Source organism: Bradyrhizobium elkanii WSM2783 (assembly GCF_000472865.1).
Lineage (GTDB): Bacteria > Pseudomonadota > Alphaproteobacteria > Rhizobiales > Xanthobacteraceae > Bradyrhizobium > Bradyrhizobium elkanii_A.
Map to the genome: position 1 here is coordinate 1 of NZ_AXAP01000016.1, position 115,343 is coordinate 115,343.

At 63.3% G+C, this 115,343-nt stretch carries 101 protein-coding genes, 1 tRNA gene and 2 pseudogenes (1 of these 104 running past the window's edge); 51 read left to right on the forward strand and 53 right to left on the reverse strand.

Going from position 1 to position 115,343, the window contains the following annotated elements; translation table 11 throughout:
* A pseudogene (locus YY7_RS60390) lies at positions 1–148 on the forward strand (IS5/IS1182 family transposase); the annotation flags it as partial.
* Between the two features lie 126 nt (positions 149–274).
* On the opposite strand, the gene YY7_RS0116450 reads toward YY7_RS60390, so the two are convergent.
* Both YY7_RS0116450 and gloB read right to left on the reverse strand, forming a co-directional pair.
* Positions 275–718: a cupin domain-containing protein gene (locus tag YY7_RS0116450; RefSeq protein ID WP_433994504.1), complete on the reverse strand. Its 444-nt coding sequence runs from the start codon at positions 716–718 to the stop codon at positions 275–277.
* A 42-nt stretch (positions 719–760) separates the two neighbouring features.
* Positions 761–1,528 carry a hydroxyacylglutathione hydrolase gene (gene gloB, locus YY7_RS0116455; protein ID WP_028164200.1) on the reverse strand — a complete coding sequence of 256 codons (768 nt, stop codon included), beginning with the start codon at positions 1,526–1,528 and terminating at the stop codon, positions 761–763.
* A gap of 182 nt (positions 1,529–1,710) precedes the next feature.
* On the opposite strand from gloB, the gene YY7_RS0116460 reads away from it, so the two are divergent.
* A complete protein-coding gene (locus tag YY7_RS0116460; protein WP_028164201.1) occupies positions 1,711–2,439 on the forward strand; it encodes a methyltransferase domain-containing protein in 729 nt (242 codons plus the stop codon).
* Between the two features lie 82 nt (positions 2,440–2,521).
* On the opposite strand, the gene YY7_RS0116465 is transcribed toward YY7_RS0116460, so the two are convergent.
* The 5 genes from YY7_RS0116465 to YY7_RS0116485 form a co-directional block, all read right to left on the reverse strand.
* On the reverse strand, positions 2,522–3,250 hold the full coding sequence (locus YY7_RS0116465; protein ID WP_028164202.1) for a DUF4167 domain-containing protein: 729 nt from the start codon (positions 3,248–3,250) through the stop codon (positions 2,522–2,524).
* Between the two features lie 473 nt (positions 3,251–3,723).
* A complete protein-coding gene (gene prmC / locus YY7_RS0116470) occupies positions 3,724–4,605 on the reverse strand; it encodes a peptide chain release factor N(5)-glutamine methyltransferase (protein ID WP_028164203.1) in 882 nt (293 codons plus the stop codon).
* A 154-nt stretch (positions 4,606–4,759) separates the two neighbouring features.
* Entirely contained in the window at positions 4,760–5,839 is a 1,080-nt protein-coding gene (gene prfA, locus YY7_RS0116475) for a peptide chain release factor 1 (protein WP_028164204.1), read from the reverse strand.
* Positions 5,840–5,895: 56 nt separating this feature from the next.
* Complete coding sequence (ptsP, locus tag YY7_RS0116480; RefSeq protein WP_028164205.1) at positions 5,896–8,163, reverse strand: phosphoenolpyruvate--protein phosphotransferase; 2,268 nt, start codon at positions 8,161–8,163, stop codon at positions 5,896–5,898.
* Positions 8,164–8,707: 544 nt separating this feature from the next.
* Positions 8,708–9,961 (reverse strand): aspartate kinase, encoded by a 1,254-nt coding sequence (locus tag YY7_RS0116485; protein ID WP_028164206.1) that lies wholly within the window; start codon positions 9,959–9,961, stop codon positions 8,708–8,710.
* A gap of 170 nt (positions 9,962–10,131) precedes the next feature.
* Here YY7_RS0116485 and YY7_RS0116490 point away from each other — a divergent pair, with 170 nt between their 5' ends.
* The 4 genes from YY7_RS0116490 to YY7_RS0116505 all read left to right on the forward strand — a co-directional run bounded on the left by YY7_RS0116490 (position 10,132) and on the right by YY7_RS0116505 (position 12,818).
* The gene (locus YY7_RS0116490; RefSeq protein WP_028164207.1) at positions 10,132–10,599 is read left to right on the forward strand and encodes a PH domain-containing protein; all 468 of its coding nucleotides are present in this window, start codon (positions 10,132–10,134) and stop codon (positions 10,597–10,599) included.
* 13 nt (positions 10,600–10,612) lie between these two features.
* Positions 10,613–11,362 carry a bifunctional 2-polyprenyl-6-hydroxyphenol methylase/3-demethylubiquinol 3-O-methyltransferase UbiG gene (ubiG, locus tag YY7_RS0116495; protein WP_028164208.1) on the forward strand — a complete coding sequence of 250 codons (750 nt, stop codon included), beginning with the start codon at positions 10,613–10,615 and terminating at the stop codon, positions 11,360–11,362.
* A 109-nt stretch (positions 11,363–11,471) separates the two neighbouring features.
* Complete coding sequence (locus YY7_RS0116500; RefSeq protein ID WP_028164209.1) at positions 11,472–11,753, forward strand: GIY-YIG nuclease family protein; 282 nt, start codon at positions 11,472–11,474, stop codon at positions 11,751–11,753.
* Positions 11,754–11,918: 165 nt separating this feature from the next.
* Positions 11,919–12,818, forward strand: a complete 900-nt coding sequence (locus tag YY7_RS0116505) for an EamA family transporter (RefSeq protein ID WP_028164210.1) — start codon at positions 11,919–11,921, stop codon at positions 12,816–12,818.
* A gap of 3 nt (positions 12,819–12,821) precedes the next feature.
* Here YY7_RS0116505 and YY7_RS0116510 read toward each other — a convergent pair whose 3' ends face one another.
* From YY7_RS0116510 to YY7_RS0116525, 4 genes are read right to left on the reverse strand one after another with little or no spacing between them, the layout of a single operon-like run.
* Positions 12,822–13,292, reverse strand: coding sequence for a DUF1178 family protein (locus YY7_RS0116510; RefSeq protein ID WP_028164211.1), 471 nt, complete (start codon positions 13,290–13,292; stop codon positions 12,822–12,824).
* Positions 13,289–14,167, reverse strand: coding sequence for a carbon-nitrogen hydrolase family protein (locus YY7_RS0116515; RefSeq protein WP_028164212.1), 879 nt, complete (start codon positions 14,165–14,167; stop codon positions 13,289–13,291). Before YY7_RS0116515 ends, YY7_RS0116510 begins: the two co-directional genes overlap by 4 nt.
* Complete coding sequence (grxC, locus tag YY7_RS0116520) at positions 14,167–14,439, reverse strand: glutaredoxin 3 (RefSeq protein ID WP_028164213.1); 273 nt, start codon at positions 14,437–14,439, stop codon at positions 14,167–14,169. Before grxC ends, YY7_RS0116515 begins: the two co-directional genes overlap by 1 nt.
* 29 nt (positions 14,440–14,468) lie before the next feature.
* Positions 14,469–15,278, reverse strand: coding sequence for a ComF family protein (locus tag YY7_RS0116525; protein WP_028164214.1), 810 nt, complete (start codon positions 15,276–15,278; stop codon positions 14,469–14,471).
* Positions 15,279–15,295: 17 nt separating this feature from the next.
* On the opposite strand from YY7_RS0116525, the pseudogene YY7_RS0116530 reads away from it, so the two are divergent.
* Positions 15,296–16,199, forward strand: a pseudogene (locus YY7_RS0116530) (methyltransferase domain-containing protein).
* Between the two features lie 108 nt (positions 16,200–16,307).
* On the opposite strand, the gene YY7_RS0116535 reads toward YY7_RS0116530, so the two are convergent.
* The 3 genes from YY7_RS0116535 to YY7_RS0116545 form a co-directional block, all read right to left on the reverse strand.
* Positions 16,308–16,718 (reverse strand): (deoxy)nucleoside triphosphate pyrophosphohydrolase, encoded by a 411-nt coding sequence (locus tag YY7_RS0116535; RefSeq protein WP_028164216.1) that lies wholly within the window; start codon positions 16,716–16,718, stop codon positions 16,308–16,310.
* Between the two features lie 149 nt (positions 16,719–16,867).
* The gene (argJ, locus tag YY7_RS0116540) at positions 16,868–18,109 is read right to left on the reverse strand and encodes a bifunctional glutamate N-acetyltransferase/amino-acid acetyltransferase ArgJ (RefSeq protein ID WP_028164217.1); all 1,242 of its coding nucleotides are present in this window, start codon (positions 18,107–18,109) and stop codon (positions 16,868–16,870) included.
* A gap of 189 nt (positions 18,110–18,298) precedes the next feature.
* Positions 18,299–19,237 (reverse strand): peptidylprolyl isomerase, encoded by a 939-nt coding sequence (locus YY7_RS0116545; protein ID WP_028164218.1) that lies wholly within the window; start codon positions 19,235–19,237, stop codon positions 18,299–18,301.
* A gap of 351 nt (positions 19,238–19,588) precedes the next feature.
* Between YY7_RS0116545 and secA the strand changes: the two genes are divergently transcribed.
* Positions 19,589–22,426, forward strand: coding sequence for a preprotein translocase subunit SecA (secA, locus tag YY7_RS0116555; protein ID WP_028164220.1), 2,838 nt, complete (start codon positions 19,589–19,591; stop codon positions 22,424–22,426).
* 1,014 nt (positions 22,427–23,440) lie between these two features.
* Here secA and YY7_RS63165 read toward each other — a convergent pair.
* The 4 genes from YY7_RS63165 to YY7_RS51835 all read right to left on the reverse strand — a co-directional run bounded on the left by YY7_RS63165 (position 23,441) and on the right by YY7_RS51835 (position 27,525).
* Entirely contained in the window at positions 23,441–25,000 is a 1,560-nt protein-coding gene (locus tag YY7_RS63165; RefSeq protein WP_028164221.1) for a L,D-transpeptidase family protein, read from the reverse strand.
* Positions 25,001–25,228: 228 nt separating this feature from the next.
* Entirely contained in the window at positions 25,229–26,191 is a 963-nt protein-coding gene (locus YY7_RS0116565; RefSeq protein ID WP_028164222.1) for an acetyl-CoA carboxylase carboxyltransferase subunit alpha, read from the reverse strand.
* A 208-nt stretch (positions 26,192–26,399) separates the two neighbouring features.
* Positions 26,400–27,362, reverse strand: coding sequence for a site-specific tyrosine recombinase XerD (gene xerD, locus YY7_RS0116570; RefSeq protein ID WP_051396745.1), 963 nt, complete (start codon positions 27,360–27,362; stop codon positions 26,400–26,402).
* 16 nt (positions 27,363–27,378) lie between these two features.
* Positions 27,379–27,525, reverse strand: coding sequence for a hypothetical protein (locus YY7_RS51835; protein WP_035690322.1), 147 nt, complete (start codon positions 27,523–27,525; stop codon positions 27,379–27,381).
* A gap of 140 nt (positions 27,526–27,665) precedes the next feature.
* On the opposite strand from YY7_RS51835, the gene YY7_RS0116580 reads away from it, so the two are divergent.
* From YY7_RS0116580 to YY7_RS0116590, 3 genes are read left to right on the forward strand one after another with little or no spacing between them, the layout of a single operon-like run.
* Positions 27,666–28,295 (forward strand): shikimate kinase, encoded by a 630-nt coding sequence (locus YY7_RS0116580; RefSeq protein WP_028164224.1) that lies wholly within the window; start codon positions 27,666–27,668, stop codon positions 28,293–28,295.
* Complete coding sequence (aroB, locus tag YY7_RS0116585) at positions 28,292–29,437, forward strand: 3-dehydroquinate synthase (RefSeq protein ID WP_028164225.1); 1,146 nt, start codon at positions 28,292–28,294, stop codon at positions 29,435–29,437. The genes YY7_RS0116580 and aroB overlap by 4 nt, the downstream gene beginning before the upstream one ends.
* Positions 29,438–29,460: 23 nt before the next feature.
* Positions 29,461–30,774: an HlyC/CorC family transporter gene (locus tag YY7_RS0116590; RefSeq protein WP_028164226.1), complete on the forward strand. Its 1,314-nt coding sequence runs from the start codon at positions 29,461–29,463 to the stop codon at positions 30,772–30,774.
* 123 nt (positions 30,775–30,897) lie between these two features.
* Here YY7_RS0116590 and YY7_RS0116600 read toward each other — a convergent pair whose 3' ends face one another.
* Both YY7_RS0116600 and YY7_RS58105 read right to left on the reverse strand, forming a co-directional pair.
* Complete coding sequence (locus YY7_RS0116600) at positions 30,898–31,344, reverse strand: hypothetical protein (RefSeq protein WP_051396746.1); 447 nt, start codon at positions 31,342–31,344, stop codon at positions 30,898–30,900.
* A gap of 177 nt (positions 31,345–31,521) precedes the next feature.
* Complete coding sequence (locus tag YY7_RS58105) at positions 31,522–31,797, reverse strand: BolA family protein (protein WP_080663730.1); 276 nt, start codon at positions 31,795–31,797, stop codon at positions 31,522–31,524.
* 109 nt (positions 31,798–31,906) lie between these two features.
* Here YY7_RS58105 and YY7_RS0116610 point away from each other — a divergent pair, with 109 nt between their 5' ends.
* Positions 31,907–32,557 carry a J domain-containing protein gene (locus YY7_RS0116610; RefSeq protein WP_028164228.1) on the forward strand — a complete coding sequence of 217 codons (651 nt, stop codon included), beginning with the start codon at positions 31,907–31,909 and terminating at the stop codon, positions 32,555–32,557.
* A 170-nt stretch (positions 32,558–32,727) separates the two neighbouring features.
* Here YY7_RS0116610 and YY7_RS0116615 read toward each other — a convergent pair whose 3' ends face one another.
* Complete coding sequence (locus tag YY7_RS0116615; RefSeq protein WP_028164229.1) at positions 32,728–33,822, reverse strand: citrate synthase/methylcitrate synthase; 1,095 nt, start codon at positions 33,820–33,822, stop codon at positions 32,728–32,730.
* A 75-nt stretch (positions 33,823–33,897) separates the two neighbouring features.
* Between YY7_RS0116615 and YY7_RS0116620 the strand changes: the two genes are divergently transcribed.
* Positions 33,898–35,121: a citrate synthase family protein gene (locus YY7_RS0116620; RefSeq protein WP_028164230.1), complete on the forward strand. Its 1,224-nt coding sequence runs from the start codon at positions 33,898–33,900 to the stop codon at positions 35,119–35,121.
* A 128-nt stretch (positions 35,122–35,249) separates the two neighbouring features.
* On the opposite strand, the gene YY7_RS0116625 is transcribed toward YY7_RS0116620, so the two are convergent.
* Positions 35,250–35,912 carry a DedA family protein gene (locus tag YY7_RS0116625; protein WP_028164231.1) on the reverse strand — a complete coding sequence of 221 codons (663 nt, stop codon included), beginning with the start codon at positions 35,910–35,912 and terminating at the stop codon, positions 35,250–35,252.
* Between the two features lie 282 nt (positions 35,913–36,194).
* Here YY7_RS0116625 and cobS point away from each other — a divergent pair, with 282 nt between their 5' ends.
* The 10 genes from cobS to YY7_RS0116675 all read left to right on the forward strand — a co-directional run bounded on the left by cobS (position 36,195) and on the right by YY7_RS0116675 (position 49,971).
* Positions 36,195–37,193 carry a cobaltochelatase subunit CobS gene (gene cobS / locus YY7_RS0116630; RefSeq protein ID WP_028164232.1) on the forward strand — a complete coding sequence of 333 codons (999 nt, stop codon included), beginning with the start codon at positions 36,195–36,197 and terminating at the stop codon, positions 37,191–37,193.
* 150 nt (positions 37,194–37,343) lie between these two features.
* Positions 37,344–39,242, forward strand: a complete 1,899-nt coding sequence (gene cobT, locus YY7_RS0116635; protein WP_028164233.1) for a cobaltochelatase subunit CobT — start codon at positions 37,344–37,346, stop codon at positions 39,240–39,242.
* Between the two features lie 108 nt (positions 39,243–39,350).
* Entirely contained in the window at positions 39,351–40,439 is a 1,089-nt protein-coding gene (locus YY7_RS0116640) for an esterase-like activity of phytase family protein (protein ID WP_028164234.1), read from the forward strand.
* Positions 40,440–40,530: 91 nt separating this feature from the next.
* Positions 40,531–41,487, forward strand: a complete 957-nt coding sequence (locus tag YY7_RS0116645) for a Bug family tripartite tricarboxylate transporter substrate binding protein (protein WP_035690340.1) — start codon at positions 40,531–40,533, stop codon at positions 41,485–41,487.
* 72 nt (positions 41,488–41,559) lie between these two features.
* A complete protein-coding gene (locus YY7_RS0116650; protein ID WP_028164236.1) occupies positions 41,560–42,672 on the forward strand; it encodes an NADH:flavin oxidoreductase/NADH oxidase in 1,113 nt (370 codons plus the stop codon).
* Between the two features lie 149 nt (positions 42,673–42,821).
* The gene (locus YY7_RS0116655; RefSeq protein ID WP_028164237.1) at positions 42,822–43,922 is read left to right on the forward strand and encodes an LLM class flavin-dependent oxidoreductase; all 1,101 of its coding nucleotides are present in this window, start codon (positions 42,822–42,824) and stop codon (positions 43,920–43,922) included.
* A gap of 282 nt (positions 43,923–44,204) precedes the next feature.
* On the forward strand, positions 44,205–44,624 hold the full coding sequence (locus tag YY7_RS0116660; RefSeq protein WP_028164238.1) for a hypothetical protein: 420 nt from the start codon (positions 44,205–44,207) through the stop codon (positions 44,622–44,624).
* A 113-nt stretch (positions 44,625–44,737) separates the two neighbouring features.
* Positions 44,738–45,058, forward strand: a complete 321-nt coding sequence (locus tag YY7_RS0116665; RefSeq protein WP_155255214.1) for a hypothetical protein — start codon at positions 44,738–44,740, stop codon at positions 45,056–45,058.
* A 288-nt stretch (positions 45,059–45,346) separates the two neighbouring features.
* Positions 45,347–48,766, forward strand: a complete 3,420-nt coding sequence (locus YY7_RS0116670) for an acyl-[ACP]--phospholipid O-acyltransferase (protein ID WP_028164240.1) — start codon at positions 45,347–45,349, stop codon at positions 48,764–48,766.
* Between the two features lie 242 nt (positions 48,767–49,008).
* Positions 49,009–49,971: an alpha/beta hydrolase gene (locus YY7_RS0116675; RefSeq protein WP_028164241.1), complete on the forward strand. Its 963-nt coding sequence runs from the start codon at positions 49,009–49,011 to the stop codon at positions 49,969–49,971.
* Positions 49,972–49,973: 2 nt separating this feature from the next.
* On the opposite strand, the gene YY7_RS0116680 is transcribed toward YY7_RS0116675, so the two are convergent.
* Positions 49,974–50,627: a winged helix-turn-helix transcriptional regulator gene (locus YY7_RS0116680; RefSeq protein ID WP_051396749.1), complete on the reverse strand. Its 654-nt coding sequence runs from the start codon at positions 50,625–50,627 to the stop codon at positions 49,974–49,976.
* 258 nt (positions 50,628–50,885) lie between these two features.
* On the opposite strand from YY7_RS0116680, the gene YY7_RS0116685 reads away from it, so the two are divergent.
* Positions 50,886–52,043 (forward strand): acyl-CoA dehydrogenase family protein, encoded by a 1,158-nt coding sequence (locus YY7_RS0116685; RefSeq protein ID WP_028164243.1) that lies wholly within the window; start codon positions 50,886–50,888, stop codon positions 52,041–52,043.
* Positions 52,044–52,305: 262 nt separating this feature from the next.
* Here YY7_RS0116685 and YY7_RS51840 read toward each other — a convergent pair whose 3' ends face one another.
* Both YY7_RS51840 and YY7_RS58110 read right to left on the reverse strand, forming a co-directional pair.
* Entirely contained in the window at positions 52,306–53,634 is a 1,329-nt protein-coding gene (locus tag YY7_RS51840; protein ID WP_080663724.1) for an OpgC domain-containing protein, read from the reverse strand.
* Between the two features lie 81 nt (positions 53,635–53,715).
* Positions 53,716–53,916, reverse strand: coding sequence for a hypothetical protein (locus YY7_RS58110; protein ID WP_080663725.1), 201 nt, complete (start codon positions 53,914–53,916; stop codon positions 53,716–53,718).
* A gap of 479 nt (positions 53,917–54,395) precedes the next feature.
* Between YY7_RS58110 and YY7_RS0116705 the strand changes: the two genes are divergently transcribed.
* Entirely contained in the window at positions 54,396–55,376 is a 981-nt protein-coding gene (locus YY7_RS0116705) for a helix-turn-helix domain-containing protein (protein ID WP_028164245.1), read from the forward strand.
* A gap of 328 nt (positions 55,377–55,704) precedes the next feature.
* On the opposite strand, the gene YY7_RS0116710 is transcribed toward YY7_RS0116705, so the two are convergent.
* The 3 genes from YY7_RS0116710 to rpmB form a co-directional block, all read right to left on the reverse strand.
* The gene (locus tag YY7_RS0116710) at positions 55,705–56,904 is read right to left on the reverse strand and encodes an ABC transporter substrate-binding protein (RefSeq protein WP_028164246.1); all 1,200 of its coding nucleotides are present in this window, start codon (positions 56,902–56,904) and stop codon (positions 55,705–55,707) included.
* Positions 56,905–57,315: 411 nt separating this feature from the next.
* Entirely contained in the window at positions 57,316–58,599 is a 1,284-nt protein-coding gene (locus tag YY7_RS0116720; protein WP_051396750.1) for a T6SS phospholipase effector Tle1-like catalytic domain-containing protein, read from the reverse strand.
* A gap of 266 nt (positions 58,600–58,865) precedes the next feature.
* Complete coding sequence (gene rpmB, locus YY7_RS0116725; protein WP_028164248.1) at positions 58,866–59,171, reverse strand: 50S ribosomal protein L28; 306 nt, start codon at positions 59,169–59,171, stop codon at positions 58,866–58,868.
* A gap of 397 nt (positions 59,172–59,568) precedes the next feature.
* Between rpmB and YY7_RS0116730 the strand changes: the two genes are divergently transcribed.
* The 5 genes from YY7_RS0116730 (at position 59,569) to YY7_RS58115 (ending at position 66,274) form a co-directional block, all read left to right on the forward strand.
* A complete protein-coding gene (locus YY7_RS0116730; protein WP_433994505.1) occupies positions 59,569–60,390 on the forward strand; it encodes a DUF3108 domain-containing protein in 822 nt (273 codons plus the stop codon).
* 428 nt (positions 60,391–60,818) lie between these two features.
* A complete protein-coding gene (locus YY7_RS0116735) occupies positions 60,819–64,295 on the forward strand; it encodes a helicase-related protein (RefSeq protein WP_028164250.1) in 3,477 nt (1,158 codons plus the stop codon).
* Positions 64,296–64,322: 27 nt separating this feature from the next.
* On the forward strand, positions 64,323–64,592 hold the full coding sequence (locus tag YY7_RS0116740; RefSeq protein ID WP_028164251.1) for an RNA-binding S4 domain-containing protein: 270 nt from the start codon (positions 64,323–64,325) through the stop codon (positions 64,590–64,592).
* Between the two features lie 153 nt (positions 64,593–64,745).
* Complete coding sequence (gene fdxA / locus YY7_RS0116745; RefSeq protein ID WP_028164252.1) at positions 64,746–65,084, forward strand: ferredoxin FdxA; 339 nt, start codon at positions 64,746–64,748, stop codon at positions 65,082–65,084.
* Between the two features lie 404 nt (positions 65,085–65,488).
* Positions 65,489–66,274 carry a CarD family transcriptional regulator gene (locus YY7_RS58115; RefSeq protein WP_245287293.1) on the forward strand — a complete coding sequence of 262 codons (786 nt, stop codon included), beginning with the start codon at positions 65,489–65,491 and terminating at the stop codon, positions 66,272–66,274.
* 68 nt (positions 66,275–66,342) lie between these two features.
* Here the strand turns inward: YY7_RS58115 and YY7_RS0116755 are convergent, their stop codons facing one another.
* A complete protein-coding gene (locus YY7_RS0116755) occupies positions 66,343–67,785 on the reverse strand; it encodes an FAD-binding oxidoreductase (protein WP_028164254.1) in 1,443 nt (480 codons plus the stop codon).
* Positions 67,786–68,417: 632 nt separating this feature from the next.
* On the opposite strand from YY7_RS0116755, the gene YY7_RS0116760 reads away from it, so the two are divergent.
* From YY7_RS0116760 to YY7_RS0116775, 3 genes are all read left to right on the forward strand, one after another.
* Entirely contained in the window at positions 68,418–69,173 is a 756-nt protein-coding gene (locus tag YY7_RS0116760; RefSeq protein WP_028164255.1) for an outer membrane protein, read from the forward strand.
* 561 nt (positions 69,174–69,734) lie between these two features.
* Positions 69,735–70,394, forward strand: a complete 660-nt coding sequence (locus YY7_RS0116770) for a hypothetical protein (RefSeq protein WP_155255215.1) — start codon at positions 69,735–69,737, stop codon at positions 70,392–70,394.
* 114 nt (positions 70,395–70,508) lie between these two features.
* A complete protein-coding gene (locus YY7_RS0116775) occupies positions 70,509–71,843 on the forward strand; it encodes a TAXI family TRAP transporter solute-binding subunit (RefSeq protein ID WP_028164257.1) in 1,335 nt (444 codons plus the stop codon).
* Between the two features lie 51 nt (positions 71,844–71,894).
* Here YY7_RS0116775 and YY7_RS0116780 read toward each other — a convergent pair whose 3' ends face one another.
* The 12 genes from YY7_RS0116780 to cyoA all read right to left on the reverse strand — a co-directional run bounded on the left by YY7_RS0116780 (position 71,895) and on the right by cyoA (position 87,174).
* A complete protein-coding gene (locus YY7_RS0116780) occupies positions 71,895–73,232 on the reverse strand; it encodes an ABC transporter substrate-binding protein (RefSeq protein ID WP_028164258.1) in 1,338 nt (445 codons plus the stop codon).
* A gap of 396 nt (positions 73,233–73,628) precedes the next feature.
* On the reverse strand, positions 73,629–75,338 hold the full coding sequence (locus YY7_RS0116790; protein WP_051396751.1) for a GMC family oxidoreductase: 1,710 nt from the start codon (positions 75,336–75,338) through the stop codon (positions 73,629–73,631).
* A gap of 91 nt (positions 75,339–75,429) precedes the next feature.
* Positions 75,430–76,680 (reverse strand): adenylate/guanylate cyclase domain-containing protein, encoded by a 1,251-nt coding sequence (locus YY7_RS0116795; RefSeq protein WP_028164260.1) that lies wholly within the window; start codon positions 76,678–76,680, stop codon positions 75,430–75,432.
* Positions 76,677–77,066, reverse strand: a complete 390-nt coding sequence (locus tag YY7_RS0116800; protein ID WP_028164261.1) for a response regulator — start codon at positions 77,064–77,066, stop codon at positions 76,677–76,679. Before YY7_RS0116800 ends, YY7_RS0116795 begins: the two co-directional genes overlap by 4 nt.
* A gap of 2 nt (positions 77,067–77,068) precedes the next feature.
* Positions 77,069–80,116, reverse strand: coding sequence for a GAF domain-containing protein (locus YY7_RS51850; protein WP_035690333.1), 3,048 nt, complete (start codon positions 80,114–80,116; stop codon positions 77,069–77,071).
* Positions 80,117–80,262: 146 nt separating this feature from the next.
* A complete protein-coding gene (locus tag YY7_RS0116810) occupies positions 80,263–80,796 on the reverse strand; it encodes a response regulator transcription factor (RefSeq protein WP_028164262.1) in 534 nt (177 codons plus the stop codon).
* Complete coding sequence (locus YY7_RS0116815; protein ID WP_433994506.1) at positions 80,786–82,123, reverse strand: ATP-binding protein; 1,338 nt, start codon at positions 82,121–82,123, stop codon at positions 80,786–80,788. Before YY7_RS0116815 ends, YY7_RS0116810 begins: the two co-directional genes overlap by 11 nt.
* A gap of 25 nt (positions 82,124–82,148) precedes the next feature.
* Positions 82,149–82,967, reverse strand: coding sequence for an SURF1 family protein (locus tag YY7_RS0116820; protein WP_245287294.1), 819 nt, complete (start codon positions 82,965–82,967; stop codon positions 82,149–82,151).
* Between the two features lie 2 nt (positions 82,968–82,969).
* Positions 82,970–83,365: a cytochrome o ubiquinol oxidase subunit IV gene (gene cyoD, locus YY7_RS0116825; RefSeq protein ID WP_028164265.1), complete on the reverse strand. Its 396-nt coding sequence runs from the start codon at positions 83,363–83,365 to the stop codon at positions 82,970–82,972.
* Positions 83,362–83,991: a cytochrome o ubiquinol oxidase subunit III gene (gene cyoC, locus YY7_RS0116830; protein WP_028164266.1), complete on the reverse strand. Its 630-nt coding sequence runs from the start codon at positions 83,989–83,991 to the stop codon at positions 83,362–83,364. Before cyoC ends, cyoD begins: the two co-directional genes overlap by 4 nt.
* Positions 83,988–85,997, reverse strand: a complete 2,010-nt coding sequence (gene cyoB, locus YY7_RS0116835; protein WP_028164267.1) for a cytochrome o ubiquinol oxidase subunit I — start codon at positions 85,995–85,997, stop codon at positions 83,988–83,990. The genes cyoC and cyoB overlap by 4 nt, the downstream gene beginning before the upstream one ends.
* 10 nt (positions 85,998–86,007) lie before the next feature.
* Positions 86,008–87,174 (reverse strand): ubiquinol oxidase subunit II, encoded by a 1,167-nt coding sequence (gene cyoA / locus YY7_RS0116840; protein WP_028164268.1) that lies wholly within the window; start codon positions 87,172–87,174, stop codon positions 86,008–86,010.
* Between the two features lie 186 nt (positions 87,175–87,360).
* Here cyoA and YY7_RS0116845 point away from each other — a divergent pair, with 186 nt between their 5' ends.
* Positions 87,361–88,677 (forward strand): MFS transporter, encoded by a 1,317-nt coding sequence (locus YY7_RS0116845; protein ID WP_028164269.1) that lies wholly within the window; start codon positions 87,361–87,363, stop codon positions 88,675–88,677.
* Between the two features lie 185 nt (positions 88,678–88,862).
* On the opposite strand, the gene YY7_RS0116850 is transcribed toward YY7_RS0116845, so the two are convergent.
* Complete coding sequence (locus YY7_RS0116850; protein ID WP_028164270.1) at positions 88,863–90,359, reverse strand: M48 family metalloprotease; 1,497 nt, start codon at positions 90,357–90,359, stop codon at positions 88,863–88,865.
* Positions 90,360–90,537: 178 nt separating this feature from the next.
* On the reverse strand, positions 90,538–91,281 hold the full coding sequence (locus tag YY7_RS0116855; protein ID WP_051396752.1) for a thermonuclease family protein: 744 nt from the start codon (positions 91,279–91,281) through the stop codon (positions 90,538–90,540).
* A gap of 263 nt (positions 91,282–91,544) precedes the next feature.
* Here YY7_RS0116855 and YY7_RS0116860 point away from each other — a divergent pair, with 263 nt between their 5' ends.
* From YY7_RS0116860 to YY7_RS0116870, 3 genes are read left to right on the forward strand one after another with little or no spacing between them, the layout of a single operon-like run.
* Positions 91,545–92,063, forward strand: coding sequence for a DUF962 domain-containing protein (locus tag YY7_RS0116860; protein ID WP_028164272.1), 519 nt, complete (start codon positions 91,545–91,547; stop codon positions 92,061–92,063).
* Between the two features lie 25 nt (positions 92,064–92,088).
* Positions 92,089–93,138 (forward strand): NAD-dependent epimerase/dehydratase family protein, encoded by a 1,050-nt coding sequence (locus YY7_RS51855; RefSeq protein ID WP_051396753.1) that lies wholly within the window; start codon positions 92,089–92,091, stop codon positions 93,136–93,138.
* Positions 93,139–93,163: 25 nt separating this feature from the next.
* Positions 93,164–93,790 carry a methyltransferase family protein gene (locus YY7_RS0116870; RefSeq protein WP_028164273.1) on the forward strand — a complete coding sequence of 209 codons (627 nt, stop codon included), beginning with the start codon at positions 93,164–93,166 and terminating at the stop codon, positions 93,788–93,790.
* Positions 93,791–93,923: 133 nt separating this feature from the next.
* Here YY7_RS0116870 and YY7_RS51860 read toward each other — a convergent pair whose 3' ends face one another.
* Together YY7_RS51860 and YY7_RS0116880 are read right to left on the reverse strand one after the other, a co-directional pair.
* Complete coding sequence (locus YY7_RS51860) at positions 93,924–94,781, reverse strand: LysM domain-containing protein (RefSeq protein ID WP_349642660.1); 858 nt, start codon at positions 94,779–94,781, stop codon at positions 93,924–93,926.
* Between the two features lie 323 nt (positions 94,782–95,104).
* Positions 95,105–95,848 carry a hypothetical protein gene (locus YY7_RS0116880; protein WP_051396755.1) on the reverse strand — a complete coding sequence of 248 codons (744 nt, stop codon included), beginning with the start codon at positions 95,846–95,848 and terminating at the stop codon, positions 95,105–95,107.
* A 511-nt stretch (positions 95,849–96,359) separates the two neighbouring features.
* Here YY7_RS0116880 and YY7_RS0116885 point away from each other — a divergent pair.
* The 3 genes from YY7_RS0116885 (at position 96,360) to YY7_RS0116895 (ending at position 99,254) form a co-directional block, all read left to right on the forward strand.
* Positions 96,360–97,568, forward strand: coding sequence for an ABC transporter substrate-binding protein (locus YY7_RS0116885; protein WP_028164275.1), 1,209 nt, complete (start codon positions 96,360–96,362; stop codon positions 97,566–97,568).
* Positions 97,569–97,707: 139 nt separating this feature from the next.
* The gene (locus YY7_RS0116890) at positions 97,708–98,502 is read left to right on the forward strand and encodes an enoyl-CoA hydratase (RefSeq protein ID WP_028164276.1); all 795 of its coding nucleotides are present in this window, start codon (positions 97,708–97,710) and stop codon (positions 98,500–98,502) included.
* 2 nt (positions 98,503–98,504) lie between these two features.
* Complete coding sequence (locus YY7_RS0116895; protein WP_028164277.1) at positions 98,505–99,254, forward strand: hypothetical protein; 750 nt, start codon at positions 98,505–98,507, stop codon at positions 99,252–99,254.
* A gap of 58 nt (positions 99,255–99,312) precedes the next feature.
* On the opposite strand, the gene YY7_RS0116900 is transcribed toward YY7_RS0116895, so the two are convergent.
* The 3 genes from YY7_RS0116900 to YY7_RS0116910 are packed head-to-tail and all read right to left on the reverse strand — an operon-like array spanning position 99,313 to position 102,372.
* Entirely contained in the window at positions 99,313–100,113 is an 801-nt protein-coding gene (locus YY7_RS0116900) for an enoyl-CoA hydratase/isomerase family protein (protein ID WP_028164278.1), read from the reverse strand.
* A gap of 18 nt (positions 100,114–100,131) precedes the next feature.
* Positions 100,132–101,292 (reverse strand): acyl-CoA dehydrogenase family protein, encoded by a 1,161-nt coding sequence (locus YY7_RS0116905; protein WP_028164279.1) that lies wholly within the window; start codon positions 101,290–101,292, stop codon positions 100,132–100,134.
* A gap of 15 nt (positions 101,293–101,307) precedes the next feature.
* A complete protein-coding gene (locus tag YY7_RS0116910) occupies positions 101,308–102,372 on the reverse strand; it encodes an acyl-CoA dehydrogenase family protein (protein WP_028164280.1) in 1,065 nt (354 codons plus the stop codon).
* 269 nt (positions 102,373–102,641) lie between these two features.
* Between YY7_RS0116910 and YY7_RS0116915 the strand changes: the two genes are divergently transcribed.
* Positions 102,642–103,424, forward strand: a complete 783-nt coding sequence (locus YY7_RS0116915; protein ID WP_028164281.1) for an SDR family NAD(P)-dependent oxidoreductase — start codon at positions 102,642–102,644, stop codon at positions 103,422–103,424.
* Positions 103,425–103,608: 184 nt separating this feature from the next.
* Here YY7_RS0116915 and YY7_RS0116920 read toward each other — a convergent pair whose 3' ends face one another.
* The gene (locus tag YY7_RS0116920) at positions 103,609–103,887 is read right to left on the reverse strand and encodes a GlsB/YeaQ/YmgE family stress response membrane protein (RefSeq protein ID WP_028164282.1); all 279 of its coding nucleotides are present in this window, start codon (positions 103,885–103,887) and stop codon (positions 103,609–103,611) included.
* 51 nt (positions 103,888–103,938) lie between these two features.
* The gene (locus YY7_RS0116925) at positions 103,939–104,544 is read right to left on the reverse strand and encodes a YidB family protein (protein WP_028164283.1); all 606 of its coding nucleotides are present in this window, start codon (positions 104,542–104,544) and stop codon (positions 103,939–103,941) included.
* A gap of 146 nt (positions 104,545–104,690) precedes the next feature.
* Here YY7_RS0116925 and YY7_RS0116930 point away from each other — a divergent pair, with 146 nt between their 5' ends.
* Positions 104,691–105,695: a 2-dehydropantoate 2-reductase gene (locus YY7_RS0116930; RefSeq protein WP_028164284.1), complete on the forward strand. Its 1,005-nt coding sequence runs from the start codon at positions 104,691–104,693 to the stop codon at positions 105,693–105,695.
* A 60-nt stretch (positions 105,696–105,755) separates the two neighbouring features.
* Complete coding sequence (locus YY7_RS0116935; protein WP_028164285.1) at positions 105,756–105,974, forward strand: hypothetical protein; 219 nt, start codon at positions 105,756–105,758, stop codon at positions 105,972–105,974.
* A gap of 103 nt (positions 105,975–106,077) precedes the next feature.
* On the opposite strand, the gene YY7_RS0116940 is transcribed toward YY7_RS0116935, so the two are convergent.
* Positions 106,078–106,692, reverse strand: a complete 615-nt coding sequence (locus tag YY7_RS0116940; protein ID WP_028164286.1) for a hypothetical protein — start codon at positions 106,690–106,692, stop codon at positions 106,078–106,080.
* Between the two features lie 372 nt (positions 106,693–107,064).
* On the reverse strand, positions 107,065–108,414 hold the full coding sequence (locus YY7_RS0116945) for a globin-coupled sensor protein (RefSeq protein ID WP_028164287.1): 1,350 nt from the start codon (positions 108,412–108,414) through the stop codon (positions 107,065–107,067).
* 299 nt (positions 108,415–108,713) lie between these two features.
* On the opposite strand from YY7_RS0116945, the gene YY7_RS0116950 reads away from it, so the two are divergent.
* Positions 108,714–108,790: transfer RNA gene (locus YY7_RS0116950), tRNA-Arg, on the forward strand.
* Between the two features lie 171 nt (positions 108,791–108,961).
* On the opposite strand, the gene YY7_RS0116955 is transcribed toward YY7_RS0116950, so the two are convergent.
* Entirely contained in the window at positions 108,962–109,891 is a 930-nt protein-coding gene (locus tag YY7_RS0116955) for a LysR family transcriptional regulator (protein ID WP_028164288.1), read from the reverse strand.
* Between the two features lie 186 nt (positions 109,892–110,077).
* Here YY7_RS0116955 and YY7_RS0116960 point away from each other — a divergent pair, with 186 nt between their 5' ends.
* The 7 genes from YY7_RS0116960 to YY7_RS51865 all read left to right on the forward strand — a co-directional run.
* Positions 110,078–111,064: an ABC transporter substrate-binding protein gene (locus YY7_RS0116960; protein WP_028164289.1), complete on the forward strand. Its 987-nt coding sequence runs from the start codon at positions 110,078–110,080 to the stop codon at positions 111,062–111,064.
* Between the two features lie 5 nt (positions 111,065–111,069).
* A complete protein-coding gene (locus YY7_RS0116965; protein ID WP_245287296.1) occupies positions 111,070–111,939 on the forward strand; it encodes an ABC transporter permease in 870 nt (289 codons plus the stop codon).
* On the forward strand, positions 111,936–112,697 hold the full coding sequence (locus tag YY7_RS0116970) for an ABC transporter ATP-binding protein (RefSeq protein WP_028164291.1): 762 nt from the start codon (positions 111,936–111,938) through the stop codon (positions 112,695–112,697). Before YY7_RS0116965 ends, YY7_RS0116970 begins: the two co-directional genes overlap by 4 nt.
* A 17-nt stretch (positions 112,698–112,714) precedes the next feature.
* The gene (locus YY7_RS0116975) at positions 112,715–113,509 is read left to right on the forward strand and encodes an enoyl-CoA hydratase/isomerase family protein (protein ID WP_028164292.1); all 795 of its coding nucleotides are present in this window, start codon (positions 112,715–112,717) and stop codon (positions 113,507–113,509) included.
* A 206-nt stretch (positions 113,510–113,715) separates the two neighbouring features.
* Positions 113,716–114,684, forward strand: coding sequence for a thiolase family protein (locus YY7_RS0116980; RefSeq protein WP_245287297.1), 969 nt, complete (start codon positions 113,716–113,718; stop codon positions 114,682–114,684).
* Positions 114,685–114,686: 2 nt separating this feature from the next.
* Positions 114,687–115,103 (forward strand): Zn-ribbon domain-containing OB-fold protein, encoded by a 417-nt coding sequence (locus YY7_RS0116985; protein WP_028164294.1) that lies wholly within the window; start codon positions 114,687–114,689, stop codon positions 115,101–115,103.
* A gap of 9 nt (positions 115,104–115,112) precedes the next feature.
* Positions 115,113–115,343 carry the start of a class I adenylate-forming enzyme family protein gene (locus YY7_RS51865; protein WP_080663729.1) on the forward strand. It continues 1,419 nt past the right edge of the window, so the window shows 231 of its 1,650 coding nt (coding positions 1–231); it begins with the start codon at positions 115,113–115,115; its stop codon lies off the right edge, out of view.

Genomic DNA, 115,343 nt, shown 5'->3' on the forward strand with positions numbered 1-115,343 from the left:
CTCGATCTGCGAATGCATCCATGCCCGCTGGCGCAACTGGGACCTCAGGCAATTGACGGTGCGCGGCATCGAAAAGGTCCGAGCCGTCGTGCTCTGGTACGCCCTCACCAACAACATCCTGCAGGGACATCGCCTCGCCAACCCATAGCTGCGCCAAACCATAGCGGCGCGCAAATCCCGCCCCGCTCCACCGTCGAGGTCTTCAACATCCGCTACTTCGGATGCCGTCTACCCGAAAACCGAATTGGTTCTCAGGCTCTACGGCGTTACCAAGCTAATCGGGCTTCCAGCCTTTCGGCGCGAGCTCAAACTTCGCGAACTCGAACGCCGGCGCAACGGTGCATCCGACCAGGGTCCAGTCGCCGGTACACTCCGCCGCCTGCCATGCATGCGCCGGCACGATCGCCTGCGGCACTTCGCCGGCGGTGAGATCGGGGCCGAGACGAATCTCGCGCTGTCCGCTCGCATCGGCGATCCGCAAGGTCAGTGCATCGCCAGCGTAATAGTGCCAGATCTCCACCGCATCGACGCGATGCCAATGCGAGCGCTCGCCGCGTCCGAGCAGGAAATAGATCGCAGTCGAGCGCGATCGTCCGCTCGCATCCTTCTCACTATCGCGAAACGTCTCGCGATAGTGGCCGCCCTCGGGATGCGGCTTCAAATCAAGCTGCGCAATGATGTCGGCGGCAGTCGGCTTTGACATATCTTCTTTGAGCATGATCTTTTCGGAAAACCGGTTCCCACTTTTCCGGATCATGCTCTAGGACTTGTTCTTGCGCTCGCGCAATTCGCCGAACACCTGGGCTCCGTCGGCACCCTTCATGTGCAGCTTGGCGGCCACCGCCGGCTCGTCGGCGCGCAGGAACACGTTGGCTTTCTTCTCCTCGCCAAGCAGCGTCGGGATCGTCGGCTTGTTCTCCGCGCGCAGCCGCGTCACTTCCTCGGCGCGGGCGTTCAATGCCGGATTGTCTGATTCCACCGTCAGCGCGAACTTGACGTTGGCGGCGGTATATTCGTGGCCGCAATAGAGACGGAAATCGTCCGGCAGTGCGCGCAGCTTGAGCAGCGAATCCCACATCATCGGATAATTGCCCTCGAACACCCGGCCGCAGCCGATCGAGAACAAGGTGTCGGCGGCAAACACCGCCTTCTCGCCGTCGAACACATAGGAGATGTGGTCGAGCGTGTGGCCCGGCGTCTCCAGCACCCGCGCGAGCAGGCTGCCGACCTTGATCACGTCGCCGTTGGCGGCGCGCAGGTCGACATTGGCGATCGCCGTGGTCTTGTCGTGCGGCGCGACGACGCGGCAACCATATTTCTGTTTCAGTTCGGCAACCCCGCCGACATGGTCATGATGATGATGGGTGATGAGGATGTCGGTGAGATTCCAGCCCTCGCGCTCCAATGCCGCGATGATGGGGCCGGCTTCCGGCGCATCGATCGAGGCGGTGGCCTTGGTGGCGGGGTCGTGGATCAGATAGCCGAAATTGTCGGTCAGGCAGGTGAAGAGACGGATTTCCGCAGTCATGGTATCTCCCGCGAACGGCCAAGCGTTATTGTTTGAGCATGGACTCTTCGGAAAACCGGTTCCCACTTTTCCTGACCATGCTGTAACACGCCCAATATGCGCAGGAAATATGGCCTTAACGCTCGCGCGGCAACGCAATTTTGGGGAACACGCGCGTAACGGCGCCGTGTTAGGTTGGGTGCATGGACGTCATTGATCTCCGCGATTTCTATTCGCAGCGCCTGGGCATCGTGGCGCGCCAGTTGATCAATCGCGGTATCCGCGAGCGATGGCCAGGGGCCGAGGGCCAGCGTGTGCTCGGGCTCGGCTACCCCACCCCCTATCTCGGCCTGTTCCGCGAGGATTGCGAGCGCTGCATCGCTTTCATGCCGGCGTCACAGGGGGTTCTGAAATGGCCGACGGGCCGGCCGGCGCTGGCGACCCTGGTCGACGAATTCTCGATGCCGCTCGCGGACGCCGCGGTCGACCGCGTGCTGCTCGTGCATGCGCTGGAGATGTCGGATGATCCGGAGCGGCTCTTGCGCGAGGTGTGGCGGGTGCTGGCGCCGTCCGGCCGGCTGATCGCGGTGATACCCAATCGCCGCGGCGTATGGACGCGCACCGACACCACGCCCTTCGGCCACGGCCGGCCCTATTCGCGGGCTCAGATCACGCAATTGCTGCGGCAGACCTGGTTCACGCCGACGGCGTGGGGCGAGGCGCTATTCGTGCCGCCGGTCGCGGGGAGCTGGTTCCTGCGCTGGGCGATGGCCTGGGAGCGCCTCGGTGCGACGCTGTCATTGCCGTTCGCGGGCGTGCACATCGTGGAGGCGACCAAGCAGGTCTATCGCGCGATCCCTGCACACCGCGAGCGCGCGCGGCTCATCCCGTCGCTGCAGCCGGTGCTGGTGCCGTCGTCGTCGCGCGCGTGATCCGGAATTGTGGAAGAGTGGGGTGGGCACGCTGCGCTTTGCCCACCCTGCGATTCTCTCGTTACGATTTGTCGCGAGCTAACTACTCATTCCCCGGATTGACGTCTTCGCTCGGCTGCGGTTGCGCGGCGGCGTCGGGTCGCGGGCCGTGCGGGCGGCGGCGGCGGCGCGGGAAGCGCTCGTTACGTTCGCTGCGTTCTCCGCCGCCATTGCCTTCATAATTGCCATTGACCTGCGGCTGCGCACCTCCGGTGATGAAGGAGGGCAGACGGTCGACGCCGCCATTGTCCGCGATCACCGGCTGCGGCTGGTTCTGCGGCGGCGCTTGATATTGCGGTTGCTGACGATGCTCGCGCTCGCGTTGCTCGCGTGGCTGCTGCTGGTCGCGCTGATAGGGCTGCTGATTGTTTTCGCGCGCATAGGGCGGCTGTGGCACGAAGCCGGGCTCCTGCCCGAAGCTCGAATAGCTGTCGTCCTCGTCGCCCTCGTCGGTCGTTGACGCGTCGTTGTTGTTGTCGACGCGGGGCTGCTGCTGATTCTGCCGAAGCTGTTCCTGAGCCGCGGCGATGATGCGGAAGTAATGCTCGGCGTGCTGATAGTAGTTCTCGGCGGCGACCGGGTCGCCGGAGGAGCGCGCATCGCGCGCGAGCTGAACGTATTTTTCCGCTACGTGGGAAGCAGTGCCGCGGATCTTGATGTCGGGTCCGTTCGATTCGAACACTCGCGTCAACGGGTTCTGACCGCGCCGGTTGTTGTTGTTGTTATTGTTATTCCGGTTACGCATCCGCTTGTTATTTTGACCGTTTCTCATGTCTCGCCTTTTATTCCAGCCCTAAGTTACCAGCGTTAGTTACCAGCGTTGAAATTGCCGTTGCGGTGGAAGTTGCCAGTGCAACTGGCGCACGCGCTCACGCGCACCGAATCACGATGCCATTCGGATCAATGCCAAAGTTCGCCAACCATCGCGTTGAGCAAAGACGCGTTCCCCAACCACCGGCCGGTCGGCCTGCGGATCAATTATTCAGCTTGCCACGCAAGCCCAGTTCTCTCACGTAAGTCTTCAAGCGCAATAACAGGCTTTCGTTCGCTTGGCGGTCGAGAGCAGCACAGCCCCGGCTATTGCGCTCATACAGACCTGCGTTTTGGAACCTTTGATCGGCGGGGTCTCGGCGAGAACCCTGGTCTTCACCCGTTAACGGTTACGGGGCCAAACCGATGTCATGACCGGAACGTAGTCGTTCCCGGGGGATATTCCAAGAGGTTTTTTTGCGTTCCAATAGGACTTTATCGCGGCAATTTGCGGCCCGCCACCGCCCGTGGGATGCCCGCCAGATCTGCCCTCGGCTGACCGGCTGGGACGAGCCCCGCACCCGTCATCAAAGCTTCAATGGCCTCGCTCTGTCCAATGCCTGATTCGACAACCAGGGCGGCGCCAGGGGCCAGCAGGCCGGCGGCCTGCGGGATCAGCGCGCGATAGGCATCCAGCCCATCGTCGCCGCCATCGAGCGCGGCAAGCGGGTCGTGCTCGCGCACCTCGACCGTAAGGTCGGCAATGTCAGCGGATGGGATGTAGGGCGGATTCGACACGATCAGGTCGAAGTGGCCGGAAAGGCCCGATGCATAGTCGCAGGCGATGAACGTCGCACGATTGCCGATGCCCAACATCAGCGCATTGGCGCGCGCCGTCTTGAGCGCCTCCGTGCTGATGTCGGTGCCGTAGCCCGTGGCCGCAGCAAGCTCGGAGAGCAGCGCCAGGAGGATGGCACCGGTGCCGGTGCCGAGATCGGCGATCCGCAACGGTTTTTCCGAAGCTCCGTCCGCGCGGAGAATTTCCATCGCGAACTCCACCACGGTCTCGGTGTCGGGCCGCGGCACCAATGTCGCGGCGGAGAGTTTTAGCGGCAGTCCCCAGAATTCCTTTTGCCCGAGGATGCGCGCGACCGGCTCGCCGGCGAGGCGACGGCGCGCGAACGCTTCCAATTCTGCTGCTTCATTCCCGGTCAGCGTCCGGCTCGCTGCCGTGATCATGCCGGTGAGATCGAGCTTGAGCACCGCGCCGAGTAGCATGCGTGCATCGAGCTCGGCCGAATCGATCGCGGCCGATTTGAAGCGTGCGCCGAGTTGTCGGCGCGCCGCATCGACATTGAGACCGACAAAAGCGCTCACACCCTCACCGTCGTCCCTTGCGAAAGCAGGGACCCATAACCACAGGACGGAGCGATCCCGCGTAGCCCGGATGGAGCGGAGCGCAATCCGGGATTCGTGCAGTCCGGCCCGCTGCCCCGGATTACGCTGCGCTCCATCCGGGCTGCGGGAGTCCTCACGCCGCCGCGCCCTGCGCGGCGAGTTGCGCTGCCTGATGCTCCGTCGTCAGCGCGTCGGTCAATTCGCCGAGTGCTTCGCCTGATATCACCTGCGGCAATTTGTAGAGCGTCAGGTTGATGCGATGATCGGTGACGCGGCCTTGTGGAAAATTATAGGTGCGGATGCGCTCGCTGCGGTCGCCGGAGCCGACCTTCTCCTTGCGGTCGGCGGAACGCGCCGCCTCCACGCGCTGGCGCTCGGCATCGTAGATGCGCGAGCGCAGGATGTTCATCGCCGACGCCCGGTTCTTGTGCTGCGAGCGGCTGTCCTGCATCATCACCACGATGCCGGTCGGGATATGGGTGATGCGGATCGCCGATTCCGTCTTGTTGACGTGCTGACCGCCGGCGCCCTGCGCCCGCATGGTCTCGATCCTTAAGTCCTCGTTCTTGATGTCGACGTCGACATCCTCGACCTCCGGCAGCACCGCCACCGTCGCGGCGGAGGTGTGGATGCGCCCCTGCGTCTCGGTGTCGGGCACGCGCTGCACCCGATGCACGCCGGATTCGAATTTCAGTTTCGCGAATGCGCCGCGGCCCTGCACCTCGGCGATGATTTCCTTGTAGCCGCCGACCGTGCCCTCGCTGGCCGAGATCACCTCGACCTTCCAGCCCTGCAGCGCGGCGAAGCGTTCATACATGCGGAACAGGTCGCCCGCGAACAGCGAAGCTTCGTCGCCACCGGTGCCGGCGCGGATTTCCAGCACGACGTTGCGATCGTCCATGGCGTCCTTCGGCAACAGCGCGATGCGGATCTTCTGCTCGAGCTCGGCAAGCCGCGCATGCAGCGTCTCGAGCTCGGCCTCCGCCATGCCGCGCATGTCGGGCTCGGTTGTGGGATCGGCGATCAGACTCTGGGTGTCGGCGAGCTCGGTGCGCGCGGCGCGATAGGCCTTCACCGCCTCGATCAGCGGATTGAGCTCGGCGAGCTCGCGGGTGATCTGGACATAGCGTTCCGAATTCACCTGGCCGAGCAGTTCGGCCTCGAGCGAGGCATGATGGGCGAGCAGGACATCGAGTTTGGCTTCGGGCAGCATGGATGGTTCTCAAATAACGGAAAGGGCATGGGGCGGCGCCGTCGAGGAGAGCGTCGCTACAAGGTGAGCCCTTCGGCTTCCGCAAATTCCGTCAGCTTCTCGCGGATCGAAACGCTGCCGGCCGGTGCGTCCAGAAGCGGGTTGATTATCGCTTCGGCCTTTTTCGCGTCGAGCTCGAGGATCATCGCTTTCACCGGACCGTGCGCGGTCGCCGACAGCGACAGCGAGCGGTAGCCGAGCGCGATCAGCACCAGCGCGCCGATCGGCTTCGATGCCATCTCGCCGCACAGCGAGGCGACCTTCCTGCTTGCCTGCGCCTTGCGCACGATGTCGCGCAGCGCGCGCAGGATCGGCGCGGACAGGGTGTCGAACCGTTCCGAGACCTTGGCGTTGCCGCGGTCCACCGCGAACAGGAACTGGAACAGATCGTTCGATCCGACCGAGAGGAAATCGACCCGCTTCAACAGCTCGTCGAGTTGATACAACAGCGCCGGAACCTCGATCATGGTGCCGACATCGACGCGCTCGGGCAGCGAATGGCCGTGCTGGCGCAGATAAGTCAGTTCCCGCTCGACAATCGCCTTGGCCTGATCGAACTCGGCAACATCAGAGATCATCGGGAACATGATCTTCAGCGCGCGGCCGCCGGCTGCACGAAGCAGTGCGCGGATCTGACCGCGCAACAGTCCCGGGCGGTCGAGGCCGAGCCGGATCGCGCGCCAGCCGAGCGCGGGATTCTCCTCGACGACCGTCTCCATATAGGGCAGCGCCTTGTCGCCGCCAATGTCGAGGGTGCGAAAGGTGACGGGCTTCGATCCCGCCGCATCCAGCACGGTGCGATAGAGCGCGAGCTGGTCGCTGGAGCGCGGCAGGTTCGGGCTCACCATGAACTGCAGTTCGGTGCGGAACAGGCCGATGCCGGCGCTGCCGGTGTCATCGATATGCGGCAGGTCGATGGTCAGGCCGGCGTTGATCAGGAGCTCGATCGGCTGGCCGTCCTTGGTCACGCAGGGTTTGTCGCGCAGGGCCGAATATTGCGCCTGCCGCCGCGCGCGGAAGCGGACCCGCTCGGCGTAGGCGGATTCGATCTCCGACGACGGACGGACATAGATCTCGCCCGAGATGCCGTCGACGATGATGGCATCGCCGGGATCGGCGATGCCCGGCGCGTTCGGCACCTCGCCGACGGCGGGAATGCCGAGCGCGCGTGCCACGATCGAAACGTGGGAATTGGCGGTGCCTTCTTCGAGCACCAGACCGCGCAATCGCTTGCGGTCATAGTCGAGCAGCGCCGCCGGGCCCATCGCGCGGGCGATCAGGATCGCGTTGTCGGGCAATTGTTCGCGCGACGGCGCATGGTCCTGGCCGACCAGTTGCCGCATCAGGCGATGGCCGAGATCCTCGAGGTCGTGCAGGCGGTCGCGCAGGTAAGGATCGGTCGAGCGCAGCATGCGCGCGCGGGTGTCGGACTGCACGCGCTCGACCGCGGCTTCAGCGGTGAGGCCGGTGGCAACCGCCTCATGCAGCTTGTGCGACCAGCCCTGGTCGTTGGCGAACATGCGATAGGCTTCGAGCACGTCGCGATGCTCGCCGCCGTCGGCGACGTCGCCGCGCTCCAGCAGCCGGTCGAGATCGGCGCGCAGCTTGCTCAGCGCCGCATCCAGCCGCTTGATCTCCTTCGGCAGGTCTTCGGCGATATAGTTGGTGATGACGACGCGCGGCTCGTGCAGCACGACATGGCCGAGCGCGATGCCTTCGGAGAGAATGGCGCCGGTCTTGTGCAGCGAATGCCGCGCCGCAGGTTCGGCGCCCGGCTGCGCCAGCGCCGCCAATTCGCCGGAGGCGATCATCTCCGCCAGCACCATGGCGGTGGTCTGCAGCGCCTCGACCTCTTCCTCGACATAAGTGCGTTTGGCGCGGTTCTGCACGACCAGCACGCCGAGCGTGTTGCCGGCCCGCAGGATCGGCACGCCGAGGAAGGAGTGATAGATCTCTTCGCCGGTTTCCGGGCGATAGGAGAAGGCCGGGTGGCTTTGCGCGTCGCTCAAATTAAGCGGCGTGGCCTCGCTGGCGACGAGGCCGACGAGGCCCTCATGGGCGCTGAGCACCGTCCTGTGGACGGCGTCGCGGTTCAAACCTTCGGTGGCGTAGAGCTCGAGGGTGTTATCGACGCGCAGCACATAGACCGAGCAGACTTCGGCCACCATATTGGCCGCGATCAGGACCACGATCTTGTCCAGCCGCTCCTGGGCTGAGACCTGCTCCGCCATGGTTTCGCGGAGCCGTCTCAACAGGACGCGGGGACCTCCCGAAGCGCTCCGCATAGGTTGCAACCCTCCCCCACATGACCAGCAGGCCGTGTGGCCGGCAACTGGCGAGAAACTCGATTAATCCAACAATTTTATCCATCGGCGCCGCCGCAACCTCGCAACCCGGCCGAATCGGATTCGCCAAGACTGTGACACAGTTTGCGGCACCCTCCGATCAGGCCGTATAGCCAATCGAGGCTTGTTTTGCCAAGCAAAACGCCTGCCAAAAGATATAACGTCTCTGTCAGCCCAATGCTGCGGTAGCTAAGAGAAATTCTTACTCGCAACCGCGAGAAATGTGGGCTTGAGCTGTTCCACCTCTCCTACAGGGAGGGGCCCTTTACCCTCCCCTTTCAGGGCAGGGCTATCGCCTATGAAATAGAACTTGGCGGGCGATTCCTGCGTGGCCCATCCTTCGAGACGCGCTGCGCGCCCCTCAGGATGAGGTCTGGTTCGCGGCGGAATCTTAGACCCTCATGGTGAGGAGCGCCGCTTGCGGCGCGTCTCGAACCATGAGGCCCGCCCCGTGCGGAACCTCTCCCTTCAGGAGAGGTGGCCCTCAGGCCTGGTCGAGACCGTACAGCGTGTGCAGTGTGCGCACCGCGAGCTCGGTATAGGCGGCATCGATCAGCACCGAGAACTTGATCTCGGACGTGGTGATGGCGCGGATGTTGATGTTGCGCGCGGCAAGCGCGGCAAAGGCCTTGGCGGCGACGCCGGCATGGCTGCGCATGCCGCTGCCGATCACGGAGACCTTCGAGACGTCGGTGGCGCTGTCGAAGCGCTGGTAGCCGATCTTGCTCTTGGCCGCGGTAATGGTGTCGCGGGCGCGGCCATAGTCGCTCGCCGGAACCGTGAAGGTAAGGTCCGTGGTCTTGCCGTCCTCGGAGACGTTCTGCACGATCATGTCGACATTGATGTTGGCATCCGCGAGCGGGCCGAAGATCGCCGCTGCCACCCCCGGCTTGTCCTCGATCTGGCGCACCGAAATCTGGGCTTCGTCCTTGGAGAAGGCGATGCCGGTGACGACGTGCATTTCCATGATTTCCTCCTCGCTGCAGATCAGCGTTCCCGGCGGCGTGCCGTGCGGGTCGATATCTTCAGGCTTGTCGAAGCTGGAGCGGACGAAGATTGGCATGTTGTGCACCATGCCAAGTTCCACCGAGCGCACCTGAAGGACCTTGGCGCCCTGAGAGGCCAATTCCAGCATGTCCTCGAACGCGATCTTATCGAGCCGGTGCGCCTTCGGCACCACGCGTGGGTCGGTGGTGTAGACGCCGTCGACGTCGGTATAGATGTCGCAGCGGTCGGCCTTGACCGCCGCTGCAATCGCCACCGCCGAGGTATCGGAACCACCGCGGCCGAGCGTGGTGATGCGGCCGGTCTCGGGATTGATGCCCTGGAAACCGGCGATGACCGCGACCTCCTTCCGCTCCTTGAAGCGCTTCATGAGCTCGGTGCCGTCGATATCGAGGATGCGCGCCGAGGCGTGCGCGTCGGAGGTCTTGATCGGGATCTGCCAGCCCTGCCAGGAGCGCGCCTGGACACCCATGCTCTGCAGCGCGATCGCCAGCAGGCCCGAAGTGACCTGCTCGCCGGAAGCGACGACCGCGTCATATTCACGTGCATCGTGCATCGGGGAAGCCTCGCTGCACCAGGCCACCAATTCGTTGGTCTTGCCGGACATGGCGGAGACCACCACGGCAACATCGTGCCCGGCATCGACCTCACGTTTGACATGGCGTGCGACGTTGCGGATTCGGTCGATATTGGCGACGGAGGTGCCGCCGAACTTCATCACGAGGCGGCCCATGACGACGCGTGCATTCCCTGTGAGGATAGGTAGATTGCCCGCGCTTAACCCAAGCACGGGGGCTGAAACGCGCGTATACATAGCGAAGCGGCCGGGGGCAAGCGGGTTCCTGGCGCCGTTCGTGGCGGGGGCGCGGGTGGCTATGGCGCGGTGGTAGCTGAGGCGTTTGTATGGGGCGGTATATCGACGAGATCCTGCAGCCCGGTGAGAGGGTGCTGTATTCGACGAACGCGCACTGGATCTTCTTCCTGCCGGCCATTGCCGGCTGGGTCGTGGCGATCGTGTTCCTGATTCTGGCCTACATGGTCCCAACCGGCGCGCCGGCGGTGCTTTGCCTGGCGCTGAGCGGAATCGCGGCGCTCGCGGCGTTGTACAAGACGGTGACCGCCTGGTTCCATCGCTGGACCACCGAGACCGACGTGACCAATCTGCGGATTGTGCACAAAGAGGGGTTCATTCAGCGCGAGACGTTTGAAATGAGCCTCGACAAAGTTGAGAGCGTCGACGTCTCCCAGAGCATTCTTGGCCGTATCCTCAACTACGGCAATGTGAGAATTCTCGGCGTCGGCGAGGGGCAGAAGACGATCAAAATGATTGCTTCGCCGCTCGCATTCCGTAGTTACATCACGGCGCGATAGGGGCGCGCGCATCATGGCTATGCAGTCTGACTTTTCCGGCACCACGGTCGATCCGGCCGAGGTCGCAAAATTCTCAAAACTCTCGGCGGAGTGGTGGGATCCGCGCGGCAAGATGGCGCCGCTGCACAAGATCAATCCGTTGCGGCTCGGCTATATCCGCGATGCCGCGTGCCGCAAGTTCGACCGCAACGTCAGGAGCCTGAGCTGCCTGTCCGGCTTGCGCATCCTCGATATCGGCTGCGGCGCCGGGCTGTTGTGCGAGCCGCTGGCCCGGCTCGGCGCCCAAGTGATCGGCATCGATCCCTCGGCCTCCAATATCGCCGCCGCGAAACTGCATGCCGACAAGGGGCATCTGGCGATCGACTATCGCTGTACCACGGTGGAGGAAATGGACGCGCGCGAGCGCTTCGACATCGTGCTGGCGATGGAGGTGGTCGAACACGTCACCGACGTCGGCGTGTTTCTGAAACGCTGCACGGCGATGCTCAAGCCCGGCGGGCTGATGGTGCTCTCGACGCTCAACCGCAACTGGAAGAGCTTTGCGCTCGCGATCGTCGGCGCCGAATATGTGCTGCGGTGGCTGCCGCGCGGCACCCATCAATGGAGCAAGTTCGTCACCCCCGACGAACTCGCCCACTATCTGCAGGATAACGGCCTCACCATCACCGACCAGGCCGGCGTGGTCTACAACCCGCTCGCCGACCAATGGAACATCTCCTCGGATATGGACGTGAACTACATGGTGGTCGCGGAGGAGGGGTAAGTTCAGGTTATGGTCCCGTAGGTCGCCTCATAACGTGCTGTCGTCCCTGCGAAAGCAGGGACCCATAACCACAGGCCAAAGTAACTTAGCCTCGATCTGAGTTCCGAGCATGTACTACGTCTACATCCTCGCAAGCAGTCGCCACGGCACATTGTACATCGGCGTGACGAACTCGTTGCAGAAACGCCTAGATGAGCATCGCAACGGCAAGGGCTCCGAGTTCGTCAAGAAGTACGGCGTTTACCGCCTTGTCCATGTAGAATCCTACGAACGCGCGGAAGAAGCGATCGCCCGCGAGAAGCAATTGAAGCGCTGGAAGCGTGACTGGAAGATCGAGCTGATCGAGCGCGCGAATCTTGAGTGGCGGGATCTGAGCGATCTGCTGGTCTAACGCGGATGCCCCGAACTGCTCCCTGGGGTTATGGGTCCCTGCTTTCGCAGGGACGACACCGTATATGTTGCCCTGGCGCAATCCTGTCATGCGCTGTTCCGGTTGACCGCGCGCCCGGCGCCCGCCACGGTGATGCCGTTCCCCGCCCCCGCGATTCTTGCGCAGATGCTAACGATTTCCTGGCTCTGGATTCCTTTCACCATCGTCGCCGCGCTCGGGCAGGTTGCGCGCAATGCGATGCAGCGGTCGCTGACCGGGCCGCTCGGGACCTGGGGCGCGACCAATATCCGCTTCCTGTTCGGCTTTCCGTTCTCGATCCTGTTTTTTGCGCTGGTCATCGTGGCGACCGACGATTCCGCTCCGTGGCCGCCGGTGGCGTTCTGGCCGTGGCTGCTGCTCGGTGCGCTCAGCCAGATCGTCGGCACCGGCCTGATGCTGCTGGCGATGAACGAGCGGTCCTTCGTGGTGACGACGGCGTACCTGAAGACTGAGGCGATCCAGACCGCGATCTTCGGCTTCGTCTTCCTGGGCGATCATCTCACCTTGCTGAAGGTGATCGCGATCCTGATCGCGACCATCGGCGTGGTCATCACCGCACTTCGCCCCGGCGGCGAGAAGGGGTTTGCGGAGCTGAGGCCGACCATCATGGGCCTGGTCGCTGCGGCTGCGTTTGCGCTGTCGGCGATCGGCTTCCGGGGCGCGATCATCGCGGTGCCCGGCGTCTCTTTCGTGACGGCGTCGACCTATACGCTGGTGTTCGGCCTGTTCGTGCAGACGCTGGTGCTGTCGATCTATCTGTTGCTGCGGGCGCCCGGGGTGCTCAAGGCGATCCTCGGATTGTGGCGGCCATCGATGCTGGCGGGCTTCATGGGCGCGTTCGCCTCGCAATTCTGGTTCCTTGCCTTCGCACTGACAGCGGCGGCGAATGTGCGAACGCTGGCGCTGATCGAAGTCTTGTTCGCGCAAGGCGTGGCGTATTATTCCTTCAAGCAGCCGATCTCGCCGCGCGAGTTTTCCGGCATCGTCCTGATCGTGATCGGTGTGGCGCTATTGATCGCGGCGTGAGGATCAGTTCCGGTCGTCCGGCAGCACCGGCAGCGGCGAGACCTCGACGCCTTCCTCGATCAGCGAGCGGGCTTCCTCCGGCGAGGCTTCGCCGTAGATCGGACGGTGCTCGATATCGCCGTAATGCATCTTGCGCGCCTCGTTGGGGAAGCGGTCGCCGACATTGTCGGCGTTCTTGACGATGTGGTCGCGCAATTCCTTCAGCTTGGCGCGCAGTTCGCGCTCCTGCGCCATCATCAGCGGCGTCGATTCGGCCGGCGCCGGCGCCGCCTGCTCGGCGGGTGCGGGCGCTGCGGTTTCACGGCCCTTCTTGCCGACGATCTGTGGCGCCATGATCGCCTTCTCGACCTTGGACGACCCGCAGGTCGGGCAGGCCACGAGCTTACGGCGGACCTGAGAATCGTAAGCCGACGAATTCTGGAACCAGCTTTCGAAAGCGTGGCCCCGTTCGCAGCGCAGGTTGTAGCGGATCATGCTGAGCCCCGGACGAGGTGCAGATGCTCCGGACCTGCCTTGGGGTCGGCGACGGTGAAACGCCGTCCGTGCTGCAGCGAGGGAATCGCCCTGCGCGCGGTCTCGACCTTGGCCGGATCGATCTTCGCCAGGAACACGCCCGGCTCGACGCCGCCCTCGGCGAGGATCTCGCCCCAGGGATCGATGATCAGCGAATGACCATAGGTCTCGCGCTTGTTCTCGTGCAGGCCGGCTTGCGCGGCGGCAAACACGAAGCAGCCGGTCTCGATGGCGCGCGAGCGGAGAAGAATGTGCCAATGCGCCTCGCCGGTCTTGCGGGTGAAGGCGGACGGTACGGTGAGGAAGGACGCGCCGCTTTCGGCCAGCGCGCGGTACAGCGCCGGGAAGCGCACGTCATAGCAGATCGTCAATCCGATCCGGCCCCAGGGCAGATCGGAGATCACAGCAGTCTCGCCCGGCTGGTAATTGGCCGATTCGCGGTAGCTCTCGCCGCCGGGCAGATCGATATCGAACATATGGATCTTGTCGTAGCTGGCGAGCAGATTGCCGTCCGGACCGATCAGGAAGGACCGGTTCACGGCCTTCTCCGGCGAGAAGCGCAGTGCCAGCGAGCCGATATGCAGATGGATCTTCAATTCGGCTGCGAGCGCGCGATAGGCCTTCAGCGACTTGTCGTCCTCTTCCGTCGCCAGATGCTCGAACAGCGCCTTGCGGTTCAATTGCATCATGTTGCTCACTTCGGGCGTGAGCACATAGTCCGCGCCTTGCGCCGCCGCCTCGCGCACCAGCTTCATGCCCTGCTCGAGGCTCGGCTCCGGCAGAAGCGAGGTGCGCATCTGCACCATGGCTGCGGTGAAGGTGCTGTCGGCACTCATCAGGCCACGCCTTCGCTGGCTAAGAGACCATCGAGCTTGCCCTCGCGGTCGAGCGCATAGAGCTCGTCACAGCCGCCGACATGGGTGCTGCCGATGAAGATCTGCGGAAAGGTCGAACCGGCGCCGGCCCGCTTGTACATCTCGTCGCGATAGGCCGCGTCGCTGGCCACGTTGAATTCGGTAAATGCCGCCTTCTTGCGGGTCAGAAGCGACTTGGCCGCGCTGCAGTAGCCGCAGCCCGGGCGGGTATAGATTTCAATCGCAGCGGTCATGGTGCGCTCGGTTGTGATTTTGTCCGGGATTATATGGGAGTTTTGTGGCTATCGACAACCCGGGCGAACACCAGCACATCGACCTGTGCCGCCTTGGCGCGCAGAAGCGCCCGCGCACAGGCGTCGACCGTCGCTCCCGAGGTCAGGACGTCATCGACCAGGATCACGCGGCGGCCCTGGACTTCGGCCGCGCGGTCCGGCCCCACTTTGAAGGCACCCTGGACATTGGTCGCCCGCTGCGCCCGCGACAATCCGACCTGCTGCTCGGTCGAGCGCACCCGGCGCAGCGCATCGGGGGCGAGCGCTACGCCGCTCTGGCGCGAAATGACGCGGGCAAGCGCGCCGGATTGATTGTAGCGGCGGCTCCAGCCGCGCCGCCAGTGCAGGGGAACTGGTACCAAAATATCGGCGTCGCGAAGCAATTCCTTCCCCGCGCGCGCCATCCAGCGGCCCATTGCTGGCGCGAGGTCCGTGCGGTCCTGGTATTTCAATGCGTGCACCAGCGTGCGCGCGACGTCGTCATAGCGCACCGCGGCGCGGGCGCGCTGGTAGGCCGGCGGATTGGCGATCGCCTCCATCGACAACAGCTCCGGACCGGGGTCGTAGACGAAGGGAATGCCGAGCCGCGGGCAGAACGGTGGTGCAATGAACGACAATTTGGCCCAGCAGGCGGCGCAGACGCCCTCGCCATCGACCGGCTCGCGGCACGAAACGCACAGCGTCGGCAGCGCGATGTCGAGCATCAGCCGTGCTGCATGCGTCCATGCTCCCTGCGCAACGCTCAGCGCGCCGCGCAGATGGCCTGCAATGGAGCGGGATGGTGATGCCTCGGCGCCCATGGACCGAGGCTAGCCTCATGATCGTGTCAGCTCAAGCATTGCGTTGCCAGAGGCGAAGGCAGGGCGTAACCAGCGGACATGGCCGCAAATCCGACCACACCTGTGTTGTTCGATCGTTCGCTGCTCGCGGCGCGGCTGAAGCGCGCGCGGCGCGATGCGCCGGTCACCTTCCTGCTCGAGCGCGTCGGCGAGGACATGGCGGAGCGTTTGCAGGCGGTCACGCGGGAGTTTGCCGATGCCGCCGACATCTGGACGCCGGGCAATGCGCTCCATGATCTCTTGCGCGCACGATGCAAGTCCGTCCGCGAGGTTGCGTTCGAGGCTGCCGAAGTCCTTCCGCTGCAGCCGGCTTCGCTCGATCTCGCGGTCTCCGCGCTCGCTTTCCAGTTCGTCAACGATCTTCCCGGCGTGCTCGCGCGGGTGCGTCGCGCGCTGAGGCCCGACGGGCTGTTGCTCGCGGCGATGATCGGCGGCGATACGTTGACCGAGCTTCGGCAATCCTTCGCCGCGGCCGAAGCCGAATGCGAGGGCGGAGTGTCGCCGCGCGTGGCGCCATTCGCCGATTTGCGCGACATCGGCGCGCTGTTGCAGCGTGCCGGCTTCGCGCTGCCGGTGACCGACGTCGACCGCATCGTGGTGCGCTACGCCAACGCCTTCGCGCTGATGCAGGAATTGCGGCGCATGGGCGCCACCAATATCCTGGTCGAGCGGCGCCGCGCGCCAACCCGCCGCGCCACGCTATTGCGGTTGGCGCAAATCTATGCCGAGCGCTTCGCCGACCCTGACGGCCGCATCCGCGCCACCTTCGACGTGATCTGGCTGTCCGGCTGGGCACCGCATGAAAGCCAGCAAAAACCGCTGCGGCCGGGTTCGGCGAAAGCGAGTTTGGCAGAGGCGGTGAAGCGGGCAGGGAAAGCCTGAGCCAACTGCCGCCGTCATGCCCGGCCTTGTGCCGGGCATCCACGTCCTTTCCTGAGCGTTCCAAGACGTGGATGGCCGGGACAAGCCCGGCCATGACGAGTGCGGGGCCTACAACAGCAGATCAATCAGATGCGGGATCAGCGGAATGTCCGCCGCCGGCATCTCATAGTCGCGCAATTTGTTGGCGCGGACCCAGGCGAGGTTCTGTCCCTCGCGCGCCGTCACCATGCCGTCCCAACGCCGGCAGATATAGAGTGGCATCAGCAGGTGAAACGTCTCATAGGCGTGGCTCGCGAAGGTCAGCGGCGCCAGGCACGGCTCGGCGACGGTGATGCCGAGTTCTTCATGCAATTCGCGGATCAGCGTCGCTTCCGGCCGTTCGCCGGCCTCGACCTTGCCGCCCGGAAATTCCCAAAGCCCCGCCATCGGCTTGCCCGCGGGCCGCTGCGCCAGCAGCACGCGCTTGTCGGCATCGATGAGCGCGCAGGCAACCACGAGGGTGAGTTTGATATCGGTCATGCAGTCCGCCCGAACTCCGCTGTCGTCCCGGCCTTGCGCCGGGACCCATAACCACAGGGTTTAGCGATGTGCTCCGCTACAACCACTTGCGCGCGCCACAACGCCTCCCTGTGGTTATGGGTCCCTGCTTTCGCAGGGACGACGGTGTCCTATGACCTGTAATCGCCGTTGATCGCGACATATTCCTTGGTGAGATCGCAGGTCAGCACGCGGTCGCGGCCCTTGCCGAGGCCGAGATTGACCTTGATCTGGATCTTCGGCTCTTTCATCGCCTGCGACACTTCCGCCTCGTTGTAGGAGGGATCGCGGGCGCCGCTCTTGGCGACGCGGATGCCGTTGAAGGAAATCGAGAGCTTGTCGCGGTTGGCGGGCTCGCCGGCCTTGCCGACCGCCATCACCACCCGGCCCCAATTGGCGTCCTCGCCGGCGATCGCGGTCTTGACCAGCGGCGAGTTCGCCACCGACATCGCGATCTTGCGAGCGGAAGCCTTGGTCGTCGCGCCATCGACGATGATCTCGACCAGTTTCCGCGCGCCTTCGCCGTCGCGCGCCACCTGTTCGGCAAGGTTGGCGAGCACATCGCGGAACGCCTTTGCGAATGCTTTCAGGCGCGGGTCGCTGGCGCGGCTGATCTTCGGCGCGCCGTTCGCGGCCGCGGTGCCGGTCGCGAACGCCAATAGCGTGTCGGACGTCGAGGTGTCACCGTCGATGGTGACGGCGTTGAAGGTGTCCTCGACCCCGCTCTTCAGGAGCTGCTGCAGCGCGGCTGATGACAGCGGCGCGTCGGTGAAGATGAAGGACAGCATCGTCGCCATGTCGGGCGCGATCATGCCGGCGCCCTTGGCTATGCCGTTGATCGTCACCTTGGCCTTGCCGAGCTTCACGGTTGCGGTCGCGACCTTCGGGAAGGTGTCGGTGGTCATGATCGCCTTCGCCGCGCCCATCCAGTCGTCGGGCCCGGCTTGCTCGGCCAGCGTCGCCAGCACGCCGTCGAACTTGGTCGCATCGAGCGGCTCGCCGATGACGCCGGTGGAGGCCAAAAACACCTCATTGACGCCGCAGCCGACCGCCTTGGCGGCGATCTGCGCGGTCAGCGCGGTCGACTGCTTGCCGGTCTTGCCGGTGAAGGCATTGGCGTTGCCGGAATTGACCACCAGCGCGCGAGCCTGCCCTTTGCTGAGCTTGGCGCGGCACCACTCCACCGGGGCTGACGGGCATTTCGACTTGGTGAAGACACCGGCGACGGTGGTGCCCTCGTCCATCACCGCGAGCAGCACATCGGTGCGCCCCTTGTAGCGGATGCCGGCCGCCGCCGTCGCAAGCCTGACGCCCGCAATCGCGGGCAAATCGGGAACGTCTGTCGGGGCGAGGGGAGAAACGGCGGTGGACATGGCGGATTCCAATCAGGCAGGCGCAATCGTCATGGCCGGGCTAAAGCGCGAAGCGCGTCTTCGCGCAGGATGTCCCGGCCATCCACGTCCTTTTCCCAGCCGGGAAGGCGTCAAGACGTAGATGGCCGGGACAAGCCCGGCCATGACGCGTGTAGATACTATTGGCTTCGCTGAAGTGACAGCGAATTCTTACTTCTTCGCCGGCGGTGCCATCTTGGAGTCGGACGGCTTGGCGGCGGGCGCCGCGGCGTCCGGCTTGGCGTCGCTCTTGGCGGTCTCTTCCGGCTTGTCCGCGCGCTCGATCTTGGCAGCCTCGCGCAGCTTGGCGACATAGTCGGCCTGTGCCTTGCGGGTCACATAGGTCTCGATCTGGCTCTTGACCTGGTCGAACGGCGGCGCGGTGCGGTTGCGCTTCTCCTCGACCTTGATGATGTGCCAGCCGAACTGCGACTTCACGGGGTCGGAGATCTTGCCCGGCTCGAGCGAAAAGGCGACGGCGGAAAATTCCGGCACCATCTGTTCCTTGGTGAAGAAGCCGAGGTCGCCGCCATCGGAGGCGCCGGGATCCTTCGACTTCTTCTTGGCGAGCTCGGCGAAATCGGCGCCCTTCGCGAGCTCGGCCTTGATCGCCTTGGCCTCGTCCTCGGTCTCGACCAGGATGTGGCGGGCATGCACTTCCTGTTCGCCGGTGATCTGCTTGGAGGCCTCCTCATAGACCTTCTTCATGGCGTCATCGGTGGTCGCAGCCTTGCCCTCGCTGGCAAGCAGGCTATCCATCAGGAGGCGGTTGCGGGTGAAGGCGAGGCGCTTCTTGAACTCGTCGGTATTGTCGACCTTCTTGTCCTCGGCGGCCTTGGCGACGATCTTCATGTCGATCAGGAAGGCCAGAAGGTTATCCTTCCGCGTCGCAGGGTCCATCTGCTGCAGGCTCGGCCCAAGTTCCTCTTCGGCGATCGCCACATCGCTCTGGCGGATCTCCTGCCCGTTGACCTTGGCAAGCACCGGGTTGGAATCCTCAGCGCGGACCGGCAGACCGAAGGCGAGAACCGCGGCGATCGAGCCGGTCACGGCCAGGGATGCGAGGCCGATACGCAAGCCGGGTTTCATTTCCGCGAACGACGTGGTCATGCAAAATCCTTAACTTGTCTCGAACAGGGGAACTTCTCTTGAGCGGGGCGGACACTCGCCCAATCAAGCCGCCTTGGCAACGCGAAAAGTCTGACAAAATGATGAATTCCTTGACATCCTGCCGAGCGTTGACAACCCCCGGAGCGGGCCATATCTCTGGCCCATCGTGTCAATGGCGATAGCGCTCATTTTGCTTACGTTTTTGGCCGTTGAACCTTGGATTGCTTGCTTCCCACTTAATTGGCGGATCGGGCCCCAGGTTGGGGCCGTTGCCGGGGTGCGTCACGGTGAGTTGATAGACAATCGGCGGCACCACGCTCTGGTTGCAACGCAGAAGAACAGGAACTACGCATGATCGGCGCGCTCGCCCGCAAATTGTTCGGCTCCGCCAACGACCGGCGGGTGAAGGGCTATCAGGCCCGCGTCAACGCCATCAACGCATTGGAGCCCGAGCTCGCAAAGCTCTCGGACGAGGCGCTGAAGGCCCGCACCGCCGAATTCCGGCAGGAGCTGGCGAACGGCAAGACGCTCGACGACCTCCTGGTTCCGGCCTTCGCCACCGTCCGCGAAGCAGCCAAGCGCACCCTCGGTCAGCGCCATTTCGATGTGCAGCTCATCGGCGGCATGGTGCTGCATGAGGGCGACATCGCCGAGATGAAGACCGGCGAAGGCAAGACGCTGGTGGCGACGCTCGCGGTCTATCTCAACGCACTTGCCGGCAAGGGCGTCCATGTCGTCACCGTCAACGATTACCTTGCCCGCCGTGACTCCGGCTGGATGGGCCAGATCTATTCCTTCCTCGGCATGAGCACCGGCGTCATCGTCCACGGGCTCGATGATGCCGAGCGCAAGACTGCCTATGGCTGCGACATCACCTACGGCACCAACAACGAATACGGCTTCGACTACCTCCGCGACAACATGAAGTACCGCCTGGAGGACATGGTCCAGCGCGGGCACTATTACGCCATCGTCGACGAAGTCGACTCGATTCTGATCGACGAGGCGCGGACGCCGCTGATCATCTCCGGCCCGCTCGACGACCGTTCGGATTTCTACAACACTATCGACACGTTCTTTCCCAAGCTCGACAAGTCGGACTACGACGTCGACGAGAAGCAGCGCACGGTGACGCTGACCGAAGGTGGCATGGAAAAGCTCGAAGGGCTGCTGCGCGATGCCGGCCAGCTCAAGGGCGACTCCCTCTATGACGTCGAGAACGTCTCGGTCGTTCACCACGTCAACCAGGCGCTGCGCGCGCACACGCTGTTCACCCGCGACAAGGATTACATCGTTCGCGACGGCGAGGTCGTCATCATCGACGAGTTCACCGGACGCATGATGCCGGGGCGCCGCTACTCGGAAGGCCTGCACCAGGCGCTGGAAGCCAAAGAGCACGTCCAGGTCCAGCCGGAGAACCAGACGCTCGCCTCGATCACCTTCCAGAACTATTTCCGGATGTACGAGAAGCTGGCGGGCATGACCGGCACGGCCGCGACCGAAGCCGACGAATTGTTCGACATCTACAAGCTCGAGGTCGTGGAGATCCCGACCAACCTGCCGGTGGCGCGCCTCGACGAGGACGACGAGGTCTATCGCACGCAGACCGAAAAATATGCCGCGATCCTCGCTGAGATCGAACGCGCCAACAAGCGGCTGCAGCCGGTCCTGGTAGGCACCGCCTCGATCGAGAAATCCGAAGTGCTGGCCGAATATTTGCGCAAGCACGGCTACAAGCAGATCGACTTCAGCAATCACGGCGCGCTCGACAAGCTCTATGCCGCGGCGCGCGCCGGCAAGCCGGCCAAGCTGTTCGCGGTCTTGAATGCGCGCTTCCACGAGCAGGAAGCCTATATCGTCGCCGAAGCCGGCGTGCCCGGCGCGATCACCATCGCGACCAACATGGCCGGCCGTGGTACCGACATCAAGCTCGGCGGCTCGCTCGAGATGCGGATCCAGCAGGAGACGGCTGCGATCACCGATGAAGCCGAGAAGGCGCAGAAGATCGAGCAGATCAAGGCCGACATCGAGCGCTTCCGCGAGATCGTCTTGAAGGCCGAGGAGATCGTCGAGGTCGAGCCCGCCAAGGGCAGCAAGCCTGCGAAGACGGTGACCAAGCCCGGCGGCCTCTACATCATCGGCTCCGAGCGGCATGAATCCCGCCGCATCGACAACCAGCTCCGCGGCCGTTCCGGCCGCCAGGGCGACCCCGGCCGCTCGAAATTCTTCCTGTCGCTGGAAGACGATCTGATGCGCATCTTCGGGTCCGACCGGCTCGACAGCATGCTGACCCGGCTCGGCCTGAAAGAGGGCGAGGCGATCATCCATCCCTGGATCAACAAGGCGCTGGAAAAGGCGCAGCAGAAGGTCGAAGCGCGCAACTTCGACATCCGCAAGAACCTGCTCAAATTCGACAACGTCCAGAACGACCAGCGCAAGGTGATCTTCGACCAGCGCGTCGAATTGATGAAGGACGAGAGCGTCGCCGAGACCGTCACCGACATGCGCCACGCCTTCATCGAGGATCTAGTGGCCAAGCATATCCCGGAGCATGCCTACGCCGAGCAGTGGGATGCGGCTGGCCTGAAGGACGAATTGAAGCGCGTGCTCGATATCGACCTGCCGGTCGACGAATGGGCCAAGGAAGAGGGCATCGCCGACGAGGAGCTCTTGGCGCGGATCGAAAAGAATGTCGACGAGCGCATGGCGGCCAAGGTCGCGCAATGGGGCCCCGACGTGATGCGCTACGTCGAGAAGACGATCCTGTTGCAGACGCTCGACCATCTCTGGCGCGAGCACCTGATCATGCTCGACCATCTGCGCCAGGTGATCGGCCTGCGCGGCTATGGCCAGCGCGATCCGCTGCAGGAGTACAAGACCGAAGCCTTCAACCTCTTCCAGGAGATGAGCTCGCATCTGCGCGAAGCCGTCACCGCGCAATTGATGCGGGTCGAGATCATCCCGCCGGAGGAGCAGCAGCCGGTGTTGCCGGCGATGGAAGCGCACAAGCTCGATCCCAACACCGGCGAGGACGAGATGTCCTTCGCCAACGCCTCGCTGGTGCCGAAGGCCGCCCCCTCCGACCGCGATCCCAACAACCCCGCCACCTGGGGCAAGGTCGGCCGCAACGAGGATTGCCCTTGCGGCAGCGGCAAGAAGTACAAGCACTGCCACGGCCGGTATGCGTGAGATGAGCTGCCCGTAAGCGGGCAGCATTCCGCTCTCTCGAAAATAACGGACCTCATCCCGAGGAGCCGCTCTAGCGGCGTCTCGAGGGATGGGCCACGGGCTCCTCACTATCCGTCATTCCGGGGCGCGCGCAGCGCGAACCCGGAATCCATTTCGCCGCATGCTCTGCGGTTGGATGGATTCCGGGCTCATCGCTTTCGCGATGCCCCGGAATGACGGAGAGAAATTCGCGAGCGATTTCAACCTGATTTGCTCCGTCCAGTCCTCGCGCAAAAAACATTCCGCTTCCGTCGTCGGGCAAATCAGTGATTTAACTCCGCGCGTCTCACCCAAATGAGGGGCGGCTCGCGATCGTCACGAACGTTGCGGTGAGATGCGGTGGACGTGATGGATGTGACTGACGAGCACACGCATCACGGACGGCGAAGTCGTGTGGTCCTGGCGCCCCGACGCTGGCGCTAAGCTTCTATGAAGTGACGGTGGCAAAAGAGCCCGGTCACCGGGGAGAGCACGAAGGAAACCGTAACACCATCGCGCNGGGAAAGCCGGAATGCTTCGGTTGAACCTGTGGTCCTACCCCCGTGCTTTTTGTTGCACGGGACCCANGGGTGCAACCAGCACCCGGCTTTCCCTGCGCCCTCTGTTCAATGAGAGGGNGGAACGAGACGCAAAGCTCGGGCGCAGCACGCCGCGAGAATGCGAACGCACATCCTCACGCTGTTTGAATCAAACGTAGGATGGGTAGAGCGTAGCGAAACCCATCATTCGCGCCGCGTGCTCCCGAAGCCGATGGGTTTCGCTGCGCTCTACCCATCCTGCGGAATCGCTGTTTGAAATTTGAATCAGAATTTTCCTCCCGTCGTCCCGGGCTTGACCCGGGACCCATAACCACAGGGAGTTGTTGTGGCGCGAGCAAGCGGTTGTCGCGGAGCAAACCACAAAAGCCTGTGGTTATGGGTCCCCGCTTTCGCGGGGACGACAGAATCGGAGGGCGGATAGAACGCCGCGCGCGCCTTACCTCATCGCTCCGAAGCGGTTGTCGAAGGAGTTCGGCTGCACGATCGGCTGCGAGCCTGAGAGCTGCGTGTCCCTGGCGGCGGGCGCGGCTGCGGCGGTCGAGGTGGCCGGCGCATCGGTGACGGTCGGCTTGAGCGCCGGCTTGGCGGCAGCGAGCTTGGTCTCGGTAGGCTTCGGTGCGACGCGAACGACCGATTGCGACTTGGTCTGAGCAGGCTTGATCTCAGCAGTCTTGATCTCAGCAGTCTTGATCTCAGCAGTCTTGGCCTCAGCAGTCTTGGCCTCAGTAGCTTTGGGCTTCGCGGCGGCCGCCGGTGCAGAGGGCGGCGCGCTGGTGGCGGCGGCGTTGGCGTCGGCCGTGGCGCCGATCCCGACCTTGCGGGCGATGCTGGAGAAGAGACCTTCCGACTGCTCACCCGACTGCGTGGCGGAAGCGACGCGGGCCGATGACGTCGCCGACGTCGTCGACACCGCCACCACCGGCTCTTCCGGCTGCGCCAGGTTCGGCTTCGGCGGATTGACGGTGGACGGGATCGTGCCGGGCGCGCGCGCCAGCGACAGTGATTGCAGGCTCTGGCTGTCGCCACCCTCGGAGAGGCCGGTGCTGCCCTCCGGCAGCTTGGAGGCGAAGATCTTGTTCATGCCGCCGTCGATGCCGGTGTTCATCCGCGCCACCGGCGTGCCCTTGGAGATCAGCTTGGCAACCTCGGTCGCCTCTTCCTGCTGCTTCTGGCGGACTGCTTCGGCAATCTGGTCGGGAATCACATAGGCCGGGCATTTGGCGGACGCGTCAAACACCGGATCGCGGGTGGCGCCCGGCGGCTTGGCGGCATCGAAGACATATTTCTTCTCGCAGAAGTCGACCTTCGGCTCCTGCTTCGTCACTTCGAAATGATCGTAGCCTTCCTTGATCATCTTCCAGAAAGGCATGTTCGGGTTGTTGCGGTGCTTGGCCATGTTCACCGGCGTCATCCGGAACGGATAGGCCTGCAACTGGAATGCCTTCTGGCCGCCAAAGAACGACTCGCGGCCGAGCGAATAGATCTCCGCGATCTGCTCGTCGGTCATCGCGTAGCAGCCGCGCGAGGAGCAGTCGCCATGCACCATCAAATGTGAGCCGGTGCGGCCGAGCGCCTTGTCGAAGGCGTTGGGGTAGCCGGTGTTGAAGGAGAGGTAGTAGGCCGATTGCGGGTTCATCTGGCCCGGGCTGATCGTATAGAAGCCCTCCGGCGCCTGGCGGTCGCCCTCGCGGATCTTCGGACCGAGATCACCGGACCAGCGGCAGATCGGATAGGTCTTCAAGTGCGCGAACCTGCCGGAGCGGTCCTGCTTCCAGACTTCGAGCTCGGCTTCCTGCTTGAACAGGCGGATCAGGATCGGCGACTGCAGATCCATGTCCTTTTCGGTGATTGCCGCGACCAGCTTCGGCGGCACCGGCTGGTTGGCCTTGGCATTCGATGCGAGTGAGATGTCGTCGCTATTGCAACCGGCGAGCAATACAGCGGCCGCAAGGGCAGCCGAGGCCAGAAGCGCGCGAACCAGCGTGCGGTGATTCAAGTCCAAGCTCCACACCCACCAGGCATTTCGGGCAACCCCAAATCAACCCTTATGCCTTGAAGCGATCGTTAAAATACTAACCTTTGGACTTCCCACCCGCAACCTGAACGGGGCCCGGCGGGCCGGAACCATGACAGGCATGGTCAAGCAAGAGTTAAAGACCGGCCCCGGGGCCGAATTGCGGCCAAACTGGCCGACCTGGAGCAAAATGCCGCGACTTCGGGGCGGCTAGCTCAGCTTGCGGCCGATATCGAGAAACTTCTGGCGCCGCTGCTTGCGGATCGCGTCCGCATCAAGATTTCGTAGGTCGTTGAAAGCCTGGGCGATGGCATCGCCGGTGGATGCGATCATGGCGGCGGGATCGCGGTGGGCGCCGCCCGGCGGCTCCTTCAGGATCTCGTCGATCACGCCGAATCGCAGCATGTCCTGGGCGGTGATCTTCATGCTGTTGGCGGCTTCCTGCGCCTTGGTGCCGTCCCGCCACAGGATCGAGGATGCCGCCTCCGGCGAGATCACGCTGTAGATCGCGTGCTCCATCATCAGGACGCGGTTGGCCGTGGTGATCGCTATCGCGCCGCCCGACATGCCCTCGCCGGTGATGATCGCGACGTTGGGCACCCCCAGTGACAGGCAGGCGTCGGTCGAGCGCGCGATCGCTTCGGCCTGTCCGCGTTCCTCCGCGCCGATGCCGGGATAGGCGCCGGCCGAATCGACCAGCGAGAGTACCGGGATGCCGAAACGGTCGGCCATTTCCATCAGCCGGACCGCCTTGCGGTAGCCTTCGGGGCGGGCCATGCCGAAATTGTGCTTGATCCGGCTCTCGGTGGAGGCGCCCTTTTCCTGGCCGATCACGCAGATGCTCTCGCCGCGGAAGCGGCCGAAGCCGCCGAGCAGGGCTTCGTCGTCGGCGAATTTGCGGTCGCCGGCCAGCGGCGTGAATTCGGTGATCAGCGCGCTGACGAAATCGGTGAAATGCGGTCGCTGCGGGTGCCGCGCCACCAGCGTCTTCTGCCAGGGCGTCAGGTTGGCATAGAGGTCGGCCAGCGCCTGGCCGGCCTTCTCCTCGATCCGCGCGATCTCGTCGCCGATGTCGCTGCCGGACGCCGCCAGCGCGCGCAATTCGTCGATCTTGGATTCAAGCTCGGCGACGGGTTTTTCGAAGTCGAGGTAACTGCGCATCTGATCCGGCATTACGGCAATATAGGAAGGAACCTGGCGGGCGGCGAAGCGGGTCTGGGGTCTGGAAGAGAAGTTTTGTATCTTCAACAAGTTAACACGCAGCCAAAGCCGAGGCGCGTGGGCTGACCGCAAGCGGTGACGCTCTTTCCTGTGAGAAGCCGCCGAAGTCAAGGCGTAACCCATAGCCCGGCCTGGAAGCCTAATCCGGGGATCGACCGGGCTAAGCCTTCTCCGCCAGCGGATGCAGGTCGCGCACCAGGCTCTTCAGCCGCTCCTCGACCACATGGGTATAGATCTGGGTGGTGGAGATGTCGGTATGGCCGAGCAGGGTCTGGACGATGCGCAGGTCGGCGCCGTTGTGCAGGAGGTGGCTGGCAAAGGCATGCCGCAGCACGTGCGGGGAGACGAGCCGCGGCGCCAGGCCGGAAGCGGCCGCCAACTCCTTGAGGTCGCGGGCAAAGTGCTGCCGGGTCAAATGGCCGCTTTCGCCGAAGGAGGGAAACAGCCATTTCGACGGCGCCGCCTTCTTCTCCGGCTTCATGACCTGCACCGCGGCGAGATAGTCGGCCATCGCCTGGCGCGAGGCCTCGTTCAGCGGCACCAGCCGCTCCTTGTTGCCCTTGCCTCGCACCACGATCATGCGGGCATCGCGCCGCGCCGCCGATAGCGGCAGCGAGACCAGTTCGGAGACGCGTAGGCCAGTGGCGTACAGCACCTCCAAGAGGCAATGCAGCCGGAGCGCGCGCAGCCGCTGCGCCGGTGTCGCGTCGATTTGCGTGAGTTCCTTGGCCCGCGTCAGCATGCGGTCGACGTCGGCGATCGACAGCACCTTGGGCAGGCTGCGGCCGCGCTTCGGGCCAGAGAGGATCGCGGCAGGATCGTCGCTGCGGATCCGCTCGTTGAGCAGGAATCGGAACAGATGCCGCATCGAGGAGAGCCGGCGGGCGACGCTGGTTGATTTGAAACCGCGGGTGTCGAGGTCGGCGAGGTAGTCGCGCAGCGTCTGGGTGTCGGCGCCGGCAAAGCTCTTGCCGGCATGGGTGAGGAATTCGGAGAGGTCTTCGAGGTCGCGGCGATAGGCGTCGAGCGTGTTTTCGCCCGCGCCCTGTTCGGCCGCGAGCATGTCGAGGAACAGGCTGATCAGCCCGGCGTCTGATGTGCTGGAACGTGTCTTGGAACGCATCCCCTGACCATAGCGGCTATTTCTTGAGGAACTTATCCGGCGGGATCGTCACCGTCATTTCCCGCGATTTCGGGGTCACAAAATTGGCCAGTGCGAAAATGATCCCGTAGCCGATACCGCCGATCACGGCGAGGACCGTCAGGAAGCGGAACAGGCTCGGCATATCGAAGGCTCGGGCGGCGAATTAACCATTGGCATCATCCATCATGTTCCCTCAGCCGTTGCAAGGCTCTGGCAACGGTATTGGCGGGGGTAGTATAGGTGACCGGAACGCCGCAAATTCGCCGAGAGACCGAGCTTTAGATGCCAGACAGCGCCGCACCGCTCCCTGTGCTCCCGACCCTGGAGGCCGACATCCTGGCCGTGCTGGGGTCGAGGACGATCGTGCTGGTGGGCATGATGGGCGCCGGCAAATCGACCATTGGCCGGCGGCTGGCCGCGCGGCTGAGGCTGCCCTTCACCGATGCCGACACCGAGATCGAGGCGGCGGCGGGCATGTCGATCCCGGAGATTTTCGAAACCCATGGCGAGGCCTATTTCAGGGATGGCGAGGCGCGGGTGATCGCCCGCCTGCTTAGCGACGGGCCGGCGGTGCTCGCCACCGGCGGCGGTGCGTTCATGCGCGAGGAGACCCGCAACTGCATTCGTGCCAAGGCGATCTCGCTCTGGCTGCGCGCCGATGCCGATGTCATCATGCGCAGGGTACGGCGCCGCGCCGACCGCCCGCTGTTGCAGACCGCCGATCCCGAGGGCACGGTCAACCGTCTGCTCGGCGAGCGCGAGCCGGTCTACCGGAGCGCCGATCTGACGATTTCGTCGCGCGACGTGCCGCATGACCGGATCGTCGAGGAGTGCTTAGAGGCGCTGCATGCCTATCTCTGTGGCAACGGCACGGCACAACCGGCAACCAACGGAATTAGCCTCCCATCATGACTGCGCCATTGAAACACTCTGATCCCATCACCGTCGATGTCGCACTCGGCGACCGCGCCTATGACATCGTGATCGGGCGCGAGATGCTGCCGTCGCTTGGCGCACGGATCGCTGCGCTCCGCCCGGGTGCGCGCACCGCCATCGTCACCGACCGCACGGTGGCGAAACATTGGCTGGAACAGGCCGAGGCGTCGCTTGCTGCGGCCGGCGTCCCGACTTCGCGCATCATCGTCGAGGAAGGCGAGGGCTCGAAGAGCTATGCCGGTCTGACAGAGGTCAGCGAAGCGCTGATCGCGGCCAAGATCGAGCGCAACGATCTCGTCATCGCGCTCGGCGGCGGCGTGGTCGGCGATCTCGCGGGCTTTGCCGCGGCCATCCTGCGCCGCGGCGTCGATTTCGTGCAGGTGCCGACCTCGCTGCTGGCGCAAGTCGATTCATCGGTCGGCGGCAAGACCGGGATCAACTCGCCGCAGGGCAAGAACCTGATCGGGGCGTTCCACCAGCCGGTGCTGGTCGTCGCCGACACGTCGGTGCTCGATACGCTGTCGCCGCGCCAGTTCCGCGCCGGCTATGCGGAGGTTGCCAAATATGGCGTGCTCGGCGATGAGGCCTTTTTCGCCTGGCTGGAAGCCAATCACGCCGACATCTTCTCCGGCGGCGCGGCGCGCGAGCACGCGATCGCAACCTCGTGCCGCGCCAAAGCTGCGATCGTTTCGCGCGACGAACGCGAAACCGGAGAACGCGCGCTGCTTAATCTCGGCCACACCTTCGGTCACGCGCTGGAAGCGGCGACGGGCTTTTCCGACCGGCTGTTCCACGGCGAAGGCGTCGCTATCGGCATGACGCTGGCGGCGGAGTTCTCTGCTTCTCTCGGCATGATTGCGCAAGCGGATGCGGCGCGCGTGAAACGCCACCTCACTGCGGTAGGGTTGCCGACCCGGCTGCAGGATATTGGCGGCTTCGTCCAGGAAGGACTGGCTGATGCCGACGCATTGATGGCGCTGATGGCGCAGGACAAGAAGGTCAAGCGCGGCAAGCTGACCTTCATTCTGCTGGAGGCCGTCGGCCGCGCCGTGATCGCGCGCGACGTCGAGCCTGCACCGGTGCGTGACTTTCTGAAGGCAAAACTGGCCGAGAATTAAAAACGCTCTTCGGATGACGTAGCTTGACCTGGGTTTCGTTCTCAATCGTCGTCGTCTGCCTGTTGGTCTCCGCCTTTTTCGCGGCGAGCGAGACCGCGCTGACCGGCGCTTCGCGCGCCAGCATGTTGCGGCTGTCCAAGCAGGGCAATCGCGAGGCTGGCGTGGTCTCCAGCCTGTTCAACATGCGCGAGCGGCTGATCGGCGCGCTGCTGCTCGGCAACAACATCGCCAATATCGGCGCCTCGGCGCTCGCAACCGGCATCCTCACCGCGTGGTTCGGCGACGTCGGCGTGCTCTATGCGACCGCGGTGATGACGGTGATGGTCGTGATCTTCGCCGAGGTGCTGCCCAAGACCATCGCGATCAACGCGCCCGACCGGATATCGCTCCTGGTGGCGCGGCCGATGAAGGTTACGGTCTATCTGCTCGGACCGTTCCTGACCGTGATCGAGTTCATCGTGCTCGCCTTGATGAAACTCTTCGGCATCAAGGTCGGTGCCAACCAGGCCATCCTGTCGCCGACCGAGCGACTGCGCGGCGCCGTCGATTTGTTGCATCACGAGGGCAAGGTCGAGAAGCAGGACCGCGACATGTTCGGCGGGCTGCTCGATCTGCGCGAATTGCAGGTGTCGGACGTGATGGTCCACCGCACCGAAATGACCATGATCAACGCCGATCTGCCGCCGGAGGAACTGGTCCGCGAGGTGCTCGCCACCGAATACACCCGCATTCCGCTGTGGCGCGACAAGCCGGAGAACATCATCGGGGTGCTGCACGCCAAGGATTTGCTGCGCGCGATCCGCGCCGCCGAGGGCGATACGTCGAACATCGACGTCGCCACCATCGCGTTGCCGCCGTGGTTCGTGCCGGAGATGCGGCCCGTCTCCGAGCAGCTCAAGGCGTTCCGCCGCCGCAAGACGCATTTCGCTCTCGTCGTCGACGAATACGGCGAAGTCGAAGGTCTGGTGACACTGGAAGACATCCTGGAGGAGATCGTCGGAGACATTTCCGACGAGCACGACGTAGTGGTCGCGGGTGTTCGTGCCCAGCCCGACGGCTCCGTAGTGGTCGACGGCTCGGTGCCGATCCGCGATCTCAACCGTGCGATGGACTGGCATTTGCCGGACGAGGAAGCCACGACGGTGGCGGGTCTCGTGATCCATGAAGCGCGCTCGATCCCCGAGCGCGGCCAAAGCTTCACCTTCCACGGCTTCCGCTTCCGCGTCCTGCGTCGCGAGCGCAACCGCATCACGGCGCTGCGCATCACCGCGCTGCCGCGCGAAGCCGAGGCCGAGGCCGAGGAGCCCAGGCCGAAGCGTGCCGGGACGGCGTTCTAGCACAGGCGCGTCGATTCTCCGTCATGGCCGGGCTTGTCCCGGCCATCCACGCCTTTCTCGTGCCAGCCAAGAACGTGGATGCCCGGCACAAGGCCGGGCATGACGGGCCTGGATGTTGGCGGCCTATTCAATGTCGATGGTGACCCCGGAAAGCTTCCAGGTGCCGTCGGCGGGGATGAAGGCGAGCTGATACTTCACCTGCTTCGGCGTGGTCTCGAAATGGCCCTTCAGGCGCAGCACACCTTTCTCGTCGATCTTCGCCTCCTCGTCGGCAATGACAGGCTTTGCCACCACGGCGTCGAACACCGCGTGCTTGTCGACGAGATCCTTGAAGACGGCCTGCAGCTTCTCCGGCGGAAACTGCTCGGCGAACGGCTTTGACATTTTGGCGTGCAGGACGGTGAAATTATTGGCGGCGACGGCATCGCTCAGCGTCACCAAAATGCTTTTCACGAGCACTTCCTGAACGAGCGGGCCCGGCATGGCCTGTGCTGCAGCCGGTACGGGCGCAGAGAGCGCCAGCATTGCCATCACGGCCGCGGCCAATCGCAGATGTGCCCAGTGAACCATCTGACAGCCCCTCGCTACAGGTGGCGATGGTGCAATGAGCCTGCCCAATTCCAATGGAACTGTCCATCGCCCAGGCCGCTATCTCTGATAAAGGAAAACAGCCGTGGCGTCTTGCGCGACGTTGATCAAAACCGCAGTTCGGTCGTGTTCTTCAGCTAAATTTCCAGGCGGCGCCCCTCAGCGCGGTCGTTCCGCTGGAGCTTGCGCATGGATCGCGAGCGCATGCACGCCATCCGCGAGTTCCTGGGCGAGTGCCGCATTAATCATGCGATGGCGTTCGATCCGGCTCTTCCCTTCGAACGCTTGAGATACAATATAAACACCGAAATGCGTCTCGCCGCCTGGCCGATGCCCCGCGTGGCCCTCATGCAGATGTGATTCATCTTGGACCTCGAGGCTTTCGGGCAAGAAAGCTTCACGCAACTTGTTTATAATAACGTCTCTTGTGCTCATGGCGGCGGCAATAGTTCGAAGGCTGCATTTCGTCAATGGCACATCCGAAGCAGAGGTATTCGCAATGTCAAGACTTGAAGCTTTTTGCATTGCGTAGTCAAAGTCAGTCATGGCGATCGATTCATCAAAATTCTTCGACTCCATTCGCATCAAGCCGACGAAGGTGAGTGCGAAGCGCCAGGCGCAGGCTGGTCAGGAAGCCATCACCTGCGAATGGGCCGGCTGTCAGAACAAGGGTTCGCACCGCGCGCCGAAGGGCCGCGAGAACTCGCGCGAGTATTGGCATTTCTGCCTCGATCATGTTCGCGAGTACAACCAGTCTTACAATTTTTTCCAGGGTATGAATCCTGAGGCGGTGGCGCGCTACCAGAAGGATGCGCTGACCGGCCATCGCCCGACCTGGAAGATGGGCGCCAACACCAGCGCCAAGCACGGCAAGGGCAGCGCCGAGGACGATCTCGGCGGCGCCGCCGATCCCTTTAATGTGTTCTCCGAACTCAATGGCCGCGCTGGCTGGCGGCCGGGGCCGGGCGCGCAGGCCAAGACTGAAGCGCGCACGGTGATGAATGCCGAGCGCAAGGCGCTGCAGGTTATGGGCCTCACCGCCGAGGCGACGCTCGAAGACGTCAAGGCGAAGTACAAGGCGCTGGTGAAGCAGCACCACCCCGACGCCAACGGTGGCGATCGTTCCACCGAAGACCGCCTGATCGAGATCATCAAGGCGTATAACTATCTCAAGACCGTGGTCCGCGAGGCATGACGTCGTCCCGGGCTTGACCCGGGACCCATAACCACAGGACGCTGTGGTTACGAAAAGATGTCGGCCCAGTCTTCGCTTCAATTCATATCGGTGGTTATGGGTCCCGGCTTTCGCCGGGACGACGGCGGAATATGTGGTCCCGCCGTCGTTCCACTGACGCGCATTGCGGGTTACACCTTCGGCATCGGCCCCACATAAGACGAGCTTGGCCGGATCAGCCGGCCGGTGCGCTGCTGTTCGCGCGCATGCGCGGTCCATCCGGCCGCGCGTGCTACTGCGAAGATCGGCGTGAAGGCCTGCCGCGGAATGGAAAGCGCGTCGAGCAGGATCGCGGTGAAGAACTCGACATTCGTTTCCAGCGGCCGGGTCGGATTCTTCCGCCGCAGCGCCTCGCGGACATAGGCCTCGACTTCGCCGGCGAACGGCAGGTCGGCGCCTTCGGCGGCCAGCCGCTCGATCGCATCTTTCAGCACATCGGCGCGCGGATCGCGTACGCGATAGACGCGATGGCCGAATCCCATCAGCCGCTCGCCGCGCGCCAGCGCCGCATCGACCCAGGGCCTGATGCGTTCGCGCGTGCCGATCGCGTCCAGCATCTCAAGCACCGGCTCCGGCGCGCCGCCATGGAGCGGGCCGGTTAGCGCGCAATAGCCGGCCGTGACGGCCGCGAACAGGTCGGCTTGGGTCGAGGCCACCACGCGCGTCGTGAAGGTGGACGCGTTCATGCCGTGATCAGAGACCGTGACGAGATAGGCATCCAGCGCCGCGACCTCGCGCGGTTCGGGCTTGCGGCTCAGCAGCATCGTCAGCGTATCCGCAGCGTGGCTGACATTCGGATCGGGCGCGAGCGGATCGTGGCCCTTGGCCCGCTGCACCAGCGCGCCGGCGATCACCGGAAAGGCGCCGACGATCGTCGCTTCGTGCTCGAGCCCGTTTTCGGCGCGCAAGCCAGCAACTGCGGCGCGGAAGCCGTCCACAATCGACATGCCGCGGGTCGCCGGCAGCACGTCGGGCAATCGGGCGAAGGCGCGCTCGCGCGCGGCCCCAAGCTTGGCGCGCACATTGGACTCGCTGAGCGTGCTTCCGGTCGCCGCATTCCATAATCGTGCGGTGACGCCCTCGAAGCTCGATGTCGAGGCGAGCACGCTGACATGCTCGCCGGCGATGATCAGTTCGCCGCGCTCGCCGTCGACATGGCTGAGCACGGTTTCGGCGGCGGCAATGCCGTCCAGCCCGATAGGGCTTTTGGTCACCTGAATATTCATGGCGGATCTCCTTTCGTGATCAGGAGAAAGTCGATCCTCTCGACAGATTGATCAATCTTGATTAGCTTAATCAATATGAAAAAATCCGATGGCCTTTATCTCTCCGCCCGCGAGGCGGCGGCCGAGCTCGCGATCTCGCCGGCTACGCTCTACGCCTATGTCAGTCGGGGCCTGATCCGCTCCGAGCCTTCGGCGGATTCCCGCAGCCACCGCTACCGGGCCGAGGACATCCGCGGGTTGAAGGAGCGCCGCACCCCGTCGCCGGAGCCGCGCGGCCTGCGCAGCTTCGATGCCGATTTGCCGGTGATGGATTCGGCGATCGCAACCATCACCGAGGACGGGCCGATCTATCGCGGCGTGAACTGCGTCGATCTTGCCGAGAAGGATACGCTCGAGCACACGGCGACGCTGTTGTGGGATGTCACGGGCGTCGATCCCTTTGCGCCGAACAACTGCCCGTTTGTCTCTGGGGAGATGCGCGCCATCGCCGAGGCCGCGCACCGCGCCGGGCCGATTGACCGCGCCATTGCCGTGCTGGCGCTCGCCGCAAGCGCCGATCCCCGCGCCTTCACCCGCGCGCCCGACGGCCGCGCGATGGTCGGCGCGCGCATCGTCCGGCTATTGGTTGCGACCATGCTGAACCGCGAACCCTCGTCCGAACCGCTGCATGTGCAGATCGCCGGCGCCTGGGCATCCGGCAACAAGCATGCCGCCGACCTGATCCGCCGCACGCTGGTGCTGCTCGCCGATCACGAATTGAACGCTTCGACCTTCACGGCGCGCTGTGCCGCTTCGACCGGGCTCAATCTCTATGACGCGGTGATTGCCGGCCTGGCGGCGCTCAAGGGTCCGAAACACGGCGGCGCCGGCGTATTGGCATCGCGGCTGGTGAAGACCTTGGTCGATCAGGATGTCGAGCCGGTGATCCGCGAGCGCGTCGCGCTCGGCGAGCGCTTCGCCGGTTTTGGCCATGGCGTCTACCGGCGCGGCGATCCCCGCGCGCAGTCGCTGTTGGATGCGCTCGCGCGCGCCGGCGCCGCGCGCAAATTCACCAGGGAGGTTCCAGAGCGGATCGCGGAGGCGACCGGCGAGTTCGTCAATATCGACTATGCGCTGGCCGTGCTGGTGCACAGCCTGCGGCTTCCCCTCGGCAGCGAGCTCGCGCTGTTTGCGATGGCACGCAGCGTCGGCTGGATCGCGCATGCCAGCGAGCAATTGCAGCACGGCCGGCTGATTCGCCCGCGCGCACGATATGTCGGGCCGGCGCCCGGACGCAGCGCGGCAGCCAAGAGTATCTGACGAAGCCCGGGTGAAGCGCAGCGTAACCGGGGACCGGCGGTAATCGTTGATGGAGACGTCCCGGGTTGCGCGGAGCCCGTCATCGGACGCGCTTTCGCGCTACCCGTTGGCTCCACCCGGGCTACAGGCTACGTGTGCGGCTTCGCCGCCGGCTCCATCACGCCGCGCCGGCGGCGGATGATCCAGGTCGCAAGCGCCACGACCAAGGCGCCGGCGATCACCGCCAGGATCCAGATATGCTTGCCGGCATGATGGTGGTGATACGGCAGCCCGCCATACTCGTGCAGCGCAGAGACCGCGAGCACGCCCGGCAGCACGTGCACGGGTGCCCAGAGCAGGACCGCGGGAATATTGACGCTGTAGAAGCGCGCCGGCGGCATATCCAGCGCGCCGGCGGTGAGTGGCACGAAGGCACGGAACGGCGGCACGAAGCGCGCAAAGAACACCGCGAGTATGCCCCAGCGATGGAAAAACGCCTCGCTCTGCTCGACCACGCGCGGATAGCCCGACAGTGGCCATGCAGCCAGGATCTCGCGCTGGCGGCGATGGCCGATCCAGTAGGCGGAGCCGTCGCCGAGCAGGGCACCTGCGGCAGCGGCGGCCAGCACCGGCCATAGCTTCAGCTCGCCGCCGGGGATCAGCGCCCCCATCGCCACAATGATCGTTGAGCCGGGCACCAGCGACCCCGCCACCGGGACCGCCTCCAGAAAGGCGGCCACAAACAATGTCAGATAGGCAAGCCACGCATGGGCCGAAACGAAGGTGATCAGGGGGTCAAGGAATGTGGTCACAAAATTCCCGCAGCTCACGGTCTTGCCTGACCTTGAGAGCTAACAACTCGCCCCCGGCCTGGAAAGGGAGCGCGGCGGGCCCTCGCGGCAAAGTGCGGCGCGATTCGCAGGGCAGCCCTCCAAAAACCGCGTCCAGCACCTATCTTTATGAAAGAACAACGGAACTTTGATCGCGCCGCAGGCTTCTGCCGGCGGTTGCAGTCTGCTAGGCTTGTGCATAGCACCCAATCCGCAGCCAAACGAATAATCTGGTTTCGGGATTCCCGGGACCTCGGAGGACGAATGACGACCGCCGCCCAGACCACATTGGAAGACACCGCCGGCTTGCCCGACATGAAAGTATCGGTCCGGCAGGTGTTCGGCATCGATAGCGACCTTGAGGTGCCGGCCTATGCGGAAGTCGACCCGCACGTGCCGGAGGTTGATGCGGATTACCGCTTCGACCGCGCCACCACGCTCGCGATCCTCGCCGGCTTCGCCAGGAACCGCCGTGTGATGGTCACCGGCTATCACGGCACCGGCAAGTCGACCCATATCGAGCAGGTTGCAGCGCGGCTCAACTGGCCCTGCGTACGCGTCAATCTCGACAGCCACATCAGCCGTATCGACCTGGTCGGCAAGGACTCGATCGTGGTCCGGGACGGCAAGCAGGTCACCGAATTTCGCGACGGCATCCTGCCCTGGGCGCTGCAGCACAATGTCGCGCTGGTGTTCGACGAATATGACGCCGGCCGGCCCGACGTGATGTTCGTGATCCAGCGCGTGCTGGAAGTCTCGGGACGGCTGACGCTGCTCGACCAGAACAAGGTGATCAAGCCGCATCCGGCGTTCCGTCTGTTCGCGACGGCCAACACGATCGGCCTTGGCGACACGTCGGGGCTCTATCACGGCACCCAGCAGATCAACCAGGGCCAGATGGACCGCTGGTCGATCGTCACCACGTTGAACTACCTCGCCCATGACGAGGAGGTCGAGATCGTGCTCGCCAAGGCGAAGCACTACCGCAGCCAGGAAGGCCGTGACATCGTCAACAAGATGGTGCGGCTCGCCGATCTCACCCGCAACGCCTTCGCCAATGGCGATCTGTCGACGGTGATGAGCCCGCGCACGGTAATCACCTGGGCGGAAAACTCCGAGATCTTCGGCGATATCGGCTTTGCCTTCCGCGTCACCTTCCTCAACAAGTGCGACGAGCTCGAGCGGCCATTGGTGGCGGAATTCTACCAGCGCTGCTTCAATGCGGAGCTGCCCGAATCCGCCGTTAACGTCGCGTTGAGCTAGGGGTCATGTCGTCCCGGACAAGCGAAGCGCGATCCGGGACCCATAACCCCAGGATGCAGTCGTTGCGAAGATTGGGGCTTCCTCCGCGCTCAATGATTTCTTCCTGTGGTTATGGGTCCCCGCTTTCGCGCGGACGACGGTGAGAGCGAGATGACCGCATCATCCAACAGCAAATTCCGCAACACGAAGGAAGCGCCGACCGAGCCGTTCAAGCGCGCGGTGACATCGTGCCTGAAGGCGATCGCGAAAACGCCGGAGCTCGAAGTCTCCTTTGCCGCCGAGCGACCGGGGCTTGCGCCCGGCAAGGCGCGGCTGCCGGAGCCGGCGCGCAAATTGACCAAGCGTGACGCTGCGATCGTGCGGGGACACGCGGACTCCATCGCGCTGAAGCTCGCCTGTCACGATCCCAAGGTGCATCGCAAGCTGATCCCGGGCAATCCGCAGGCGCGCGGCGTGTTCGAGGCGGTCGAGCAGGCGCGCGTCGAGGCGATCGGCTCGCGGCGGATGGCGGGCGTTGCGAAAAACCTCAACGCGATGCTCGACGATCATTTTCACCGCGGCAAGTATGACGAGATCACCGACCGCGCCGATGCGCCGCTGGCGGATGCGCTGGCGATGCTGGTGCGCGAGCGGCTGACTGGACTGGCGCCGCCTCAGGCTGCGCGCAAGATGGTCGACCTTTGGCGCCCGCTGCTGGAAGACAAGATCGGCACGCGGCTCGATAAACTGGCGCGCTTCACCGAGGACCAGGCCAGGTTCGGCGACCTCGTGCATGATCTGTTGTCGGCGCTCGACCTCGGCGACGAGCGCGACATGGACTCCGACGAGGACGACAACCAGGATGAAAATCCGGATGGCGAGAGCGATCAGTCCGGCGCCGAAGGCTCGCCTGATTCCGATGCCGCGCAGGAGATGAGCGCCGACCAGGCGCAGACGACCTCGGAAGAGATGTCCGAGAGTGCGATGGAAAGCGCGCAGGCGTCCACCAGCGACACTTTCGACGACGGCGAGCTCGGCGACGATGAGACGCCGGGCGAGGCGACGCGGCCGAATACGCGTGGCAGCAATGAGCCGCGCGGTCCCGAATACCACGCATTTGCACCGAAATTCGACGAGATCGTCGCCGCCGAAGACCTTTGCGACCATGACGAGCTGGAGCGCCTGCGCTCCTATCTCGACAAGCAGCTCGCGCATCTGCAAGGCATCGTCGCGCGGCTGGCCAATCGGTTGCAGCGCCGCCTGATGGCGCAGCAGAACCGCGCCTGGGAATTTGATCTCGAAGAGGGGATTCTCGATCCCGCGCGCCTGTCGCGCGTCGTCACCGATCCCTATCACCCGTTGTCGTTCATGCGCGAGAAGGAAGCGACCTTCCGCGACACCGTGGTGACGCTGCTGCTCGATAATTCCGGCTCGATGCGCGGCCGTCCGATCACGGTCGCCGCCACCTGCGCCGATATCCTGGCACGCACGCTGGAGCGCTGCGGCGTCAAGGTCGAGATCCTCGGCTTCACGACGCGCGCCTGGAAGGGCGGCCAGTCCCGCGAAGCCTGGCTTGCTGCTGGCAAGCCGGCGAATCCCGGCCGGCTCAACGATCTCCGTCACATCATCTACAAGTCAGCCGATGCGCCGTGGCGGCGGGCGCGGAAGAATCTTGGCCTGATGATGCGCGAAGGCCTGCTTAAGGAGAACATCGACGGCGAGGCGTTGGACTGGGCGCACAAGCGCCTGCTGGCTCGTTCCGAGCAGCGCAAGATCCTGATGATGATCTCCGACGGCGCGCCGGTCGACGATTCCACGCTGTCGGTCAATCCCGGCAACTACCTCGAGCGGCATCTGCGCCACATCATCGAGGAGATCGAGACCCGCTCGCCGGTCGAATTGATCGCGATCGGCATCGGCCACGACGTCACGCGCTACTATCGCCGCGCCGTCACCATCGTCGATGCCGAAGAACTCGGCGGCGCCATCACCGAGAAGCTCGCCGAACTCTTCAGCGAAACTCACGGTCCTGCTCCCGCAGAACGCCGGCCCAGGCGGCTGCATTCTTGACCATCATGAAATGACGCGCCGCGCGACCGGATCGCCCCATCCCGAGGAGCGGCGTCGCCTCTCGGACGAGGAGGAAGCTGCCGGGCCTCATAGTTCGAGACGGCGCAAATGCGCCTCCTCACTATGAGGGACGGAGATCTTTCCCGCCGCCGCTTGCTGGGCTTTGCCGCGGCGGGGCTTGCGGCTGCTGCGCTGCCATGCGCGGCGCGCGCGCAAACCGTTCTCGAGCCGCCGACGAAGCCGATCCTGCCGAGCGAGTCCACGGTGGCGGCGCCGGTCTCGATCGATGTCAATGCGCGGCCGCTGTCGTCCTTCGACATCCGCGATCGCGCGCATGTCAGGTTCGGCGCGCTGGAATATCGTAGCGGATTGGTGCTGACTTCCTCCTTTCGCGGCTTCGGCGGCCTGTCGGCGCTGCGGCTCGACGCCAAGGGCGAACGCTTCATCGCCGTCAGCGACCACGGTAGCTGGTTCACCGGCCGCATCGTCTACAAAGGCCGCGAGATGACGGGACTTGCCGATGTCGAGGCGGCGCCGCTGCTCGGCCCCGACGGCAGGCCGATCACCGCGCGCGGCTGGTACGATTCTGAATCAATGGCGCTGGACGGCTCATTCGTCTATGTCGGGCTTGAGCGCGTCAACCAGGTGCTGCGCTTCGATTTCTCCAAGGGATTCACGCGCGCACGCGGCGAGGTGGTGTCGCTGCCGCCGGCCGCCAAACGGCTCCCGAACAACAAGGGGCTGGAGGCGCTGCTGATGGTGCCGCAAGGCCTGCCGCTGGCGGGAACCTTGATCGCGATCTCCGAGCGCGGCCTTGATGCGCAGGGCAACATCACCGGCTTCCTGGTCGGCGGCAAGACGCCGGGACAGTTTTCCGTTCGCCGCACAGACAATTTCGACATCAGTGACGCGGTGCTGCTGCCCTCCGGCGACCTGCTGCTGCTCGAGCGCAAATTCTCCTGGGTTGACGGCGTCGGCATTCGTATCCGCCGCATCGCACTTGCGTCCGTGATGCCGGGTGCCGTCCTCGACGGTCCTTCGGTCTTCAACGCCGATCTCGGCAACGAGATCGACAACATGGAAGGCATCGACGCCCACACCACGGCCGAAGGCGACACCGTGATCACCATGATCTCCGACGATAATTTCTCGATGATCCAGCGCACGCTGCTGCTGCAGTTCACGCTGGTGGAATAGAGGATTGGTCTCGGGGTTGGCAAACACACTGGCCCGCTCTGACGGAACGGTTCTTGCAACGCTGGGGCGTCAATCGAAACCGAGAGCCATGATGCGCAAGTTGTTCCCCATTCTCATCGCCGCGAGTTTGTTTGCCGCAGTTGCACAGGCACAGACCTGGCCCTCGCGCCTGATCAAGGCGACGATCCCGTTCGGCGCGGGCAGTGCCACCGATGTGGTGCCGCGCCTGGTGTTCGATCGGCTCTCGGCAGAGCTCGGCCAGCCCTTCGTGATCGAGAATCGTGCCGGCGCTGGCGGCACGCTCGGCACCGGCCTCGTCGCCAAGGCGGAGGCTGACGGCTACAACGTGCTCGCGCATTCCTCGGCGCTGACCATTGCGCCGGCAATCTTCCCGAATCTCTCTTTCGACGCGACCAAAGACCTTTCATCCGTGCTGATGATCGGCTCCAGTGCCAATGTCATGATCGTGCCGAAGGAGCGGCCCTGGAAAACCATCCAGGATTTCATTGCCGACGCCAAGGCGAAGCCCGGCTCGATCTCCTTTGGTTCGGTCGGCGTCGGCAGCGCCGTGCATATCAGCGCGGAAAAATTCCTCCTCGCCGCCGGCATCGAAGGCACCCACGTGCCCTATCGCGGCGGCCCCGAAGTGATTGCCGACATCCTGGGCGGGCGCATCGATCTCTATTTCTGCCCGCTCGCGACCGCGCTGCCCCTGATCCGCGACGGCCAGGTGAAGGCGCTGTTGGTGTCGACGCCGAAGCGCGCCGCCGATTTGCCCGATGTGCCGTCTCCGTCGGAGATCGGTTTGACCGGCGCCGACAGCATGAGCTGGTTCGGGATCTTCGTGCCGGCGAGAACGCCGCGCGAGATCATCGAGAAATTTCATGCGGCAGGGATGAAGGTGTTGAACGATCCGGCAACGCAGGCAAGCCTCAAGAAACTTGGTGTCGAGCCGATGCCGATGACACCAGCCCAGATGGACGATTTCATCAAGAGCGAGACCGTCGCTAACCTGCAGTTGATCAAGGCCGCCGGAATCAATCAGTAGCCGGCAGGTTGAGGCGGGGCCGGGGCGTGGTTAGATAAGAAGGCAGTTTCCCTCCTATCCCTGGATCCCCGCATGAGCGCCCTGTTTTCCTCGATCGAGCTGCGCGGCCTGAAATTGCCCAACCGGATCATGGTATCGCCGATGTGCCAATATTCGGCAGAAAACGGCGAGGCCAATGATTGGCATTTCACCCATATCAACATGCTGGCGCTGTCGGGCGCGGCGATGTTCTGCATCGAAGCCACGCATGTGGAGGCCATCGGGCGCATCACGCCCGGCTGCCTTGGACTTTATAATGACGCCACTGAGGCCGCGCTGAAACCGATCCTGGCCTCGGTGCGCAAACACTCGAAAGCAGCGGTCGCGATGCAGCTTGCGCATGCCGGCCGCAAGGGGTCGAGCCATCGGCCCTGGGACGGCGGGCAGTTGATCCCGCTGTCCGAAGGCGGCTGGCGGACCGTGGCGCCATCGGCAGTGCCGCACAAGGAAGGCGAGGCGGCGCCGCTCGCGCTGGACGAGGCCGGGCTCAAGCGCGTCCGCGACGATTTTGTGACGGCCGCCAAGCGTGCCGACCGGCTCGGCATCGACGCGCTCGAACTGCATGGCGCGCACGGCTATTTGATGCATCAGTTCTTGTCGCCGATCTCGAACAAGCGCACCGACCAGTATGGCGGTTCGCTTGAAAACCGCATGCGCTTTCCGCTTGAAGTGTTCGACGCGGTGCGTGCCGCATTTCCGGATCGCAAGCCCGTCGGCATCAGAGTGTCGGCGACCGACTGGGTCGAGGGCGGCTGGGACATCGCGCAGACGATCGAATTCGCCAAGGAATTGAAGAAGCGCGGCGTCGACTGGATCGATGTTTCCTCCGGTGGCGTTTCGCCATTGCAAAAGATCCCGCTGGGTCCGGGCTATCAGGTGCCGTTCGCGCAGGCCGTGAAAGAAGCAACTGGCGTCACCACCATGGCAGTCGGGCTGATCACGGAAGCGAAGCAGGCCGAAGAGATCGTCGCTTCCGGCAAAGCCGATATGGTCGCGCTCGCCCGCGGCATGCTCTACGATCCTCGCTGGGGCTGGCATGCCGCCGCTGAACTCGGCGGACAGGTTGACGCACCACCGCAGTATTGGCGCTCGCAACCGTCGACGCACAAAGCGCTATTCGGCGCGACCACGTTCGGAGCGCGGTAGTCATCACAGTTATTGCGAGCGAAAGTGAGACGGCCATCCCGCTCTGCAACGACGAAAGCCACTATTCCGCCGTAACCGAGGTAGGTACTCTCGCTTGTGCATGAGATGCGACGGCAAAGTCGCACCAGAAAACAAGCGAGAGGAAAGCCATGGAACTAGGATATTTCGCGATGCCCTCGCATCCGCCGGAGTGCGGATTGAAGGAGGGCCACGACTGGGACCTGCAGGTGCTCAGGTGGCTGGATGAACTCGGCTATCAGGAAGCGTGGATCGGTGAGCATCACACCGCGCCCTGGGAGCCGCATCCGTCTCCGGATCTGTTGGTCGCGCAGGCATTGCTGCAGACCAAGAACATCCGCATCGGACCCGGCGGCTTCCTGCTGCCCTATCACCATCCGGCTGAACTCGCGAACCGCGTCGCGATGCTCGATCATCTCTCCGATGGGCGGCTCAATTTCGGCGTCGCGGCAAGCGGCCTGCCGAGCGACTGGGCGATGTTCAATGTCGACGGCATGTCGGGGCAGAACCGCGACATGACGCGCGAAGCGCTCGAAATCATCCTGAAGCTTTGGAGCGACGACGCCCCGTGGACCTACAAGGGCAAATACTGGACGGTGACGAAGCCGGACACGATGTTCGATTTCCTCAAGCCCCACCTCAAGCCGAAGCAGGCGCCGCATCCGCCGATCGGCGTCGCTGGCCTCTCCAAGAACTCCGATACGCTGAAGCTCGCGGGCGAGCGCGGCTTCATCCCGATGAGCCTCAACCTCAACCCGGCCTATGTCGGCAGCCACTGGGATTCGGTGGAGGCGGGCGCAGCGAAGACCGGCCGCAAGCCGAGCAGGCAGGATTGGCGATTGGTGCGCGAAGTCTTCGTCGCCGACACCGACGAGGAAGCCTGGCGGCTGTCGACCGGCGACATGATGGGGCGGATGATGGGCGAGTATTTTCTGCCGCTGCTCGGCCACTTCGGCTTCAAAGACTATCTGAAAGCGACGCCTGACGTGCCGGACAGCGACGTCAACGTCGAATATTGCGCCCGCCACAACTGGATCGTCGGCTCGCCCGCGACCGTGACCGAAAAGATCGAGAGGATCTATCAAGAGGTCGGCGGCTTCGGCGTGTTGCTCGTGTTCGGCTTCGACTACAAGCACAAGCCGGAAGCCTGGCACCACTCGCTGCAGCTGTTGAAGCAGGAAGTGCTGCCGCGGCTGAAGCATCTCGGCAGCGAGTTCGGCCGCGCCGCGTAGCGGCGTAGGGTGGGCAAAGCGACTACACCCACCGCAGCTCACCACAAGTGACGATGAAAGCGTGCCCACCATCACGAGCGGAGTGCTTGATGGTGGGCACGCTGCGCTTTGCCCACCCGACGAGTCTGCAGAAAATCGATAATCGCGGTAATTAATCGCTGCTATCAGCGCAACTTGCGGTGAACGCGGGCCGCCGGACATGTGCAGCGCCACATGCGAACGGTATCTTTCACGCTATCGGAAAGAGGCGTAGCCTGATCATCATCATGGGGGATCGGCACGATGCGGTCCCGCGTACGAAAGTTCGCCCATGTTCTCGAGCGCCTTGGCCTTGCCATGGCGGGAGCCGCGAGCGGCCTGTTCGTGGCGGCCCTTGTCGGGTCAGGCATCGCTGCCTTTACGTCGCAGGGATTTCTTCTGCTCATGATGGTTTGCGGCGCAATCGGCTTCTATGTCGGCATCGACACGCCGCCACTGCCATTCCAGCCGCCGAGCGATGAATCCTCGCGCGGGAATATCGATGCGGCGGAATTCCTGAGCGCGTTCGGGACCTTTCTTGCGGCACTGGTCGCCTTCGTCTCGGTGGTCCTCATCGTGCTTCGCATCGAGCCGCACGTCGCCTGGACGGTTGCAGTCATGATCGGATGGGTGTTCGGCGTCGCCATGCAGATTGTCGCCGGCACGATCGCGCGCATGCGCTAGTCGAAGCTGGACCTTCGATGGATTAATTTCAAGGAAAATCAGTGGCTTACCTCATGGATCGGACGGTTTCCTGCCGACCGGGCATTCGATTTTCGGCCTCGTGAAGAAATTTCTTGAGCATTGCTCATTTTCTCGCTATATGCATGAGCGTTGCTCAAAACGATCCGGAGGCCGCTCACATGGAAACGCTTGTCCTGCAACTGACCCGGCAACTGACCGCGACCTTCTTCGAGGATGTTCTCAAGTCCGTCCTGGAATTTGGCAGGTCGATCGCCCGCGGCATCACCGCGCCGATCAATCGTATTGCCAACGCCTGCGACGTTGCCGGCGTGCTCGAACGCCGCCGGTTCGCAGCACAGATGCGGCGTCGTGCGCGGCAAATGCAGCGTCCGCGCGGGCGTTGGCCGTTCGGTTCGCTCAGCGAACTCACCTGAGACGGTCCAATTCGCCTCGATTGCGGAGCGGGTTCCTCACCAAGAAATCACCATGCTCCGCATGTCGCCGGCGGACGTGGCCGCCCCACAGCCAGGCACAAGGTCTCCTACATCTTTGACGTGCATGGTCGGCCGAATGCCGCAACTTGCGACGTCGAACCGCGAGGCAATCAAGAACACTAATAGCAACGGCATCGCTGCTTAACTTTCGCTTTTCCTGACCCCGATAACCCCAAAACGAATTTTACAAGGCCAAAGATTTCCGGCCGAACTGCCCAGGAACCGATTATGATCAAACAGTTGATGTCGTCGCGCCGTTTCGCGCCATTGTTCTGGGCGCAGTTTTTTTCGGCGCTCAACGACAACGTCCTGAAGAACGCGCTGGTCATCATCCTGCTCTATGGCGCCACCACCGGCGAGAATGCGTCGCTGGTAACCATTGCCGGTGCAGTTTTCATCTTTCCTTTCTTCGTATTGTCGGCGCTCGGCGGCGAGCTCGCAGACAAGTATGTGAAGTCGGTCGTCGCGAGGCGGCTGAAATTCGTCGAGATCTTTGCCGCCTGCTTTGCGGCGGCCGGCTTCTTCCTGCATTCGGTGCCGCTTCTGTTCGCCGCGCTGGCGCTGTTTGGCACGGTCGCGGCGCTGTTCGGTCCGGTGAAGTATGCAATCCTGCCCGACCAGCTTTCGGTCGGCGAGCTTGCCACCGGCAACGCGCTGGTCGAAGGCGCAACCTTCCTGGCAATCCTGATCGGCACCATCGCCGGCGGCCTGTTCGTCGCGGGCGCGAGTCACATGGGCTGGATCTCGCTTGCCGTGGTCGGCCTGTCCGTTCTGTCCTGGGCTTTCGCCGCGCGCATTCCCGCCAGCACGCCGTCCGCGCCCGAACTCGCCATCACCACCAATCCCTGGACGTCCACGGTGTGGCTGCTCAAGTCGCTCTATGCTGAGCCGCGTCTGTGGGACGGCATGGTGATCGTCTCCTGGTTCTGGCTCGCCGGCGCGGTCGTGCTGTCGCTGCTGCCCGCGCTGATCAAGGAAGGCGTTGGAGGCACCGAAGGCGTCGTCACGCTGTGCCTCGCGACCTTCGCGATCGGCATCGCCGCCGGCTCGCTCATTGCGGCCCAGCTCAGCCATGTGAAGCCCAATCTCGCGCTGGTGCCGATCGGCGCCATCATCATGGGCGTGGTCGGCCTCGATCTCGCCGCGGCGATCGGCGCGACCGTGCCGGGCAACGCTGTGACCGCGGCGGCGTTCGCGACCTCGCTCAGTGGGCTGCATATGCTGGTCGGTTTCTTCCTGTTCGCCATCGGCGGCGGCCTGTTCGTGGTGCCGGCGTTCGCCGCAGTGCAGGCCTGGACCGCGCCGTCGGAGCGCGCCCGGATCATCGCGGCCGGCAATATCCTGCAGGCCGGCTTCATGGTGGTGGGATCGCTGTTCGTCGCGCTGCTGCAATATGCCGGGCTTTCGATCGCCTGGATCTTCTTCGGCCTTGCCGTCGCAAGCTTTGGTTCAGTGTGGTTCGTGCTCAAGAAGTGGGGCAAGGAGGGTGTGCGCGACTTCGGCGCGCTCTTGTTCCGTGCGCTGTTCCGCGTCGAGGTTCGCGGCATCGAGAACCTGCCGCCTGCGGGCACGCGCATGCTGATCGCGCCCAACCATGTCAGTCTGGTCGACGGCCCGCTGCTGCACGCGACGCTGCCGATCGACGCCAGCTTCGCGGTCGATACCGGCATCGCAAAGGCGTGGTGGGCAAAGCCGTTCCTGAAAATGGTCCGTCACATCACCGTCGATCCGACCAAGCCGCTCGGCGCGCGTGATCTGATCAAGCTGGTCGCCTCCGCTGAACCTGTCGTGATCTTCCCCGAGGGCCGCCTGACCGTGCATGGCTCGCTGATGAAGGTCTATGACGGCACCGCGATGATCGCCGACAAGGCCGATGCCGTGATCGTTCCTGTCAGGATCGAGGGCGCGCAGCGCTCGCATCTCAGCTATCTCAAGAATGGTGAGATCAAGCGCTCCTGGTTCCCGAAGGTGACAATCACAATTCTGCCGCCGGTCAAATTGCCGATCGACCAGTCGTTGAAGGGCAAGGCCCGTCGTAACGCCGCGGGCGCTGCGTTGCAGGACATCATGATCGAGGCCATGGTGAAGAACGCCATGCTCGATCACACGCTGTTCGAGGCGCTCGCCCATGCCCATCGCGACCGCGACACCGGCAAGGTGGTCGTTGAGGATGCGCTAGGCACGAAACTTACCTATCGCAAGCTCATCCTCGGCGCGCAGGTGCTGAGCCGCAAGCTCGAGCAGGGCACCGCCATCGGCGAGAATATTGGCGTGCTGCTGCCGAACTCGGCTGGCGTCGCCGTCGTCTTCATGGCTCTGCAGACCATCGGCCGCGTGCCGGCGATGCTCAACTTCTCCGCCGGCCCCGTGAATGTACTCTCGGCGATGAAAGCGTCGCAGATCAGGACCGTGTTCACCTCCCGCGCCTTCATCGAGAAGGGTAAGCTCGACAAGCTGATCGCGGCGATCGCTCCTGAAGCGCGCATCGTTTATCTCGAAGACATCCGCGCCACCGTCAACGCGCTCGACAAGATCCGCGGCCTCTTGGCCGGCACCGCGCCGCGCGTTGCGCGCAGGGCCGATGATCCCGCCGTGATCCTGTTCACCTCGGGCTCGGAGGGGACGCCGAAGGGCGTCGTGCTCTCCCACCGCAACATCCTGGCCAATGCGGCGCAGGCGCTGGCGCGGGTCGATGCCAATGGCAACGACAAGGTGTTCAACGTGCTGCCGGTGTTCCACTCGTTTGGCCTCACCGGCGGGATGATGATGCCGCTGCTCGCGGGGATTCCGATCTTCATGTATCCGTCGCCGCTGCATTACCGCATCGTGCCCGAACTGATCTATCAGACCGGCGCCACCATCCTGTTCGGCACCGACACCTTCCTCACCGGCTATGCCCGCTCGGCGCATGCTTACGACTTCCGCACGCTGCGGCTGGTGCTGGCGGGCGCGGAGGCGGTGAAGGATCGCACGCGGCAGGTCTATATGGAGCGCTACGGCATCCGCATCCTCGAAGGCTATGGCGTCACCGAGACTGCGCCGGTGCTTGCCATGAACACGCCGATGGCGAACCGCCCCGGCACCGTGGGCCGGCTTTCGCCTCTGATGGAGTACCGCCTCGATCCGGTCCCCGGCATCGAGGAGGGCGGCCGGCTCTCAGTGCGAGGGCCGAACGTGATGCTCGGATACTTGCGCGCGGAAAACCCCGGCGTGCTGGAGAAGCTCGTCGATGGCTGGCACGACACCGGCGACATCGTCACCATCGATGCCGCGGGCTTCATCGCCATCAAGGGCCGCGCCAAGCGGTTTGCCAAGGTAGCGGGCGAAATGGTGTCGCTGTCGGCGGTGGAAGCGATGGCGTCCGCGCTGTGGCCGCGGGCGATCTCGGTTGCGGTCTCCATTCCCGATGCGCGCAAGGGCGAACGCATCGTGCTCCTGACCACGCAGCGCGATGCCGAGCGATCTGCGGTGCAGCGCCAGGCCAAGGCGACAGGCGCCTCCGAGCTCGCCGTGCCGGCCGACATCCGCCTCGTCGACAAAGTGCCGCTGCTCGGCTCCGGCAAGACTGACTATGTCGCGGCAACCGCGCTTGCCAAGGAACTCGCTACCGCGGCGCCGTCGGCAGAGCCGATGGCCGACGTGGCGTAACGGGTCCCGCCTCTGGCGGGCCCGATGACAGGCTCCGCGACGAAGCAATCCATTTCTCCGCACGCGGAAGCATGGATTGCTTCGCGGAGCCTGTCATCGGGCGGCGCCCCGCGCCGACCCGTTGGCTCGCAATGACGATGGCTGAGGCGGTTGTCCTTCCCGCGTTCCTGTTGTCCAATAAGCTCATAACCAACAACACTCGGGCGGCTCTGCGACGCCGGCCGGAATTTTGGAGGAACTCGATGCCTCTCCCGCTTGATCCCGTGATCGAGAAGATCATCCCGCTGCTGCCGCTGCGCGATCCTAAGACCATGACGCCGCAGAGCGCGCGGGAATCGCTGCGAGCGCTGGCCGCCGCGCGCGCCGAGATCCCGCCGCCGCTGGTCGAGCACGTCAAGGACATCACCATCGCCGGCGGCGCCGGGCCGCGTCCGGCGCGGCTCTATCGCAATGGCAGCGGGACCGCACCGACGGTCGTGTTCTTCCACGGCGGCGGCTGGGTCGCGGGCGACCTCGAGACGCATGACCGGCAGGCGCGCAATCTCGCCATCGAAACCCGCGCGGTGGTGGTCTCCGTCGACTATCGCCGCCCGCCGGAGACGCGTTTCCCCGGCGCGTTCGAGGATGCCTTTGCCGCGGTGCGCGACGTGGTCGGCCGCATCAAGGAATTCGGCGGCGACGTAGCCCGCGTCGGCGTCGCCGGCGACAGCGCTGGCGGCAATCTCGCAGCCGCCAGCGCGCTCGCCTGCCGCGATGCCGGGATCAGGCTCGCCGGCCAACTGTTGGTCTATCCCGTCACCGACGTCGTCGGCAATTTCGCAGACACTGCTGAGAATGCGCGGTTTCCGTCGCGGGCCGAGAACGCGGAAGGATATTTTCTGTCGCGCGCGGTGATGGAGTGGTTCTGCGGGCATTATCTCGAAGAACGCGGACATGGCGCGGATTGGCGGGTCTCGCCGCTGCGGGCGAAGGAGTTGAAGGGCGTTGCACCCGCCGTCGTCACCACCGCCTGGTTCGATCCGCTACGCGATGAGGGCATGGCCTACGCCAACGCGCTGCGCGAGGCCGATGTGCCGACCACGCATCATGACGGGCAGGGCCTGATCCACGGCTATTTCGGCCTCGTCGACGCCTCCGAGGCCGCGCGAGCCGAGGCGCAGCGCGCGCGGGCGGACTTCAAGGCGCTGCTCGACAAGGGCGCGTAACGTCAGCCGACGGCGCGCACGCCTTTGGCGAACGGGCTCAAGCCCAGCCATTGCTGCATCGAGCGGGCGATCGCCTTGTCGCCGGTGAGCTCGATGCCGCCGTTTGCCACCTCGCGCTCGAGCGTGGCGATCCCCATCCATACCGCGGTCATCGTTCGCAGCGGGCAGGTCACATAGAGATCGACCTCGTAGCCGGGATCGGTCAGGCAGAGGTCGACGGTGACGCCGTCGATCACGAGCCACCAGGATTTGCGCTCGCCCGACAGCTCCGGATAGATGAAGTTGATGGTGCAGCGGCGCCGCGGCAGCGGCTCGGGGCGCAGGTTCCGCCGCATGTCCCACATCAAAAGTGAGGGATCGAGGTTCTTCAGCGACAGCGAGGACTCGACCCAGCGCTGGGCCCAGAAGCCGAGCGACATGATCACCTCCCGCAAATCCTCGCCGGCCTGCGTCGGCCGATAATCCATCACGCCCGACTGGCCCGATGGCGTCACGCTGATCAGCCCGGCCACCTCCAGCTCCTTCAGCCGCTTCGACAGCAGCGAGGGTGACATCCGCGGCACGCCGCGCCGGAGGTCGTTGAAGCGCGTCGTGCCGCAGAGCAATTCGCGCAGCACCAGCACGGTCCAGCGATTGCAGACGATCTCGGCTGCCATCGCGACCGGGCAAAACTGCCCATAGCTTCCGCGCTCGGTCCTGTCAGGCAATCGGCTCCTCCTGAAATGCGGTAGTACAGATATGCTAGCGCGGAACCGGCACCAGGCCGGAAGATGCCGCGAAAAATGTAAGCATTCCGGACGCTGTAGAGACCTCATCGATGGACACGGCGTCGCAGTACAGTTCCTGAACTGGAGCGCCCTTTGCGGCGGAATTAGGCTCTCCCACGGTGGATATTCTCAACGATGGAGAGTGTCATGAGCAGCAACGCAGCACACAGTTTCGATGCGTCAAAATCGCGCAGCGCGGTCGAGATCGCAGAGGAGCTCGGCCCGATTTTCGCGCGGCGCGCCGAGCAAGAGACGAACGAGGACAGGTTCGTCGCCGAGGATTTCGCGGACCTGAAGGCGGCAGGCCTCGTTGAAGCCGGCGTGCCGGCCGAGCTTGGCGGCGGCGGCGCCGATGTCGACGAACTCGCCGAGATGCTGCGCACGCTGGCCCATTACAGTGGCTCGACCGCGCTCGCTTTCTCCATGCACACCCACCAGGTCGCGGTCCCCGCCTGGCGCTGGAAGGTGCAGAAGGCGGCTCCCGCGGAGCCGTTGCTCCGGCGCATCGCCAATGAGCGCATCATCCTGTTGTCGAGCGGCGGCTCGGACTGGATCGGCGGCTCCGGCCGGGCCGAGAAGGTCGACGGCGGCTATCGCATCACTGCGCGCAAGGTGTTCTCGTCCGGCTCTCCCGCCGGCGACCTCTTGATGACAAGCGCGGTGCTGGAGAGCGAAGGCGAGCCGGCGACGGTGCTGCATTTCGGCGTGCCCATGAACTCGCCGCATGTGAAGGTGCTCGACAATTGGCGTACGCTCGGCATGCGCGGCACCGGCTCCAACGATGTCGTGATCGATGGCCACATCGTGCCGGAAGCGGCGGTCGCAGCAAAGCGCAAGGCCGGCGAATGGCATCCGCTGTTCCAGATCATCGCGACCACCGCGTTCCCGCTGATCTACTCGGTCTATCTCGGCGTTGCCGAGAGCGCGCGCGACATTGCAATCGCGACCGCGAAGCGCAAGACGCCGGACCAGCATGCGATCCAGCTCGCCGGCCGCATGGATACCGAGCTCGTGGCGGCGCGGCTCGCGCGGGAATGGATGCTGGCTGCTGTCAGGCTCAATGCGCCGTCGGCTGCGACCGTCAATCAGGTGATGATGGGCCGCCAGCTCGTCGCGCGGCATGCGATCGCGGCGGTCGAATATGCGATGGAGCTCGCCGGCGGCGCAGGCTTCTATCGCGCAACGGGGCTGGAGCGGCGCTTCCGCGACATCCAGGCGGCGCGCTACCATCCGTTGCAATCGGGCCCGCAGGCGCAATATGCGGGATCGATGGCGCTCGGTTTGCCGGTCGACCGGGTATATTGAGCACCGCGCTGATGAAGATGACCCGCGGTCGCGCGGCGTTCGTTGTTGCGAGGCAGGCGGTCCTTCACGCCGCCGCCGGCGTCGAATGGATTGCCGCCGCGCTTGCCGAGCACATGATGACGACGGCCCATGCCGGCGCGACGTTTTCGCTTCTGATGTCAAAGAACCGAGGGGATGCGCGCCGGCGTTCTCGCGGCGAAAGGCGCCCGAGGCTTGCGGCCGTTTCACCCTCTTGAGGAACGAACCTCAGGGTAGGCACGAGTCACACTCCGCTGTCGTCCCCGCGAAAGCGGGGACCCATAACCACAGCTGATCGTTGTGGCGCGAGCGAGCGGTTGCGGCGGAGCAGACTGCAAACGCTGGTGGTTATGGGTCCCGGGACCCGGCTACGCCAAGACTTCGCCGCGGCGCGCAACCTTGGGTCGGCGGGAGGGGGCTCGGTCGGCTGCGGCTGCCTCCAGGTTTTGATCCTGATCGAGCTCAGCAGGATCGCGGCGACGATCATCACCAGGATTCCGCCAAGGCTGACCGCGATCTGCATCGACAGCCCATCCGAGATGTCGAGCAGCGCCACGTGGCTGGCGAACGCCAGCAGAACGCCGAGGCAGTAGATTGGAAGCGAGTTCGCGCCACAGCGTATCGCGCCGCGCATCACCGGCGTCGCCAGCCCTCGCCAATTGTGAGGCACAAACCATACGGCCAAAACCGCAACAGCAAGAAAATGGAGCAGTCGAAATGGACTGAGATTCGATTTGTCGATTGGGAAAAGCAGATTCGTCAGGGTCTGCGGGACCAGCGGTTCCAGCGACGTCACGCGCGAGCTCAATGCGATAACCAGGCTGAAAACCAGATAAAGAACGGCCAGGACCAGCGCCGCGCGCGAGGTCACCCACGGCCGAAATCTGTTTCCCTCGATGACCCACCAGGCGCCAAGCACAAGCAGAAGCTGCCAGGCGAGTGGATTGAAGAACCAGACGTTGTGCGGCCAAGCGGGAACGGTCCAGCCGAAGACGCGCACGAGCCCATAAAGCAACACCGAGGCGCCAAGCGTCACGTTCGGTACCCGCAACAACAGCCACAGAAGCGGCGCGAACAAGACGTGATAAATCACGAAAACCGGCAAGATGTCGGTGTTGACGGGACGGTATTGCAGGATCGCAGCATGCGCGAGCGCCGCGCCCGGATGCTCCAACAGGATGCGCGTATTGGTCTCGTCAGCAAGATGGTCGCGGCCTGCAAGGTAAACCATGATGACGCAAGCGAGCGTGAGGAGCAAAGATGCAGCATATATGTCCCATCCTCGCCGCAGCGAACGGCCGAGCACGCCGCTCCAGCCCTCGCGCTGACGTGCCCTTCCGTAAGCCAGCGCACAGGTGACGCCCGACATGAACATGAATACTTCCGCGGCATCGCTGAAGCCGTAGTGCCGCAGTGTCAGCCAACTTCCGATGTTGCCGGGAACATGGTCAAGAAAAATGCACCATAGTGCGATGCCGCGGCAGGCATCGATCCGCAGGTCGCGGCCAAACCCCTCGAGTTCCGGCGGCGACTCGTCAGCCGATCGCTTCGAGATGTGAGTTCGATCATGCATTTGGTTACCCTGTCCAGCGTGCGGGCGCGCTCTCGGTGGGACACAGGTCGACGAGACAGCCGATGCGGTTACGAGGCCCGGCTATCGGATGGCTTGGGCTTCTTCCGTGGCGGGTCCGCCGTCCCCACCGCTAACCCGATCACCAGGGCCGGCACGATCGCCGGCGTCCCAATTCGCTTTCCGGACTTCGTCGCTCGCAGCCGGGATCAGAAGCTGCTGCCGCATTTCGGCGAGGCGGGCGCGGCAATATTCGCGGTAAAGCAGGTCTAATATGATGGACATGATCGAATCCTCGCTTGATCATCACCGTCGACATCCCACGCATTTCGCCCACGGCCGAAAATGACCTGTGCCGGGGGAGGATCTGCAGATCGATCTGCACCGCGGATCGTTGAGTTCGATCAATCGCGAACAAATTAGTAAAGCTGGACCCGCGCTTGCAGGCGCCAGCAATTTTTGAAAATGGACGTGGTGGCGGCAACGAGAAATAGAGCTATCACGGCTATCTCTCCTTAAAGGAGATTTTTGGCGTCACGACTCTCTTAAGAATGACTATGGGACTGATTTTCCGGCCGCCAAGTGAGCCAATTCACAACAGTATCGATCACGGGTGAGTGACAGTAGCAGGCGGACGCTGTCGTTTCTTGGACTACTGCGCACCGCGTAACGGAAGGTTGGTGCGCGAATAGCAAACTATAATGCCAGCAGCCGTTTGTTGGAGCACTTTGTCCGAATATTTTATCAAAGCTGGGAGAGTTGCCATGTCTAGCGGCCCAGCCGATTTCGTATCGTATCGATTCTCGACGCGCGAACTCCCGGAGCGGATGCGCATCCCGATATGGCGCGAGAAGTTTGGTCGAACCATAGTCCGCGCCGATATCGAGCCGTCATCGGAGGTGCCGTTTCAGGCCGAAGCGGCACTACACGCTCTTCAGGGGTTGCGCATGCTGTCCTTGAAGGGTTCAGCAATGCGCTTCAAGCGGTCACAAACGAACATTGTTGATGGTGATGACTCGATCGGCCTCATCGTCAATCTGCCCGGCAGGAGTCAGCTGTCGCAGCGCGGCCAGGAGTTCGAGCTCCGCGGCGGCGATGCAATGGCTATCCTGCATTCGGAACCCGTCGCTGTCACCTATCTGGAAGGATTGCAATTTGGTTTGGCCTTGCCGCGCGATGCGCTTGCCTCGCACGTGACTGGTGTCGACGACCTCACCATGCGGCCGATTCATCGCCGGACCGAAGCGCTTCGACTTCTCATGACTTATGTGAAGTTGGCATTGAAGGAGGGCGCGCTAGCTGCCCCTAAGCTACGTGATACGATCGTTAGTCACATCCACGATCTCGCGGCGCTCGCAATGAGCGAGCACGCTCCCTTGGGTGAGAGCAACGCGAGCGCAGTCATGGCTGCGCGCCACAGCGCCGCCCTCGATCATATCGCGGCGCACTTTCAGGACCCGGAGCTCACCCTTGAGGTGGTAGCCGATAGGCAGGGCATCTCTCCTCGTTATCTGCAGCGCCTGATGGCGACATCCGGGACGTCGTTCACGGGGCGCGTGAATGAGTTACGGCTGCAAAAGGCGTTCATGCTGCTGAGCGAGGCCCACGACAACGCGCGGCGCATTTCCGACATCGCGCTGGAAGTCGGCTTTTCGGATATTTCGCATTTCAACCGACTATTCCGCGCCCGCTTCGGCGATTCGCCACGCCGCGTGCGCAGCGCCGGTGGGAGTAATGGTGAGTGACACGTGCCCCCGATCCGCGAGTCGTGCGGCGCTGGCGTCGCGCAACACTTGCATCTGTCGTAGGGTGGGCAAAGCGCAGCGTGCCCACGGCCACGAGCTGAGTGCGGATGGTGGGCACGCTTTCGCTTTGCCCACCCTACGTTTCTGGTTTGCCGGTCAGGCGATCACACTCCGCTGTCGTCCCTGCGAAGGCATGGACCCATAACCATAGGATCTCGTTGTGGGCGTTCACTGTGACTCTGAGTCTCGCGCCACACTTGCGGTCGTGGTTATGGGTCCTGGGTCGCGCTTCGCTTGCCCGCTACGACGGGGAGGAGAGAGCAACGCCTCAATCATTACCGATGGTTTCGCCGAACAGCTCCCAGGTTTCGCCGTTGAAGCGCTGCAGGCGCATGGCTTCGATCGGGAAGTAGTCGGTCGGTGATGTCTTGAGCTTGATGCCGGGCAGCAGCATCGGCAGCGTCGTGTCGAGATTGGCGGCCTGCTTCATGATGTTCTCGTGTGTCAGCTCGTCGCCGCATTGCCTCAGCACCTGCACCGTGGCTTCCGCCACGACATAGCCGTAGACGATGAGCTGGTCCTGCATGTTGCCGTCAGGGAAATAGGCCTTCATGAAGGAAAGCCATTGCTGGACATCCTTGTCGTCCTTCCACTGCGGATCGTTCGGGTCCTTCAGCGAGTAGGACGAGATGATGCCCTTCGCATGCTCGAAGCCGGCGGGCTTCAGCACTGAGGAGACCGAGGTCGAGGTCGCGGCCAGGAAGAACATATCCGGCTTCCAGCCGATCTCGCCGACCTTGCGGATCGCCTGCGCCGCCTGTTTCGGGATCGCATGCATGAACAGCACGTCGGCGCCGGATGATTTCAGCTTCACGATCTGGCTGTCGATGGTCGGATCGGTGGATTCATAGGTCGCCTCCGCCACGATCATCTTGGCGTGCTCCGGCCCTAATCCCTTCTTGAAGCCGTTGCCGTAATCCTTGCCGGCGTCGTCATTCTGGTAGAACAGCGCGATCCTCGCGTCCGGCTTGTTCTTCAGCACGTATTTTGCGTAGACCGCGGTCTCGGCCTGGTAGGAGGGCTGAAAGCCGATCGAATAGGGGAAGTGCTCGTGGTCGCCCCACAGCGTCGCGCCGGCGCCGACGAAGAGCTGCGGCACTTTCTTGTCGTTGAGATATTTGCGCACGCTCAATCCAGTCGGCGTGCCCAGCGGGTTGAGGATCGCGGCCACTTCCTCCTGCTCGACCAGCTTGCGGGTCTGCTCCACCGTCTTCGGCGGGCTGTAGGCATCATCCAGGCTGATCAGGTTGATCTTGCGCCCGTTGATGCCGCCCTTGTCGTTGATCATCTTGAAATAGGCGAGCTGGGTCTTCGCGATGACGCTGTAGGCCGAGGCCGGCCCGCTATAGGGAGAGGTCTGCCCGAGCCGGATCTCGGTGTCGGTCACCCCAGGCCCATATTTCTTCTCCGCCGCCGCGGCTGCCGATGTCACGAGCGCTGCGATCGCGACGAACGCCTGCCATTTCATTGTCTCTCTCCCTTGCTCTTGTTCTGCTTGTTTGATCGAGCGCGCCGCACGCGCGGCGTGTCGACAGGATGAGCAAACCAGCGGGCGGAGATCGTGACAAGCGCGCGGGCGGGGAGGTGGCGCCGCGGCAAATGCATGTGATTGGCGAGCATGCCGCGAGAAGGAATTAGTGGTGCTGGCCTGTGGTTTTGCCGCTTGCTCCGCTTCGCCTCTCACCTTGTGGGCGAGGCCTGAGCGCATGCAGCGAAGCGGAATGCGATCCGGGTGAGGGCTCCCGGCCTATCGAGGGACTACGCCTCGCGGAGGCATACCCCTCACCCGGAATTCCCGCTGACGCGCGAAATCCCGCTTCTCCCACAAAGGGAGAGGCGGGAGACTGCGGCGCAGGCGTCGCGCAACACGCGCCGCCGCTCACGCCGCTTCCGGCGGGGCCTGCTCGGTCGGCGCTTCCGGCATCGGGAAGGTCCTGTACTGCTTCGGCAGGTTGATCGGCCGATAGTCCGTCACCGCGTCCATGCGCTTCACCACCGATTCATGGATCACGGCATCTTCAGGAATCAGCCGCGGCTCGCAGTCGGGGATGTAGAAGCCGAAATGCGTTTTGCGCTCCGGCCATTCCTTGTAGGTGGCCTTCTTCGGGATGTATTCGAGCATGCGCCAGCCCCAGGTCATCGGGTCGTGCATCTCGCCCGCCACATCGGGCTTCACGTAAGTGAACGGGCTGCCCCTGCGCTGCACGCCCCAGGCGAGTTGCTTCACCATCTGCATGTTCACCGTCAGCCCGAACTTGGTGGCTTCCTCGATCATCCACAGCAGCGGATATTTCGACAGCGCGCTTTGCGCTTCCGGATAGCCGCCGCCGATGTCGCCATGCACACCAGCGAACCACACCTGCAGGATGTCCTGCGGCTCGGCCTTCTCATCGGGGATGAAGCGGTTGCTGAAGAACAGCTGCGGCTCGTCATACTTCTTCAGGCGGAACATGCAGCGCCGCTCGTCGATCGAGATCGCCTGGCGGAAGGTGCGGATGCTCGGATTGTGCATCGTGAAGGCGAGCTCTTCCAGGCTCGGCCAATAGAACCGGTCCGGCCGCGGCACGAAGATGCTGGCGACCGTATCCCAGACGCCGACGAAGCGGATGGTCGGCCAGCGCACCGAGAGGATGCGCGCGAACTGCGCCGCGTTGTCGTAGCGGTCCTTCGGCAGCGGCCCGAACTCGTCGCTTGGCGGCGGCAGCGCCCGCAGGCTTGCGCCCTCGCCTGTCTTGTGGCTATCCGAGAACTGCTTGTAGGCGGTGAGCCCGCTGCCGGCGAGGTTGACCTGCTCCGGCGCGATCAGCCCGATCTTGTGGATCAGCCCGGCCAGCACGCGCACGGTATAGGCGCCGCGCGAAAAGCCGAACAGATAGATCGCATCGCCATCCTGGTAATGCTGCACCAGGAATTCATAGGCCGCGAGCACATTGTCATCGAGCCCATAGCCGGTGGTGAGCCCCAGGATCGTGTTGAAATTCTGCTTCAGCTTGTGCCACGGATCCGGCCTCGCCAGCGTGCCGACACCCGGATCGTAATAGACGAATTGCCTGGGCTGCGTCTTCTCCGTCTTGCGCAGGCAGCGATAGAGCTTCAGGACGTTGGAAATATTCTCGTTGATCTCGTTCCCGGTCCCATCGCAGCAAACAACGATGTTTCGCATGGCGAGCCTCCCCGCTACCTCGGCGAGTATAGCGCAGGTTCGGGAAATTTTGGATGGAGGTTTGCCCGCGCTCGGTTGTGTTCGGTGCAAGCGCAGCGGAAAGCCTCGCGAACTCCGAATTTGAAGCGAGGCGCTTCGACTGTTTAGAGCGGCCGCATACCGAGTAGTCTCGGTTGCAGCCGTTCACAATAAAACGGCCGGCTCTTTCGAGCCGGCCATTCGAAACTCCGAGCTTAAGCTGGCTCGACTACGCTAGCCGAGTCTACTCAGCTCGCCTTCTGCTCCGCAGCCGCTGTCCGCTTCTTCTCGATCTGGCGCTTCAGGTCCAGCGCGCGGGGCGAGAGGTTTGCGGCGCTCGCCTTCAAGAGGAACGCGTCGAGGCCGCCGTTGTGGTCGACGCTCTTCACCGCGTTCGAGGAGACGCGCAGGCGGATGTTGCGGCCGAGCGATTCCGACTGGAAGGTAATATTGCAGAGGTTCGGCAGGAAGCGCCGCTTGGTCTTGATGTTCGAGTGGCTCACCTTGTGGCCCACTTGCGGGCCCTTGGCCGTCAGTTCACAGCGCCGCGACATTGTTCAAATCCTCTTCCATCCCCGCTAAACCAATAGCGCGCGCCGCGCGCGGCGGGGGTCTAAACCTACGTCCATTTTCCAGGAACCGCGGACGTATAGGGGGTGAGCTGCAAAGCGTCAAGGTTTTATCGGGTTTGGAGCCGCTTTCCCTGGTTCCGAAATCCTCGATTCGGGGCGTTTTCTTCGCGCGAACGGTAAAACCCTATGGCACGCAAAACCTGCACGTTCACAAGGCCGTTCAGCCGTTTAACAAACCATATAAAGGGCGTATTCACACCCGTAAGTGGTTCCGTATTCGCCCGCGTTGCTTGCCGGTCATTTCTTCCTAAATGATCTTTCGGCGCCGACGACAGGACTCGTTAAATTTGTGAGCATTTTCAGCAGTTTTCTACCCTCAATGAGGGAATCCTGGCTGTTGTGCGCCGGCGCGCTGTTCCTGATGTTGCCGGAGGGCGCGCTCGCGCAGGGCCGGCTGGATGCGCAGTATGAGGCCTCGCTGGCCGGTATTGCCGTCGGCAAGGGAAGCTGGACCATCGAGATCGGCGACGACACCTTTTCCGCGATCGCGCAGGGCGGCACTTCCGGGCTTTTGAAGGCTTTTGCCGGCGCCGGCGGGGTGGGCGGATCCCAGGGGCGCGTGGTCAATGGCGCGCTGGTGGCGGCGGGCTATACCGTCAACTACAACAGCTACAAGAAATCCGAGATCATTCGGATGGCGCTCAGTGGCGGCAGCATCAAGGAAACCGTGATCGAGCCGGAACCGCCGGTCGATCCGAACCGGATCCCGGTCACCGAGGCGCACAAGAAGAACGTGTTCGATCCGATGACCGGCTCGCTGCTCCGGGTGCCGGGCACGGGCGAACTGATGAGCCCGGATAGCTGCCGCACCAGCGCGGGCATATTCGACGGCCGGCTGCGCTACGATTTGAAGCTCGATTTCAAGCGCGTGGAGATGGTCAAGGCGGAGAAGGGCTATCAGGGCCCGGCGCTGGTGTGCGCGATCTATTTCACGCCGATCGCGGGCTATATCCCCGACCGTCCGGTGATCAAGTATCTCGCCGAGGCGCGCAACATGGAGATCGCCTTCGTGCCGATCGCGGGCACGCGCATCCTGATCCCGTTCCGCGTCAAGATCCCGACGCCGTTCGGGCTCGCCATGCTGGAGGCGACGTCGTTCGTGACGTCAGCCACGCCGCCACGGGTGGCGAAGACGCAGTGAGGCTGGGCTGGTCGCAAGGAGATGGACCGAGTGCTCCGCTCGTCATTGCCGGGCTTGACCCGGCAATCCATCTTACAAGGAGCCCTTCTCTCGATGGATGCCCGGGTCAAGCCCGGGCATGACGAGCCGGGCAGATCGTCGAATCCTGTTGACTCTTTGCCGCTTCTGATTCGACTCCGGCTTTAACAATTTCGCTGTCATCGTGATCGCTGCTAAACCCTATTTGGTGCTGGAACTGAAATGCCGACACGAGATGTTGCGGTGAACGGAGGAGAACACAGGTGGAGTCAGCGATTCGGCCGCGATTCGTTCTCAACTCGTTCCGAAGCTTAAGCGGCGGCATCCGCCGTGTAGCAATCTGAGACAATTTTCCTAGTCGCGCTTTCTTTCATCTCCAAGAAAAGCATCAAGAAAAGCACCTCGAAATCATGGCTCTTTCCTCTCCTCCCTTCGCCCATGAGCGCGCGCCCGGCGCCGGCGTCACGGCTGTGCTCGGGCCGACCAATACCGGCAAGACGCATCTGGCCATCGAGCGCATGCTTGGGCATTCGTCCGGGCTGATCGGGTTGCCGCTGCGGCTCTTGGCGCGCGAGGTCTACAACAAGATCGCCGATCGCGCTGGGCCTGAGAGCGTCGCGCTGATCACCGGCGAGGAGAAGATCAAGCCGAAGTCGCCGCGCTTCTGGGTCTCGACCGTCGAGGCGATGCCGCGCGATCTCGATGTCTCGTTCCTTGCGGTCGACGAGATCCAGATCGCGGCCGATCTCGAGCGCGGGCATGTCTTCACCGACCGTATCCTCAATCGGCGCGGGCGCGACGAGACGCTGCTGCTCGGGGCTGCGACGATGCGTCCCATCATCGAGCGGCTGTTGCCAGGCGCCTCCATCATCACAAGGCCAAGGCTCTCGACGCTCGAATTCGCCGGCGACCGCAAGATCACGCGGCAGCCGCGGCGCACCGCGATCGTCGCGTTCTCGGCGGACGAGGTCTATGCGATCGCCGAATTGATCCGCCGCCAGCATGGCGGGGCGGCGGTCGTGCTCGGCTCGCTCTCGCCGCGCACACGCAATGCGCAAGTGGCGATGTTCCAGAACGGCGACGTGGATTATCTCGTCGCCACCGACGCCGTCGGCATGGGGCTGAACCTCGACGTCGATCACGTCGCCTTCGCCTCCGACCGCAAATATGATGGCTATCAGTTCCGCCGCCTGACGCCGGCCGAGTTTGCGCAGATCGCAGGCAGAGCCGGCCGCGCGACGCGCAATGGTACCTTCGGCACCACAGGGCGCTGCGCGCCGTTCGAGCCGGAACTGGTGAACGCGCTGCAGAACCACACGTTTGACAGCGTGAAAATGCTGCAATGGCGCAACTCGAAGCTGGATTTCTCCTCGCTCGGCAGCTTGCAGGTCTCATTGTCACTGCCGCCGTCGCATGAAGTGCTGACGAGGGCGCCGATCGCCGAAGACATGCGCGTGCTCGACCACGCCGCGCGCGATGCCGAGGTGCGCGACATGGCGCATGGCGCTGTCGCCGTCGAGCGGCTATGGGACACGTGCCAGATACCCGATTACCGAAAGCTATCGCCCGCGGCCCATGCCGAGCTTGTGACCACGGTTTACGGCTTCCTGATACAAAAGGGGCGTATTCCCGATGCATGGTTTGCTGCCCAGGTCGATCAGGCCGACCGCGTCGACGGCGATATCGACACGCTGTCGGGCCGGATCGCTCAGGTGCGCACCTGGACGTTCGTGGCGAACCGGCCGGACTGGCTGTCCGATCCCGAACATTGGCAGGGGATCACGCGCGAGCTCGAAAATAAATTGTCCGATGCGCTGCATGAACGGCTCACGGAGCGTTTCGTTGATCGGCGTACCAGTGTATTGATGCGCCGCCTGCGGGAGAACTCTGTTTTGAATACTGAAATCGGCAAGACCGGCGAAGTCATCGTCGAGGGGCATGTGATCGGCCGGCTCGACGGATTCACTTTTGCGCCTGACGCGGCGGAAGCGGGCTCAGATGCCAAGGCGCTGCAGGCCGCAGCCCAGCAGGTGCTGGCGCGCGAGATCGATACGCGGGCCGAGAAACTGAGCGCCGCGCCGGACGACAGCTTCGTCCTCACCTCCGACGGCACCATCCGCTGGACCGGCGATGCGGTGGCCAAACTCGTCGCGGCCGACGATGCGCTGCATCCGCGCCTCCGCATCATTTCCGACGAGCGGCTGACCGGCGCGCCGCGCGAGGCCGTGCAGAACCGGCTCGATCTCTGGCTCAAGACGCATATTACGAAATTGCTCGGGCCGCTGTTCGACCTGTCGAAGGCAGAGGACCTGCAGGGGATTGCGCGTGGCATCGCGTTCCAATTGGTGGAAGCTCTCGGCGTGCTGGAGCGGACCAAGATCGCGTCCGAGATGAAGGATCTCGACCAGCCCTCGCGGGCGACGCTGCGCAAGTACGGCGTCCGCTTCGGCGCCTATCACATCTACTTCCCGCAGCTCCTCAAGCCGGCGGCGCGGGCGCTGGCCTCGCTGCTCTGGGCCGAGAAGCAGGACAATGTCGATCTGTCGGCGCTGTCGAACGTGCAGCATCTGGCGTCGAGCGGGCGTACCTCATTCCCGATCGACAAGGGACTGCCGCGCGATGCCTATCGCGTGCTCGGCTACAAGCAGTGCGGCGAGCGGGCAGTGCGCGTCGACATCCTGGAGCGGCTGGCGGATCTGATCCGTCCCGCACTGGCCTGGCGCGAGGGCGCGCCGGGCGAGAAGCCTGCGGGCGCGTTCGACGGCCGCGGCTTCGTGGTGACGCAGGCGATGACCTCGCTCACCGGCTCGGCCGGCGAGGATTTCGCCTCGGTCCTGCGCGCGCTCGGCTATCGCATGGAGCGCCGCCCGCCCCCGCCGCCGAAGCCGGTGGAAGTGGTCGAGACAGTGTCCGCCGAGACGCCGGCGGTGGAAGCGACCGCCGAGGCCTCTGCGGAGGCACCGGCGGAAGAAGTGGCCGCCGAGCTGCCCGCGTCCACTGAGGCCAGCCCATCCGCGGCGCTGTTGCCCGAAGTTACCCTGGCGCCGGTGCCGAGCGAGGAACCAGCGGCTGCCGCCGCAGACCCCGTGGCCGAAGCGCAACCCGGGCCTGAAGTGATCGAGGCGCAGCCAGAGCCGGTGGCTGAACCGCAGCCGGAGCTTGAGGCGATCGAGGCGCAAGCAGAGCCCGTTGCCGTAGTGCAGGCGGACGCGACCGCTCCCGCAGAGGTCCCGGCCGACGCGACGGCAGAGCCGATGCCGACGGCCGCAGCCGAGGCTGCAGCCAGCACCGAGGAAGCTGCACCAGCCGACGCCGTTACCGAGCCAGCCGCAGCCGAGACCCCGGCCGAGCCGCAACTGGTCGAAGTCTGGCGCCCCGGCGGCCGCTCCGAGGAGCGTCGCCCGCGCCATGACCGCAGCCGCCACCGCCATCAGCCGCGCGAGGGCGCACAGGGCGCCGCCGCAGCGGGTGAAGGTGCCGATGGCGCCCAGCGCGACCAGCAGCGCCGTGGTCGCCGCCATCACGAATTCCGCAAACCGCGCGAGGATGCGCCCGTGGGAGCTGCGGCCGCCAGCAATGGCGCCCCGCCTGAGGACAAAGGCGGGCGCCGCGAGCGCTTCGAGGGCAAGGGCCGCGACCGCGACAATGATCGCCGCCGCGATAAATTCTCCGGCGACCGCAAGGATCGCGACCGTGGCGACCGCGAGCGCGGCGGCCGTGATTTCCGCGACAAAGGCGGCCGCGACAAGGGGCGCGAGAGCGGCCCGGCGCTCCGCCAATATGCGAGTTCGGCGCCGCGCGAACGCGAACGCGCGATCGATCCGAATTCGCCGTTCGCAAAACTCGCGGCGTTGAAGGAGCAGCTCGCCGGTAACCGCAAAGATTGAGCCGCGCCAACCCAGGAATGAGGCCGATTGGAGCGCCAGCGTCTCGATAAATGGCTGTGGCACGCGCGGGTGGTGAAGGCGCGCACCAGCGCCGCCGCGCTGGTCGAGGCCGGCTATGTCCGCATCAACGGCGTGCGCGAAAGTGCGCCCGGGCACGCGGTCAAACCGGGCGACGTGCTGACCATCGCGCTCGATCGCAGCGTGCGCGTGCTGAAGGTGATCGGCTTCTCCGAGCGGCGGGGCGATGCGACGGCAGCGCGGGTGCTGTACGAGGATTTGCAGAGCCGCCCCGAGTGATTATCTCGGGCAGGCAATCAGTTGCCCGAAAGACGGCGCCGAAAACCGACTTGCTTATCTTGCAGCAGCGGTTCTCCTGCGCTACGCAATTTTTGAAACGCAAGCCCTTCAAAGAATGAATCCGCTTTCGGAGTCTTTGGTTCGGAGTCCTGGATGACCTACGTCGTCACTGAAAACTGCATCAAGTGCAAATACACCGATTGCGTCGAGGTCTGCCCCGTCGATTGTTTCTACGAGGGCGAGAACATGCTGGTCATCCATCCCGAGGAATGCATCGATTGCGGCGTCTGCGAACCAGAATGCCCGGCGGATGCGATCAAACCGGATACCGAGCCGGGCCTGGAGAAGTGGCTCGAGGTCAACAGCGAATACGCCAAGAGCTGGCCAAACATCACCCAGAAGAAGGACTCGCCCCCTGACGCCAAGGAGTTCGACGGGCAGGAAGGCAAGTTCGAGAAATATTTCTCTGCCAACCCCGGAACCGGCGACTGATTCGCGCGCTGTCCCTGGCCGGATCGAGACCGTTTTCCGGCGGGGAACCACGCCTTCGTTTAACCCTGTTGACAGAGTTATGACCGTCGGCCCCGGCAGGCGACGGGATTCGGCCCTAAATCATTGATTTTTGCGGAAAATGTGCTATATTAGGCACATTGTCAGAGCCGAACCCGGCCATCCTGATCCTTGGCCCCGTTCGTTTCCGCAAAAACACCGAACAGGGGCGTGGCAGTTTCCGCGCGCAGGCTGTGTCACAGAAAACGCGTAAAAAGAGTGCTTCCAAATCGTCAAAGAAAGCCGCTGCAGTTGCCCGCAGCGCAGTCAAGGGTCGTGCCAGGGCGTCCGTGAAGGAAGCCCGTAAGGCTGCGGCTACAAAGTCCTCGAAGAACAAAAGAAGCGTGATGCCAGAAAAGACTGCCAAAACTGCCGCGAAAGCGACAGCCCAGAAGACCGTTGCTTCGAAAGTCGCCGCCAAGACTGCTCCCAAGGCTGCAGCTCCTGCGCCGAAGGCCGCCGTCAAGCCGGCTGCGAAGCCGGTTGCCGCGGCCCCGCGCGTCGAGGAGCCGAAGAAGGTCGTGACCCAGCGTCAGGGATTCAAGGCCAACGAATTCGTGGTCTATCCGGCTCACGGCGTCGGCCAGATCCTCGCGATCGAGGAGCAGGAGATTGCGGGCGCCAAGCTGGAACTGTTTGTCATCAGCTTCATGAAGGACAAGATGACGCTTCGCGTCCCAACCGCGAAGGTCGCCAATGTCGGCATGCGCAAATTGTCCGACCCGGCTCTGGTCAAAAAGGCGCTGGAGACGCTGAAGGGCCGTGCCCGCGTCAAGCGCACGATGTGGTCGCGCCGGGCGCAGGAATACGAAGCCAAGATCAATTCGGGCGATATCGTCGCGATCGCGGAAGTGGTGCGCGACCTCTATCGTTCGGAATCGCAGCCCGAGCAGTCCTACTCCGAACGCCAGCTCTATGAAGCGGCGCTCGACCGGCTGTCGCGCGAGATCGCGGTCGTGCAGCACTCGACCGAGACCGAAGCGATCAAGGAAATCGAGAGCCAGCTCGCCAAGAGCCCGCGCCGTGGCGCAGCCAAGGCCGAAGCCGGCGCCGAGGACGGCGACGGTGAAGGCGACGCCGACGATCTCGACGGCGACAGCGACGACGCTACCGTCGCCGACGAGGCGGCGTAAGCAGCCAGCACAAGTTTTGCAACGAAAAGCCCGGCCAAGCGGCCGGGCTTTTTGTTTTTGCGTCCTTGTCAGGCGGCCGGTCGCTGCGCGGCGGCCGGAAGAACATTCTGATTTAGCCTGAACAGGTTGCCGGGATCGTACTGGGCCTTGAGCGCCGCGAGACGAGCGTAGTTCGGGCCGTAGGCGCCGGACACGCGATCGCTCTCATCCTCCGGCATGAAGTTGACGTAGACGCCGCCGGTTGCGTACGGCGCAGTCTCAGCAAACAGCCTGCGCGCCCAGCTAATCGAGCGTTGCTCGTCGCCGCGGTCACGCCACCGCGTATGGACGTTCATGACAAATCTGGCGTCGCGGTGGGGGAACGCCGTCGCGTCGACAGCCACGCGGCTGGTGGCGCCGCCAAGCTGACCAATGAAAATTTCGCTCTCACCGGTCGGCAAGCTCTTCGTATGGCTTACGAGGGTGTCGAGCAGGCCGTCGCCGAGCTCGGCGAAATTGTGCGACTTCCAGTAATTGTAGGCTCCGGGCGTGAGCAACGGGTCGAACGCGCTCTGCCAGCTCGCGAAAGGCTGCATGCCGATCACGTCGGCGACCGGCTCCCCGAGCGCGCGCAACGGTTCCAGGGCGCGGTTACCCTCGTCCTCGCCACCCGTGTAGCAGACGGCGAACGCGACGATTTCCTTGCCGTGCATTTCGACAGGCAAGAATGGCAGCGGCGGCGCCTGCCGGAGCACCACCCAGATCGTGAGTTCGTCCGGCACTTTGGCGGCGATGTCGCGATAGCCCGCAAGAAGTTCGTTCGCCCGAGCGAAGGGATGGATGATGAGTCCAGAGAGCACCATTGGGCCGACCGGATGCAGGCGAAACTCGAACGAGCTCACGACGCCGAAATTGGCGCCGCCTCCGCGCAGCGCCCAGAGCAGGTCAGCGTCCTCGGCCTCGCTCGCTCGCACGAGTCCGCCATTGGCCGTCACCACGTCGGCCGAGATGAGGTTATCAGCGGCAAGCCCCAATTTGCGGCTGAGCCAGCCGAAGCCGCCGCCCAGCGTCAATCCCGCAACGCCAGTCGTCGAGTTGATGCCGAGGGGGGTGGCAAGGCCGAAAGCCTGCGCCTCCTTGTCGAATTCGCCAAGCGTTGCGCCCGGCTCCACGCGCGCGGTGCGGTTACGCGGATCGATCCGCACCGAACGCATCAGCGAAAGATCGATCAGCAGCCCGCCTTCACAAACAGCACTGCCCGCGATGTTGTGGCCGCCGCCACGCACGGCGAGCAAGAGTCCGTGGTCGCGCGCAAACCCCACGGCGCGCATGATGTCTGCAGCTCCTTTGCAGCGTACGACCGCGCCCGGGTGGCGGTCGATCATCGCATTCCAGATTGTGCGTGCCTCGTCATAGCCCGGCTCGTTGGGCAGGCAGACATCGCCCCGCAATGTTTGCCGAAAGGCATCGATCGCATCGCTTGCAAACGTAATCGCCCCGCCCTGCAGCGAGGCCAGCCGCATCTCCGTCATGGCATCTCCTCCGTAACTAGCGGTGACTGTTTTTCGGGCCAGCATTTTCTGGCCGAGATCAATAAAGAGGCGGGCGCCGTCGATGGCTGTCATTCACAGCCGAGGTAGCGCAAAAAAAGTCTTTTGCCGTCCGTTCGATATAGCGAACGGAGAATTTCCGCCTGGACGTTAGTCCAACCCGATCAATGAATGGTTCAACGACGGAATGTGGACGGGCTTTTTAGCGGATGTCGAAGGTGGAGATGCTGAAGGGCCGAGCCCGCGTCAAGCAAGCTGCGCCGTCGCAACGAGCAGCAATCGCTTGGCCTCAACCAGCTTCATTGTGCCCTCTTCTCTATCGATAACGGGGTCAGCTTTTTCCCGATGTCCACGCCTGCGTTCTGCGACAGGGATGCCGAGTGATCCTGAAGCTGCCGCAGAAACACGGCGGCGATGGCACAAAGCGCATAATTCGAAGTGTCAGAGTGGCTGCCACTTATTCCCGAAACAAAATCCGAGTGTTGCCGTACTAGCACAAGTTTCGCGGGTGAAATGATCTATGCTCGCGGGTGGAATTGGAATGCAGACTTTAATCGCCGCAACAAGTCCATCGGCCGTCCGATCCTTAGGCGACGCCGAAGAGGGGGAACGATATGAAGAAATTTTTGCTGGGCACTGTTGGTTTGATTGCACTCGGCGCGACCGCGCCGGCGCTGGCCGCTGATATGGCGGTCAAGGCGCCGCCACCGCCGCCGCTTCCGCCGGTCTACAATTGGACCGGCTTCTACGTCGGCGCCAATGGCGGCTGGGGCCAGAGCCGCAATTGCTGGGATTTTATCGACGCTTTCGGTGGAGTGTTCAGTGACGGTTGTCGCGAGCGGTCCGGAGGTCTGGTCGGCGGTCAGATCGGGTATCGCTGGCAGTTTGGCGGCGGCTGGGTGGCCGGCCTGGAAGCCCAGGGGGATTGGGCCGATCTCCAGAACACGCGCGCCAGCCTCATCGATCCATTTTTCTCGACGCGCGTGAAAACCGACGGCATAGGCCTTTTCACCGGCCAGATCGGCTATGCCTGGAACACGTCGCTGCTGTACTTCAAGGGTGGCGCAGCGGTGACGAGCAACAGCTTCAGCGTTCTCGATACGCTTACAGGCAGTAGTCTGGCCTCGTTCAGTTCGACCCGCTGGGGCGGTAGCGTGGGTGTCGGATACGAGTACGGCTTCGCACCGAACTGGTCGGTCGGTGTCGAGTACGACCACCTGTTCATGGGCAATGCGAACAATTCGTTCTCGGTGGTCAATCCCATCGTTGCCGGTGCGCTCAATCGGATCAGCCAGGACGTGGACATGGTCACGGTGCGCGTGAACTATCACTTCAACTGGGGCGGTTATGCCTCGCCTGCCCCTTACTGATCGACTGTCAATCTCCAGCAAACTTCAAGCCCCGGCATCGTCCGGGGCTTTTTGTTGAGCGGGCCCGATCCTCCTGGCCTGCGGCAATCGGTCATTCGTGCTGTCCTAGAGCGTGATGACTTCTCTTCGACTCGTCATCCCGCTCTAGCCCTTTGTTTGAGCATGATCTTTTCGGAAAACCGGTGTCCACTTTTCCGGATCATGCTCTAGTGATCACGTTTGTTCGCGCAATTCCATTGCACATCCGTCAACGTCGCTTCTGCTTTCTTGGGCGCTTGCGGCCTCCTCCCGGAGGATTGCTGTCGCCGGCTTCGTCTTGTCGGTTGCAACGCCGGCGCAGGCGTTGAGGCCCGGTCACATTCACTCCGCAAGAGGCGGCGCTAACCAGCCCCTTAAGCCCACATAGAGCGTCGCCGTCCTTGACACGTTTGCTTCAGCCGACTGCGAGCGGGAATTGTGCTCGCTCGCCCTGCCTTGACCTAAGTCAATGTCAGCCGGATGACCGATCATTGAATCAGGAGCAAGAGCCATTCCGTTGCGCTTCTGATTGGGGAGAGATGAGTGATCAGGACGCTACTCACACTCTCGGCCATTTTCCTGTCGGCGGATTGCGCGAGCATGGAGATTTCGCGCGTGGCGGGTTGCTCCGGAGATGTCCTGAGGCTGCGGGGCGATATCGAAGAGGGCGACTACATACGATTTAGATCTCATTTCAGTGCCCAGCGGCGAGTTCTCGGCGTCGATCTCAGCTCGAAAGGTGGAAAACTCGATGAAGGATTCCAGATCGCAATCTTCACGCGTCAGAAGCGGTTGACGACGTACGTTTCGGGAGAGTGCGATTCGGCATGTGCGTTCATTTTCTTGGCGAGCCGGAAGCGCTACGTATCGGAGAGCGCAACGATCGGAGTTCACTCGGTTTCAAACGGCCACGGCGGAGAAGATGTCAAAACGATCCGCGATACCATTTACCTGGCCAGGTTGTCGGCGAAACTCGGCATTCCGCTCTCAACGATTGGAAGAATGGTGACGACGCCCGCAGGAAAGATCTCTTTTCTGAATGAGGACGACCTGTTGACGCTGAAGGCGATCGTTCGCGATCCTTTTGAGGGCATCGTGGGAGAAAAGAATTCGCCAGAAAACTGCAGCACCAATCAAACAAAAGCAGCTTCGAACCTGAAACAATCGGCTCCGAAAGCAGCCAGCCATTCGACAACGGATTAGCGGAGGTGGGTTACACAGAACAGTCGTAGTGGCGGTGTCCTTAATGACTTGGTTTTCGAGGTTCGCGCAGGGGGAGAGGCAGGTTCGGCCGATGATCATTTGTCGAGAATAGGCATGGACGCAATCAAGCTGCCGATCTGGTTGCGCGTCGCTATGGTGGCCGGGCTGGTTGCCCTGGCCGCGGGGGCAAGTCTATTCGCGTATCGCTGGTATGTCCGGCCGGTCACGCTGTCGATCGCGGTCGGATCCTTGGACGGCGAGGCGCCAAGAGTCGTATCCGCGCTGGCGAGTCGCCTCACCGAGGTGAACGCGCCGGTCCGGCTCAAGGTGGTTGAAACCACTGGCGCAGTCGAGTCCGCCAACGAGTTTGCCGCGGGCAAGACCGATCTGGCGGTGGTCCGCGGCGACGTCGGCGACCTGTCGCAGGCGCAAGCAATCGTCGTCCTCGCTCAAGCGGTGGTGTTGCTGGTCGCGCCACCGGGATCGTCGATCACGGACATGAGCGGCCTCAAGCGCGTCACTGTGGGGGTGGTTGGAGGCGAGACCAATCAGAAGATCGTCAGCGCGCTGACCAAGGAATACGCCCTTGATCGCGCCAATGTCGTGTTCAAGAACCTTGCGCCGGCCGACACGCGCCGGGCGGTCGATAGCAAGGAGGTGCGCGTCGTCCTTTTCGTGATGCCCATGACCGAGAAGTATTTGTCGCTGGTGCGGGGACTCTTCTCCCAGAGCGGGAAAGCCGCCCCGGTCCTGATCCCGATCGATGCTGCGGGAGCCATAGCCGAGAAGGAGCGCGCGTACGAGAGCTTCGACATCCCCAAGGGTACGTTGCGAGGCTCTCCTCCGATCCCGGCAGATGATGTCACGACGCTGAAAGTTTCGTTCTACCTGGTTGCCAAGAAGTCGCTTGATAACGATCTGGTTGCTGATTTCACGCAAGCCTTTACGAGCGCGCGCCGAGACCTGTCCGGCGAACTGCCGATCCTGGCGCAGATGAAGGCGCCCGACACCGACCCCGGCGCCTATCTTCCGGTTCATCCAGGCGCCGCGGAGTTCTACAACGGCACCCAGCAAAGCTTCCTGGACAAGTGGAGCAACGCGATTTTTCTCACGCCAATGGCGTTGGGCGCGCTTGCCTCAATATTGGCAGCGGCCTGGAAATTTCTCAGATCCGGCGAACTCGAGACCAAAGAAGCTGCGCTGGATTCGCTATACGCGCTGGGACAAAGGATCAGAAAGGCTGAAACGGAATCGGAGCTGTTCGAGATTGAAAATCAAATCGACGAAGTTTTGCGTGCGCAGCGTGCCAGAGCGGGGACCGACGACGAAGGCGCCCTTGATGCCGCTACGCTCAATGTCGCCGCCCATCGGCTTGAGAATCTCATCCATGATCGAAAGGCAGTGCTAGCCATAGCAGGCCAACAGACCAAGTTGAGAACCACGTCGTGAGGCTATTAGCAATCGCGCCTGAGTTCGTCGCCATGGATTGCGTGCGTGTCTTCAGCTCCTCATGAAACCTTCGCACTCGGCTTCCGCCCATCCGAGGGTCCTCTCCATTGCTTCACCCTGCGAGTGGCGCAGGCACATCTTGGTCAGCGTCGCTTGCGAGTAGATCTGCTGCGCGACTTTGGGCGGTGCTGGCGAGGCCGCAACTGACAGCTTCTGATGGTTATAGGGGTTCGGATAGTGATAGAGCGTGCCCTTTGGCGGCTCCGCTTCCGCCCAAACCTCCAGTGTCGTGAGGTTCTGGTAGGCCGGCAGATCATAGCCGCCGCTGGCGACCACCAGCTTCTCAATCGATGACGGCTGCGAGAGATGCGCAAGCAGGCTCTTGGCCGCCGCCTTGTTCCTGGAGAATTGCCAGATGGCCCAGAAGAAGGGCACGTAGGGCGCGAAGCGACCTCTTGGGCCGGCCGGAAAGCCGTGGGTCCAGCATTGCTGGGCAACTTGCGGAGCGTCGCGCTTGGCGACTGCCCAGGCGCTCGGCGGGTTCATGATCAGCGCGCCCCTGCCGGAAATCAGCCATTTGTTGTTGGAGGCATCGTCCCATGCCGCGACGTCTGATGGCAGGAAGGCGATCAGCTTCTTGTAGAAATCCAGCGCCTGCCGGACGGCGTCGGTCCTGACAGTCAGGTTGCCTTTGGCGTCGACGAGTTCTGCGCCGAACGACTGGAAGATCGCGCCGGCGGTATCAGTGCTGTCAGCGGTCTCGCCGACACCGATGCCGAAGGGGAAGCCGCCTTTCTGGCAGGCCTCGGCAGCCCTAAGGAACGTATCCATGGTCCAGTTGTCCGCTTTCGGCGGGCTGCCGGCCGGATACATCTCCTGCACATCGATATCAGCGTATTTCTTCATCAGATCGATACGCGAGCAGGGACCCTTGATCTGGCTGCCGACGCACGAGGGAACGGCGAGCCACTTGCCGCCTGCCTGGCCGAGGTATTCGACTGTGTAGTTGACCGCGCCGTTCTGCTGGATGATCGGCGCCATGATGTCGTTGACGGGCTCGAGCAGTTCGGCATTCGCATGCGGCAACCATGTGGCCATGACCAGGATATCGTGGCCGGATTTGGCTTGCGCTTCGGCGGAGACGGTCAGGAGGATCTTGTTGCCCTGGCTGGTGATGTAGTCGATCTGAGCCTCGACCTTTTCCTTCGCAGCCCATTCATTGACGAGATCGGTCAAGGTCTTGTTGGCGCCCGGCACCCAGTGGTCCCAAAAACCCATCGACAGTTTGCCGGCGGCGTAAGCGCCGCGCACATATGGCGCCGTGATCAGCGCTGCGGACGACATGGCAGTCGCACTTACAAATTGTCGTCGCGAAAGCTTTCGTGACATTGTTCCCTCCATGATGGCCAATTGGTGTTTTGTTTTTCGTGGGCTTCGGCGCAGTGCGCGGAAAAGCGAGCGCGCAAGCCTATGGTGACTTGCTTCGCGTGAGATTGAGTAGAATTGATTGATCGAAACACTGCATCGCTAAACGACTCGCGGCAGCAGCGCATTATTGTATGAAATTCAATGCCTAAAGTTGTATTGGAGCAAGCGGTATAATCCGACAGCCACCCTGTCCCAACGTTTCTATCCGTCATCGGATCGCTTCAGAACCAAGAAGCGAAAGACTCATTGCTCCGATTGGGCTGCGCCGCGGTCTGTCTGGTCGCGATGGAGGAACGGTCGCTCGCCGGCCAGTCGAGATAACGAGGGCGCCTTGCCATGGCGGCGGCGCCCGGGCCACTATTGTGCCGGGGTCAAGCCATGCCTTTCCAGGACCTGTCCCTGTTGGCCCCGGATCAGATCAGAGGCTTTTTCGGCGATCATGAGAACACATGCATTTATGTGCCCAGATACGATTGTTGGCATGACTGACGCGTCGACGATCCGAAGCGAGGTCGCGCCAAGGACGGAAAGCTGGCTGTCCACGACACTCCCGATTCCGCAAGTGCCGCACGGATGGTTTGCGGTGATCGCCGTGCTTCGAATCCACTGTTCAATATCGCCGTCCGATTGAACGCGCGAAGGTCCGGCTGATTTTCCTGCCAGCGAGGCAACCGCCGGATGAGCGGCCAATTCGAGACCGATTTTTGCACCACGCAGCAACGTCGCAAGGTCATCCGGGTGCTCGAGGAATCCGTTGCGGATTCTCGGTGCATCAAGCGGGTTTGTCGATCTCAACGAGACCTCCCCGCGACTTTTTGGATGCAGCAATGTTGGACGGATCGCAAAGCCGTCTTCAAAAGCCGGACGAATCCCTGGGAACCAGACGTAGGGCTGAGCGGCCGTTCCCCGAAACATGAATTCGATGTCCGGCGCCTCGAGCGAAGGATCGGTCTTGACGAACCCGAAGAGATACCTGGGAAGCATTGTCCCAGGTCCGGTCCCAAATAGATAAGCTCGGACCAGGGCTAACGAAATTCGGTCAAGGCGCATCGTCCTGTGGAAGGCACCCGGCGTGGGGCGGCTCCAGTTGAACCATGCAGCAAGGTGATCTTGCAAATTCTGGCCTACCGGCAGATCGATAAGCGTTTCGATCCCAAGAGAGGCGAGATGCTTCGTCGGCCCGATACCCGACAACATGAGCAAATGTGGCGTGTGATACGCGCCCGCACACAGTATGATCTCTCGATTCGCCATCACGTAGGCGCTTCGCCCACCGCTGACGTACCGTACTCCCACCGCTCGGGTACCCTCAAAAACGATTTGAGTCGCTTGCGCTCTGGTATGAAGTGCCAGATTTGCGCGCTTCAGCGCGGATCGAAGGTAGGCTGAGGCTGTCGTCTCTCGACGGCCTTTCCAGGTGGTATTTTGGATTATCCCGAACCCCTCGTGCGTTTCTCCATTGAAGTCGTTCGTGAATGTGAAGCCGAGGTCGCGCGCAGCGGCGAGCCAGGCGTCGAACAGCGGATCGACTGAGCGCGAGAACTCGACGTGTATCGGCCCCGATCCGCCGCGCAATACGCTTCCTCCTTCCTGCCACGTTTCACAACGTTTGAAGTAAGGGAGAACATCGCTGTAGGACCATCCTCGGGCGCCCGCGCGAGCCCAGCCGTCATAGTCGGCACGATCGCCGCGCGTGAATGCCATCACGTTGATCGAGTGAGATCCGCCCAACACTTTCCCGCGCTTTGCGGGAATCACCCGGCCATTGAGCCCGGCATCAGGCTCGGCCATCAGGCCCCAATCGTAGATCCCATACTCATGAAGCTTTCCTAGTCCGATCGGAATGCGGACCAGCGGATTTCGGTCGTATCCACCTGCCTCGAGCAAGAGAACAGTTGAATTGGCATCCTCGGAGAGACGGCTCGCCAGGACACAGCCCGCGGAGCCTGCTCCAACAACGATATAATCGTACGATCGTCGTTTCAATTTTTCGACGCTCCAGGACTGCGCTCCGAGGGCGATGCCTGCACCAAGCAGCGCAATGGCCCTGGCGTTAGAAGTAATCAATCAAGAAGAGCCAACAAGCCCGACACCGCAGCGTTCGATGCCGATCTCCGACCATTAGTATGTTTCAGCTGTAACGGGAACGTGCGCCCGGTCAGGCGAGCTCGATGCGGATGCCTTTGGCGCCGTTGAGCAGCCGCCGCAAATGATAGCTGGCGAGCGGATCGTCGGCATGCGTTCCGACCAGTGCGGCGAAAGCCGGCATGGCCGCGGCGTCACCCGACTCGAGCTTGGCAAAGGCGACCGCATATTGCGTCGTGGCCGGCGCATCGAATCTTGCTGCCGATAAAGGCTCGTGGGCGCGCAAAGGCTCGCTACGTCCGCGCAGGACAAGATCGCCGATCGGTCGTCCCTTGAAGTCCTGTGCCGCGTTTGCGACCGCGTCACTGACGCAGATCCGCGTGCCCAGCGCCTTGTTCGCGGCTTCCAGCCTGGCGGCGGTGTTGATCGTGTCGCCGTAGGCGGTGTAATCGAAGAAGCGGTTGCCGCCGAAATTGCCGACCAGCGCCGGGCCGGCGTGCACGCCGATCCGTGTGGCGCCGAAATTCACGCCTCTCTCTTTCCAACGCCCGCGAAACGCTTCCGCCCATTCATCGAGCGCCTGCGCGCAGGCAATCGCACGGGTCGCATAGTCGGGCTGGTCGCCGGGTGCATTGAACAGCACCTGGATGGCATCACCGATCACTTTCGCCACCGTTCCCTCATGCGCGAAGACGACATCCGTCAGGCCGCCGACATACTCGTTGAGCAGTTCCGCCAGCACCTCGGGTACGGCCGTCTCGACCAGCGAGGTAAAGCCCGTGATATCGGTGAAGATCACGGCGACCTTGCGCCAGCGCACCTCCATGTCGTTGCCGTCGTCCCCGGCGGCAAGGCGCTTGGCGAGCTCGGGCGAGAAATAGCGCGACAGCGAGGCGTGGGCGCGCTCCGCTTCCATCTGGCGGCGGCGTGCCTCGCGCAGGACTTCGATGTGACGCATCGTCTTTTCGATCGTCATCTCCAGGTCGGCGAAATCGATGGGCTTGGTGATGAAGTCGAATGCGCCGCGATTCATCGCGGTGCGGATGTTGCTCATGTCGCCATAGGCCGAGACGATGATGGTCGACTTCTTGTCCTCTGCCTCCTGCAGTTTTGCCAGCAGTGACAGGCCATCCATGCGCGGCATGTTGATGTCGGAGACGACAAGATCGACATGGGGATGCTGCTCGATCGACTGAAGGGCTTCAAGCCCGTCACGCGCGAAGACGAAGCTCACCAGTCCGTCGCGGATCTGCCGGCGGAATTTCTGGAGCACGAGCGCCTCCAGATCCGGCTCGTCGTCGACTACGAGAATGGTGGCGGTCATGCGGATCGTTCCAGCCTCGCGTCGATCTCCTGGCGGACCTGGCTGAAGTCGATCGGCTTGGTCAAGAGGTCGTCCGCGCCTCGCTCCAGCGCCTTCTTGCGCGTCGCGGCATCTCCGTAGGCCGTAATCATGATCACGGGAACGTCAGGCCGCCGGGCGCGGACCTCCGGCAGCATCTCGAGCCCGCTCATCCCGGGCATGTTGATGTCGGAGAAGATCAGGATCAGCGAGTGCTCGCCGACGTCGGATATGCGGGTCAGGGCCTCCGACGCCGTCCCGGCAAAATCCATCACAAAGCGCTGGGCGCGAAGATCGCGGCGAAATTGCTGGCGGAACAAGGCCTCCACATCGGGCTCGTCATCCACCACCAGGACCATCACACTCACGGCTAACCTCTGTTACTATCCGAAAAATTACTTCTGCGCGGCAACAGGATGGTGAACTCGGTAAACGCGCCGGGTTCGGTCTCGACATTGATCGTGCCGCCATGCTGCTTGACGATGATGTCATGGCTCATGGAAAGTCCGAGGCCGGTGCCTTCCCCTGCCGGCTTGGTCGTGAAGAACGGGTTGAACATCTTCTCCTTTACCTCGGGCGGAATGCCGACGCCGTTGTCGCGGATGCGGATTTCGACGTATTCGCCACGGCTGAGTGTGCTGGCGCTGACCTCCGGTTCAAATCCTGGACCATTTTCGCTGCCCCGCTTGGCGACCGCATAAAAGCCGTTCGAAATCAGGTTCAGCAGCACACGCGTGATCTCCTGCGGGAACACCTCGGCCGTGCCGGCATCCGGGTCGAGGTCGCACCTGAGGGTCACGTTGAACCGCGGCTTCTCGGCGCGCGCGCCGTGATAAGCGAGGTTGAGACTCTCCTCCACAAGCGCGTTCACGTCGGTCGGCCGGTGCTCACCGCCGCCCTCCCGCGAATGTAGGAGCATGTTCTTGACGATGGAATCGGCGCGTTTGCCGTGCTGCACGATTTTTTGCAGATTGCCCCTCAGGAGCCCGCTCAGTTCATCGACCTCGTCGCGGACGCTGTCGGCGAGTGACGCTGATGCCAGCAGATCGCTCAGCTCGCCCGTCAGTTCCGCGGAAAGTGCGGCAAAATTGTTGACGAAGTTGAGCGGATTCTTGATCTCGTGCGCGATGCCGGCCGTGAGCTGACCAAGGGAGGCGAGCTTTTCGGTCTGGATCAGGCGATCCTGCGCGGCGCGCAGATCGTCGAGGGACTTTGCAAGTTCCCGGGTGCGGGCCTGCACCTGCTCGAACAGCCGCACATTGCCGATTGCGATCACGGCCTGATCGGCGAAAGTCTGCAAAAGTGCAATCTGCTTGTCGGTAAACGGGTGCACCTCGTTGCGGCGAAGCACGATCGCGCCGATGCTCTCGTTTTCCCGCAGCAGCGGCACGCTCAAGATGGTGCGGTGTCCCATTTGAAGCGCAAGCTCGCGGCCTTCCGGAAAGTCAGTTTGCTCGTCACGGAGATCGGCGACATGCACAGGGGTCTGGTCGACGAAGGCGCGGCCCGCAGTCCAGTTGCGATTGATCGGCCATTTCTCAAGGGGAATGGGAATCGGCCCGTGATGAGCGCTGAATCGCAGATCGTTGCCGTCCTTTAGCGCCACGGCGGCGTCGTAGGCATCGCAAAGCTCGCAGGCGCTGTCGACGATTGCCTTCAATGCCGGTCCGACATCTGTCGGCGAGGACGCAATCACTTTCAGGATGTTGGCGCTGCCGGTCTGATAGGTGAGGGCTTCCTGCAGATCGCGGGTCTTGGCCTGCACTTCGTTGAACAGCCGCGTGTTTTCGATGGCGATCACGGCCTGATCGGCAAACGTCCTGAGCAGGGCGATCTGGTTGTCGGCGAACGGGCCCGCTTCGGCGCGCGAAACACCGATCGTGCCGATCGCAACGCCTTCGCGCAGCATCGGCACGACAATGATGCTTCGATATCCTCTGGCGCGCGCCATCTCCTTGACGGCCTGGGAGACATCGGGTTCGGTTTCGATATCGTTGCGAAATGCGATGGTTGAACTCTGTGCGACCCGGCTGTGAATCCCCGGGGACGTCAGCGGGGTAGGGAACGAATTCTCTATCTCCCTGTCCCCGGCTTCGCTTCCCGCCGTGTGGGCTGCCAGATGAAGCATGTCATCCACAACGCGCGTGACGAGCGCCGTCTGGCCGCCGAGCAGCCGCTTCGCACTTTCGGCGATGGCGTCGAATACCGGCTGTACGTCGGTTGGCGAGCTCGCGATGACGTTGAGAATGTCGGCGGTCGCCGTCTGCCGCTCCAGCGCTTCCCTTGTCGCGTTGAACAGGCCGACATTCTTGATCGCGATCACCGCCTGGTCGGCGAAGGTCTGCAACAGCCGGACCTGGTGCTCGCCGAACGCGCCGGTCGCCCGGCGCGTGGTGATGATGATGCCGATGACCTCGCCCTCGCTGACCAGCGGGGCGAACAACATGCTGCGATAGCCGCGCGCACGCGCGATATCCCGTGCGGCCGGCTCGAGCTCGGTGTCGGGCAGTTGCGCGGCCGTACCATCAGCCACGAGCTGGTAGGGCGGGAATTGAGCGAAGGGCATTGGAAACGCCGCCTGCAGCGCAAGGTCACCGCCAGGATCGGTCGGGGTGAAGGCCGCCAGATGGGCCGCGCCGCCCGCATAGCGAAGCACCGCGGTGGAAAAGCCGCCGATCAGCCGGTTGGCGTTGGCCGCGATGGCCTCGAACACCGGCTGCACGTCGGACGGCGAACCTGCCATCACATTCAGGATATCGGCGGTGGCGGTCTGCCGCTCCAGCGCTTCCCGCGTCTCGTTGAACAGACGCGCGTTCTCGATCGCGATCGCGGCCTGATCGGCGAAGGTCTGCAGCAACTGCACGTGGTCAGCGGCAAACGCGCCCGGCTCGGCACGCGTGACGCTGATCATGCCGACGGTCGTTCCCCTGTTCATCAGCGGCATGAACAGGACGCTGCGGAAACCGCGCAGCCTTGCCAGCTCCTTGTTCAGTTGCGGGACGTCGTCGGCCTCGCTGTCCGGAAACTGAACCGTCTTGCCATCGCGAACCAGGGCAAAGGTCGGAAAGTCTGCGATCTGTCGCGGGAATGATGACTTCAATCCCTCGTCCGCCTCCAGGCTGATCGGCGTGAACGCCACCAGATGCAGCTCGTCGCCGATGAATTGGAGCACGGTCGCGGAGAAGGCGCCGAGCAGGCGCTTGGAGCTGGACGCGATGGCCTCGAACACCGGCCGGGCATCGGACGGGGAGGCTGCGATGGTGCGCAGGATCGCCGCGCCCGCGCTCTGGCGATCACGCGCTACCGCAAGCTCGCTTTGCAGGCGTGCATTCTCCGCGGCACCGGATCGCAATTGCTGCTCGAGCTCGTCGATCCTGCGCCTCAGCTCGGCGGCGATATCCTGGGAAAGCGCGGTCATTCGTGATCCGGTTCGGCGTCGCTGCGCGAGCAGGCGCACTGCGCGGCCGACGGAGGCCGGCCTGCCTATTGCCGCATTATCACATTCCGCCCGGCCGGGGGCCAGTGCCCGCAAGCTGCCGGCATCTGCGCTCGAAAACGCTCCGGTCACTTCACTTGGCGTTTTTCCAGCTTTCGGGCCAAAGTCCGGCGGTGCATGCCGAGCCGCCTTGCGGCCTCGGAGATGTTGAAATCGGCTTCGATCAGGGTCTGGTGAATGCGTTCCCATTCCAGGGTCTTGATCGAGGTGGGACGCGCGGCCACCTCGATATCGGCGTTGCCCTCCGCCTTGCGGAAGGCGGCTTCGATATCGTCTGTGTTCGAGGGCTTGGCGAGATAATGGCAGGCGCCGAGCTTGATGGCTTCCACCGCGGTGGCGATGCTGGCAAATCCGGTCAGCACGACGATCAGCATCTCGGGATCGTGCGCATGCAGCGCTTCCACGCAGGCCAGCCCCGAGGCGCCGCCCAGCTTGAGATCCACTACGGCATAGCCGGGGGTTTTCTCTTCAAGCACTTTCCGGGCCTCGTCGAGCGAGGCCGCCACGACGACCTGATAGTCGCGCCGCTCGAACGAACGTTTCAGGGTGCGGGCAAAGCCTTCTTCGTCTTCCACGATCAAAAGCAGCCGTTCATCCGTCAAGGCTGCCTCCGATCGCAAGCGTTGCCAGGGGCAGTTCGAGGCTGATGGTTGCGCCTCCCTCTGCATTGTTTCGCGCCGTCACGACCCCGCCGAGCTTGCGCACGACATTGACGACCAGGAACAGGCCGAGGCCGCTTCCCGGGCGGCCCTTGCTCGACTGATAGGGCTTGCCCAACTGCGCCAGCATTTCCGGCGCAAAGCCCGGTCCGCGATCGGTGACCGACAGCATAAGCCGGTCGTCGGCGCGCTCGGCCGCAAGTTCGATCCAGTCGCGCGACACTTCGGCGGAATTGTCGAGCACGTTGAAGATCGCCTGTTTGAGCGCGACCTCGGAGACAACAGGCAGGTCGGTGCCGAACTCGTTCCGGAAGTACAGCGTAGCCGACGGGCGCGTGGTGCGCCACTCCTGGACCAGCGCCGCGAGAAATGCAGTTACAGTCGTCGGCGACGATTCTTCGCCGCGCGCCTCGCCGGCCGAGACGAGAATGCCCGTGACGATCGACTTGCACCGCTGCAGCGACGTCTCCATCTCGAACAGATCGTCCGAGAGCTCCGGATTCGACGTGAGGGCCGGCATGCGGCGCCAGTCGCTCAGGATCACCGACAGCGACGCCAGCGGAGTGCCGAGCTCATGGGCCGCCCCGGACGCGAGCAGGCCCATGCGGACGATGTGATCCTGCTCGGCGGCATGCTGGCGCAGCGCCGCCAAATTCGCATCGCGTTTCCGCAGGTTGCGGTTGATGCGCGTCACGAACACCACGAGCAGGACGGCATTGAGCGCAAAGCCGATGAACATGCCGGCAACATGAAGGCTGAACGGATCGCTGAAGCCGTACTGCGGCAGCCCGAGCGGGCGATAGGCGACGGTCAGCCCGGCGAAGCTCAAACAAGCCAGCCCGACCAGCGACCAGGTCGAGCGCGCATCGAGCAGGACCGCGCCGAGGGTGACCTGCAGAAGGTAGAGCGATGTGAACGGATTGGTCGCCCCGCCGCTCAGATAGAGCTGGCAGGTCAATGCAGCGACGTCGAGCATCAGCGCGAGCAGGAGTTCGCGATTGTTGATCTCCGTCCGGTAGCGCACCCAGACCAGGCTCAACAGGTTGAGCGCCACGAGGGCTGCGATCACGCCGGCCATCGGCAGGATCGGCAGCGCGATGCCGAGCCATTGATCGACGAACGCGATCGTCACGATCTGGCCGATCACCGCGGTCCAGCGGAGCTGGATCAGCAGCGCCATGTTCTTGCGGTTGGTCGTGTCGTCGGTCGATTTTGGCGCATCCAGCGCGACCGGGGCTGTGCCGGCGCCGGCCTTCGCCGGCTCCGTCATGGCCTCGCCCGCCGTTTTCCCGTGGTCATGCTGATCCGATATGCGCTCGAGCATCTGGGCCCGTCTTGCGAGATAAATTGCGTGCGGCGGCCACCAGGCTCCGCACGGCATCGCGCCGCGCATCGAAGTCGCGGACATGGTCCCTGACGCGCAAAGCGCGCAGGAGTGCGGCCGCCAGCATAATGGCCATGGCGAACCATGTCAGCGCGTAAATCAGATGGTTGTTTGGGAACCTGACGACGGTCAGCCCGCCGATCGGATAGCCGCCGCCGTTCGGGGTCGCGTCTGCATCGACGAAGAACGGTGCGACCTGCGACAGTCCGCGCGCCGCGGCGATCGCTGCGACGTCGCGGGAATACCAGCGGTTTGCGGCCGGGTCGTTGCTGCGCAGGAAGCCGCCCTTTGGCTCGGTGATCCGCAGCAGGCCGGTAACGCTCACTATTCCGGGCGGGTTTCCCTCGCGCCGTGTTGAGGGCTCCCGCCGCTCCGGGGGAACAAAGCCGCGATTGACCAGGACCGCGGCGCCGTCCGTCGTCTGCAGCGGCGTCAGGACCCAGAAGCCGCGGCCATAGTCGGTCACCGCCGCCACCAGCGTCTCGCGCTCATGCAGGAAGTGGCCGCTGACGGTCACCCGCCGGTATTCGTCGCTCGACGCGGTAATCGTGTGCCACGACGAGGGCGCGGGGATCGGCTGAGGGGCTGCATGCTGGCGCTGCTCGACCCGGTCGATCAGTGCCAGCTTCCATGTCCTGCGCTCAAGCTGCCACACGCCGAGCGCGGTCAGCGCGACCACGCCCAGCGCCGCAAGGGCGACCAGCAGCAGCGAGAGGGCAGATGGGCGCACCGTCACTGCATGGTGCTCATGTCATGCCCGGGCATCATGTTGACGTTGAGGTGATGCATGACCCAGAGCGTTCCGGTCAGTCCGATCACCACCATGATGATGGTGAAGATCAGCGCCATCATGGTCCAGCCGCCCTCGGAGCGGGTGTTCATGTGCAGGAAATAGACCATGTGGACCACGATCTGGATCGCCGCCAGCACCGTGATGGCAAGCCCGGTGAGCTGCTTGTCTCCGAGCGCGCCGCTCATCACCAGCCAGAACGGGATCGCGGTGAGGATGACGGAGAGGCCGAAGCCGATCAGGTAGCTTTCGCGCGAGCCGCCGGCATGGTGCTCGCCATGTCCGTCTGCAGGATGTGCGTCGTGAGCGGGTTGCAGGGAGTGAGTATCGGCTTTCATCGGAGCATTCCCATCAGGTAGACAAAGGTGAACACGCCGATCCAGACCACGTCGAGGAAGTGCCAGAACATGCTGAGGCACATCAGACGCCTGCGGTTGGCCTCGATCAGGCCGTAGCGCGCGACCTGCACCATCAGCGTCACCAGCCAAACCAGGCCGAAGGTGACGTGCAGGCCGTGGGTGCCGACCAGCGTGAAGAAGGACGACAGGAAGGCGCTGCGCTGTGGCGTCGCGCCCTCGTGGATCATGTGGGCGAATTCGAACAGTTCGATGCTGATGAATGCCAGGCCGAACAGCCCGGTTATCACGAGCCAGGCCTGCATCGCGCCGACGCGCGACTTCTCCATCGCCAGCATCGCGAAACCATAGGTGATCGACGACAGCAGCAGCATCGAGGTGTTGACCGCCACCAGCGGCAGGTCGAACAGATCCTTGGGCGCCGGGCCTGCCGCGTAGTTGCCGCCGAGCACGCCAAAGGTCGCGAACAGCATCGCGAACATGAGACAGTCGCTCATCAGGTAGATCCAGAAGCCGAGCATGGTGCTCGCGCCTTCCGGATGCTCGTGCTCGTCGACGACGTAGAAGACCGGTTCGGAATTTTGTGGAGGGACGACGGCGAGTGTCATGACTTGGCTCCAGCGGCAAGCAGGTGCGTGCGCGCATCTTCCACCCGGACGACCTCATCGGCCGGGATGTGATAGTCGCGGTGATAGTTGAAGGTGTGGCCGATCGCGACCGCGAGCAGGCCGATGAAACTCACGGCCGCCAGCCACCATATGTACCAGATCAGGCCGAACCCCATCGCCGTGGCAAGCGCGGCGAGGATGACACCCGTGCCGGTGTTGCTCGGCATGTGGATCGGCTTGAACCCGGTGAGCGGACGCCGATAACCGCGGCGCTTCATGTCCCACCAGGCGTCGTTGTCGTGAACGACGGGGGTGAAGGCGAAGTTGTAGGCCGGCGGCGGCGACGAGGTCGCCCATTCCAGCGTGCGTGCATTCCAGGGGTCGCCGGTCACGTCCTTCAGCGCTTCGCGCTTGAGCACGCTGACTGCGATCTGAACCAGGAAGGAGATGATGCCGAGGAAGATCAGGAATGCACCAATGCCGGCGATGATGAACCAGATCTGCAGGCTTGGGTCGTCGAACACCCGCAGGCGGCGTGTGACGCCCATCAGGCCGAGCACGTAGAGCGGCATGAAGGCGAAGTAGAAGCCCACCACCCAGAACCAGAACGACAGCTTGCCCCAGAATGGATCGAGCCTGAAGCCGAAGGCCTTCGGAAACCAGTAGGCGATGCCGGCAAAGGCGCCGAACACCACGCCGCCGATGATCACGTTGTGGAAATGGGCGATCAGGAACAGGCTGTTGTGCAGGACGAAGTCGGCCGGCGGCACCGCCAGCAGCACGCCCGTCATGCCGCCGATCACGAAGGTGAACATGAACGCGACCGTCCACATCATCGGCAATTCGAAGCGGATGCGGCCTCGATACATCGTGAACAGCCAGTTGAACATCTTCGCTCCCGTCGGGATCGAGATGATCATGGTGGTGATGCCGAAGAAGGAATTCACGCTGGCGCCCGAGCCCATCGTGAAGAAGTGATGCAGCCAGACCAGATAGGACAGGATCGTGATGACGACGGTGGCGTACACCATCGAGGTGTAGCCGAACAGGCGCTTGCCCGAGAAGGTCGAGGTCACCTCGGAGAATATGCCGAACGCCGGCAGCACCAGGATGTAGACCTCGGGGTGGCCCCAGATCCAGATCAGGTTCACGTACATCATCGGGCTGCCGCCGAAGTCGTTCGTGAAGAAGTTGGTGCCGATGTAGCGATCGAGCGACAGCAGCGCCAAAACCGCCGTCAGCACCGGGAAGGAGGCGACGATGAGGACGTTGGTGCACAGCGAGGTCCAGGTGAAGACCGGCATCCTCATCATCGTCATGCCGGGCGCGCGCAGCTTGACGATGGTACAGATCAGGTTGATGCCTGATAGCGTCGTGCCGACGCCGGCCACCTGCAGCCCCCAGATGTAGTAATCGACACCAACGTCAGGACTGTACCCGATATTCGACAGCGGCGGATAAGCGAGCCAGCCGGTGCGCGCGAATTCACCGACGAACAGCGAAATCATCACCAGCACCGCGCCGCCGACCGTCATCCAGAAGCTGAAATTGTTGAGGAAGGGGAACGACACGTCGCGGGCGCCGATCTGCAGCGGGACGACGTAGTTCATCAGCCCGGTGACCAGCGGCATGGCGACGAAGAAGATCATGATCACGCCATGCGCGGTGAAGATCTGATCGTAATGGTGGGCGTTGAGATAACCTTCGGAGCCGCCAAAGGCGATCGCCTGCTGCAGGCGCATCATGATGGCGTCGGCAAAGCCGCGCAGCAGCATCACGATGCCGAGGATCATGTACATGATGCCGATGCGCTTGTGATCGACGGTGGTGAACCACTCGCGCCACAGATAGCCCCAGAGCCGGAAATAGGTGACGGCGCCGAGCAGGGCGACGCCACCCAGCGCTACGACAACGAAGGTGCCGACGACGATAGGCTCATGCAGCGGCAGCGATTCCAGAGTCAGGCGGCCGAAAATCGCTTTGGTGAGGAAGGAAGTATCGAACATGCGGCGCTCTTTAGGAGTCTGATTTCGGACGCGGTCCGAGAAGAAGGGAACTCGAGGATGGATTGGCGGGGGAGAACAGCGGCCGCTTGAGGCCGGCCCCGCGCAGCGGCGTCGTGTCGAACGGGACGGTGCTCTCCGGCTCGGATTGCCCCTTGAGTTCGTCGACCGAGCAGATGCCCGCCACGTAGGTCGGTTCGGGCCCGAACACCGCGCCGCGCCGGGCATATTTGTCGTAAGTCAGCGGCAGCGTGTTGTTCAGTCCTTCGCGACCAAGCCCACCCTTGGCATCGATCGCCATCATCTCGCTGGCGCACATCTTGCCGGGCTCGACGCACATGTTGACGATCGCCTTGAACAGGTCGCTATCGACGGAGCCGTAGCGGCGGACCGGCTCGTTGGCGCTCGGACGTTCGAGCACGAGGTATTCGTTGCGGCCGAGCATGTCGCCGCTTGCCTTGACGTTCGTGATCCATTTGTCGAATTCGGCCGTCGTCAGGCTGTGGAATGCGAAGTACATCCCGGAGAAGCCGGCGCCGCTGTAATTGGCGGAGAAACCCTTGTAGACGCCGGGCTTGTTGGTCACGGCGTGCAGCTTCGTCTCCATGCCCGGCATGGCGTAGACCTGGCCGGCCAGCGCCGGAATGTAGAAGGAGTTCATCACGGAGGAGGCCGTGATGCGGAAACGAATCGGGCGGTCGACTGGAGCTGCAAGCTCGTTGACGGTCGCGACGCCGTACTCCGGATAGATGAACAGCCATTTCCAGTCGAGCGCGACCACCTCGACATTGAGCGGCTTGTCCTGGGCCGCGATCGGGCGGTCGGCGTCAATGCGGCCAAGCGCGCGGTAGGGGTCGAGCAGGTGGGTGGCCATCCAGGTCAAGGCGCCCAGGCAGACGATGATCAGGAGCGGTGCCGACCAGATGACGAGCTCGAGCTGGGTGGAATGGTCCCATTCGGGCTCATAGCGGGCTGATGTGTTCGATGCCCGGTAGCGCCAGGCGAACAGCGCGGTCAGCGCCATCACCGGCAGGACGATCAAGAGCATCAGAACGGTGGAGATCACGACCAGGTCGCGCTGCTGCACGGCCACGTCGCCGGCCGGGGCGAGTACGACAAAATCGCAACCTGAAAGAGCGGCTGCGAGCGGCAGCAACGCCAGAATCCTCAAGACACGCACGGTGGAACCTTGTTGGAAATTTCCTATGTGAAACAGGGGGTAGCTGCGATGCAACAAAGAGGACATTGGACAATTTGTCCAATGTTGCAGTGCGCAATAGCGGCCCAAACAGCGCCTTTGAGGCCGCTAGCGGCAAGACCGGATGGTGGCCGCCTCAATCAAGAACGGAATAAGGCATAAGGCGCGATGGCGATGACACAGGCCCCAGCAATGGCTCACGGCCACCCGATGACGGCAGGTCACGAACCGGCGCGCCCGGGGGAGATCGCCATCGGCGTCATCATCGGCCGCACGTCCGAATTCTTCGATTTCTTCGTCTATGCGATCGCATCCGTGATCGTGTTTCCGCGCCTGGTGTTCCCATTCGCGAACGAGCTGACCGGGACACTTTATTCTTTCGGCATCTTCGCGCTGGCCTTCGTGGCGCGTCCGCTCGGGACCGTCATCTTCATGACGATCGACCGCCATTACGGTAAGAGCGCGAAGCTGATCATCGCACTGTTCCTGTTGGGGACTGCGACGGTCGCGCTCGCCTTCCTGCCCGGCTACGACACGATCGGCGTGTTTGCGATCTGGCTGCTGGCGCTGGCGCGCGCTGCCCAGGGCTTGGCCTGGGGCGGGGCCTGGGACGGCCTTGCCTCGCTGCTGGCGATCAACGCGCCGCGGCATCACCGCGGCTGGTACGCCATGGTGCCGCAGCTCGGCGCGCCGCTCGGACTGATCGTGGCGAGCGCCCTGTTCGCTTTCTTTGCCGGCAACCTGTCCGCGGAGGATTTCTTCGACTGGGGCTGGCGCTACCCGTTCTTCGTCGCGTTCGCGATCAACGTGGTCGCCCTGTTCGCACGGCTGCGCATGGTGGCGACTCCGGAATATGATTCGGCATTCGAAAGCCGCGAGCTGCAGCCGGCTCGCATCGTCGATACGGTTCGTGACGAGGGCCGTAATATCCTGCTCGGCGCCTTCGCGCCGCTGGCGAGCTTTGCGCTGTTCCACATGGTCACGGTGTTTCCGCTCTCCTGGGTGTTCCTGTTCACCCGAGAAAGCCCGGTGCGGTTTCTCATCATCGAGATGATCGGCGCCGCGTTCGGCGTCGTGGCGATCGTGGCTTCGGGAGTGATCGCCGATCGCGTCGGCCGAAAATTGCTGTTGACCGGTTCGGCAATCGCGATCGCCGTCTATAGCGGCTTCGCTCCGCAACTGCTCGATGCCGGCGCCGTCGGTGAAACCATCTATATGGTGCTGGGCTTCATTCTGCTGGGCCTGTCGTTCGGCCAGTCTTCGGGAGCGATCGCCTCCAGCTTCGCGCCGATGTACCGCTACACCGCCTCGGCGCTGACCTCGGACCTCGCCTGGTTGTTCGGCGCCGGGTTTGCGCCGCTCGCCGCACTCTTGCTCGCGACCCACTTCGGCCTGATCTCCGCCGGCGCCTATCTCTTGTCCGGCGCGGTGTGGACGCTGCTGGCCCTGTGGCTGAGCGGGCTGCGCGAAAACATCATCGAGTAGGGGCGAACGGGGAAAGACTAGAGCTTCGGTTCTGATTGAATCAGAACCGAAGCTCCAGATTGTTGTTTTGACGCGTTTTCTTCACGCGAACCGGTGTCCACTTCGCTCGAAAACGCTCTAGATTCTTGTTTTGACGCGTTTTCCTCGCGGGAACCGGTAATCCACTTCGCTCGAAAAGGCTTACGTTACTCCACCACGATCTTCACGCGATCGCGGGGTTTGACCTGGGCGTGGGCGTCCAACCCGTTGAGGACGCGGAAGCGCTCGGTCGGGTGGTCGACGCCGCCCATGCGGTGCGAGAGCGATTCCACGGTGTCGCCGGGCTGCACATTGATGACCTTGATGCGCAGCGGGCGCGCGGCCTGGATTTCCTCAAGCGTCAGGCGGCGGAACGAATTGACGGTCTCGCGCGCATTACGCTCGCTCTCGGTGGTCTTCTGCTTGGCCGCGAAGATGAAGCGATAGACGTCGCTGCCGAAGCGCAGTGCGTAGACCTTGAACTGCCATTGGTCGCCCCGCGCGGTGGCGGACGCCGCCGGGAAGCCGTTGACGGTGATATCCTCTGTGGAAGCCTTGTCGACGCCTTCCATCCAGCCGGAGTTGAGATAGTCGCCGAGCGACTGTTCCGCCGGCACCCGCACCACATCGAACCGCATCGCCTGCGCGCCGCCTTCGCGAACGCCGATCACCGCCTGCGCGGTGTTGTCGAGCGTGAAGTTCTCCGGGGCCTGGAAGGTGAACCCGAGCTTGGGGTGCAGAAAGCGGCGGCCGCGGACGAAACCTTCGCTCGGGTCTTCGCCATAGACGATGTTGTCGATCGCGGCGAGATAGGTCTCGCGGTCGCGCTCGGCACCTTCGGGCGCCGCATATTGCCGCGCTGCGGCCTGCGCATTGGAAATGCGTTCGGGCGTTGCCGGATGCGAGGACAGGAAGTCCTGCGCGCGCGGATCGAACGAGGTCTTGCCGACCTTCAGCGCCGCATTGCGCTCCATCGCCGTGAGGAAGCGCGAGGCACCATAGGGGTCGAAATGCGCGCGCGCGGCGATGCCGACGCCGATGCCGTCGGCCTCGAATTCCTGCTGGCGCGAGAAGCTCGCCATCGTGAGCTTGGTCTTGGCCAAAGCGAGCGCAGTGAGATCGGGATCATTGCTCATGTCCGTGACGACGCGCGTCACCACCGCCGCCTGCCGTGCCTGGTCTTCGCGGATGGCGGCGTGCTTTGCGAGTACGTGCGCCATCTCGTGGCTCAGCACGGACGACAACTCTGAGGTGTCGCTGGCGAGCGCGATCAGGCCGCGCGTGACATAGAGCTGGCCGGTCGGCAGTGCGAAAGCGTTCACCGCGCCGGAATTGAGGATCGTCACCTTGTACCCCTGGTCGGGACGGTCGGACGCGGCGACCAGCCGATCGACGGTCTTGCTGATCAGGCCTTCCAGCTTCGGGTCGTCATAGGCGCCGCCATAGGTGGCAAGGATCCGCTCGTGCTCGCGCTCGCTCGCCGGCGTCTGCGCGACCGTGGGCTTCGGTTTTGCCGGTTGGGGCGCCGCGACCGGAGCTGCCGTTTCGAACCGGCCGGCGCCGAGATTGCCGCAGGCGGACAGCAGGGTCGCCGCGCACAAAAGCGCCAGCGCAGCCGAAAGGCCGCGGCCCGTCCTGTCCCGCCGTCCCACACCCTCAATCACGCCAGCTACTCTCAAGCTGCCGGAAGATATCATGGTCCGACCCGCCGGATCATGACCCCATCCCTGTTTGCGCCCTGTTTACGCATGATCTCTCGGAAGAACGAGCTTCCCGGATCATGCTCTCATCTGTTTGCTTGAGCACGATCTTTTCGGAGAGCCGCTTCCCCTTTTCATGCCCTTAGTTCCCGCCGAGCACTTCTAATTGCCCCACCCGGAGCAGTTCGATCCGTGGCCCGTTGCGCGCTTCGATCCAGCCGCGGATGCGAATCCGTCGATTTTCCAGTGACTTAGGCGCAAGCCCAGCCGCCTCGATCGCGGGGATCATGCGCCTTGGAATAGTCACAGCAAAGTCCCGTGTCCAGTTCCGGCCAAAGTTGAGGTAGGTGGTTGCTCCCGCCTGACGCACGGACAAGACCTTCCCCTCGACCACCGCAAAACGCCCGATCCCCGCCAAAATATCGCCCGGACTTTCCGCGTTTTTTATGGCCGAGGCGTCGGCCCACGTTCCCCTTTTGGCCTGCCTCGCCTCGGCCTCGGCGGCAAGCAACAGGGTGGCGCAATCCCGGTTCGAGACATCAGGCGATACCATCGCCTGGCCCTGCTTCAATAGCTCGCTTTGTACGGCCGCGTCGGAGCCCGAGACAAAGACGAATGCCGCCTGGCGTCCATAGCGGTCCGGCGCGTCGTCCTCGCCCTGCAGCGAGATGTCGCGTCCCATCACCAGCGCCGACAGGGCTGCGGCCCCTTTCTGCCGGTCCGCAATCTCGATGCCGGCGAGGCGGATCTCGCGGCCGTCCGCGAGACGAAAGCTGCGCCCGTCGGTCACGGACACGACCCGGCCCTCGCCCTGGGCTTCGAAAGCGCATCCCGCCGCGCGGGCCGAATCGGCTATCACTGGAGGGATGAGGCACAACAGCAACATTTGTGCACAAAATTTCGCGTGATGCGCTGTCACTTTGTGGCCCCGTGTCATGACGCCGCTGCTAGCCGACTGAATTAGGACATGATTTTCCGTAACGACGTCGGTCTCCGTCCGACACTATCCCCGGGGCATTTTGACTTGAGGCCGATTGCGAGCATAAGTAGCACCCCATCGGCGGGGACCAGCAATGAAGCCGGAGCGCTGGGTTTCGCGCAAGCCAGTCTTGCCGCGCGTCCGGGCACAACAGGAAAGATAAGTGCTGCATGAACTCGTTTTTTCGGCGGCAGTTGACCGATTACGTTGAATATCATCGTGACCCCTGGAATTGCGCGATGCATGTGTTCGGCATCGTGTTCCTGTTCCTGGCGGCCATTCTCCCCCTCAGCCTGTTGTCCTTCACTCTGTTCGGAGTCGAGATCAGCGCGGCCGTGCTCGCCGTGCTGCCGGTCCTGTTCTACTGGTTCTTGCTCGATCTTGCGCTTGGTGCCGGAATCTTTTGCGGGGCTGTCGCTCTGCTGTCACTGGCCGCCTGGATTGTCAGTCATGTGACCATCACCGGCTTGTGGTCGCTTACGGCGGTCCTCCTTGTCGTGGGAGTCGCCTCGCAGATCATCGGGCACCAGGTGTTCGAACGCAGGAAACCCTCGATGGCCGACCACCCCGCCCATCTGCTGCTCGGACCGATGTTCGTGATGGCGAAATTATTCATCGCGCTGGGCTTTCGGCACGATCTCGCGCGTATTATCCAGCCTCCGCAAGATTCCCTGTCGTATTCCCAGTAGCTCCAGCCGTACTGCATCCCACCGCATGACACGAATCCTAGTTACAGGCGGTAACGGCTTCATTGGCAAGCACCTGGTCTCGGCGCTTGTCGCGCAGGGCAGCGACGTGCGTGTGCTTGATCTGCAGCCGCCGTCGCGGGCGTTGCCGAAGGTCGAGTATGTCAAGGGATCGGTGCTTGACCGCGACCTCGTAGACAGCGCCATCGACGGCGTCGACGAGGTCTATCACCTTGCCGGGCTGCCCGGGATGTGGCTGCCGCGGAAAGCCGATTTCCACGATGTCAACTGTGGCGGCACCGAGGTCGTGATCGGGACCGCGTGCAAGCGCGGCGTGAAGCGGCTCCTGCACTGCTCCACCGAATCAATCCTGTTCCGCGCCTCGCGATCGGACGATCGCCTCGCCGACGACGCGCTATTGCCCGACGACATGCCGGGGCCCTATACGCGCTCGAAAATGCTCGCCGAACGCTATGCGATGCAGCAGGCGGCAGCGGGATATCCTGTCGTCATCGGCTGCCCCACGATGCCGATCGGGACCCACGACCACAATTTCACGCCGCCGACGGAAATGCTCCGGCTATTCCTGAGCCAGCGCGTGCAGCTCTATCTGGATTTCGTCGTGAACCTGGTCGACGTGCGCGATGTCGCGGCAGGGCTGATCCTCGCCATGCAACGCGGGCAGTTCGGACATCGCTACATTCTCGGCGGCGAAGGCATCGCGCTGAAGCAGGTGCTGCGGATCATGGCGCATGTCAGGGGCCGGCGCACGCCGCGCCTTGCGATCAATGGCCGCCTTGCCGAGATCACCGCGGGCATCCTGGAGTTCGTTGCCGATCGCGTGACCCACCGGCCGCCGTCGGGCACGGCCGAAGGGGTGCGGATCGCGCGGCGGGCAGAGGCGCTGTCGATCGAAAAGGCGCAGCGCGAACTCGGCTACGCGCCCGGGCCGGTCGAGCCGGTGCTTCGCGAAACCATTGCGCATCTGCTTGGCTCCGGTCACAATCAGGCGGAATGGGAACCGGCGTCGAGCCCGGGCGCCCAGTCGTTCAATACCACGCGCCGGTTTGGCGTCTGATCCAATCGCCTGATACGGTTGCAATATGTCGCAAGACCCTGGTCAATGGTTCGCATTTGTCTGGAGCGGGTGGACCGCCACCTGGCCCACCCAGTTGCTCGCCATCATCTGGATTCTATGGGTCATGAGCTGGGTGGCGGCATCGGTCTGGTCCGGCCAGACCAAGAAGCACGTCATGACCTCGGACTCGCTGAGGTACCGCATCCCGATCCTCGTGGGCGCGATCCTGTTCCTGCCATGGACCGGACAGGTGCTGGGGGAAAAGCCGTTGTGGCAGTTCGGCAGCTTCGGCATCTACGTAATGGCGGTCCTGACGCTGGCCGGAATCTCCTTCACCTGGTGGGCGCGAATCCATCTCGGACGGTTCTGGTCGAACGCGATCACGCACAAGGAAGGCCACCACGTCATTGACACAGGGCCGTATGGCCTCGTGCGCCATCCGATCTACACCGGCCTGATCGCGGGAATGCTGGTCACCGGCATTGCCGTCGGGACGGTGACGGCGATCCTCGGGGCAGTGCTGATCTCGCTCGGTATGGCGCAGAAGGCCCGCATGGAGGAGGTATTCCTCAGCGCCGAACTCGGCGCGGAGGAATATGGAGCGTATCGCCGGCGCGTTCCGATGCTGATCCCGTTCATGCCGGCCGGTTAGCCGCAGCACGGTTTCTGCTTAAATCAGAATGGCGCCGTAGCCCGAGTGAAGCGCCAGCGGCCGCTCGTAAAGGCTGACGCAGATGTCCCGGGTTGCGCGTTCCGCTCCAACCCGGGCTACGTGCAGACATCTATCACCGTGGTCGCGGAGACGACTTCTCGCCCGAAGCCTGGCCCCGCGAAGGGCGGGGAGTGGGACTTGCCGGTCGCTTTGCCGGCTCCGCGGCCGCCGCCGTTGTTGCGGGCTGCTGCGAGACTGGCATCAGGTGGCGCGGGATGACGACGCGCTGGCCGGCGGTCAGTGGGGCATTATCGGAGAGCTGATTGGCCTGGATGAGCGACCACAGCGGGACGTGGTTCACTGTGGCCAGACCCTGCAAGGTGTCGCCTGCGCGGGCGTATTGCGGAATGCCGCTGTCCCACAGCTCGAGCGGCGCATCTTGCGGAACGACGTAGCGCAGCGGTGCAGTCTCGCCTTTGATCTGCATCGGTGTCGTCCCGAGTTGCACGACCGCGTTCACCAACTGGTCGTGGATGGTATCCATCTTGTCGATGTTGATGTGGGTGACTTCCTTATGGTCCTTCAGGTCGAAGCTTGCATAGTGGCCTTGATAGCCCGACTCGGCGACGACATCGCCGCCCCCCAACACGCTGTCGGACATGAAGATATTGATGAAGCGCTCGACATTGAGCGGCACTTTCCCCGTTGCGTGCGCCGGATCGATGGCGACGATCAGGCTGACCGGGATGTTCTCCTCCTGAAGGACTTCGGCGAATATCACGGAGCAAAGTCCGCCCATCGAGTGCCCGATCAGGACGATCGGAAGAGGATCCTTTTTGTATTCGCGGATCGCCTTGGCGGCGATGAGCCGGCAGATGGTAAACTCGTTAACGTCGGCCTCGACGCCGACCTCCTGGAGGCGGCTGGTCAGTTGATCCATCCCGCGCGAAAAAATCGGGCCCATGGCGCCACGAAACAGATAGGCGCGCACCCGTGGCGTCGGAGCGGGTTGTTCGGCGGCAGGGGGCGGTAATGCGGCCACCGTGGCAGCGGTATTGGCCTGCTTTGCGGCCGGAGCCGCGAGCGCGAAATGGCAACCGGCCGGCCAGATGCAGGCGACAAGCATTGCCCGAAACACAATGGCCATTAGCGGTTTCGGATTGATCATGCGCCTTCCGCCTGTGGTTTCGGCGCGCAGATACGCCGGCGCCCGATTGCCGGCTGGCCACTTGCCCGCGTTTGAGATGAACTATCGCGCAGGAATTGGCAAGAATTGCGGCGCAACCTGCGCGCCGCAATTCGACAGGCCCGGGATCAGTTACGGACCGCAGCCGCGCTGGCGGCCGCCCGTGGTGGTACGGCGGCGCTTGCCTCACTCGGCTGCCGCCGCTTCGTCGGCGATGCCGGGCTTGGCCGGCCGAAGACGACAGCGTCGATCTCGCTGATCACCTTCTGCTGCATGATCTGGCTCTTTTCGATCGTCAGGTGCCCGACGCCCGGCACGCTCTGGACATTGACGTTGTCAAGCGTGCCCTGGAATCCCCTGGCCCTTTCGACCGGAGTGCCGGCGCCGTTGGCGACGTAGAAATTGATGTATCGTCCGACCCGTCCCGAGAGGCTGGTGTGGAACACCGAGTCGAGCCCGATGGCAAGCTTCACGGGAACGCCGAGTTGGTCCAGCCTCGCGACCATATCCGGCAGGGAGGTCGCGCCCGAGGAGTGACCGACCAGGATAACGGTCTTGATCTTGCCGCTGCGGTATTCGGCCGCGGCCTCGTTGGCGAGCGATGACCAGAACACGTAATTGCTGATCGTCACGCGCATGCCCTGCGCTTCCAGTTTGGCGGCAATTTCGTCCAGTCCCAGCGAGAAGATGTTCAGGACCCCGCGGAGCAGAAAGACGTGGGCAGTGGAGGCGCGAGCGGCGGCCGATTCCGGCGCAGCCTGCGCCGGGCTTGCGACGACCGGAAGCAGCAGCAACAGCGCGGTCGCGACGGCGCGCAGCCTCGGAAACAAGTGCCGGCCGACCAGTCCGGTGTGGCCGCGATATGCGTTCATGGCTCCTCCTCGAAGGGCTACCGAATATTTGCGACGACCGTACCCCCAGCCCCCTCGCAACCGCAACAAAAGCGGTACGCGCGGCGTGGCTTTACTGAGGCGGCGTGTCTCGCGAGCAACACGGAGTCAGGGATTCGTTAATCTCTGTCGTGAGCTAGGGGCGTGGGAACTAGGCGAGAAAATGGCGGCCACCGGGAGGCAATCGAAATCAGCAGCGAGGCACGCGCTTTTGATTGCCGCATGTCCGGACGCGCCTGCGCCTGTGGGCTCAATTGCAAGTCGCTGCTCGGGGCGAGACCCGTGATCAAAGCGCTGTTTCGTTCGACCGCAAACTTCGATCGACGCCGAGATATTGTATCGAGCTGACGCCCCCGAAGACCATTCCGCTTAACGGAAAACCACAGGCGGATTCATGCATTGCCGCGGCTTGCTGCCACCAATCTCATGCGGCATGATCGCGCTGCAAAATGGTAGACCGCAGTCAATGTGGCTGACGAACCGGGAGGACTTCATGAAACGGATTCTGTCGGGTGCATTCGCCTGCATGCTGGCGGTCTCGGCCACTGCGGCGCTGGCGCAGAGCAAACCGCCGCCCCTCAAGATCGGCGGCATCCTCGACATGTCGAGCCTCTACGCCGACATCACCGGCCCCGGCAGCGAAACCGCCGCCAAGATGGCGGTGGAGGATTTCGGCGGTGAGGTCGTGGGCCGCAAGGTCGAGGTCGTGGTCGGCGATCATCTCAACAAGGCCGACCTCGCCGCGAACATCGCGCGCGATATGCTCGACAACCAGGGCGTCGAGATGATCTTCGACGTCGCGGCTTCCGCCACCGCGCTCGCCGCGGGCGAGATCGCCAAGGCGCGGGGCAAGATCATCATCTTCAATGGGCCCGGCTCGATCCGCCTCTCCAACGAGGCCTGCGGCCCCTATACCGTGCACTATGTGTTCGACACCTTCGCGCAGGCCAATGTGACGGGTCTAGCGGCGGTCAAATCCGGCCTCGACACCTGGTTCTTCCTGACCGCCGACTACGCCTTCGGGCAGGATCTCGAGAAGGACACCACCAATGTCGTGGTCAAGACTGGCGGCAAGGTGCTGGGCAGTGTCCGCCATCCGCTGAATACGTCGGACTTCTCGTCCTTCCTGCTGCAGGCGCAGGCCTCAAAGGCGAAGGTGATCGGGCTTGCCAATGCCGGCGGCGACACCATCAACGCGATCAAGCAGGCGGCCGAATTCGGTCTGACCAAGAGCGGCCAGAAACTCTCCCCGTTGCTCGCCTTCGTCACCGACATCGACAGCGTCGGCCTCGACACCGCGCAGGGGCTGTTGCTCGCCGAAGCCTTCTACTGGGACCTGAACGACGACACCCGCGCATTCACCAAGCGCTTCATGGAGCGCACCAAGCGCGTGCCGACCTCGGCGCAGGCCGGCGTCTATTCGTCCGTCACGCATTACCTGAAGGCGGTGAAGGCCGCGGGCACCACGGATGCCGCGGCTGTGATGAAGGTGATGAAGGAGACCCCGATCAACGACATGTTCGCCAAGAACGGCAGGATCCGCGAGGACGGCCGCATGGTGCACGACATGTATCTGTTCGAGGTGAAGAAGCCGTCCGAGTCCAAGGGACGCTGGGACGACTACAAGCTGCTCGCGACCGTTTCCGGCAACGAGGCGTTCCAGCCGCTGGAAAATTCGCGCTGCCCGCTGGTGAAGAAGTGACGCGAAGCGTGGCCGTCATTGCGAGGAGCGATAGCGACGAAGCAATCCATGGCTCCGCAAGCGGCGAGATGGATTGCTTCGCTCCGCTCGCAATGACGGTGGATGGATCTAACTAACAACAACCAAGAAAGCCAAACCCATGACTGAAAACAGCATCGTCCTGCAAAGCCTCGACAACGGCCTGCTCACCATCACCATGAACCGTCCGGAGCGGCGCAATGCGCTGAACCCGGACATGACGCGCGGCCTGGTCGAGGCGGCGCGGCGGGCAGCCGAGGATCACGAGGTGCGGGCGGTGCTGATCAAGGGCGCCGGCGGCACCTTCTGCGTCGGCGGCGACGTGAAGTCGATGGCGGAAGGGCGGGCGCCGCTGCCGTTCGAGGCCAAACTTACCAACTTACGTCGCGGCATGGAGGTCTCGCGGATCCTGCACCAGATGGCAAAGCCGGTGGTGGCGCAGCTCGACGGCGCTGCAGCCGGCGCCGGGCTCTCGATCGCGCTGTCCTGCGACCTGCGGGTGGCGAGCGAGTCCTGCAAGATCACGACCGCCTTCGCCAAGGTCGGCTTCTCCGGCGACTATGGCGGGACCTATTTCCTGACCCAACTCCTCGGCAGCGCGAAGGCGCGCGAGCTGTATCTGACCTCGCCGGTCCTCACCGCGCAGGAGGCGCATGCGCTTGGCGTCGTGACCAAGGTGGTGCCGGATGCGCAGATTGACGCCGCCGCGCGCGAGCTTGCGATGTCGCTGGCACAGGGACCGTCGATCGCGCTCGGCTTCATCAAGCGCAACATCAACAATGCCGAGCATCTGTCGCTCGAGGATTGCTTCGACGGCGAAGCCATCCATCACACCCGCTGCGGTGAGACAGCCGACCACAAGGAAGCGGCCAAGGCGTTCGTCGAGAAGCGCAAGCCCGTCTTCAAGGGCGAGTAGGGATGGCTGGCTACCTCAGGCTGCGCCAGATTTGTCTGGTGGCGCCAGAACTCGAGCCCGTGATTTCAGCTATCGCCGACATCATGGGCCTGAGCGTCTGCTATCGCGACGGCAATGTCGCGAAATATGGCCTGGAGAACGCGCTGCTGCCGGTTGACACCATCCTGCTCGAAGTGGTGGCACCGTTTAAGCCGGGCACGGCGGCAGGCCGCTTCATTGAGAAGACCAGCGGCCGCGGCGGCTATATGGCGATTTTCTGCTGCGACGATCCCGACGCGCGCGGCGCGCATGCCAACGCCATCGGCGTGCGCACCGCGAACGTGATCACGCACGCGCCCTATCACGGCGTGCAACTCCACCCGCGCGACTGCCGCGCCGCCTTCATCGAGTTCAACCACACCGATGGCAGCGACGATGTCCTGGGGCCTTATCCGCCGGCCGGGCCGGAGTGGCAGAAGCACATCCGAAAGGATGTGACGCAGGCGCTGACCGAAGTCGAGATGCAGAGCCCGGAGCCGCAAGTGCTCGCGGCGCATTGGGGGCGGATCCTTGAGGTGCCGGTCAGCGGGACCGAGCTACGATTGCCGAATTGCACCTTCCGCTTCGTCAACGGCGAAAGCGAGATCATGAGCGCGCTGACGTTCAAGGTGGCGGACGCGGCGAGGGTGCGCGATGCTGCAAGGAAAAAGGGACTTGCGGTGACCGGCGACGAGTTCTCGTTGGCTGGCGTCACGTTCCGGCTCGCCGCCTGAGCCACACACTCTGTCGTCATGGCCGGGACAAGCCCGGCCATGACGATCGAGAGCGGCGTTATCGCCCCTTGAAATTCGCAACGCGGCGCTCGGCGGAGGCTTTCACGCCTTCCTTGAAATCTTCGGTGGCGCGCAGCCTGGTCTGCTCGATCAGCTCATGGTTGGTGGCGGCGAGCACGCGGTCGGCGAAGTCGCTGCGCATGGTGGCGCGGGTGGAGATGAGGCCGAGCGGGGCGCACTCGGCGATCTCCTGCGCGAGCTTCAGCGCCTCGGCGCGCACCTGATCTTGCGGCACCAGCACGTTGGCGAGTCCCCAGCGATAGGCCTCCTCGCCGGTGACGCGGCGGCTGGTGTAGAACATCAATTCCGCGTTGTTCTTGCCGATCAGTTCGGGCAGCGTGAATGTCAATCCGAAGCCGGGATGGAAGCCGAGCTTGGTGAAGTTTGCCGAGAAGCGCGCCTCGGGGCAGGTGACGCGGAAATCCGCGGAGACGGCAAGGCCAAGTCCGCCGCCGATGGCGGCGCCATGGACAGCGGCGACGATCGGCTTCTTGTTGCGGAAGATGCGCACCGCCTGCACGTAGAGATGGTTGATCGGCAGATTGGCAGCCGGATCGGAGGCTGCGCGCTCTTCCTGCTCCTGCCGCGCCGGATCGTTGAAATTGGCGCCGGCGCAGAACGCCTTGCCTTGCGCAGCCAGCACGCTTGCGCGGATCTCGATGTCGCGGTCGAATTCCTCCAGCGCGTCCGCGATCTGGTTGATCAGCGCGACGTCGAAGAAGTTCAACGGCGGTCTGCGGATTTCGATCAGGCCGACGTGGCCCTGCTTCTCGACGCCGATATCGGTATATTTGCTCATGAGCGTTCCCTACAAAAATTAGCGTAACCCAAGCCCGCGGGCGATGATGCCGCGGAGCACTTCCGTGGTGCCGCCCTGGATCGTCAGTTTCGGCGCCGTCCGAAGCGCGAATTCGAGCTGCTTCTCCAGCGTCTCGCGGTTGGAGGCGGTCTCCTCGACGAAGGCGGCGAGGTCGCGCACGCGATGCGGCAATTGCTGCTCCCATACCGTGCCGATGTCCTTGACGATGGAGGCCTCCACGACCGGCTCCTTGCCGGCTTGCAGCATGCCGGCGACCGAGACCGACATGCGGCGCATGGTGTGAAGCTGCGCCACCAGGCGGCCGATGCCTTCGGCGCTGCGCGTATCAGGCTTGTCGCCGACGGCGCGCACCAGCTCGGTCAGCACGTAATAGGTCTCAAGGAAGCGCTCGGGGCCACTGCGCTCATAGGCGAGCTCTGACGTCGCCTGCTTCCAGGCGCCATCGATCTCACCGAGCACGTGATCGTCGGGCACGAAATAGTCGGTGAAGACGACTTCGTTGAACTCGAATTGCCCCGTGATCTGGCCAATCGGATTCACCTCAATGCCCGGCTGTTTCATCTTGACCAGGAACTGGGTCAGGCCATGGCGACGGTTTTCTTTCGTCGGCGGCGAAGTGCGGAAGATCGCGATCATGTAGTCGGCGATATGCGCCGAGGAGGTCCAGATCTTGCTGCCGTTGATGAGGTAGCCGCCGTCGGTCTTGGTCGCGCGCGTCTTCGCCGCGAACAAATCCGAGCCGGAATTCGGCTCGCTCATGCCGATCGCAAAACAGAGTTCGCCGCGGCAGATGCGCGGCAGGATGTCCATCTTGATATGCTCGGGCGCGTACTTCAAAAGGACCGGCCCGCTCTGGCGGTCGGCGACGAAGAAGCGTCGCGTCGGCGCGTTGGCGACCCGCATCTCCTCGGTGACCACATAACGTTCAAGGAACGAGCGCTCCTGGCCGCCATATTTCTTCGGCCAAGTCATGCCGAGCCAGCCCTTGGCGCCGACCCGGCGCGAGAATTCCGGCGCGTCGGTATCTTCGCGGTTGGGCTTGTTCGGATCAAAGGTGCCGGCGGCGATCTCCTCGGCAAGGAAGGCGCGCACCTCTTTGCGTAATTGCTCGCATTCGGGCGGCAGACGGATCGGATCGAAACGTAGGGCTGCAGTCATGGCTCTTTCCGTAAATCAGCGCGAGGCCACCAGCGGCCACAATTCGTCGGCGCCTCTGGCGGCGACACGCTTGCCGAGCTCAACCGCCCAATGGCTTTCCGAGCCGAAATCGTCGCGCCAGGCCAGCGCACGCAGCGAATAGCGATGCAGGATATGCTCCATGGTGAAGCCGATCGCGCCGTGCACCTGGTGTGCGATGGCGCCGCCTTTCTCGGCCGCCTCCGCGCAGCGGATCTTGGCGGACGCTGCTTCGAGGTACACTGCGTCGTCGAAAGAGGTCGCATTCGCAACCGCGTCGGCGGCAGAGGTCGCGGCCGCAAGCGCGGCGGCGGATTCGCCGGCGAGGCGTGCGAGATTGTGCTGCACCGCTTGGAATTTCGAGATCTTCTTCTCGAAGGCGACACGTTCGTTGGAGTAGCGCACGGAAATGTCGAGCATCGATTCCAGCGCGCCCGCGATCTGGAGGCTGCGGACCACGCCGCCCATCAGCATCAGCGTGGTCTGGTCAAAGCCCTTCGGCGCCGGCTTGATCGTGATTGGCTCGACCTTGTCCAGCGTCACGGTGTCCGAATTGTCGTAGCCGACATTGATGCCGGCCTCGATCCGGCCTTTCGCGGCATCGACCAATGCGATCGAGATGCCGCCGTTGCCATGCGCCAGCACTGCGAAATGCTTTGCCGCTTTGGCAAAGGGCACGCCGCGGGCGCGGCCGGACAGGCTGCCATCGGCATTGAGCGTGATGCGGTCCTTCGGGCTCGCGGGGACCACCGTCATCTCGCCGTCGGGGGACGTGATCTTCGCCTGCGCGAGCAGCCAGCCCGCCAGCATGGTCTCGGCGAGCGGCACCGCGATTGCAAACCGGCCCGCGGCGTTGAGCACGCCAAAGCCTTCGGCCAGACTCGCGCCGGAACCGCCGAGATCGTCCGGCACCCAGGCGAGCGGCAGGCCGGCCTCGCTCAGCGCCTGCCACAGCGGCGCTTTCCAGCTTCCCGTCGTATCACTGTTGATAGTCTGGGCGTCGGCGAGATCGGCAAAGATTTTCTCTGCGGTCTCGACGACGATATTCTCACTCTCCGCCACGGCGTTCCTCAAGCTATGGAATTTGGCACGTCTCGGACGCGCCAAACGGTCGCGCCAAGTGCATTTCGTTCTTGCGCTTTATGATGGGGAAAAGCCATAGCCCTGACAAGCGCTGTCCGCAGGGCCGCCTGCGGCCGCGGCATGCGAGCCATGTGCGGAAGGAGAAATTCCACGCAACGGAGTTCTGGCTTGTCGCCTTGGCCGCGCGATATGGTATGCCAGCGCGGGAACGTTTTGAGCGCAAAAGCTAAAGAGGGAGTGGAGTGCTAATGTCGAAGGATGGTTTGTATGCGATCGTAACGGGCTCTGCGTCCGGCCTCGGGGCCGCGACCGCGCAGATCCTGGCAAAGAGCGGTGGACGCGTCGTCGTCAACTATTCCAACAGCAAGAACGAAGCCGAAGAGACCGCCGATCTTTGCCGCAGCGCCGGCGCCGAGGTCGTGGTGGTGCAGGGCGACGTGTCGCGCGACGAGGATTGTCGGAAGATCGCCGCAGCGGCGGCATCCTGGGGCAGGCTGGATGCACTGATCAACAATGCCGGCACCACCAAGCATGTCGCGCACGACAATCTCGACGGGCTCTCGGCGGAAGATTTCCAACGCATCTACGCGGTGAACACCATCGGGCCGTTCCAGATGGTGCGCGCGACCCGACCGCTGCTTGAAGCTGGCGCGAACGCGTCGGGGCGCGCCTCGGCGGTTGTGAATGTCTCGTCGGTTGCGGGTATTTCCGGCGTCGGCTCCTCGATCGCCTATGCCGCCAGCAAGGGCGCGCTCAACACCATGACGCTGTCGCTGTCGCGTGCGCTCGCGCCGCTCATTCGCGTCAACACGGTCTGTCCCGGCTATATCGATACGCCCTGGTTCACCAAGGGCCGCGGCGAAGCCGGCGCCAAGCAGGTGCGCGACGCTGTCGTGGCGAGGGTGCCGCTGAAGGTCGCCTCAACGGCGCAAGATATCGCGCAGCTCGTCTGCTTCCTGGCGACGCCGGCCTCGAGCAACATGACCGGCGAATGCGTGCGCATGGATGCGGGAATGCATCTGATTTCGTAGGTGCATCCTCTATGTCATGGCCAGGCTTGCCCGTCTTCGCTATCGCTTCGCCGGACCGACGCTGGAGTGCCCGGCGAAGCCTTGGCGTAGCCGGGTCCCGGCCATCCACGATCTTGGCCGCGGATACGAAGAACGTGGATGCCCCGGGACAAGCCCGGGCATGACGGAGCGAGAGCAAAGCGCGCTACCGCCTGCCGGGATCGGGAATGACGCCGCTCGCCACCAGCCGGTTCCAGATGAACAGCACCACCACCGCGCCGATGGTGGCGGTGATGAAGCCGGCGCCTTGATCGGGGCTGTAATGGCCGATGGCCTGTCCGACCCAGGTCGCAAGAAACGCGCCGGCGATCCCGAGCACCGTGGTCAGGATGAACCCGCTCGGGTTGTTCGGTCCGGGTGAGAGGAAGCGCGCGATCAGGCCTGCGATGAAGCCGACGATAATGATCCAAAGAATGCCGCTCATGGCGGTCGTCCTTTCCTGAAACGAGAAATCAGCCTTTATCCGCGGCCGCAATCAAACCCGCCGCGACATTTCCTCGTCGCTCGGCAGTCGCCCGTCCGGCGTCAGGTGATTGACCGCGTCAGGCAAAAACTGGCTCAAGCCACTGAGCAGGTCGTCGCGCGATAGGCCGCTTTGCGCGGAGATCTGGTCGATCTGGTCGGCACCCAGCGCGTTGGCGAGATCGCCCGGCGCGACCTGCTTGTTTGGGCCGTTGCTGACCCAGGAATTGGCCTGGTCGCCGAGGCCGTTATCCTGCAGTTGCTTCAAGAGATCGCCGAGCCCGCCGCTCAGGACGGTGCCGGCAGCACCACCGGCGAGCAGTCCGCCAAGGCCGCCCTTGAGCAGATCGCTCAATCCGCCGCCCGCCGCACCGCCGGGCACGTTTGCTGCGACGACGTTGCCGGGCGGAGGAGCGGGTGTCTGAGTTGGCGTCGGCGCCGGCGCCTGCCGTGGGGCCTCGCCGGGCTGATTGGTGAAATGCCTGACCGCCTTCCAGGCCAGCAGTGCCAGGATGGCCATGGTCATTGGCGACATGCCGCCCTTGTCGGATTCGGCGCTCGGCGTGCTGGGCCCGCGCGGGCCATTCTGCATGCCGTTGAGTACGTCGAGTAAACCCATCGTCTTCTCCCGCGTATCTGCCCCGCGCCGAAAACATAACGGCCGCCCATGACGGTTACAAGGCACGGCCGCAGGCTGCGGCTCCGGTTCGGTAGGCACAAAATACCAAGTCTGCTATCGATTATGGTCGTGGGGTTGAACGGCGGATGAATGCTTTGGATCGACCGATCGGGATCGCCGGCGCCGGCAGCATCGGCTGTTTTGTCGGCGGCATGCTGGCGGCGAGCGGCCGCAAGGTGGCGCTGTTGGCGCGGCCGCGCGTGGTCGATGAAATCAGGGGTAACGGGCTGCGCCTGACCGGCTTCGACGGGTCAGAGCAAAGGCTTGCTGCGAACGAGATCACGCTGTCCGACGATCCCTGCATTTTTGCCGACGCCGGCACGGTGCTGGTCACGGTCAAGAGCGCGGATACCGCTGATATGGCTGACCTCATCGCGAGGCACGCGCCTGACGATGCAGTCATCGTCAGCCTGCAGAACGGCGTCGGCAATGTCGGCCTGTTGCGCCAGCGCCTACCCGGTCGAAAGGTGCTGGGCGGGATGGTGCCGTTCAACGTGGTCGGTCTCGGCGAGGGCAGGTTTCACCGCTCGACATCGGGCGCAATCGTCGTCGAACGGGATGCGGCGGGCACGGCGCAGCAATTATCGGTGCCGGGCCTTGCGATGCGCGCGACGGACAATATCGACGGCGTGCAGTGGGGCAAGCTGATCGTCAATCTCAACAACGCGCTGAATGCGCTGTCCGACATCCCGCTGCGCCGGCAGCTCGCACAGCGCAACTGGCGAAAGCTGTTCGCCGACCAGATGGCGGAGGGGCTCGCGGCGATCAAGGCGGAAGGCATTAGACCGGTGTCGCCGACGCCGATTCCGGCTGGGCTAATACCGCCGCTGTTGCGGCTGCCGGATGCGATCTTCGAGGCGCTGCTCGGGCGTACCATGAAGATTGATCCGCAGGCGCGCTCCTCAATGTGGGAAGATCTCAAGCGCGGGCGACGCACCGAGATCGATTATCTACAGGGCGTCATCACAGATATCGCCGACCGGCGTGGCCTGAAGGCGCCGCTGTCACGGCGTATCGTCGAACTGGTCAAGCAGGCCGAGGCGGCGGGCAAGGGCTCGCCCGGGTTGACGGTCGGGCAAATCCGAGGCTGATGCCTTGAAAAGGCGCCGGCCCCGCACGAATTCCAATGGGGACATGATGGAGGAGGATCGATGAGACGGATCGCCACCGCAGTGTGGTCGGTTGTGACCCTGACTCTAGGTTCAGTCGCGGCCTCCCATGCCGCGCCGCCGACGGTCGTCCCCTCACCGGGCTATGACGCACGATTGCAGGAGAGCCGCGCGGCATCGCGAGCGCCGGCCTTGGATCCGATTGCGCCTGCGCCCAAGCGGGTCGTGCCGCACCGCGCCAAGCGCACGCATCTGCGCTAAGGCACCTCGTAGCCCGGGTGCAGCGAAGCGCAACCCGGGATCTTTGCCTTAGGGGGCGGCCCCGGGTTACGCTGCGCTTCACCCGGCTGCGATTCCGAAAGGGTCAGCTCCGCTGCTTCGCCTTGGCGGGCGGCGCCGGCGGCTGCGGGGCGAAAATCTTCTTGAACTCGTTCCAGCTCGCGGAGACCCGCGGCCAGTCGCAGGAAAACGAGTCCTTGGCGCATTTGGCGGCTCTGATGCGCTCGGCCCGCTTGACCGGGCTTGCCACCGGCACCGGCACCCGCACCGTGTCGGTCCGCAATGTCACCTTCTGGACGTCCGGCTGCGGGGGCGATTGCATCGGCGGCAATTGCACTTGCGCTTCCTGCTGCTGCTTCAAGGCGAGCGCCGCGGTCATGCTCTCGCGGCGCTGCTTTTCCAGATAGCGGGCATATTCCTGGTCGATCTTCTTCTGCTCCTCCGGCGTCGGGTTGGGGCCGGAGATGTCGAATGAGCGGTCCTGCAGGAAGTCATAATAAGTGTAGCCGCCGCCGGGCTTGCGGCGGCCGGCGAATTTCGCGTTGCAGTCGCCAAGCTGCGAGGTCTTGTCTTCCTTGGTCTTCGCCTTCTCGGCGACGTCGGCGCATTCCTCGAAATCCCTCGGCGTGCCGCGCCACCATTGCGCGTCGACGCGCGCGGGCGCAAGCACGGCTGCACCGGCTGCGGCAACACTGAGCATTAGCAAACGCGAGGCGATCACAGAGGCATTCCCAGCCAGATTCGGACGGGCGAGAGAGTTAGGCGGATTGTCGTCATTTTGATGGCGCTTGTCACGGTGGAACCGTGCGTCCACAGGGTGTGGGCGAGGTCTCATAGCGCATCTGGTCACGTCTGGCTTCGACTAAAATTTTCTAGGAATTTCAAGGCGAAGGACAGCATGCAAGCTGGGGGCGTTCGTCGCAGGCGAGGCTGCCGCCTCGATTTACATAGCGGGCTTGGCTCCGGATGGAACCCGCACGACCGCGACGAGGAAGCCGCTTACCTCGCCCGGCCGCCACCGCCTTTGCCCGGCCAGGATGCGGAAGCACAGCGGCGTCAGCTCGCAACGTTCTCAGGCGGCCTTCACGGTCGCGAGGAATTTTGACACTTCATTGCGCAGCAGCTCCGATTGCCGCGACAATTCGCCCGCCGCATCAAGCACGTTCGATGCGCTGCCGCCGCTCTCCTTGGCGGCATGCATGACATCCTCGATGTTCTCAGACACGTCCCTGGTACCGACCGCCGCCTGCTGGATGTTGCGCGAGATCTCGCTGGTGGCGGCGTCCTGCTGCTCGACGGCGGAGGCGATTGCGTTCGACACTTCGCCCATCGAGCGGATCACGCCGACGATATCACCGATGGCGCTGGTCGACTCCGTGGTCGATTGCTGCATGTCGCCGATCTGCGCGGCGATGTCGGCGGTCGCCTTGGTGGTCTGCTCGGCAAGCGACTTGACCTCCTGCGCGACCACGGCAAAGCCGCGCCCGGCGTCGCCGGCACGCGCCGCCTCGATGGTGGCGTTGAGCGCGAGCAGGTTGGTCTGGCCGGCAATGTCGGTGATGAGACCGACGATGGTGCCGATCTGCTGCGCGGCGGCCGAGAGTTTCTGCATCTTGTCGCCGGCGGCATTGATTGCCGCGGTCGCCTCCGTCGCGATCCGGGCCGAATCGGTGACGCGTTCGCCGATCTCGCGGATCGAACCGGTGAGTTGCTCGACCGCGGCGGCGACTGCGTTGACATTCGTGGTAGCCTCGCGCGAAGCGACCGTGACCAGGCCGGACTTCGCCGAGGTGCGATCGGTCGCGCCTTGCAGCGATTGCGCCGACGCCTGCAACTCGGTGGATGCGGAGGCGACGATGTCGACGACACCGCCGATCGCGCCCTCGAAATCCGTCGCCAGTCGGTCCAGCGTCTGGCGCCGGTCGCGGCGTTCGGCCTCGGTGTAGACGGCGAGCGCAATGTCCATGTCGAGCAGTGCCGCGTTGACGATCGCGCGCTGCATCGCGGCCTGCCTCGCCGCCGAGCCGCGACTCAGCATGCGCGTCGGCATGCGGATCGCGACCTCGCTCACGAGATCTGACAACAGCGCATTGTAGCCGCCGATGTACCAACCCGGCTCGAGCCCGAGCTTGTTGTGAATCTCGCCGATCCGCGCCACGGATGCTTCGTAGTCGGCGTCAAAGCGCCCCTCCAGGATGATGGACCAGTGCTTCATCTGCATCTGCTTGGCATGCATCATGTGCTCGCGGCTGCGGAAGAATCGCGCGGTCTCTGCGAAGCGACTGACGTGATCGTAGAAGCGGTCAAGGATCCCGGGCAGCGCATCGATGACGAGGCTGCGCGCCTCGCGCAACAGCGCAGTGGTCTTCTGGTCGATGCGATGGAAGGCGAGACGGGTGGCAAGGCTGCCGGCGCTGTTCACAGAGTGCTCCGGATGGGGAAGGAGTAAGGTGGGACGGCCGAAAGCGGCCGCTCTGGATTTTCACGTGATTCGCGGCCGATGACCTTGATCTTGCTCAAGCAAGGCTTGTCAGCCGGTTAACTTGTTGTTCACATCTGGGGTGCGCGTATTCGCGGAAGCAGCCCTTCGATCAGGCGCCGACAGCGCGCCGGAACCCTGTCTCACGCGGATCATCCGCGAGCGGCGCCGACCGCTGCGGAGTCTGGCGATCGGCCTTTCAGTCTGCTATGAGGTGCCGAAACTCCGAGAGAGGGGTTCGCGGTCCCGTAGCTCAGCCGGATAGAGCGGCGGTTTCCTAAACCGTAGGTCGGAAGTTCGAGTCTTCCCGGGATCGCCATTCTTGCCGATGCAGGAAATCCAATAAAGACTGCGGCTTCCTCGACGTACGCGCTTCGTTCCGAGGCCATTGACGGGCACTCATCGAGATCAAGCATGTGTACCAGAATTGCGGAGTGATCGCGCGGTGATCGGATCCGTGTCCACTCCTGGCATTACCGTCGTCGCCAACTTAGAGCGTGCCGGTTCTAGACGAAACGGAATCACCCTCGATCTTGAGCTTGGTTTCCATGAAATCCAGGAAAGCCCGTAATCGTCTGGATTCCTTTCGCTTCCCCAGGAAGGTCGCGCTAACTTGCAGCGACGGGCTCTCCCAATCGGTAAGAACTCGCACGAGTCTCTTCGCTCTTATGTCGTTCTGACACATGATGTTCGGCAGAATACCCAGTCCCACGCCGCCGATTACGAGTTCTCGCGCAACGCCGATGTGATTTACCGATATGCGTCCCACGACGTCGATCACCTTGACGCCGAGGCTGCTCCGGAAAGTCCAGACCCCTTCGGCGCGTTGATGCTCGGTTACGACGCAGTCGAAATGTTCGAAGTCGTCGACACTCGATGGTACGCCCCTACGTTCGAGGAATGCCGGGCTGGCATATACGCCTCGAGTTATGCTCGCGAGATGGCGCACGCCCCCGTGGGCTTCCGGCAACGTCCCCAATTGCACGGCGACGTCGTAAGATTCGACCGAAACATCAACCCAGCGGCTGTTCGTATCGATAGCCAGATGTATGTCGGGATAGTTTACGGCGAATGCGGCAATCGCGCTGCTTAGCCATCCCGTTCCAAAGTCTACAGGCATGCTGACGCGCAGCATTCCACGCAATTCCGTTTGCATCCGGGCAGTACCCAGTCCTGCCTCGTCGATCTCGGCGGCGATCCGTTCGCAGTGCTCGTACAGGGCTTGTCCGATGTCGGTCAGGGAAAGTTTGCGGCCGCCTTTCTTGAAGAGCACGGCGCTCAGTTGGTCCTCCAGGAACATCAGCTTGCGGCTGATGGTGGATTTGGGGATGTCCAACTTCTTCGACGCGCCGCTAATGCTCCTTGCATTGACGACCTCAAAAAACAGAAGCAGCGCGTTCAGATCCAATTTTCTTGCCACGCCGACCTCCGGGCTCGCTCTACTCGTCCCATTTATGGAACGAAGGGGAAGCGAAAATGCGCTATCGTTCCGACTTTGGCAAGTTTAGGCTTCTTTCAACAGCGGAATTGCGGACTTTTCTCCTCACGCCCCTCGGCGTCGAGGCCGGAAAAGAATGAACGCGGGCGCGGTACGGGGGAGGAACGAATGATCCAGTTGACCAGGCGGAAGCTGCTCGCGTTGTCGGTGGCGTCGGTTTCCGCACCGGCGATTATCCGCAATGCGCTCGCAGCCTCGGACATCAATGTCCGCTGGGCATCGCTGCAACCCGGATTTACGGTGCTGCCCGTCCAATACATTCTCGCCAATCATCTCGGGCGCAAGAACGGAATCATTCTCCCCGATCCGTCGCCGTATACGGCCGTTTCGACCTACTACAACGACTTCACTGCGGGAAATTACGACATCTGCATCGGAAGCTGGGACACCTTCGCTGCCCGTTATCAGGCGGGCGTCCCTCTCAAGTACGTCTGTTCGATCACCGATGCGAACATGATCGCGATGCTCGCGCCGAAGGGCGGCGTCGAGGACGTCTCCAAACTGAAGGGCAAGACGATCGCGGCGTTACAGTCGACAGGCACCTACCGTATCGTGAGAGCATTGATAAAGGTGGCGTTCGGCTTCGATATGGAAAAGGACGCGACGATTCAGAACGTCGACAATCCGGCCGCGTCCGTATCTTTACTTATGGCCGATCGTGCCGATGCCGCCATATCATGGGAGCCCAATATCACGACCGGCCTGATAAGGAAGCCCGACTTGCGCGTGCTCCTGAAGGCCGGAGATGTGTACAAGAAAATATCGGGGGGCATTGAATTACCTTACTTCGGTGTCGCGATCCGTAAAGAACTGGCCGACGCCAATCCCGGGATAGCTGCGAAGATCAGCAAGATGTTCGAGGACTGCCTCTCGGGAATCAACGCCGACACGACGAAGGCGGCCGATCTCTTCGGCAGCAAAACCGGAATTCAGATCGATGTCCTGAAGGAGGCGATGAGTTCTCGCCGACTGGAGTTCGGCTATCGTCCCATGAGCGACGAGCTTTCCAGGTCGGCCGTCATGATCGCAAGCGATTTTCTCGCCAGCAACGGCCTGTTGAGCAAGCCGATCGACGAAAACTTCTTCGCCGTTTGACGCACATGCCGGAAAAGCAGATGTCTATCTCAGCCGCCGCCGGGCAATCGCGAATTCAATCTGGAGATGCAGCCAAGATCGCCAAGCCGCTTGCTGGCTTTGCCGGGGCTTGGCCCAACGCCGAAAGTCGACGGGATATCGTCGCAACCGTCGTCGTGGTCGTCCTGCTTCTTGCGGCAATGGAAGTAACCAGCCGTTTCGTTCCGGACTACATAATGCCTTCGCCGGTCGCCGTCTGGAATGCCGCGCGCGAACTGTTCTTCACCGACCCATACCATGTGGCGGTAACACTCGTCCGCCTCGCTATTTCGGTTACGATCGCAATGACGGTAGGCGTTCTCATCGGACTTGCGATGGGAATGTTCACTCATTTGCGGGCCTATCTCAAAGCTGTTGTCGTCATCGATACCGGCATTCCCGCGCTTTCCTGGATGTTGATCGCCGTGTTCTGGTTCAAGAACCCAGAGGCACGCATATTCTTCATCCTGCTGGTTATCTTGCTGCCATTCTATGCCCTCAACGTCTACGAAGGGGTGCGAGCGCTACCCAAGGAGCTCGTCGATATGATCGAGAGCTTTCGGCCCTCGCGGTGGCAGGTGCTCCGCTATCTCATTCTGCCGCACATCGTTGCCTACGTTTTCCTGACGACCAAATCCGTCATCGGATACGCGATACGAATGGTGATATTCGCGGAGCTCGTAGCGTCGGCGATCGGCATCGGCGCGCGGATGAATCTTGCTCAATCGACGTTTCGGATCGACCAGGTCCTGGCGTGGACTTTCTTCCTCGTAATCCTCAATGTGGCGCTGCAGGCATTCGTGAATGGCTTGGAAAAGCTATTCCTGAAGTGGCGCGCGGAGGCGACCGTAAGATGACCGAAGAGAACATCATCGAACTGCGCGAAGTGTCAAAGACTTTCGGAAGCTACCTCGCCGTCGACAACCTGTCTCTGAACGTCAGGCGAGGAGAAATCGTCGTTCTTCTTGGGCAGACAGGCGCGGGAAAGAGCACGGTGTTGAATCTCATCATGGGAACGACCTGTCCGAACAAAGGACAGATCAGAGTGGCGGGGTTCGATCCCTACGCGTCCTTCAAGGCGCTGAAAGGGCGTCTTTCCGTCAGCTTTCAAACCGACCGTCTCTTGCCCTGGCGCACGGCTCTCGAAAACGTCGAACTTGGATTGCTCATCCTGGGAAGACCCAAGAATGAAGCCAGAAGAAGCGCGCGGGAATGGCTGGGACGAGTGCGTCTGGACGGGGCGGACAACAAGTATGTTCACGAGCTTTCCGGCGGCATGCGCCAGCGCGTATCTCTTGCCAGAGCGCTCGCGATAGATCCTGAGATCATATTCCTGGACGAGTCCTTCAGTCAGCTCGATCACGTTACCTCGAAAACCCTTCGCGGCGACTTCCTGCAGATTGCAAGGGAATTTCGGAAGACGTGTCTACTCATCACGCACAGGATCGATGATGCGCTCGAGATGGCCGATCGCGCGCTCGTGCTCAGCCCACCCGCCAGAGTGGCTCTAGAGGTGCGCATAGACGATCAGGCCAGGTCGAGCTCGCGCGCGATGGCCGATCTGCACGCTCAGATAGCGTCCGCGATGGGCGCGGAACGATCAACCGACCATTGAACCATCGGAGACCAAGAATGAGCTACCAGGACGTGATCCTGAACCGGGAAAAAGGCTGGGTCGAAATCACGATCAACCGACCGGAAAAGCTGAACTCACTTCGCGAGCAGACCGCTGAGGAAATCCTCGGAATTCTCAATGAAGTCGAGCACCAGAGGGACGTGAGGGCAGTTATCCTTCTCGGTAGTGACAAGGCCTTCTGCACCGGCATCGACACCAGCGAATTCCAGATCACGGAGAACGGCTATTTCGACTTCTACCGCTTTCGGAAGCGAGCGCGGAAGGTGAACCGGCTGTTCAAGGATATCGGCGGCTTCACCAAGCCTCTGATCACCGCAATCGAGGGATTCGCTTTGGGAGGAGGTCTCGAACTGGCCCTGGTCGGAGACATCATCGTCGCGGGCGCAAGCGCGAAATTCGGCCTGCCGGAGATCAAGCTCGGGATGATGCCAGGCGGCGGCGGCACCCAAACCCTACCCCGACTGATCGGAAAACCTCTCGCGAAGGAGTTGATGTGGACCGGTCGACGGATCTCCGCGGCAGAGGCCGAGCGCTATCGGATCGTCAGCCATGTAACCGATCAGGGCAAGGCGCTCGACAAGGCCAGGGAGATCGCCAAGAGCATCAGCGAGAACGCGCCTATTCCGGTCATGATGACGAAGGCCGTTATTGACCGCGGCGTGGATATGTCGCTTGCCGACGGCTTCGACGCCGAGGGCGACGCATCCTTTCTTCTGTATTTCACAAAGGATCGCGACGAAGGCCTGAAGGCCTTCCGGGAGAAGCGGTCCCCCGAATTCCGCGGAGAGTGACCATGTCAGGAAAGAAGCGTGATATCGTAATCGCCGGCTATTCCGAGACCGCAATCGACTTCAAGAGCGGTCGAAGCGCATTCGATCTAGGAGGTGAGGCGCTGGCAAAATTGCTTGCGGCTACCGGCATTCCGAAGGACGCGATCGACGGCCTCTCAGTGACAGCTCCGCTAAGCGAATGTCCGAATCCGTTCTTCGCCGTCTACATGACCGAAGCCCTCGGCATCACGCCGACGTGGCTCAACTACGGAGGGACCGGAGGGTGTTCCGCTACCGGCGGCGTGGCTCGTGCCGCATCGGCCATTCGCGATGGGTACTGCGAGGTGGCCGTCGTCCTGTCGGCGGACGCGCCGAGCACCGCCTGGCGGGCGAACTACGGAGCTTATCGTTCCGAATTTCAGGACCCGCCCGGTGTTCAAGGTCCTCCTGCGACGTTCGGGCTTCTCATGAGCCGATACAACCATCAGTTTGGGATCAAGCCCGAGGCACTGGGAAAGATCGCCATCACGCAACGCGAGCACGCGCTGCATAACGACAACGCGTACACGAAGTTCAAGACACCGATCACGATGGCCGACTACGAGAAGTCGCGCGTCATCGCGGATCCGCTTCGCCTCCTCGATTGCGTCATGTTCTGCGATGGCGCGAACGCCTTCCTCGTGACGACCGAGAAGAAGGCGCGGGAGCTCGGAATCACGAAGATGGTCTATCCGACAGCATATGCCGAGGTGACGAACTTCAACGGAAGCGATCCGCTCGCGGACATAACAGAGACAGGGTTCTCGAAGATCGCGCCGATCGTGTACGGACAATCGGGGCTCGCTCCGAAAGACATCCGGATGTTCCAGCCCTACGACGATTTCACGATCGCGGTCATGATGAAGTTCGAGGATTTCGGCTTCTGCAAACGAGGGCAGGGCAGCGAGTTCACCCTCGACACCGATCTTTCCCACAAGGGGACCCTGCCTCTTAACACCGGCGGAGGCCAAATCTCCGCGGGGCAGCCGGGATTGGCCAGCGGCGGCCTCAACCTGGCCGAAGCGGTACGTCAAATGTTCGGCGAGGGCGAGGGTCGGCAAGTACCGGATCCGAGGAACGCACTCGTGACGGGTATCGGCGTAATTCCCTACGCGCGCAACTGGGGTACCAGCGCCGCGATGATTCTGGAGGCATGAAGATGGCTGACGAAAAGACCGGACGTCCCGTCCCGAAACCGTCGATCTACGTTGATACCAAGCCCTTCTGGGAGGGGGCGAAGGCCGGCAAGCTGATGCTGCAGTATTGCAAGGACACCGGGCGGTTTCAGCACTATCCGCGCCCGGTGAGCATTTTCACGGGCAGCCGGAATCTCGAATGGCGCGAAGTGTCGGGCAAGGGTACGATCTACGCGTGCACCGTCATTCGCGTGCCCGGTCCCGGTCTGGAGGGGCGCCTTCCTCTTTCCGTCGCGACGGTTGAGCTCGACGAAGGCGTACGGATCCTCGGCAACATCCTGAACAGGGATCCCAATACAGTCGCCATCGGTCAACGCGTAGAGGTCGCTTGGGATCGGATTTCCGACGACGTTCAATACCCGGCCTTCGACGTCGTTTAAGGAGCGGACATGCGCCTGGAAACTATCCTCCGTGCGCAGGCGGTGCGTCATGCGAGCAAGGTCGCATTGGTCTGCGGATCGGAAAGGCTCAGCTACCGCGAGTTGGATCGGAGAATCCGCAGCGTCGCAAACGGGCTCAGGGAGAACGGTATCGGTCCGGGCGATCGTATCGTCGTATTTCTATCCAACGGTGTGGAGGTCGTCGAGCTCTTCTTCGCCGCATTCTCGCTGGGCGCAATC

Bases quoted from the DNA above. Each gene is read 5' to 3' on its own strand.
- YY7_RS51835 (WP_035690322.1), bottom strand. From the start codon at position 27,525: ATGCCGAGCCTGTTCCGCTTCCTGACGGTCCTCGCCGTGATCGGCGGT.
- cobS (WP_028164232.1), top strand. From the start codon at position 36,195: ATGACGACCGCCGCCCAGACCACATTGGAAGACACCGCCGGCTTGCCC.
- YY7_RS0116905 (WP_028164279.1), bottom strand. From the start codon at position 101,292: ATGACTGCAGCCCTACGTTTCGATCCGATCCGTCTGCCGCCCGAATGC.
- aroB (WP_028164225.1), top strand. From the start codon at position 28,292: ATGACTGCGCCATTGAAACACTCTGATCCCATCACCGTCGATGTCGCA.
- YY7_RS0116615 (WP_028164229.1), bottom strand. From the start codon at position 33,822: ATGAATATTCAGGTGACCAAAAGCCCTATCGGGCTGGACGGCATTGCC.
- secA (WP_028164220.1), top strand. From the start codon at position 19,589: ATGATCGGCGCGCTCGCCCGCAAATTGTTCGGCTCCGCCAACGACCGG.
- xerD (WP_051396745.1), bottom strand. From the start codon at position 27,362: ATGCGTTCCAAGACACGTTCCAGCACATCAGACGCCGGGCTGATCAGC.
- YY7_RS0116985 (WP_028164294.1), top strand. From the start codon at position 114,687: ATGGCTGACGAAAAGACCGGACGTCCCGTCCCGAAACCGTCGATCTAC.
- YY7_RS0116780 (WP_028164258.1), bottom strand. From the start codon at position 73,232: ATGTCACGAAAGCTTTCGCGACGACAATTTGTAAGTGCGACTGCCATG.
- YY7_RS0116935 (WP_028164285.1), top strand. From the start codon at position 105,756: ATGAGACGGATCGCCACCGCAGTGTGGTCGGTTGTGACCCTGACTCTA.
- YY7_RS0116900 (WP_028164278.1), bottom strand. From the start codon at position 100,113: ATGAGCAAATATACCGATATCGGCGTCGAGAAGCAGGGCCACGTCGGC.
- YY7_RS0116755 (WP_028164254.1), bottom strand. From the start codon at position 67,785: ATGACGGAGATGCGGCTGGCCTCGCTGCAGGGCGGGGCGATTACGTTT.
- YY7_RS0116505 (WP_028164210.1), top strand. From the start codon at position 11,919: ATGCTAACGATTTCCTGGCTCTGGATTCCTTTCACCATCGTCGCCGCG.
- YY7_RS0116680 (WP_051396749.1), bottom strand. From the start codon at position 50,627: ATGGCAGCCGAGATCGTCTGCAATCGCTGGACCGTGCTGGTGCTGCGC.
- YY7_RS51855 (WP_051396753.1), top strand. From the start codon at position 92,089: ATGACACGAATCCTAGTTACAGGCGGTAACGGCTTCATTGGCAAGCAC.
- YY7_RS58115 (WP_245287293.1), top strand. From the start codon at position 65,489: ATGCCAGAAAAGACTGCCAAAACTGCCGCGAAAGCGACAGCCCAGAAG.
- YY7_RS0116545 (WP_028164218.1), bottom strand. From the start codon at position 19,237: ATGACCACGTCGTTCGCGGAAATGAAACCCGGCTTGCGTATCGGCCTC.
- YY7_RS0116915 (WP_028164281.1), top strand. From the start codon at position 102,642: ATGTCGAAGGATGGTTTGTATGCGATCGTAACGGGCTCTGCGTCCGGC.
- YY7_RS58110 (WP_080663725.1), bottom strand. From the start codon at position 53,916: ATGTCCATCATATTAGACCTGCTTTACCGCGAATATTGCCGCGCCCGC.
- YY7_RS0116510 (WP_028164211.1), bottom strand. From the start codon at position 13,292: ATGATCCGCTACAACCTGCGCTGCGAACGGGGCCACGCTTTCGAAAGC.
- YY7_RS0116620 (WP_028164230.1), top strand. From the start codon at position 33,898: ATGAAAAAATCCGATGGCCTTTATCTCTCCGCCCGCGAGGCGGCGGCC.
- YY7_RS0116675 (WP_028164241.1), top strand. From the start codon at position 49,009: ATGCCTCTCCCGCTTGATCCCGTGATCGAGAAGATCATCCCGCTGCTG.
- YY7_RS0116890 (WP_028164276.1), top strand. From the start codon at position 97,708: ATGACTGAAAACAGCATCGTCCTGCAAAGCCTCGACAACGGCCTGCTC.
- YY7_RS0116580 (WP_028164224.1), top strand. From the start codon at position 27,666: ATGCCAGACAGCGCCGCACCGCTCCCTGTGCTCCCGACCCTGGAGGCC.
- YY7_RS0116730 (WP_433994505.1), top strand. From the start codon at position 59,569: ATGAGGGAATCCTGGCTGTTGTGCGCCGGCGCGCTGTTCCTGATGTTG.
- YY7_RS0116710 (WP_028164246.1), bottom strand. From the start codon at position 56,904: ATGAAATGGCAGGCGTTCGTCGCGATCGCAGCGCTCGTGACATCGGCA.
- YY7_RS0116845 (WP_028164269.1), top strand. From the start codon at position 87,361: ATGGCGATGACACAGGCCCCAGCAATGGCTCACGGCCACCCGATGACG.
- YY7_RS0116600 (WP_051396746.1), bottom strand. From the start codon at position 31,344: ATGGTTCACTGGGCACATCTGCGATTGGCCGCGGCCGTGATGGCAATG.
- gloB (WP_028164200.1), bottom strand. From the start codon at position 1,528: ATGACTGCGGAAATCCGTCTCTTCACCTGCCTGACCGACAATTTCGGC.
- argJ (WP_028164217.1), bottom strand. From the start codon at position 18,109: ATGTCCACCGCCGTTTCTCCCCTCGCCCCGACAGACGTTCCCGATTTG.
- YY7_RS0116940 (WP_028164286.1), bottom strand. From the start codon at position 106,692: ATGCTCAGTGTTGCCGCAGCCGGTGCAGCCGTGCTTGCGCCCGCGCGC.
- YY7_RS0116650 (WP_028164236.1), top strand. From the start codon at position 41,560: ATGAGCGCCCTGTTTTCCTCGATCGAGCTGCGCGGCCTGAAATTGCCC.
- YY7_RS0116970 (WP_028164291.1), top strand. From the start codon at position 111,936: ATGACCGAAGAGAACATCATCGAACTGCGCGAAGTGTCAAAGACTTTC.
- fdxA (WP_028164252.1), top strand. From the start codon at position 64,746: ATGACCTACGTCGTCACTGAAAACTGCATCAAGTGCAAATACACCGAT.
- YY7_RS0116705 (WP_028164245.1), top strand. From the start codon at position 54,396: ATGTCTAGCGGCCCAGCCGATTTCGTATCGTATCGATTCTCGACGCGC.
- YY7_RS0116655 (WP_028164237.1), top strand. From the start codon at position 42,822: ATGGAACTAGGATATTTCGCGATGCCCTCGCATCCGCCGGAGTGCGGA.
- YY7_RS0116775 (WP_028164257.1), top strand. From the start codon at position 70,509: ATGGACGCAATCAAGCTGCCGATCTGGTTGCGCGTCGCTATGGTGGCC.
- YY7_RS0116965 (WP_245287296.1), top strand. From the start codon at position 111,070: ATGCCGGAAAAGCAGATGTCTATCTCAGCCGCCGCCGGGCAATCGCGA.
- YY7_RS0116880 (WP_051396755.1), bottom strand. From the start codon at position 95,848: ATGAACGCATATCGCGGCCACACCGGACTGGTCGGCCGGCACTTGTTT.
- YY7_RS0116925 (WP_028164283.1), bottom strand. From the start codon at position 104,544: ATGGGTTTACTCGACGTACTCAACGGCATGCAGAATGGCCCGCGCGGG.
- YY7_RS0116855 (WP_051396752.1), bottom strand. From the start codon at position 91,281: ATGTTGCTGTTGTGCCTCATCCCTCCAGTGATAGCCGATTCGGCCCGC.
- YY7_RS0116735 (WP_028164250.1), top strand. From the start codon at position 60,819: ATGGCTCTTTCCTCTCCTCCCTTCGCCCATGAGCGCGCGCCCGGCGCC.
- YY7_RS0116885 (WP_028164275.1), top strand. From the start codon at position 96,360: ATGAAACGGATTCTGTCGGGTGCATTCGCCTGCATGCTGGCGGTCTCG.
- YY7_RS0116975 (WP_028164292.1), top strand. From the start codon at position 112,715: ATGAGCTACCAGGACGTGATCCTGAACCGGGAAAAAGGCTGGGTCGAA.
- YY7_RS0116895 (WP_028164277.1), top strand. From the start codon at position 98,505: ATGGCTGGCTACCTCAGGCTGCGCCAGATTTGTCTGGTGGCGCCAGAA.
- YY7_RS0116450 (WP_433994504.1), bottom strand. From the start codon at position 718: ATGCTCAAAGAAGATATGTCAAAGCCGACTGCCGCCGACATCATTGCG.
- cobT (WP_028164233.1), top strand. From the start codon at position 37,344: ATGACCGCATCATCCAACAGCAAATTCCGCAACACGAAGGAAGCGCCG.
- YY7_RS0116920 (WP_028164282.1), bottom strand. From the start codon at position 103,887: ATGAGCGGCATTCTTTGGATCATTATCGTCGGCTTCATCGCAGGCCTG.
- YY7_RS0116870 (WP_028164273.1), top strand. From the start codon at position 93,164: ATGTCGCAAGACCCTGGTCAATGGTTCGCATTTGTCTGGAGCGGGTGG.
- YY7_RS0116860 (WP_028164272.1), top strand. From the start codon at position 91,545: ATGAACTCGTTTTTTCGGCGGCAGTTGACCGATTACGTTGAATATCAT.
- YY7_RS51850 (WP_035690333.1), bottom strand. From the start codon at position 80,116: ATGACCGCGCTTTCCCAGGATATCGCCGCCGAGCTGAGGCGCAGGATC.
- YY7_RS0116565 (WP_028164222.1), bottom strand. From the start codon at position 26,191: ATGCCGGATCAGATGCGCAGTTACCTCGACTTCGAAAAACCCGTCGCC.
- YY7_RS0116610 (WP_028164228.1), top strand. From the start codon at position 31,907: ATGGCGATCGATTCATCAAAATTCTTCGACTCCATTCGCATCAAGCCG.
- cyoC (WP_028164266.1), bottom strand. From the start codon at position 83,991: ATGACACTCGCCGTCGTCCCTCCACAAAATTCCGAACCGGTCTTCTAC.
- prfA (WP_028164204.1), bottom strand. From the start codon at position 5,839: ATGCTGCCCGAAGCCAAACTCGATGTCCTGCTCGCCCATCATGCCTCG.
- cyoD (WP_028164265.1), bottom strand. From the start codon at position 83,365: ATGAAAGCCGATACTCACTCCCTGCAACCCGCTCACGACGCACATCCT.
- cyoB (WP_028164267.1), bottom strand. From the start codon at position 85,997: ATGTTCGATACTTCCTTCCTCACCAAAGCGATTTTCGGCCGCCTGACT.
- YY7_RS0116760 (WP_028164255.1), top strand. From the start codon at position 68,418: ATGAAGAAATTTTTGCTGGGCACTGTTGGTTTGATTGCACTCGGCGCG.
- grxC (WP_028164213.1), bottom strand. From the start codon at position 14,439: ATGACCGCTGCGATTGAAATCTATACCCGCCCGGGCTGCGGCTACTGC.
- YY7_RS0116815 (WP_433994506.1), bottom strand. From the start codon at position 82,123: ATGACGGAGCCGGCGAAGGCCGGCGCCGGCACAGCCCCGGTCGCGCTG.
- YY7_RS0116490 (WP_028164207.1), top strand. From the start codon at position 10,132: ATGGGGCGGTATATCGACGAGATCCTGCAGCCCGGTGAGAGGGTGCTG.
- YY7_RS58105 (WP_080663730.1), bottom strand. From the start codon at position 31,797: ATGAGCACAAGAGACGTTATTATAAACAAGTTGCGTGAAGCTTTCTTG.
- YY7_RS0116930 (WP_028164284.1), top strand. From the start codon at position 104,691: ATGAATGCTTTGGATCGACCGATCGGGATCGCCGGCGCCGGCAGCATC.
- YY7_RS0116515 (WP_028164212.1), bottom strand. From the start codon at position 14,167: ATGAGTGCCGACAGCACCTTCACCGCAGCCATGGTGCAGATGCGCACC.
- ubiG (WP_028164208.1), top strand. From the start codon at position 10,613: ATGGCTATGCAGTCTGACTTTTCCGGCACCACGGTCGATCCGGCCGAG.
- ptsP (WP_028164205.1), bottom strand. From the start codon at position 8,163: ATGCGGAGCGCTTCGGGAGGTCCCCGCGTCCTGTTGAGACGGCTCCGC.
- YY7_RS0116460 (WP_028164201.1), top strand. From the start codon at position 1,711: ATGGACGTCATTGATCTCCGCGATTTCTATTCGCAGCGCCTGGGCATC.
- rpmB (WP_028164248.1), bottom strand. From the start codon at position 59,171: ATGTCGCGGCGCTGTGAACTGACGGCCAAGGGCCCGCAAGTGGGCCAC.
- YY7_RS0116670 (WP_028164240.1), top strand. From the start codon at position 45,347: ATGATCAAACAGTTGATGTCGTCGCGCCGTTTCGCGCCATTGTTCTGG.
- YY7_RS0116645 (WP_035690340.1), top strand. From the start codon at position 40,531: ATGCGCAAGTTGTTCCCCATTCTCATCGCCGCGAGTTTGTTTGCCGCA.
- YY7_RS0116685 (WP_028164243.1), top strand. From the start codon at position 50,886: ATGAGCAGCAACGCAGCACACAGTTTCGATGCGTCAAAATCGCGCAGC.
- YY7_RS0116535 (WP_028164216.1), bottom strand. From the start codon at position 16,718: ATGACCGATATCAAACTCACCCTCGTGGTTGCCTGCGCGCTCATCGAT.
- YY7_RS0116500 (WP_028164209.1), top strand. From the start codon at position 11,472: ATGTACTACGTCTACATCCTCGCAAGCAGTCGCCACGGCACATTGTAC.
- YY7_RS0116795 (WP_028164260.1), bottom strand. From the start codon at position 76,680: ATGACCGCCACCATTCTCGTAGTCGACGACGAGCCGGATCTGGAGGCG.
- YY7_RS0116465 (WP_028164202.1), bottom strand. From the start codon at position 3,250: ATGAGAAACGGTCAAAATAACAAGCGGATGCGTAACCGGAATAACAAT.
- YY7_RS0116980 (WP_245287297.1), top strand. From the start codon at position 113,716: ATGACCGAAGCCCTCGGCATCACGCCGACGTGGCTCAACTACGGAGGG.
- YY7_RS0116960 (WP_028164289.1), top strand. From the start codon at position 110,078: ATGATCCAGTTGACCAGGCGGAAGCTGCTCGCGTTGTCGGTGGCGTCG.
- YY7_RS51840 (WP_080663724.1), bottom strand. From the start codon at position 53,634: ATGCATGATCGAACTCACATCTCGAAGCGATCGGCTGACGAGTCGCCG.
- YY7_RS0116525 (WP_028164214.1), bottom strand. From the start codon at position 15,278: ATGGGCGCCGAGGCATCACCATCCCGCTCCATTGCAGGCCATCTGCGC.
- YY7_RS0116485 (WP_028164206.1), bottom strand. From the start codon at position 9,961: ATGGGCCGCCTCGTGATGAAGTTCGGCGGCACCTCCGTCGCCAATATC.
- YY7_RS0116720 (WP_051396750.1), bottom strand. From the start codon at position 58,599: ATGCGAAACATCGTTGTTTGCTGCGATGGGACCGGGAACGAGATCAAC.
- YY7_RS0116640 (WP_028164234.1), top strand. From the start codon at position 39,351: ATGCGCCTCCTCACTATGAGGGACGGAGATCTTTCCCGCCGCCGCTTG.
- YY7_RS0116660 (WP_028164238.1), top strand. From the start codon at position 44,205: ATGCGGTCCCGCGTACGAAAGTTCGCCCATGTTCTCGAGCGCCTTGGC.